The organism is Pseudomonas sp. GM18 (assembly GCF_000282195.1).
Lineage (GTDB): Bacteria > Pseudomonadota > Gammaproteobacteria > Pseudomonadales > Pseudomonadaceae > Aquipseudomonas.
Map to the genome: position 1 here is coordinate 1 of NZ_AKJT01000072.1, position 112426 is coordinate 112426.

Sequence of the window (112426 nt, forward strand, 5' to 3'; positions counted from 1 at the left end):
GCCAATCCCCAGATGAACACCTCCACTCAGCCTCCCGAAGGGGCGGGCAGATCAAGATCAAAAGCGGCAGGCGAGCTAACGCTCGGCCTGTTGAGTGGTGAGGGGCGGGTGTATGCCGCTCCACTGTGGGAGAGGGCTTGCCCGCGAAGGCGGCCTGACAGCCGACCCACTTCTTTCGTCTGTACCTGAATGATCGTTCCCACGCTCCCGCGTGGGAACGCCGCCAGGGACGCTCCGCGTTCCGCTTTTGAATGTTTAATGGATGTGCCTGAACGCAGACCTTTCCCACGCATCTTTCAGGTTGTCCGTCGGAAGCGGGCTCTCTAGTCTTTGGCTGTCGCTGCGAAATCAGCGACCAGGAGTGGAAACCTGAAATCAGTAGGGCGAAAGCCCTCACGACCATAACGGCAAGTGATGGCTCCAATTGTGATCAGGAGCTGAAAATGGACAACGGTAATTCCGATTCGAACTTCAACAAAACCAACCCAATCGCCGACGCCTTGCGCGCCGAAGAGCTACTCAAAGACCGCGAAGCCACAAAGCGCGCGCTCGACTACTACCTCAATCCCCCCAAGCCTTACGCCGCAAGACCTCGTCGCCCCAGCACGATGTACTTGGTTGCCCCCGACATGGGCACCGAGAGTCTCCTGGCACAAGCCTGCGAGTCATTGGCCTCGGCCAGTGTCCTGGCCAGCGATTTCGCCACGAACCTGATCGGCCCGCAGCGCAATACAGTGTTGGCCATTCAGCAGATCATCATGCTGGCGGAATTGGCGGTGAATCGGGCGTTGGATAACGTCGATCCGCAGACTTAAGTCTGAATCACTGCGATGACGTCCGTGCTTTCATCACCAAGATGACGATCACAACCAGATTCTTCTGGCACAAAAAAACGGCGATCACTTCGGTGATCGCCGTTTGTTTGTGCGCAGGTTATCGAATCAAGGCATCAACACTTCAATAGCCCCATCCGCCGTCATGCTCACCTGACTGGTGCCTGCCTCAACTTCTGGCGTCACCGGTGCCGAATCCATGCCGGCGGCGGCTTTCATCATCATCGGCCCGCGCATGTACGGTTGTGGATAACCGTTGCTGTTGAGGTTCAGGTTGACGATTTTGTAGCTCTTGCCGCCCAGGGCGTCGGTGGCCAGTTGGGCGCGGGCCTTGAAGGCGGTCACGGCTTCTTTGAGCAGGGCGTCTTCGCTGGCTTTGCGGGTTGGGGTGGCGATGGCGAAGTCCATGCCGCCCATTTTCAGGTCGGTGAGCAGTTCGCCGGTGAGTTTGGACAGGGCGGCGAAGTCCGAGCTTTCCAGGCGCAGTTCGGCGCGTTCACGCCAGCCGGTGATTTTCTGGCCTTTGGTGTCGTAGATCGGGTAGCTGTTGCGGCTGCCCTGACGCAGGGTGATGTCCTTGACCTGCTTGGCCTGGGCCAGTGCCTTGTTCATGGTGGTGCTGACGTCGGCGGCGAGTTTGGCCGGGTCGGTGTTTTGTTCTTCGGTGTAGAGGGTCACGATCATCAGGTCGCGGGCCACTTCCTGGCTGACTTCGGCGCGCAGGGAGATCTGGTTGTAATGCAGCTCGTCGACGGCCAGGGCCGGGAGGCTGGCGGCGGTGCCAACGCTTAAGGCAAGAAGGGCGGCGCTGCGGCGCAATGTGTGCATGAAAAGCTCCTTGGACGATGCGCAGGGGTTAGGGTCCGAACCTGCGTGAAACCATCAGACTCTAGCTTCAACGATACGGTTCGCCCAGTTACAACTTCTATACAGATGGAATGCAGGTGACCGCTTTGCGGTCAATCGCGGGCAAGCCACACACAGGGGAACGCATTTCAATGTGGGAGCGAGCCTTATAGACGCCACAATCCTTTCTGCCATGTGGTCGTTTGCCGCACTTTCGCCTCTCAGGCCCGCGGCTTGGTTATACTCCGTGCGATCCGCCTGGAGCGCTCATCAGGAGAGCTCATGCTCGCCCCCGTACAACTGACTTCCGCCACTCGCCAGAACCTCTGGCGGCTGACTTTCATCCGGATTCTGGTGCTCGCCGCCCAAGCCGGCTCCGTGGGCCTGGCCTACTGGCTCGAACTGCTGCCGTTGCCGTGGGTGCAACTGGCGATGACACTGGGCTGTTCGACGCTGTTGTGTGTGTTCACCACCGTGCGCCTGCGCACTTCGTGGCCGGTCACCGAGCTTGAATACGCCCTGCAACTGGCCTGCGACCTGTTTATCCACAGTGCCTTGTTGTTTTTCTCCGGTGGCTCGACCAACCCGTTCGTCTCTTATTACCTGGTGCCGCTGACCATCGCCGCCGTGACGCTGCCATGGCGCTATTCGGTGATTCTGTCGGGTATCGCCCTGGCGCTGTATACGTTGCTGCTGGCACGGTTCTATCCGCTGGAAACCTTCCCCATCGCCCGGGAAAACCTGCAGATCTACGGTATGTGGCTGAGTTTTGCCCTGGCTGCCGCCGTCATCACCTTCTTTGCTGCACGCATGGCCGAAGAGCTGCGCCGTCAGGAAGAGCTGCGCGCGATCCGCCGCGAGGAGGGCCTGCGAGATCAGCAATTGCTGGCCGTCGCGACTCAGGCTGCCGGTGCCGCCCATGAACTGGGCACGCCGCTGGCGACCATGAGCGTGTTGCTCAAAGAGATGCAGCAGGATCACCCCGACCCGATGTTGCAGGACGATTTGAAGGTTTTGCAGGATCAGGTCAAGTTGTGCAAGGAAACCTTGCAGCAACTGGTGCGCGCCGCCGAGGCCAATCGTCGTATGGCGGTGGAGATGCAGGATGTCACCGACTGGCTCGACGAAGCGCTCAACCGCTGGCACCTGATGCGTCCTGAGGCGAGTTATCGCTTCCAGCGTTTGGGCCAAGGGACCGTGCCGCGCATGGCGCCACCGCCGGACCTGACCCAAGCCCTGCTGAATTTGTTGAACAACGCTGCCGATGCCTGCCCCGAAGGGCTGCAAGTAACCCTGGACTGGAATGCCGAAGACCTGACCATCAGCATTCGCGACCATGGTGCCGGTGTGCCATTGGCCATTGCCGAGCAGATCGGCAAACCGTTTTTTACCACCAAGGGCAAAGGTTTCGGCCTGGGCCTGTTTTTGAGCAAGGCCAGCGTGACACGCGCCGGCGGCTCAGTGAAACTCTACAGTCATGAGGAAGGCGGCACGCTCACCGAGCTGCGCCTGCCCCGTGTCGCCCGAGGAGACGAACATGAGTGACGAGATCCAAGTTGAAGGCGAAGAACTGCCGCATTTGCTGCTGGTAGACGACGACGCAACCTTCACCCGCGTGATGGCCCGCGCCATGGCCCGCCGTGGTTTTCGCGTCAGCACCGCCGGTTCCGCCGAAGAGGGCCTGACCATCGCCCAGGCCGATATCCCGGATTACGCCGCGCTGGACCTGAAAATGGACGGCGATTCGGGCCTGGTGTTGCTGCCCAAGCTGCTCGAACTCGACCCGGACATGCGCGTGGTGATCCTCACCGGTTACTCGAGCATTGCCACCGCCGTCGAGGCAATCAAGCGCGGCGCCTGCAATTATCTGTGCAAACCGGCGGATGCCGATGACGTGCTGGCCGCGCTGCTCTCCGAACACGCCGACCTCGACTCGCTGGTGCCGGAAAACCCGATGTCCGTGGACCGCCTCCAGTGGGAGCACATCCAGCGCGTCCTGACCGAGCACGAAGGCAACATCTCCGCCACTGCCCGCGCCTTGGGCATGCACCGCCGCACGCTGCAGCGCAAACTGCAGAAGCGTCCGGTCCGTCGCTGAACGAGCGCTGAACGGTTATCGCCAGCCCTCGCGATCACACGCGCCGATCATCTATGATCGGTTCGTGTGTGTTTTTTTCTTTATCGAGCCTTATCCATGAATCAGAACGCTGAATATTCCGCGGTCAACGATGCTGTGCGCGGGCAGTTTTTCCGCAAAGTCTGGGCGATCATCACGCCCTACTGGCAAAGCGAAGAGAAGGCCAAGGCCTGGACGCTGCTGATTGCGGTGATCGCACTGTCGCTGATCAGCGTGGGGATCTCGGTGTGGTTCAACACCTGGTACAAAGATTTCTACAACGCCCTGCAAAAGAAGGATGAAGCCGCGTTCTGGCAGCTGATTCTGTATTTCTGCGCGATTGCGGCTGTGGCGATTGTCGGTGCCGTGTACCGGCTCTATTTGACGCAGATGCTGACCATCCGCTGGCGAGCCTGGTTGACCGAGAAACACTTCGCCCGCTGGCTCGGCAACAAAAACTATTACCAGCTGGAGCAGGGCGGTTACACCGATAACCCGGACCAGCGGATTTCCGAAGACCTCAACAATTTCACGTCCAATACCCTTGAGCTGGGTATCGGGCTGCTGCGCAATATCGTCAGCCTGGTGTCGTTCTCGATCATTCTGTGGGGCGTGTCGGGCAGTATTGAAGTCTTCGGTATTACTATTCCCGGCTACATGTTCTGGTGCGTACTGGTTTACGCAGTGGTAGGCAGCTGGCTGACGCATTTGATCGGTCGTCGATTGATCGGTCTGAACAACCAACAACAACGCTTCGAAGCCGACCTGCGTTTCTCCATGGTGCGGATTCGCGAGAATGCCGAAAGCATCGCGTTGTACAACGGAGAGCCGAACGAAAATCGTCGATTGAGCGGCCGCTTCGGAATGGTCTGGCATAACTTCTGGGACATCATGAAAGTGTCCAAGCGCCTGACATTCTTCACCGCCGGTTACAGCCAGGCGGCCATCATCTTCCCGTTCATCGTTGCCTCGCCGCGTTACCTCGCCGGCAAGATCGAGCTCGGTGAACTGATGCAAATCAGCTCGGCGTTCGGCAATGTGCAGGAAAGCTTCAGCTGGTTTATCAGTGCGTATCAGAACCTCGCCTCATGGCGTGCCACCTGTGACCGTCTGCTCAGCTTCCGCCAGGCCATGACCGACAACGAAGAGCGCCAGCCAGCCATCGACGTCCAGAACCACGGCGAAGAACTGAAAATCCACAACCTGGGCCTCGATCTGGCCGACGGTCGTCACCTGCTGACCAACGCCGATATGGCGGTGGAAGAGGGCGAGCGCGTCATGCTCAGCGGCCGCTCCGGCAGCGGTAAGTCGACCTTGCTGCGAGCCATGGGGCATCTGTGGCCGACCGGCCACGGCAGTATTCGCCTGCCGTCGGCGCGTTATCTGTTCCTGCCGCAAAAGCCTTATTTGCCGATTGGCAGCCTGCGTGAAGCCCTGAGTTATCCACAACCTGGCGATACCTATACGCAGGAACGCTACGTTCACGTGTTGGAAACCTGTCGTTTGCCGCACCTGATTTCCCGTCTGGATGAAGCGAACCACTGGCAGCGCATGCTCTCGCCGGGTGAGCAGCAACGTCTGGCCTTCGCCCGTGCGCTGCTGTATGCGCCGCAATGGCTGTACATGGACGAAGCCACCTCGGCGATGGACGAAGAGGACGAAGCGTCGCTGTATCAGGCGTTGATCGATGAGTTGCCGGGCTTGAGCATTGTCAGCGTCGGCCATCGCAGCAGCCTGAAACGTTTCCATCCTCGGCATGTGCGCATCGAGAATGGCCATCTGGTGGACCAGGCCGTGACCGCCTGAACATCCCCCCTGTGGTGATCGTACAACCTGCATACGCTATGATGCGGTTTCAGCCGTTTTTTCGAGACAGACGTTCACCATGGAAAACCCGATCGACGCACCTCGCCTCCCTCGCAAGCGCCGCAGCCTCGCACAGGAATTGGTGACGGTGTTGTCCGAGCAGATCCGCGACGGTCAGCTCAAGCGTGGCGACAAGTTACCCACCGAGTCGGCGATCATGGATGCCCATGGCGTCAGCCGCACCGTGGTGCGCGAAGCGATTTCCCGTTTGCAGGCCGCAGGCCAGGTGGAAACCCGTCACGGCATCGGCACCTTTGTGCTCGACACTCCGAGCCCGAGTGGTTTTCGTATCGACCCGGCGACCGTGGTGACCTTGCGCGACGTATTGGCCATTCTGGAACTGCGCATCAGCCTGGAAGTGGAGTCCGCCGGCCTTGCCGCGCAACGTCGCAGCCCTGAGCAGTTGGCGGCGATGCGTGAGGCGCTGGACGCCCTCAACGAAAGTGCCGCCCACGCCGGCGATGCCGTGGCATCGGATTTCCAGTTCCACCTGCAAATCGCCCTGGCTACCGGCAACCGTTACTTCACCGACATCATGACCCACCTGGGCACCAGCATCATTCCGCGTACACGCCTGAACTCCGCGCGCCTGGCCCATGACGACCAACAGCACTACATGAGTCGCCTGAGCCGTGAACACGAAGAGATTTACGACGCGATCGCGCGTCAGGATTCCGATGCGGCGCGGGCGGCGATGCGTTTGCACCTGACCAATAGCCGCGAGCGGCTGCGCCAGGCCCATGAAGAGGCGCAGGCGCAGCGCGGATGAAGCTTCAGTGGCCGCGATCGGCCCAGTTTGCCACGTTAGACGGATGTATCGAATCGCCTATGCAACGATGGGCGTTTGTTCAAGGCTTGTAAGGTTCGGTTTCAAGCATGACGTCGGTGATTGGCTGATCGATGTCGAAAGGGATGACCAGCGTCCTTTTGGTGACGACGTACTGTTCATCCAGACCTTCGAACTGCAGGATATCCGACGCATAGATAATGCCGTCAAACATGATTTTCTGACGCTTGCCGACCGCATGTTTCAACGTATAGGTAACGTTCATGAGCAGATCCTTCGCAGAGAGTGTGGTCACTCAACGTAGGGGGAAACCTGTCGGCGACGATACTGTAAGAACTTGCAGTTTCGACGAACGGTCTTCAGCGTCAGAAGATTGAAGCTTATTTGTTTATTGAACGATCCACTCTCACCGCCAACGCCGCTGACCCAGGACGGGCATCGAATCGTATCTGCCCTTGGTTATCTACAATCGCGCTGGCAATCGGTTTGCCATCAGCCAACAACTCCAACGGCGCTCCTTTCATTGATTGTCCCGAGGCCAGTTCCAGTTTCAATTTGATGGTCATCAGTGATCTCCTTATCGGTTATTGATCGGTGAATTAACAGCGTCTGTCGGGTGGTAGTCCTTGAGCAACAGATAAGTGCTCCAGCCCCACCAATCATCCACGGTGGCGGTATCGTTCAGGTTGTTGACGTCCTTGCGCCGTAGCACCTTGCCGCCCTCAACCTTGAACAGCGGTGAGAAATTGCCCGTCGGGTTCAACACCGCTTGCAGGTCAGGCAGCCTTTTCAATGCAGCAAAGCTGCCGGCCGACGGGGCGATGCCACTGAGGTACGCCGCGAACACTTCATCCGCAGACACCTGGACTGCCTGATTCACCTGGGCACGATTGGCGCTGTCGATCGCGTCGAAGTAACGTTTGTCGCCATACGCGTGCCAGCGATCGCCGTTGCCATTGCGCACATTGAGGCCGAACTTGCTGTCTTCGTCGTGCATGAAACGGGTGATCAGCGAGCCCAGATCACTCGGCGTGACTGCCGCCGCCAACTGTTTGCGCGGCACTCGCAAATGCCCTGCGGAAAACAGATCGGTGAGGGAGTGGTCGGCAAAAGCGTTCATCGCATAGGCCAGCTCCAACAGCTTTTCATCGCCGCTGTTGTGGGCCAGCACCGCTTGTTGCAACGCGGCCGTGTGCCCGGCGATGTAAGCCAGCAGCGCCCATTCGCCAAAGTGGTCGGCATTGTTGGCGGCCAGTTTCAGATAACGCCCCAAAGGAAACAGCGCCGAGACGAAACTGCCGCCGCCGGTGATCTTGTTCCACTCTTCCGACAACGTATCTCCGAGGGTTTCATAAGCCTCGTGAGGCTGTTTACCGTCCTTGATCGCCTGATTGACCGCGGCGATTTCCTTTTGCATCACACCAAGAATCAGCTTCGCCTCGGCGTTTGACGCCGGCAGTACCGCCAGGGAGTTGAAGGCGTTGGTAAAGCGCTGGATTCGCTCTTGGGCTGTTGCACCTTCGTTGATCGGTTGTTCGGGAACTCCATAAAAATCACCCCCCAGCGCGATCACTTGACCATAGGTCAATGCCAGGCCGTTGGGCAGATGCAACGCCACCTGCCAGGCCGGTAGCGCAGGTGCATCCTTGACGAAACGCAGCAGGGTGCTGTCGCCGATCGCGGTATGTTCTGCACCCTCGAACCTCAACGGGGGCAAGCCTTTCAGCGGATTTTTCGGTGGCGTCGGCAGCCGGCCACGGCGCTGATGTTTGAGGCGGTGATGACTTCCGGCTGTGAGTTTTAGCGTGGCGCCATCGCCGGAAATGGCGATGCCATGCTCGGTAAAAAGATCATCCAGATCGGCAATGATCTGTCGGGTATTTTCCTTCGGGTGTGCATGTAGACCTGACATTTCTAGCTCCTTGATATGTCGTAGGCAAAGTTCAAATTAACTGTATGTATATACAGCTTTCTGGATCATAGATGAGAAATCTCCTACGTCAAGGAATTACCTTTTCTGACTCAAATGCTGAGAGCGGCGATGAAATGCAGTTGACGGTTGTATTTTAGGTTGTACGATGACCTACAACTTCAGCGAAGGCTGAACGGTTTTCTCACACAATGTTGCTACCCAGGGTGTTCGAATAATGAATCCACAAGAACTGAAGTCCATCCTCTCTTCCGGTTTGCTGTCGTTCCCGGTCACCGACTTCAATGCTCAGGGCGATTTCCATCGCGCGGGCTACATCAAGCGTCTTGAATGGCTGGCCCCATACGGCGCCTCGGCGTTGTTCGCCGCGGGCGGTACCGGTGAGTTCTTCTCTCTGGCGGCCAGCGAGTATTCGGAAATCATCAAGACAGCCGTCGACACCTGCGCCAGCAGCGTGCCAATCCTCGCCGGTGTCGGCGGTTCGACCCGCCAGGCTATCGAGTACGCTCAGGAAGCCGAGCGCCTGGGCGCCAAAGGCCTGTTGCTGCTGCCGCACTATCTGACCGAAGCCAGCCAGGACGGCGTTGCCGCCCACGTTGAGGCCGTGTGCAAATCGGTGAAGATCGGCGTGGTGGTCTACAACCGCAACGTCTGCCGCCTGACCGCTCCGTTGCTGGAACGTCTGGCCGAACGCTGCCCGAACCTGATCGGCTACAAGGATGGCCTGGGCGATATCGAGCTGATGGTGTCGATCCGTCGCCGCCTCGGCGATCGCTTCAGCTATCTGGGTGGCTTGCCGACCGCTGAAGTCTACGCCGCGGCCTACAAGGCTTTGGGCGTACCGGTTTACTCCTCGGCGGTGTTCAACTTCATCCCGAAAACCGCGATGGATTTCTACCACGCCATCGCCCGCGAAGATCACGCCACCGTCGGCAAGATCATCGACGACTTCTTCCTGCCGTACCTGGACATCCGCAACCGCAAGGCCGGTTACGCGGTGAGCATCGTCAAGGCCGGGGCAAAAATTGCTGGCTATGACGCAGGCCCGGTGCGTGCACCGCTGACCGATCTGACGGGCGAAGAGTACGAAATGCTCGCCGCGCTGATCGACAAGCAGGGTGCGCAGTAACACCCGACAAACCCAAGGCCGCTGAGCAATCAGCGGCTTTTTGTGTGAGGACTTCTTTTAAAAGGTGCAAGCCGTGGCTGATTTGAAGCGTTACGACAACTACATCGGTGGCCAATGGGTCGCCGGCGCTGACTATTCCGGCAACATCAACCCGTCGGAATTGACCGACACCATCGGTGACTACGCCAAGGCCGACCTGGCTCAAGTCAACGCCGCCATCGACGCCGCTTGCGCCGCGTTTCCGGCGTGGTCCACTTCCGGCATTCAGGCTCGACACGATGCGCTGGATAAAGTCGGCAGCGAGATCCTCGCCCGTCGCGAAGAGCTTGGCACGTTGCTGGCCCGGGAAGAGGGCAAGACCCTGCCCGAAGCCATCGGCGAAGTGACCCGCGCCGGCAACATCTTCAAGTTCTTCGCTGGTGAATGCCTGCGCCTGTCCGGTGACTACGTGCCGTCGGTGCGTCCGGGCGTGAACGTTGAAGTGACCCGCGAAGCCCTCGGTGTAGTCGGCCTAATCACACCGTGGAACTTCCCGATCGCGATCCCGGCGTGGAAAATCGCTCCGGCCCTGGCCTACGGCAACTGCGTGGTGCTGAAGCCGGCGGATCTGGTTCCGGGCTGCGCCTGGGCGCTGGCGGAAATCATCTCCCGCGCCGGTTTCCCGGCCGGCGTGTTCAACCTGGTGATGGGCAGCGGTCGAGTGGTCGGCGAGGCGCTGGTCAACAGCCCGAAAGTCGATGGCATCAGTTTCACCGGTTCGGTTGGCGTGGGCCGACAGATCGCGGTCAATTGCGTGTCGCGTCAGGCCAAGGTTCAGCTGGAAATGGGCGGCAAGAACCCGCAGATCATTCTCGACGACGCCGACCTCAAGCAAGCGGTCGAACTGTCGGTACAGAGCGCGTTCTACTCCACCGGTCAGCGTTGCACCGCGTCGAGCCGCCTCATCGTCACCGCCGGGATTCACGACAAGTTCGTCGAAGCCATGGCCGAGCGCATGAAATCGATCAAGGTCGGTCACGCGTTGAAGTCCGGTACCGACATCGGCCCGGTGGTCTCGCAAGCGCAGCTTGAACAGGACCTGAAGTACATCGACATCGGCCAGTCCGAAGGGGCACGTCTGGTCAGCGGCGGTGGTCTGGTGACCTGCGATACCGAGGGCTACTTCCTCGCCCCGACGCTGTTTGCCGACAGCGAGGCCGCGATGCGTATCAGCCGCGAAGAGATCTTCGGCCCGGTGGCCAATGTCGTGCGCGTGGCCGATTACGACGCTGCACTGGAGATGGCCAACGACACCGAGTTCGGCCTGTCGGCGGGTATCGCTACCACGTCGCTGAAGTACGCCAACCACTTCAAGCGCCACTCCCAGGCCGGGATGGTGATGGTCAACCTGCCGACCGCCGGCGTGGATTACCACGTTCCGTTCGGTGGGCGTAAAGGCTCATCCTATGGCTCACGTGAGCAAGGTCGCTATGCGCAAGAGTTCTACACGGTCGTGAAGACTGCCTACGTCGGTTCCTGATACACCGCAGTACCTGTAGGCGCCGGCTCCCACAAAAGCCGGCGCCTACAAAGAAATCGTTATTACCCGCATAAAAATAATCAGTGGGAGTACATCTACAATGCAATCGACCAAGCCGACTCACGTCCGCTATTTGATTTTGCTCATGCTGTTTCTGGTGACCACGATCAATTACGCCGACCGGGCGACCATCGCAATCGCCGGCTCCAGCCTGCAAAAAGACCTCGGCATCGACGCGGTCACCCTCGGTTATATCTTCTCCGCCTTCGGTTGGGCCTACGTGGCCGGGCAAATTCCCGGTGGCTGGCTGCTGGACCGGTTCGGTTCGAAAAAAGTTTATGCCTTGAGCATCTTCACCTGGTCGCTGTTCACCGTGCTGCAAGGCTATGTCGGTGAGTTCGGGCTTTCCACCGCCGTCGTCGCGCTGTTCATGCTGCGCTTTCTGGTGGGCCTGGCCGAAGCGCCATCCTTCCCCGGCAACGCACGTATCGTGGCGGCGTGGTTCCCCACCGCTGAGCGCGGCACCGCCTCGGCGATCTTCAACTCGGCGCAATACTTCGCCACCGTATTGTTTGCGCCGCTGATGGGCTGGATCGTCTACAGCTTCGGCTGGCAGCATGTGTTCATCGTCATGGGCGTGATCGGCATCATCTTCTCGGGGATCTGGCTGAAAGTTATCCACAGTCCGCGCCAGCACCCGATGATCAACGACGCCGAGTTCAAGCACATCGCCGACAACGGTGGCATGGTCGACATGGACCAGGACAAGGGCAAAGGCAAAAAGGTCGACGGTCCGAAGTGGGACTACATCCGCCAGTTGCTGACCAACCGCATGATGCTCGGCGTGTATTTGGGCCAGTACTGCATCAACGGCATCACCTACTTCTTCCTGACCTGGTTCCCGGTGTATCTGGTGCAGGAACGCGGCATGACCATCCTCAAGGCCGGTTTCATTGCCTCGTTGCCGGCGATCTGCGGGTTTATCGGTGGGGTGCTCGGCGGGGTGATTTCTGACTATCTGCTGCGCAAGGGTCACTCGCTGACCTTCGCCCGCAAGGCGCCGATCATCGCCGGCCTGCTGGTTTCCAGCAGCATCGTGGCTTGCAACTACGTGGACGTGGAATGGATGGTCGTCGGCTTCATGGCCCTGGCGTTCTTCGGCAAAGGCGTCGGTGCATTGGGTTGGGCGGTGGTGTCCGACACCTCACCGAAACAGATCGCCGGTCTCAGCGGTGGCCTGTTCAACACCTTCGGCAACATTGCGTCGATCACCACGCCGATTGTCATTGGCTACATCATCAGCTCCACCGGCTCGTTCAAATGGGCCTTGGTGTTTGTTGGTTGCAACGCGCTGGTGGCGGTATTCAGCTACCTGGTGATCGTTGGCCCGATCAAACGCGTGGTGCTCAAAGAGCCGCCTGCCAGCGGTCCTGAACTGAACAATAAGTTATCTGAAGCGCATTCCTGAGGAGCGGCGTCATGCAGTTGATTGAACATTCCGACTCGCCGCGCTACATCCGCCTGCACGCGCGGGACAATGTGGTGATCGTGGTCAACGATCAGGGCGTGCCGGCCGGCACCGAATTCCCCGATGGCCTGGTCACCGTGGATTTCGTGCCGCAGAGCCACAAGGTCACCCTCGAGGACATTCCCGAGGGTGGCCAGGTGATTCGTTACGGCCAGACGATCGGCTACGCGTTGCAGCCGATTCCTCGCGGCAGCTGGGTCAAGGAAGATCAACTGCGCATGCCCACCGCGCCACCGCTGGACAGCTTGCCGCTGTCCACCGAAGTGCCGGCCGCGCAGGCACCGCTGGAAGGCTTCACCTTCGAGGGTTATCGCAACGCCGACGGCACCGTCGGCACGCGCAACATTCTCGGCATCACCACCACCGTGCAGTGCGTCACCGGCGTGCTGGATCACGCGGTAAAACGCATCAAGGACGAGTTGCTGCCCAAGTACCCGAACGTCGATGACGTGGTGGCGCTGACCCACAGTTACGGCTGCGGCGTGGCGATCACTGCCACCGACGCGTACATCCCGATCCGCACCGTGCGCAATCTGGCGCGCAACCCGAACCTGGGTGGCGAGGCGCTGGTGATCAGCCTGGGCTGCGAGAAATTGCAGGCCGGGCAGGTGATGCACGACAACGACAGCTCGGTGGATTTGAGCGAGCCATGGCTCTATCGCTTGCAGGATTCCAGTCACGGTTTCACCGAGATGATCGAGCAAATCATGGCGCTGGCCGAAACCCGTTTGAAGAAGCTCGATCAACGTCGCCGGGAAACCGTGCCGGCGTCCGAGCTGATCCTCGGCATGCAGTGCGGCGGCAGCGATGCGTTCTCCGGGATCACCGCCAACCCGGCCTTGGGCTATGCCTCGGACCTGCTGCTGCGGGCCGGTGCGACGGTGATGTTTTCCGAAGTCACCGAAGTGCGCGATGCGATTTACCTGCTGACGTCCCGGGCGGAAACCGAAGAAGTCGCTCAGGAACTGGTGCGGGAAATGGACTGGTACGACCGTTACCTGGCCAAGGGCGAAGCGGATCGCAGCGCCAACACCACGCCTGGGAACAAGAAGGGCGGGTTGTCGAACATTGTCGAAAAGTCCTTGGGCTCGATCGTCAAATCCGGCAGCAGTGCAATCAACGGGGTGCTTGGCCCAGGGGAGCGGTTCAAGCGCAAAGGGCTGATTTTCTGCGCGACCCCGGCCAGTGATTTTGTCTGCGGGACGTTGCAGCTGGCGGCGGGGATGAACCTGCATGTGTTCACCACCGGCCGTGGTACGCCTTATGGGTTGGCGATGGCGCCAGTGGTGAAGGTGTCGACTCGCACAGAACTGGCGCAGCGCTGGCCGGACCTGATCGACATCGATGCCGGGCGGATTGCCACCGGGCGAGCGTCGATCGAAGACCTCGGCTGGGAGTTGTTCCACTACTACCTGGACGTGGCCAGCGGCAAGAAACAGACGTGGGCGGAGCAGCACAAGCTGCATAACGACATCACCTTGTTCAACCCGGCGCCGATCACGTAAGACCGCGTTGTCGTTCATCGCGGGCTTGCCTGCGAATGGGACACGGAACTCACCGAAGGTTTCAAGAATGTACCCATAAATAAAAAGGCCGCGATCCATATTGGATCGCGGCCTTTTTATTGGCTTCGATTCAGGCGTCAGACCGCATCCAGCTCCGGTTCGTCCGCCTGGATGTTAACGGTTGCTTTCACTTCATCGTGGCGACGGATGTACTTCCAGTCCGCCTCGTCGATGTAGATGCCGTTCGGGCCGCTGCCGCCTTCCAGGTCGATGGCGACGCTGGCGCAGACTTGCGGCTTCACACTCGCCAGGATCGGCACGAAGCCCAGTTGCAGGCTGGTTTCCAACAGCGCTGCCTGGTTCTTCTCGTCGATGTCCGCCGCCTCGTCGAGGTAGTACGGCAGGCGCACGCGACCGGCCTGGTCGCGGTCCATCAAGTGCAGCAACAAGTACATGTTGGTCAGTGCCTTGATGGTCATGGTGGTGCCGTTGGACGCCGCGCCGTCGATGTCGGTGTGAATCACCGGTTGACCGTTGACCTTGGTGATCTCGAAGGCCAGTTCGAACAAGTCCTTGAGACCGAGCTGGTTGTGGTTCGCCGCCACCAGCCGTGCCAGGTATTCCTTGGCTTCTTCGTTCTTGTTGTCCTGCTCGGCGCTTTGGCTCAGGTCGAAGACGGAGAGGGTTTCGCCTTCTTCGTATTGGCCGGCGCTGTGGATGATCTGGTCAATGTGCTTGAGCGCCTCCTTGTTCGGCGCGAGCACGATACGGAAGCTTTGCAGGTTGGAGACCTGGCGCTTGTTGATCTCACGGTTGAACAACGCCAATTGATGTTCGAGGCTGTCGTAGTCGCTGCGGATGTTGCGCAGGGTCCGGGCGATGTCGGTAACCGCCGCGCGGCGCGCCTTGCCGAGGGTCAGGGCTTCATCGGTGCGGTGTGCGTACGCGTTGATCAGCAGTTGCAGGCGACGTTCCATATCGTCTTCGCTGTCGAACTTGGCCACGCCCTTGAGGCGAACCTGCGCGTAGAGCGCGTCGATCTGCCCGTCGGCCCGTAGCAGGCCTTGCCAGCTGTCCTGATAGTCATTGAGCAATGGCAGCAGGTTGTCCATGGAGTCGTCGACCGGGTCCATGAACGGTGTGCCGAACGGCAGGTCCGCCGGCAACAACTGACGGCGGCGCAGGGCATCGTCGAGGGTGCGTTGCTTGGCTTCCATGTCGCCGATCTGCCGGCCGACCAGTTGCAGCTTGGCCGACAGTTGCTGGACGCGTTCGGTGAAGGCATCGCTGGAGCGTTTCAACTCATCCTGCGCGGCCTCCATCTGCGCCAATTGCTCAAGCTTATCGCCTTCTTCGGCACTCAGGGTTTGCGCGCGGCGGAAGTCTTCCAGGGCTTTCTGCGCATCCAGCACTTGCTGGTACAGCGCTTCGGTCTGGGTCTTGCTGGCCGCGCGGTCGGCCGCCACGGCTGCTTGGGTTTTCAGTTGCTTGAGTTCTTTGTCCAGACGCTCTTTCTGATCGCGCAGTGCCGCACGGTCGGCCAGGGCTTGCAGGGCCGGCGGCTCGATGTGTGACAAGTCGATGGACAGGCCCGGCACTTCGAAGCGCTCGCCTTTGAAGCCATCAAGGATCAGCTCCATGGATTTGACCCATTCACCGTCCTCATCCAGCGCAATACCGTGTTCGCCCAACGGCAGGCTGAACAGCGCGCTGTTGAACAGCCGCATCAGGCGCTCGACGTCCTGCTGCGAGAACTCTTCGCGCAGACGGGCGTAGCTGTTGTTGTCGGCGTGATCGAGTTGTTGCTTCACCGATTTGAGGCGTTTTTCCAGATCCCGCAGACGCTCTTCCAGGTCTTCGGCCGAGAACTGTCGCGACTGGGCCAGCGCACCGGCCAGTTCGTCATGCGCATCCTTGGCCGCGAGCAGTTGCTGCTCGAGGACTTTGACGTCATCGACCAGGGCGAAGCGATGCTTGAGTACCGACAACTCACCGAGCCAGCGCTGGATGCCGGTGATTTCCCGCTCCAGACGCATCAGCTCTTGAGTACCGCCGCGTTGATCGTTTTGCAGGGCGTCCTGCTCGTTGCGGTAATGCTCGGCCTGAATCGTCAGTTCTTCCTTGCGCGCACTGGCGTAGTCCGACCAAGTGCCGAGCAGGGAGTCGAGCAGCGGCGACAGGCGGTGCAGTTTGCCGCGCAGGATATCCCGCTGTTTCACGCCGTTGGCCAAGGCTTCGACCAAGGGACCGGCCGCGACCAGCGAGTTGTAGTCCTGCTCCATGCGGCGTACATCGCGGAACGCTTCTTCACACGCGGCGATGTAATCGACGCTGCCGGAACGCAGGCTGTGTTCGAAGGCATCGAGGAATAGCTGCTTGAGCTTGGCCGCGGTGATTTCGCGCATGTGCAGCAAGTTGATGAACAGAGCGCGGAAGGTCTTCAGGCTCTGCTCGCTGGTGGAGCGCAGCGGAATCAGCGTCAGGTCGAGCGGAATCGAGGTGTGGCCACCCACCAGCAAACGACGCAGTTCATCCGGCTTGAGTTCGTAGGCTTTCAGGCCTTCGCGCTCAAGATTGGTGAACAGCTCTTTCTGCCGCAGGCAGGTGTCGTCTTTCTGGTAATGGGCCAGGTCGAGTTTGCCGGCGTAGGCAAAGAACTGGTGACCGAAACCGCCACCCGGGCCGCGACCGACCACGCCGATCACGTGGGGGCCGTGGGGCAGGGAGACTTCGACGAGGATGTAACTGGTGTCCGAGGCGAAGTAGAAACGCCGGGATTGTTCCAGGCTGTACTTGCCGAAACTCATGTCCGACATGCGCGCCAGGATCGGGAACTGCAAGGCGTTGATCGAGGCGGATTTACCGAGGTTGTTCGCGCCGTAGACCGACAGCGGCTCTTCCAGCGGGAACAAGCCAAGGCTGTAACCGGCGGTGTTCAAAAGGGCAAAGCGGCGAATGCCGTAGCGTTCCTTGCTCATGCGTCGGTCTCCTGTTCTTCGGCAATGGCGCGGGCCAGGGCGTCTTCTTCGCTTTCACCTTCGAATTCACTGAGGTCCAGCGGGTCATCGGTCTGCAGCAGTTTTTCGTCGCTGTCTTCGTCGATCAGCACCGGCACCGGCAACGGCAGCACGCTGTGCAGGCTGGCGGCCAGGTCGCGGTCTTGCTGGACCGACAGGCAGACATCGAGGAAGCGGTGCATCGGCGGCAGGAAACGGTAGACACCGTTTTCTTCGCCGGCGAAACCGAGCTGGGTCATGCGGCGCATGATCTTTTCTTCGAGTTCTTCGACGGTCTGCACTTCGGCCTGGATGAACAGGTCGCGGTACTTTTCCAGCAGCGATGGCAATTCATCGCGACCGAGGCTGCCACCGTCGAGCACGGCAATCGGGTCACGGCCCTGGTCGGCCAGGTGTTCGACGAGGATGAAGGTGAACAGCGCCAGACGTTGCGCCGTTTTGTTTACCGCCGCCGCGGCCAGGTCCGGCACGAAGTAGTAGAAACCACGGGTGTCGCACACCAGTTCAAAACCCAGCGCCTTGAACAGGGTGCGGTACTGGTCCTGGAAGTTCGACAGTTGGGCGTACAGCTCCGGGTCGCGGCGACTGACGTGGTAGCCCTTGAACAGCTCGCGAAAGATCGGCGCCAGCTGGGACAGTTCGGATAGATCAAGATGCATTTGGGATGCTCGCAGAATCCTCGGCGGCGGTGTCGCGGGCCGAGAGCAGGGCGAAGGAGCGCAGGCTGACCTGGTGCTCGTGAGTGTGGTAATCGCGGCGTTCCAGACGCTCGCGCTTGAAGCGTTTTTCCCGCGACAGGCGCGAGAACCAGTAGAGCAATTCGTCGGTGGCGCCGTCTGGCTCCTGCTCCAGCAGCCAGCTCATCAGGTCCGGCATCGGCAGGGCGTCTTCGCAGCGTTCGAGCATTTCCCGAACCGTGCGTGGCGCGCGCGGGGCTTCACCTTTCTGGGTCTTGTGGGCCTTGGGGAAACGCGCCGGTTTCGGCTCGAAACGGGCCAGGGCGTACACATAGGCCTCGACCTGACTGGCGCTGCCGAGGAAGGTGCTTTGCGGGCGGGTGAACAGCGGCATCGCGGCTTGCGGTACCGCATCGATGCCTTTGCGACGAATGGCCGACAGCGCCAGGGCTGCGCCACGGGTCACGGCGTTGTGCCGGCGGGCTTCTTCGCGCAACGGCAGCAGCAGTTCGCGGGCGTGACGCAAGGTCAGCTGGGCGCTGGTCTGCATTTCGAGGATGCGCGCATGGGTGCGCAGCAGCATGTCGTCGTCGACCAGATGGCCGAGGCGCTGCTGTTCGGTGAGCATGCGCAACAACACGTTCTCGACCTTGCGCACGCCTTGTTCGAAGGCGCCGTCGGCATTCACCAGCTGGATCATCGGTTCGACGTATTCGTCCCAGGTCGCCAGCACTTCAGCATAACGCTGACGCAGCGGAATCTGCCGGTCGCTGGTCTTGGCCCGCTCGGCGACGGCCACCAGGGCCTGTTCATCGTTGGCGAGTTTCTTCAGCACGTCCCGCACACGCATGTCGAGCAGGCGCAACTGGCGCGCGAGATCGTTGCCGTCGCGAATGTCGAAGGCGTCCTGGATGTAACCGGCCAGGCGCTCGAGGTGGCGCAAATAGGCTTCGATTTCCAGGCACAGGCCCAGACGGTGCTCACGGCGCAGGTAAGCGAGGAAGTCGTGAATCTGCGCGTTGAGCTCGAAACGGTTCGGGCTTTTCGCCACGGGAACCAGAATGTCGAGGCGGATCCACACGTCCAGCAGGCTGGTGATGTCCTGCGGTGTGCTGTCCAGTTGCTGGGCGGCCAACTGTGAACGCAGTTCGTTGAGGCTCAGGGTGCCTTGGTCGAAGTGCTCGCACAGTGGCTCCAGAAGTGCCCAGTGTTCAGCGAGGGCGCGCAAGACGCGCTTGGGTTCGATCATCGGAATGGCCGGCTGGTTGGCAATTAAAAGCCGCGATTGTACTTCATCGCAGCCGTGTCGATTCACTCTGGGGATGGGCTGTCGCTTCTTCTATCGGTGAAGTCTATCGATCAAGCGTGGGCGATCTTGAGCGAAGGGCGGTAGAATCACCGCACTTTAGTTATCCACAAGTGGCCGACCTTTGCTTATCGAGTCCCGTCGCCGCGCTTATTTGACCGCCATGCAGGTGGTCAACTGGCTGCCGCGCACCGAATTGCCCTTTGCTGCGCCTTCGCGGCCCGAACTGCTGGAGATGCCCGAGCCAGTGGTCGTCGCCCCGGTTGCACCTGCTCCGATGGTGCAGACGCCCGTGGAACCTGCGGCCAAACCGGCCGAACGGGTGAAAATCGAAGTGCCACGGCCGACGCCATCGGCTGGGAAACCGGCGAGCAAAGCGACGCAAGAGAGCGAAGAGGCACCGCTCGTCGCCAAGGTTGCGCCAGTGCCGCCGCCGCGTTTCGCTCTGCAATTGCTGCGAGCCGGTCGCTGCCTGTTGCTGGTGGAGTTACCCACAGGCGAAACTTTCCAGACCCGCGATCCCGCTTATCTGTTGCTCAAAGACATGCTGCGCGCCGCCGGTCTGCCGGACAGCCCGCAGATCGTCGGCGAGCCGGTGCGCTGGCCGCTGCTGGCTCGCGGCACAATGGACCAAGGGCCGGAAGCGGCTCGGGATTTCGTACAAGGTTTTCTGTCGGCCCGCCTGGAAGACGCACCGTGCGTCTGCCTGTGGCTGATCGGCCTGCCGGCGGTGCGTTTTGCCGGTGAGGCCAACGCCGAATCCTTCAACCGTGAACTTCAGGTCGAAGGCCTGGGGTCGGTCTGGGCCTTGCCGGGCCTGGAGTTATTAATGGAAGAGCCACAGCGTAAGGCTGATGTCTGGCAAGCCATGCGTCGGCTGATGGCGCGTTGGAAAGAATCGAATGAGTGACGCTGTATCGTTCCGCCCGATGACCGAGGCGGACCTGGACGCTGTACTGAAAATCGAATACGCGGCCTACAGCCATCCCTGGACCCGCGGGATTTTTCTCGATGGCCTGGGCAAGTACCAGATCTGGCTGATGTTCGAAGGGCACCAGCAGGTCGGTCATGGCGTAGTGCAGATCATCCTTGATGAGGCGCATCTGCTGAACATCACCGTCAAACCGGAAAATCAGGGCCGCGGCCTGGGTTTGACGCTGCTGGAGCATTTGATGTCGATTGCCTGCAAGGCTGAGGCGCGGGAATGTTTTCTGGAAGTGCGCGACAGCAACCGGGCGGCGTTTCGGTTGTATGAGCGGTATGGGTTTAACGAGATCGGGCGCCGTCGGGATTACTACCCGGCGGTTGGCGGGCGAGAAGATGCCGTGGTGATGGCCTGCACCTTGGTTGATTGATTACCCGTAGGAGCAGCCTTCGGCAGCTCCTGCATTGGCATCTGGATCAAGGCTTGCCGTCCAACGGATCCCGCCGGGCCAATTCCGCTTCATCCAGCCCGGTGCCTGCGCCGATATCATCCTCATCGACAATGCTCAGATCCCAATCCGCCTGGCCGTCTTCACCCGCTTCGTGGGCATCCCGTGCGCCGTCTTCACGGATCAGGGTTTCCGGGCTCAAGTCATCGTCGGTGGTGTCATTGTCATTGGTCGAGGACCCGGTCATGCCAGCTTTGCGGACGCGCTCGTCGGGCATCTTCTGCGCACGCTCGCGTTCGGGGATCAGGTCGCCGATTCTGGTGCCGGGTTCTTCCTCGTCGAAATCCAGCTCATGCACCGAGCCCATGCGGTCTTCATCGTCGTCGATGGGCTCGGGTTGCTCCTTATCGAACGGACGTCGTGAATCAGTCATGGCAATTCCTCATACTGTAGGCCCTACTACAATTGACCCACTGGACTGCCGAGAATTCCCGCGGGCATGGAGCGCCGGCTAGCCGTTACATACATCAGGGCATCAGGGGGATCTGCATCTCGTGCGTGACCCCGACGGGCGGTTGTCTGTCAAAGCAGTGCATCATTCTCGAGGCTTCATTGCATGAACGACTTACAAGATCTGATTGATAACAACGAGCGCTGGGCTGATGCGATCACCCGCGAAGATCCTGATTTCTTCGCCAAGCTAGCCCGCCAGCAAACCCCGGAATACCTGTGGATCGGCTGTTCCGATGCACGCGTGCCAGCCAACGAGATCGTCGGCATGCTGCCGGGCGATCTGTTCGTGCACCGCAACGTGGCCAACGTGGTGTTGCACACCGACCTCAACTGCCTGTCGGTGATTCAGTACGCGGTGGATGTACTCAAGGTCAAACACATTCTGGTGACCGGCCACTATGGCTGCGGCGGTGTACGCGCCTCGATGCAGGATCGTCAGTTGGGCCTGATCGACGGCTGGCTGCGCTCGATTCGCGATCTCTATTATGAAAAACGCGACGAACTGGCCAAGTTGCCCACCGAAGAGGAGCGGGTCGACCGCCTCTGTGAGCTCAACGTGATCCAGCAGGTGGCCAACGTCGGTCACACCAGCATTGTGCAAAACGCCTGGCATCGCGGGCAGAGCCTGTCGATCCACGGCTGCATCTATGGCATCAAGGACGGTCGCTGGAAGAGCCTGAACGCCACCATCAGCGGTTTCGAGCAGTTGCCGCCGCAGTACCGTTTGCGCCCCGTCGAGGCATTGTAAAACCGCTCGGGCCTCTGTTCAGCTGAGGCTGCGCCGATACCAGTGCTGAAAAAACAGCTGGCCGTCGGCGTTCGGCGACTCGTCGTAACCGGTGATCCAGCCGCGGCAGTCGACAGCACCGCAGCGGCAGGCGAACTGATGCCGCAGCCGGTTTTCAGTGGTGGCGTAATCCATCGTCAGATAATCGCCCTTGGCGATGTCCTTCAGCGCCCATACCCATAGTTCACTCATGTCGACGAAGACATTCGGGTCGCATGAGTGGCGCAGCAGTCCGCAAAAATACGGATCGTACATATGAATGCCGGGCGCCAGTTGCAAGGTCTGCGGACCGCGGGCATGCAGCAGTTGCCCCGAGATCCGGCAGATCCGGCTGATGCGCGGGAAATCGCGCAGGGCAGCAATGTTCGTCCCGCAGCCTTTTGCGGTAATGACCGTGAATTGGGTTTTCGCGGGATAACCTTGGCCAGGCGATAAATCGCGAGAGGGATAAATACAGTCGGCCGGCAGAGCTCTGGCCGAATTCCGGGTATTGGTTTTCATAACGATCCTTGTCCGTTCCAGGCTGCGACTACCGGACGCTGACGATCCTGTCAGCTCTGCAGCACGGGGTATGGCTCAAGACTCCACCAAAGCGGATCAAGGGTCTACTGTCAGATATGACAGGCGAAAAAAGCTCTTTCCCGCGTCAGCCATGGCTCACGCGGGAAAGACTTTCAGCGTTTTACAAGTGTGGGGCAGGTGCGGAGGTCACAAGGGCCGGGGTCTGCAGCTGTTTCAACTCGGATTTGACCGGCGCTGTCGCGCACTTGGCCACCGCCTGCTCAGGCGTCAGGTTGCGAATCGAGGTGTAGAACAGTTCACAGGTTTTTTCTTTCTGGGTCACTTGCCAGGTTTGAGTGCAACGTTTCAGCTGATCGGCTGGGTTGCTGCCCGGTTTGCTGCCCATCCCGGCCTGCCAGCACGCGGCACTCAAATCCTGCCCCATGACTTTCAGCCCCGCGGCGTCGGCCTTGGCCTGCGCATCGTCACCGCTATAGGCTTCGGGGTCGGCGGCGTACCAGATGTAGCTCGGGTGGTTGGAACCCAGTACGGGTACCGCCACACCCTTGCTCGGGATGATGGTTGCCAGGCCCAGCACGTCCACGGTCTGCCCGTATTGTTGCTTGATCCAGTTACGCACCGGTGAACCAAAGGCGACCATTGGCAATGCAGCGCCTTTGGCATTCTGGCTGACTTCCTTGACCATGGTGGTCTGGTAGTCCGTGAAGTAGTTGTAGACGCCTTCCAGGTCTTTGCCGGCGGTGGATGGCGCGGCAATCGGCGCGATGTCGATGATGGTCTGATAGGCCGGCGTCTGGTCGGCGGGAATGTTGTTGGCGGTCAGCAGCGCAGCCCAGCGGTCGGTGGTCTTGGACTCCAGATAGTCCTGGGCCTGGGTCAGGGAGTAATCCGGCGGGAAGTGCAGCAGTTCGACACTTTTGCGGTTTTCCAGCGCCATGCCCAGCGGCAGGAACAGGTACCAGTTATAGGTCCATTTGCCATCGGCACTCAGCTTGCTGGCGCCGTTGTAGGCCAAATCCCCAGCCTTGAGCAATGCGCTCAGTGGCTTGTCATAGCCCTTGGGCACACCGCTGATATTGGCATAGAGCTGTTTGTTGTCGGTTTTGACCACCACTTTTGCGGTCTTGTAGCCATCGCGTTGTACGCTTTGGGTCAGGTAATGCTCGACGGTCTGCTCCAGTGTCCAGTTGCGAAAGCAGATGACATTACAGTTGTTGGGGTAGGAGAACAGCCGAGTGACGCGTTCGGTACTGCCCAGATTCAGATCGACATCGGCGTGAGCAGCGGCGCTCAGGGTGAGCGCGGCGAGGGTGAATCCTGCGAGTTTGAACATGCTCAGATCCTTTTCAGCGTGAGCCCTCGGAGGTGGGGCGGGTACATACTGAAACTAGTTGTGTCGAACGGTCTAGTACACAAGTGAAAAGATCGCCAGTCAGAGCCCCTCCTTCATCAGGCAAAGTGCAGTGCATTGCTCAAATCGCCCATGGGTTTCTGGCCACGGGCAATCATCGCATCGTCTCGCTGCCTGAGCCCATCGAGCTTTTCAAGCTGAAACACCCGGGTGATCAACCGCAGAATCGAGCCAGTGTCATAGACCGTGTGATCCACCATGCCCTTGCGCGCAAACGGCGAAACCACCAGCGTCGGTACCCGCGAGCCCGGCCCCCAGCGGTCGCCCTTGGGCGGTGCGACGTGATCCCACCAACCGCCGTTCTCATCGACCGTGACCACGACCACCATGTTTTTCCACTGCGGGCTTTCCCGCAGCACTTTCAGGGCGCGGACGATGTGCCGGTCGCCGGACGCTACATCGGCGTAACCTGCGTGCATGTTCAGGTTGCCCTGGGGTTTGTAGAAACTCACCGCCGGCAGCGTGCCCGCCTCGGCATCGGCAAAGAACTTGTTGGTATTCGACTCATCGCCCAACCCCGCATCCCGTAGACGTTTACCACGCTCCAGCGGGTTTTCCGGCCCCTGCTGCTTGAAGTAGTTGAACGGCTGGTGGTGATACTGGAAGTTCGGGATTTTCGGAATGCCGCCAGAGTCCTTGTACTGATCCAGCGTCGCTTGCCAGCCCCCGGCGTACCAGGCCCAGTCGATGTTTTTCTTCGAGAGCTTGTCGCCTATGTGCTCGTGGGTCTGGGGGACGATGACGTTCGGCAGGTCTGGTTTGGCGTACGCCGGACGCTCGGGGTCGCGAATCCAGGTCGGCCAGTACGGCGGAGCGAGCGTGTTGACCCCATAGCCGTCCGGCGTCAGCGCGCTGGGGCCGAATTGGGGTGGGCCGGTCATGGCACTGGCCGGGGATTGTTCCAGAGGCTTGAGGCGTGGATCGGCCGGATCATCGCTTTGCAGCGTGGCGATCTGTGTCTTGGCCACCGAGTTGACGGCGTCCGGATAGAACGGTGCGGTGGAGCTGATCAGGTATTGATGGTTGAGAAACGAGCCGCCGAAAGCCCCCTGGAAAAAGTTATCGCAGAGCACAAATTCTTGGGCAACGTCCCACAACCGCAGGGAATATCGACTCTGGGCGTAATGCCCCATGGGCAGGCCACCGGAGTCGGCCCAGGCGACAAAGCCGTCATTTTTGCCACCATTGATCTGCATCTGGTTCTGATAGAACACATGCCACAGGTCGCGCGTCACCAGGCCGAATGGCAAGTCTTCTGCGTTCGGACCTTTGAGGGCAAAGGGCGCGTTAGGCAGGTGCTCCTGGAACTGGGTTGCGCTGGGGTAAGTCACGCCATCGAGGGTTTGCGGGCCGATCTGCAGCACGCCGCCCCAGACTGGCGGCAGGGTCTGCAACAGGCTGCCATCGCGATCGCGTTGCTGATATTCGTCAGGTTTGAGGCCTGAGAGCGGTTTCTCGACGCCAGGGAAGTCGCCGAACAGGTTATTGAAACTACGGTTCTCGGCGTAGATCACCACCACGTTTTTCACCTGGTCGCGTAGGGCTTTGTCCAATTCGACAGGTGAAAGCAGGCGTTCGGCCGGTTTACCCGGCTCATCGCCACGACTGCCACAAGCGCTGAGGGTCGCGCCGACACTGAGTACCGCCACGCCACCCAGGAAGCGGCGGCGACTGGTGTCGGTGGGCGTATCTGTTTGTGGGGAGGAGGCGTCGTTGCGGTCTTCTTCGTCGTTCATGGCGAGTTCCGTCTTGCTGAGTTGTTTCAATATGTTTCGGCGGGACGCTAGCAGCGAGGTGTGACAGAGGGGTTACGATTGTGAAAACAATGAGTCGCCAGTGTGGGAGCAGCCCGCTCCCACACTGGATCGGTGGTGAATTGACAATCGGGTGTCAAGGCATCACCGGCGCCATATACGTAAGCGTCGTCCCTAGCGCCCACAGCAGAAGCAGCACCAGCGGCGTGTGCACCAGCAACTGCACGAACGAAAACCCGATCAGATCCCTGGCCTTCAACCCGAGCACGCCCAGTAGCGGCAGCATGTAGAACGGGTTGATCAGGTTCGGCAGGGCTTCGGCGGCGTTGTAGATCTGCACGGCCCAGCCCAGGTGATAGTTCAGGTCGTTGGCCACTTGCATGACATACGGCGCTTCAATGATCCATTTGCCACCACCGGACGGGATGAAGAAACCGAGGATGGCCGAGTACACGCCCATCAGCAGGGCGTAGGTGTCGTGGGACGCAATTTGTACGAAAAAGGTCGAGATGTGGTGGGCCAATGATTGTCCGTCGGTGCCCTTGACCACTGTCATCAGGGCGGCGATCGAGCCGTACAGCGGGAACTGGATCAGCACGCCGGTGGTGGTCGGCACCGCACGGGCCACCGCATCGAGGAAGCTGCGCGGGCGCCAGTGCAGCAGCGCGCCGAGCATCAGGAACAGGAAGTTGTAGGTGTTCAGTCCGGAAATCGCGCTGATCGCCGGTTTGGTCGCAAACTCATGGAACAGCCATCCGGCCGCCAGCAGTGCCAGCAGAATCGTCAGCAGCGGGCTGTATTCCAGCCACTCGCCAGGGCGGGTGCGCGGTGCTGGCGCCGGCAGACTGAAACCCGGATCGATACCGCAGGCTTTGGCGTCACGGGCTGTCGCAGGGCCGGGCGCGGTGGCGTAGGCAACGATCAGCGAGACTACGGTGAGTGCTAGCAACAACACGCCTGACTGCCAGAGAAAGATCGTTTGGGTGAAGGGAATGACGCCTGTGATCGACAGAATCGACGGCGGCAGGCTGGCGGGGTTGGCCTGCAATTGTGCCGCGGACGACGACAGACCCAAGGCCCAGACCGCGCCAAGACCAAGATAGGCGGCGGCACCGGCGGCACGGTAATCCATTTTCAGATCGGTACGGCGGGCGAGGGCGCGTACCAGCAGCCCGCCGAACACCAGTGACAACCCCCAGTTCAGCAACGACGCGACCATGGAAATCAGCGCCACCCAGGCCACGGCGGAGCGGCCGTTTTTCGGGACCCGTGCCAGGCGATCGATCAGTTTCACCGCCGGTGGCGAACTGGCGACCACGTAACCGCCGATCACCACGAATGCCATCTGCATGGTGAACGGAATCAGGCTCCAGAAACCGTCACCGAAGGCCATGGCGGCGTCGGTGGGTTTGGCGCCCATGGCCATGGTCGCCACCGCAACGATGATCACTGCCAGCGCGGCGAATACCCAGGAGTCGGGAAACCAGCGTTCGGCAAAGTTTGAACAATGCAGGGCAAGCGCGCATAGCGGCTTTCTTCGATATCAGCGGCCACGGGAGTACCTCGTTTTTATGTTTATTGTGGGGTTCAGGGCGCAATGGCCCGTCCGGTCGGTGCCAACAGTAAATCAATCGGTCCGTTGCGGGGACGCTGTTTGGGGCGTTTGGGACTATGGTCTAACGGGTTGTCCACAAGTGCATTTGCGTAGACCATGGGCGCCTTGGTTTTTTGCCTGCCAGAGTTTTTTTACATGACTGCCAACATCAATGCGCGCCCGGCGCCCTTCACTCGTTCGGACTACAAGACCCTGGGGCTTGCAGCCTTGGGCGGTGCGCTGGAAATCTACGACTTCATTATTTTCGTATTTTTCGCGCTGACCCTCAGCCAACTGTTCTTCCCGCCGGAAATGCCCGAGTGGCTGCGTCTGCTGCAAAGCTTCGGGATCTTCGTCACTGGCTACCTCGCGCGTCCGTTGGGCGGGATCCTGATGGCGCATTTCGCCGACCGGTTGGGACGCAAGAAGGTGTTCAGCCTGAGCATTCTGATGATGGCGTTGCCGTGCTTGCTGATCGGGATCATGCCGACCTACGCCCAGATCGGCTATTTCGCACCACTGTTGCTGTTGGCCCTGAGAGTCCTGCAAGGCGCGGCGGTGGGCGGTGAAGTGCCGAGCGCCTGGGTGTTCGTCGCTGAGCACGCGCCGGTCGGTCATCGCGGTTATGCCCTCGGTTTCCTGCAGGCGGGGCTGACCTTCGGTTACCTGATCGGTGCCTTGACGGCGACTTTTCTGGCTCAGGCGTTCACCCCGGCGCAAATCCTCGATTTCGCCTGGCGTTACCCGTTTCTGCTGGGCGGTTTGTTTGGCGTGATCGGTGTCTGGCTGCGCCGCTGGCTCAGCGAAACCCCGGTGTTCATGGCGATGCAGGCCCAGCGCGAGGCCGCTGTCGAACTGCCGCTGCGCACGGTCCTGCGTGAACACCGCCTGGCGATGCTGCCGGCGATGATCCTCACCTGCGTGCTGACCTCGGCCGTGGTGGTGTTTGTGGTCATCACCCCGACCATGATGCAGAAAACCTTCGGCATGACCGCCAGCCATACCTTCGCCCTGAGTGCCTTGGGCATCGTCTTTCTGAATATTGGCTGTGTGCTCGCCGGGCTGCTCGTCGATCGTATCGGCGCCTGGCGCACGGTGATGCTGTATAGCCTGCTGCTGCCTCTGGGCATCGGCGTGCTCTATACCTGTCTGATCATTGAAGGCCAGTGGATCGGTCTGGCTTACGCGGTAGCCGGCCTTGGTTGCGGAGTGGTCGGCGCGGTGCCGTCGGTGATGGTCAGCCTGTTTCCAGCGCGGATTCGTGTCTCGGGGATTTCCTTCACCTACAACATTGCCTACGCCGCCTGGGCGAGTACCACACCGCTGCTGTTGATCGGTCTGATGCCGTGGAGTCCGTGGATTTGTGTGATCTTCTGCGCGGTGATGGGGGCGGTGGGCATCAGCAGCGCAGTATATTTCGGTGCGCGAATGCCGCGAATGGGGCGCTGTTCGGTAGTTGGCGCGGTATGAGGGGAGGCATACCGCCACTATTTTTGTAGGACAACCCTGAAACACTCTTCAGAAAATACCCGCAAAGCCGATGGTTAGGCTGTAAGCCGCTTTTTATCTCTGTCCATCGGTGCTTTCCCATGTTCAATAAACGCCTGAAGCAGGAGCTGTCGGCTCTTCGCGAAGAACTCTCCAGCCTTCTGCAAGTCAAGGAGAGCCTGGAAAGCGAGATGCTGGTCCTGACCCTCGACCCCGATGGGCGGATTCAATCGGTCAACCAAAACTTCATCAGCGAGATGCTCTACAAAAGCAACGACCTGATCGGCCGTCACATCGACGACCTTGTCCCGGTCCACGTGAAGTCGGATGAATTCCATCACCGCTTCAAGGCTGCGCTGGGTCGTGGCGAACACTTTGCCGGCGCGGTCCGTTTGCTGCGCGGCAACGGTGCCGAAGCCTGGTTGCGTTCGATCATGCAGCCAGTGCGGTCCTCGGACGGCCGGATCAAGAACTTCTCGATTTACTCCAGCGACCTGACCCGTACCATCGAGGCGTCCCGTGAGCATGAAAACCTGATCGGCGCGCTGGTGCGCTCGACAGCGGTCATCGAGTTCGACCTCAATGGCAACGTGCTGACGGCCAACGAACGCTTCCTCAACGGCATGGGTTACAGCCTGGCGCAGATCCAGGGCAAACATCACCGCACCTTCTGCGAGCCAGAGGAATACAACAGCGCCGAGTATCAGAACTTCTGGCGTCGCCTTAACGCCGGCGAGTTCGTGGCCGATCGTTTCAAACGTATCGACAGCCACGGTCGCGTGGTCTGGCTGGAGGCTTCCTACAACCCGGTGGTCGACGCCAATAACAAGCTCTACAAAGTGGTGAAGTTCGCCACGGTGATTACCGATCAGGTCAATCAGGAGCAGGCTGTCGCCGAGGCGGCCAACATTGCCTACAGCACTTCTCAGCAAACCGACCAGAGTGCACAGCGCGGTACTGCCGTGGTGACCCAAGCCGTAGACGTGATGCGTGACCTGGCCAAACACATGCAAACCGCCGGTGAGGGCATCGAAGCACTGAACGAGCAATCGCTGGTGATCGGCACCATCGTCAAAACCATCAGTGGCATCGCCGAACAGACCAACCTGCTGGCGCTCAACGCGGCCATCGAAGCGGCTCGTGCCGGTGAACAGGGTCGCGGGTTTGCGGTGGTGGCGGACGAGGTTCGGCAATTGGCCTCGCGCACCAGCCAGGCGACCGATGAAATTGTCGGCGTCGTGCGTCAGAACCAGGACATGGCGCGCAACGCCGTAGCCCTCATGACCGACGGTAAACTCCAGGCTGAACAAGGTCTGGCGCTGGCGGCGGAGGCGGGCACAGTGATCGTCGAGATCCAGGACGGTGCGCAGAAAGTGGTGAACGCGGTCGGGCAGTTTGCCAACCAACTATCGACTTGATGCCCTGAATGCGGTTCGTAGCCCTAAAAAGATCAGGCCTGCTTCACCGGCTTTATCAGACTTTCGGCTGGTATCCCAAATAGATCATGAAGCTTCCAGATCATCGGAAGCGTCAACGCACGCTTACCGTTGAGCACTTCATAAACCCGGTTTGTCCGGCCGATAGCTGGTGCCAGATCAGCGGCGGACAGACCGGACTGCTCCATACGAAATTTGATCGCATCGATCGGAGTGGGTAGGTCGACCGGAAACTGCTTCGATTCATAGGCCTCGATGAGGGTAATCATGATGTCGAAGTAATCGCCTTCGGGGGTTCCCGGCTCAGGCTCAATGTCGAATAGTGCAGATACGTTTTTGAGGGCTGCACGGTAATCCTCGTCGGTGTGAATTGGACGAATGTTCATGGGTTACTCCATTTCGACGGTATCAGCGTCGATTCCATCGTACTGCTTGTGGGTTCCGACAAATTTTATGTATAGGGCGCCGAAACGATAGGCCACCGCGACTACTAACCGAAAGTCATTGCCCTTGATGTTGAACACGACTCTGCGGCTTTTGAGAATGCTGGCGGTGGCAAAGTGTGCCTTGATGTCAGCAGGTGTCTTCCAGTCCGCTTTCCTTGCTTCGTCAATCCAGGCCAGGAACGGTTGTTCTGAGTCCGGGTATCTCTCCCAAAAAAATTTCAGCTGACTGATGGCGATGATTCTCATGGCATGATCCTAGTCCCGTAGTGGGACTTGTACAAGTCTGTGGCGGAGTAGCCGACATGTGGGGAGTAAATCCGACTCCCGCAAAAGGCACTGCCGATAGCTGATTTGATGAGGTGGGTTAACAAGGTTTTGGAGATAAAAACGGTTCCCACACTCTATCCAAGAGGTAGCAATTTGAGGGTAGGAAAAGGCTACGCGAGACACTTGATCAGGATTCTTCTCCAATCAAAAAAGGCCTACCTCCCGGTAAGCCTTTCCTCATTCCTGCTTAAGACTCAATCCCCCAACGCTTCCCCCTCGCGCCGTGGATCAGCCCCGCCGGCCAATGCCGTTTTTCCCTGCGCGTCCTTGATCCGAACAATCGCCTGAGTCCCGCTGGTCATGTCGATCTCGCTCACGCTGTGCCCTTTGTCCTTCAACGCCTGAATCAGTGCCGGGCTGAACTGACCCTGTTCCAGTTCGGTCGGGCCATTGCGGCTGCCGAAGTTGGGCAGGTTGATGGCGGCTTGTGGGTCGAGGTTCCAGTCGAGCAGGCCAATGGTGGATTTGGCCACGTACTCGATGATCTGTGAGCCGCCGGGCGAGCCGACTGTGGCCACGAACTCGCCGCTCTGGCGGTCGAAGATCAACGTTGGCGCCATGGACGAGCGCGGGCGTTTGCCGGGTTCGACGCGGTTGGCGACTTTTTGCCCGTGCTCTTCGGGGATGAACGAGAAGTCGGTCATCTGGTTGTTGAGCACAAAACCCTGGACCATCAAGTGTGAGCCGAATGCCGCTTCCACGGTGGTGGTCATGGACACGGCGCCGCCCTCGTCATCGACCGCCACCACCTGCGAGGTGGAGATGCGCAGTGGCGAGCGGTCCGGCGCGTAAGCGACCTGAATGCCCGGCGGGGTGCCGGGTTTGGCCTGGCCCATGCTGCGGTCGCCAATCAAGGTCGCGCGGGTCGCCAGATAAGTCGGGTCGACCAACCCTTTGAGTGGCACGGGTACGAAGTCGGTGTCGGCGACGTACTGCGCGCGATCGGCATAAGCCAGGCGCTCGGCTTCGGCGATCAGGTGCACGGCTTCAGGGGCTGGCTCGATGCCCGCCGGTTTGCTGCTCTTGACCGGTTTGAGTGGTGCCAGGGCAAAGCGTGGGTCGCGGGTTTCCAGGGCCTGCAAGGTGCCGAGGATTTGCGCCACGGCGATCCCGCCCGACGACGGTGGCGGCATGCCGCAGACCTGCCAGCGTTTGTAGTCGGTGCACAGCGGCGCGCGCTCCTTGGCCTGGTAGCCCTGGAGATCGTTCAGCGACAGGCTGCCGGGGTTGGTATGGCCCTGAACCTTGGCGACGATTTCTTTTGCGATCGGACCCGTGTACAGCGCGCCGGGACCTTCCTTGGCGATGCGCTTGAACACCGCGGCAAGTGCCGGGTTTTTCAGCTGCGTACCGATGGCTTTCGGATGACCATCGGCAGTCAGAAAGTAGGCGGCCATGTCCGGTGAGCGCTGGATAAACGCGTCTGCCGCGATCAACTGATGCAGTCGTGGCGAGATGGCGAAGCCTTGTTCCGCCAGTTTGATCGCGGGCTCGAACAGCCTCGCCCACGGCAGGCGACCGTGCTTGCGATGGGCCAGCTCCAGCGCCCGCAATACACCCGGTGTACCCACCGAGCGCCCGCCGATCTGTGCCTGGGTGAAAGGCATCGGTTTGCCGTCGGCTTGCAGGAACAGTTTCTCGGTGGCGCCAGCCGGTGCGGTTTCGCGACCGTCGTAGGTGCGCACGGCCTTGCCATCCCACAGCACAATCAACGCGCCACCGCCGATACCCGACGATTGCGGCTCGACCAGCGTCAACACCGCTTGCATGGCAATGGCCGCATCAATCGCCGAGCCACCCTCGCGCAGCATCTCCCGCCCGGCTGCGGCCGCCAGCGGGTTGGCGGCTGCGGCCATGTGTCTGGAGGCGTGCCGCGTCTGCAGGTCGGTGCGATAACCGGAGGCGATTTCCGGCGCGACCGGCAAGGCCGAGACCGACGGCGAAGAGGGCGGGGCGTTACACGCGGAGAGGGTTAAAGCGGTGGCGATCAGCGAAAAGGCTGACAGGCGATAGCGGTTCAAGTGGAAGGCTGAGAACACGCGAGGCACTCCGTCCATGGGATAAAAGGTCAAGGGACTTTATCGACCGAAGGAGTAGTACGCAAATCAGGGTTCGCCTGCCACTTTTCTCGAGGCATAAAAAAACGGCCTACCTTTCGGTAAGCCGTTTTTAGTACTTGGTGGCTACACAGGGACTTGAACCCCGGACCCCAGCATTATGAATGCTATGCTCTAACCAACTGAGCTATGTAGCCAAGTGGCGCGCATTATTCACCTGGAACGACGATGCGTCAAGCGTAAATCTAAAATATTTCTCCACACTTTCAACCGCTTATCCCGCTGACCCGAAAAATCGGGTCAGCGGAGGGCATCAACCGAGCTGAAATCTCCCGGTATTCGCACTCAAGGCCTTGCTGCCCTGGCTCAAGGTGTCCGCGGCGAGGTTCACCGCCCGTGCGCCTTCGAGCAAGCGTACCGCCGCCTGATCGACTTGCTGGATGTTGCCGCTGACTTCATCGGCGGTGCTCGCTTGCTCTTCAACGGCGGTGGCGATTTGCGCCAGGGTGTCGGTGACGCTTTGCACCGCGCTGGCGATTTCCCCCAGGCGTTCGCCGAGACCGGTGACGGCTTGCGCATCCGATTGCGCCTGGCCGCAGGCGGCTTCCATCAGGCTTACCGCTTCGTTCACGGTGCTGCGCAGGCTGTCGACGGTGCCGGCGATCTGCGCGGTGGAGGACTGGGTGCGTTGCGACAGGCTGCGCACCTCATCGGCCACCACCGCAAAGCCGCGACCTTGCTCGCCGGCCCGTGCGGCCTCGATGGCGGCGTTGAGGGCCAGCAGGTTGGTCTGCTCGGCCACACCACGAATGGTGTCGACCACCAATTGAATCTGCTGCCCTTGCTCGCTGACCCGACCCAGTGCCGCCGCCGTGTCGTTCAACCGCTGATTGAGCTGCTGAATGCTCGCCGTGGTGCGTTGGCTGTCGCGGCTGCTGTCGGCAGCGATGCGCTGGGTGTGCTGAGCGCTGCCGGAAGCCTGTTCGCAGCTCTGGGCGACCCCTTGGGAGGTGGCGGCCAATTGCGTGGCGGCTGCGGCGATCTGGCTGATCTGCAACTGCTGGGCCTCGACTTCGCCAAGAGCACCGCTAGAGTGATCGTTGAGCGTGCGCACCGCGTTGCTCAACTGCAGGGTTTCGTGATCGACCCCCAGCAAACTGTTGCGCAGTTGCACCACCGCGACGTTAAGCGAGGTGCTGATCGCCGCCAGTTCGTCGCGACCCTGTACCGGTACTTGCAGGCTCAGGTTGCCGTCACGCAGTGCTTCGGCCAGTAGTGTGATGCCGCTGGCGCTGCGACGGATCGAGGCCTGTAAACAGATGAACAGGTACAGCGCGGCCAGCAGCAGACAGCCAAAAATTGTCGCCACCAGGATGAACTGGCGGATGGCCGAACCGTGGTAATAATCCAGCCGTTGATCCAGCGAAACCAATGATTGCTGACGCAGTGAGGCGAGGTTGCCGAGGAGGGCGTCGAGACTGCGTTCGAAGTCTTCGGGTTTGAGGTTGATGCTGCCACCGAAGACGCCGTCGTCCAGCACTTTCAAACCGGCATCCAGCTGCTTGAGGCTGTCATGGTATTGCCCGGCCCAGGTTTGCAGGGCGCTGGGCAGGCGCGCCTCCAGCAGGCTGCCAGTTTTCACCAGCTGTTCCCGAGCGTCGCCGATGCGGCTGCGCAAGTCGCGCAATTGCAGGCGGCTTTGCAGAGTGAACTGCCCGGACACCACCGAAGCCTGACCAACCGCGGCGAGGCGACCGACCCGTTCGATCAGGTCCGGTGCGTGTTGAGTGGAGATCTGCGTCAGCAGATAAGTTTCCAGCCAGGGCGCGAGGGTCAGGCGATTGTCCATGGCGATTTGTTCGCGCAAGGCTTGCAGGGCGCTCAAGGCATTGGTGAAGCGATCGTAGCCATCCGGCCACCATCCAACGCTGCTCAGGCTTTTCGAATCCAGGCCGGTGAGGGCGCTTTGCAGGGCTTGATAGCGGGTGAGGGTCTCGCCCTCGGCGCCTTCGGTGTTGAGGGCATTGCCCAAATCCGTGGTGGCTTGGGCCACGGCCGGCTGAACCGTGTCGAACGCTGCCATCGCCGCGATGGTTGCGGGTGTCGGTTGGCGATTGGTTTCGGTGGCGCGCCAGCGAGCGGCGCGGTCACGCTGGGCGGAGAGCAAGTTGTCGAGCGCATCCAGGGCAATCAATTGCCGGACCCCGGCGCGTTCGCCGGAGATCAGGTTCAACTTGTCACGATAGTCCTGGCCGATCATCCACAAGCTGCCTGCCAGCGGCAGGATAAACAGCAGAAACAGCAGCTGGAATTTGCGCGCGAAGCCGAAACGCCCCAGCAGCCCGATCCCCGGTGATAAAAAAGCCTGCATGCCCCATGACTCCTCTGGACATCACGCACCATTGGCGTGCGTCGAGGCCATTGCGACCGCGACTGATGTCCTTCTAAAAGGCCTCGAAAGTTCACCTTGGTCCGCTCTGTAGGCCGACTCTGTAGCGAAACTTCCCATTCTCGGTCCCCTTTGTAAGGGGCCGCGTTGAAGCGGATAAGCAAGGCAAGATTCAGACCATGGCTTTGCGCTATCACCTTTTTTTGAGGTCGTTAGCAGGCTAAGGGGATGGCGCGACTGCACCGAAAAATGGCACATTGACCGACCTGCCAGTGCGCACCCATCCGCAGTACGGAAACTCTCATGGCCATCAGCAACGTCCAGTCCGCCGCGACATCGGCGCCCGCTCCTTCACAAAGCAGTCCGCTGGTCATGCGCATCATCGGCGCGGTGGCGCTGGCGCATTTGATCAACGACTTGATTCAGGCGGTGCTGCCGTCGATCTATCCGATGCTCAAGGCCAACTATGGCCTGACCTTCACCCAGGTCGGCCTGATCACCCTGACCTTTCAACTGACGGCCTCGCTGTTGCAGCCGTGGGTCGGTTACCACACGGATCGCCATCCCAAGCCCTGGCTGTTGCCGGCCGGCACTGTCTGCACATTGATTGGCATTCTGATGATGTCGGTGGTCGGCAGCTTCCCGATGATTCTGCTGGCGGCGGGGTTGATCGGTATCGGCTCGTCGACTTTTCACCCGGAAGCTTCTCGCGTCGCGCGACTGGCCTCGGGCGGGCGTTTCGGGCTGGCGCAGTCGACGTTTCAGGTCGGCGGTAATGCGGGCTCGGCCTTCGGGCCGTTGCTGGCGGCGGCAATCATCATTCCCTACGGTCAGGGCAATGTGGCCTGGTTCGGCTTGTTCGCGCTGTTTGCGTTGTTCGTGCTGTACCGGATCAGCCGCTGGTACGCCAATCACTTGAACCTGTTCAAACTCAAACAAGGTCAGGCAGCGACGCACGGTTTATCAAAAGGCCGGGTGATCAGTGCGTTGGTGGTACTGGGGTTGCTGGTGTTTTCCAAGTATTTCTACATGGCCAGTCTCACCAGTTACTTCACGTTCTACCTGATCGAGAAGTTCGACCTGTCGGTGGCCAGCTCGCAGCTGCATCTGTTCCTGTTTCTCGGTGCGGTAGCGGCGGGGACTTTCTTCGGCGGGCCGATCGGCGACAGGATCGGGCGCAAGGCGGTGATCTGGTTCTCGATCCTCGGTGTGGCGCCGTTCACGCTGCTGCTGCCCCATGTGGACCTGTTCTGGACCAGCGTGTTGAGCGTGGTGATCGGTTTCATTCTGGCCTCGGCGTTCTCGGCCATCGTGGTGTATGCGCAAGAACTGGTGCCGGGAAATGTCGGGATGATTGCCGGAGTGTTCTTTGGCCTGATGTTCGGTTTCGGCGGGATTGGCGCGGCGTTGCTCGGGCATTTGGCGGATGTTCACGGCATCGAGTATGTGTACTTCCTGTGTTCGTTCTTGCCGCTGTTTGGGGTGTTGGCGATCCTTTTGCCAAGAACCAAAAAAGTCTGAACCAACGCCCATCGAGTGTGGGGGGCGGTGGTGTGGCCGAAAATTCTGTCGTGTCGCGTCCTGGACAAGGCTTACGCCTGTTTCAGGACCCTCTAAAAATTCAGCCGTTTCGATAGATATAGCTGTACGCGTTAATCGCCGGTACACCGCCAAGATGTGCATAAAGCACCTTCGACCCATCCGGGAAAAAACCCTGGCGGACGAGATCAATGAGGCCTTGCATGGATTTTCCCTCGTAGACCGGGTCCGTCATCATGCCTTCCATGCGAGCGCACAACCGGATGGCTGCATTGGTTTCTTCTGACGGGATGCCATAGGCCGGATAGGCATATTCTTCTTTAAGGACAACATCGTCAGCTGTGATTTCCTGGCCAAGCCCAATAAGCCTGGCCGTTTGCTGAGCGATGGCCAGCACTTGTGCCCTGGTTTGTTCAGGTGTGCCGGAGGCGTCGATACCAATCACATTGCGGGCACGACCATCCTTGGCAAATCCCACCAACATGCCTGCATGTGTGGAGCCGGTCACAGTGCAGACGATTATGTAATCAAACCTGATCCCCATCCTGGTCTCTTGTTCACGTACTTCTTCGGCGAAGCCGACATAGCCGAGACCTCCAAATTTGTGCACAGAAGCGCCGGCGGGAATGGCATACGGTTTGCCTCCTTTGGCCTTAACGTTTTCCAGCGCCCGCTCCCAGCTCGCGCGAATGCCGATATCGAAACCTTCGTCGACGAATTCAATTTCGGCTCCCAGCACGCGGCTCATCAGGATATTCCCAACGCGGTCGTAGACCGCATCCGGGAATGGAACCCAGCTTTCTTGAACGAGATGGCACTTCATGCCGAGTTTGGCAGCGACAGCCGCGACCTGGCGCGTGTGGTTTGACTGGACGCCACCGATGGACACCAGTGTATCTGCCTGCGAGGCAATGGCATCGGGAATGATGTATTCCAGTTTTCGGATCTTGTTACCGCCAAACGCAAGCCCGGAGTTGCAATCCTCTCGTTTGGCATAGAGCTCGATATTGCCCCCGAGATGCGCCGATAGACGATTCAGTTTCTCAATCGGCGTAGGGCCGAACATGAGTGGATAGCGTTCAAATTTCTCCAGCATGACGGTTCTCCAGATCACGGATGAGCCGTTTTTAGTCTAGCAGAGCGCATGTGAGAGGGCGGCGTGCTACCACGATCCCCAAAAGCAGAATCCCCGTATCAGCGACTGATTACGGGGATTCTGTGTCTATCGAGGTCCGTGGAAATCCACGGCTCCTATTACACGTTGAAACGGAAGTGCATCACGTCGCCGTCTTTAACGATGTAGTCCTTGCCTTCCAGGCGCCATTTACCGGCTTCTTTGGTGCCGGCTTCGCCCTTGTACTGGATGAAGTCGTCGTAGGCGATGACTTCGGCGCGGATGAAGCCTTTTTCGAAGTCGGTGTGGATCACGCCGGCGGCTTGCGGTGCGGTAGCACCGACGCGGACGGTCCAGGCGCGGACTTCTTCGACACCGGCGGTGAAGTAGGTCTGCAGGTGCAGCATTTCGTAGCCGGCGCGGATTACGCGGTTCAGGCCAGGCTCTTCAAGGCCCAGGGCTTCGAGGAACATGTCTTTCTCTTCGCCGTCTTCCAGTTCGGCGATTTCGGCTTCGATCTTGTTGCAGACCGGAACCACCACGGCGCCTTCTTCTTCGGCGATGGCCTTGACCACGTCCAGCAGCGGGTTGTTCTCGAAACCGTCTTCAGCGACGTTGGCGATGTACATGACCGGCTTGGTGGTCAGCAGGTGGAAACCGCGAATCACCTGCTTCTCGTCGGCGCTCATGTTCTTCATCAGGCTGCGCGCAGGCTTGCCCAGGGTGAAGTGGGCGATCAACTGCTCCAGCAGACCTTTCTGGACCACTGCGTCCTTGTCACCGCCCTTGGCGTTACGAGCGACTTTCTGCAGTTGCTTCTCGCAGCTGTCGAGGTCGGCGAAGATCAGCTCCAGGTCGATGATTTCGATGTCGCGTTTCGGGTCGACGCTGTTGGAAACGTGAATCACGTTCTCGTCTTCGAAGCAGCGGACCACGTGGGCGATGGCATCGGTCTCGCGGATGTTGGCGAGGAACTTGTTGCCCAGGCCTTCACCTTTCGAGGCGCCGGCAACCAGGCCTGCGATGTCGACGAATTCCATGGTGGTCGGCAGGATACGCTTGGGCTTGACGATGACCGCCAGTGCTTCCAGACGCGGATCCGGCATCGGCACGATACCGCTGTTGGGCTCGATGGTGCAGAAGGGGAAGTTCTCGGCCGCAATCCCGGACTTGGTCAGGGCGTTGAACAGGGTGGACTTGCCGACGTTAGGCAGGCCGACGATGCCGCAATTGAATCCCATGGTGTTTCCCCTCGGGTAAGAGTCAGGCCTTCTGGCTGTGCAGGTTTTTCATCGCGCGGTTCCATTCACCGGCGAGGATATCCGGCAGCACGCCGAGGGCAAAGTCGATGCTGGCATCGAGTTTTTCCTGTTCGGCGCGTGGCGCACGACCCAGGACGAAGTTTGAAACCATACTGGCAACGCCCGGGTGGCCAATGCCAAGCCGCAGGCGGTGAAAGGTATTCTGATTGCCCAGTTGCGCAATGATGTCGCGCAACCCGTTATGACCGCCATGGCCGCCGCCCTGTTTGAGCTTGGCAACGCCCGGAGGCAGGTCGAGTTCGTCATGTGCCACCAGAATCTCTTCAGGCTTTATGCGAAAGAAGCCGGCAAGTGCCGCCACGGCCTGGCCGCTGCGGTTCATGTAGGTGGTGGGAATCAGTAGACGAACATCCTGACCCTGATGCGAAAAGCGCCCGGTCAGGCCGAAATATTTGCGATCGGCCACAAGGTTGACACCCTGTGCCTGCGCGATGCGCTCAACAAAAAGGGCCCCTGCGTTATGCCGGGTCTGTTCGTATTCAGCGCCTGGATTTCCCAGGCCAACGATCAGTTTGATGGCAGTCACGATAGGGGCCCTTCCTTGAAGTGGTGGATAACATCGTCGCCATCAGGGAGTGCGGCGAAAGTGGACGACAAGTGCTCATTTACCATTATGTAAACTCCGCGTTCTCGCCCGCTTTCTCGCTACGCTCTAGTCCGCGATGTTTCCGGTCACTCCGGCGTACAGAGTGAAATTACTCTGCAGCGCCTTCTGCAGCTTCTGGAGCAACACGTGGAGCGTGAACGTTGGCAACAGCCAGGTCGTTACCGTGAGCCAGAGCAACAAATTCAACGCCTTTAGGAGCGTTGATGTCGGACAGGTGAATGATCGAGCCGACTTCGGCGTTAGCCAGGTCAACTTCGATGAATTCAGGCAGGTCTTTCGGCAGGCAGGACACTTCGATTTCAGCAACAACGTGCGAAATCTCGCCGCCTTTCTTCACTGGAGCAGCTTCGTTGACGAAGTGCACCGGGACGATAGCGGTCAGCTTTTGGCCAGCAACTACGCGTACGAAGTCAGCGTGCATCACGTGGCCTTTGGCCGGGTGACGCTGCAGAGCCTTGATGATTACGTTTTGCTTGGTGCCGCCAACGTTCAGCTCGATGATGTGGCTGTAAGCCGCTTCGTTTTCGAGCAGTTTGGCAACTTCTTTAGCCAGCATGCTGATGGATTCAGGGGCTTTTTCGCCACCGTAAACTACAGCTGGAACCAGGCTTGCGAGACGACGCAGGCGGCGGCTCGCACCTTTCCCCAGGTCGGAACGCACTTCAGCATTCAGAGTAAAATCGTTCATGTTGTATCTCCAAAATAACCACACTCGCCCCAGCGTTTGCGACCAGCGCTAAAGGCGATATGGGCAAAAAAGCCCCGCCCCGACAGGAATGCCGGGGCGGGGCGCTTTTCGTCAACAGGATGTAATGAAAAGGGCAGGGCCCTTAACGGAACATCGCGCTGATCGATTCTTCATTGCTGATGCGGCGGACCGCCTCGGCAACTACCGGTGCGATATCCAGTTGGCGGATACGCGCACAGGCTTGTGCTGCAGCGGACAGCGGGATGGTGTTCGTCACCACCAGCTCGTCCAGCACGGAATTTTCAATGTTTTCGATCGCCCGACCCGACAGCACAGGGTGCGTGCAGTAGGCGAAAACCTTGGCAGCGCCATGCTCTTTCAAGGCCTTGGCCGCGTGGCACAGGGTGCCGGCGGTATCGACCATGTCATCGACCAGAATACAGGTACGCCCTTCGACATCACCGATGATATGCATCACTTCAGAGTGATTGGCTTTCTCACGGCGTTTGTCGATGATCCCGAGATCCACGCCCAGGGATTTGGCAACAGCCCGTGCACGCACGACGCCGCCAATGTCCGGGGACACGATCATCAGGTTTTCGAAGCGCTGATCTTCAATGTCATCCACCAGTACGGGGGAGCCGTAGATGTTATCTACCGGAATATCGAAGAAACCCTGGATTTGGTCAGCATGCAGATCAACCGTGAGAACACGGTCGATGCCGACTACGGTAAGCATGTCAGCAACGACTTTCGCGCTGATAGCCACACGTGCGGAACGCGGACGGCGATCCTGACGGGCATAACCAAAGTAAGGAATAACAGCAGTGATACGAGTAGCCGAGGAGCGGCGGAAGGCATCAGCCATCACTACCAGTTCCATCAGGTTATCGTTGGTCGGAGCGCAAGTCGGCTGAATAATGAAGACGTCTTTACCGCGGACGTTTTCATTGATCTCGGCTGTAATTTCGCCGTCGGAAAATTTACCGACAGAGATGTCACCGAGAGGGATATGCAGCTGACGTACGACACGCCGAGCCAGATCGGGGTTAGCGTTCCCCGTAAAGACCATCATCTTGGACACGCGCAGTACCTGAAGGCTGAGGGTATACCTGGATGAGTATAGGAAAATGGCAGGGGCGGCTGGATTCGAACCAACGCATGGCAGGATCAAAACCTGCTGCCTTACCGCTTGGCGACGCCCCTGTATCTGTTGCAACGAGTACCCAGTACTCGATTCCTTTTAGAGCAGGCCTTGCAGCTTGCGATGCAACATCGAAACGTTGCTTCCTTTTGCTACAAACCCTGTAAGGGTCTCTGTAAGAAGGGCCGAGACTTTATCAGCTTCAGCTTTGCTTGGGAAGCCCCCAAACACACAACTTCCAGTTCCGGTTAGTTTTGCTTCGGTAAAATTACCTAGCAAATTCAATGCGTTACGTACCTCTGGATAACGCTTTGCTACCACCGGCAAGCAGTCATTTCGACTGTTTCCCTTGGGAACGGGGCGCACTTTAATGGGCGGAGAGTTACGTGTCAACAGCGGATCTGAAAAAATTTCTGCTGTACTTACAGATACTTGCGGCACAAGCACCAGATACCACGGTTCCTCGGGTTCTACAGGCGTGAGTTTCTCCCCCACGCCCTCGGCGAAAGCCGCGTGTCCACGCACGAAAACCGGGACGTCGGCGCCAAGCGTCAGGCCCAGCGCGGCCAGCCTGTCGTCATCCCAGCCCAGTTGCCAAAGATGATTGAGGCCCAGCAACGTGGTTGCCGCATTCGAACTGCCGCCACCGATTCCGCCGCCCATGGGCAGGATTTTTTCGATCCAGATGTCGATGCCCAGCGAACAACCGGATTGCTCCTGGAGTTTTTTCGCGGCTTTGACAATCAGGTTGCTGTCGTGAGGGACGTCGGCGAATTCGGTGTGCAACCGAATCACGCCATCATCGCGAACGGCGAAGGTGATTTCATCGCCGTAATCGAGAAACTGAAAAATCGTCTGCAACTCGTGGTAACCGTCTTCACGGCGACCGAGGATGTGCAGCATCAGGTTGAGTTTGGCGGGCGAGGGCAGTGTCAGGCGCGGGGCAGTCATCTTCATTGCCCCAGTTTGCGCGGTTGCCAATCCTTGATCACCAGCGTGACATCAAGGTCGGTGCCGTGCAGTTTGATCCGCTCGGGCAGCCAATAGCCGTTTTGCTCGGCATAACTGAGGTACTCGACTTGCCAGCCATCCTGTTCGAGATTGGCCAGGCGACTGTCGACGTCCAGGGTCAGGCGACTTTTGCTGTCCGGGGCCGGGAGACCGCGAACCCACCACGCCAGATGGGACACCGGCAATTTCCAGCCCAGTTGTTCTTCGACCAGGGCTTCCGGAGTCGACGCGTCATAACGGCCTTGATTGGCCACTTCCAGCGAGACTTTGCCGGGGCGCCCGGTCAAACGGGCCGCGCCACGACCCAGCGGGCCGGAGAGACGAATGTCGTAGTAATCCTGGCGCTGCAGCCAAAACAAGGTGCCGCTACCCGAATCTTTCGGCGCGCGGATGCCGATCTTGCCGTTGATCTGCCAGCCGTCGAGGCTGCTCAGTTGTTGTTTGTGCTCGCGCCATTGGGCCGGGTTACCGTGCCCCCCGACCGATTCACGGGCGCCGAAGCCCGCGCAACCGGCGAGCAGGGCGATGAAGCTGAAAACGATGATGTGGCGCAAAAACATAATCTTAAAGAGTCTCTGATCCGGTCAGGCGCTTGATGGTGCTGCGCAGGGTAGGGCTGTCGGGCTGTTCCTTGAGGAACTTGCTCCAGACTTGTTTGGCTTCGCGTTGTTTGCCATTGGCCCACAGGACTTCGCCCAGATGAGCGGCGACTTCCTGATCGGGGAAGCGTTCCAGCGCCTGGCGCAAATAGCGCTCGGCTTCGTCGAGATTGCCCAGGCGGAAATTCACCCAGCCGAGGCTGTCGAGAACGGCCGGGTCTTCCGGGTTCAACTGGTGCGCCTGTTCGATCAGGGCCTTGGCTTCGGCGTAGCGCGTGGTGCGGTCGGACAGGGTGTAGCCGAGGGCGTTCAACGCCATCGCATTGTCCGGGTCGCGCTTGATGATCAGTCGCAGGTCTTTTTCCATCTGCGCCAGGTCATTACGTTTTTCCGCCTGCATGGCCCGGGTATACAGCAAATTCAAATCATCCGGGAATTTCTGCAGGGCTTGCTGCAGGACGTTCCAGGCCTTGTCACCCTGTTTGTTGGCCGACAGGGTTTCGACTTCGATCAGGTACAACTGGATTGCGTAATCGGGTTGCTCGTCGCGCTGGGCCGCAAGACGGTTTTGGGCTTCGGCGGTCCTGCCGTTGCTCATCAGAATATCGGCCTGACGCAATTGCGCTGGCAGGTAATCGTTGCCCGGCCCGACCTGGGCGTACTCGATCAGCGCGCCCTGGGGGTCGTTACGCTCTTCAGCAATACGCCCAAGGTTCAGGTGCGCCGAGTCGACGTGGCTTTCCCGGGCGATCAAGTCTTCCAGATAACCTTTTGCTTCGTTCCAGGCCTTGGCTTCCAGGCAGACCAGAGCCAACGAATAACGCAGTTCGTCGTCTTCCGGGTATTGCTGCACCAGGCTCGAGAACTCGACCTTGGCGTCGTCCATGCGGTCCTGTTCGACCAGCATGCGTGCGTAGGTCAGGCGCAGGCGTTTGTCGTCCGGGTATTTCTTGATGCTTTTTTGCAGCAACGGCAAGGCTTCATCGCCACGGCTGAGCCCTTGCAGCAGGCGCGCGCGCAGCAGAATCGGCGCTATTTCGCCTGCTTCCGGCGGGTTGTCTTCGAGCAGGGTCAGCGCGCCTTTGGCGTCGCCATCCTGTTGCAACAGCAAGGCCTTGCCGAAAATCAGCTGGTTGTTGTGCGGGTGGCGCTGCAACAAACGGTCAAAACCTTTCATCAGGCCGTTGCGGGTTTCCTGGTCGGTATCGGCCGCAGACAGGGCGAGGAAGTCGAAATGTGTGTCGCCTTTGCCTTGCAGGACTTTTTCCATATAAACCATGGAGTCGTCGTATCGCCCGGCGCGGGCGAGTTGCACGGCCGCTGCCCGTTGCGCCTCAAGATCGTTCGGGGCGTTTTTTGCCCAGATCAGCGAAGTGTCGAGAGCCGCTTGATCGGCGCCCAGGTATTCGGCAATGCGAAATGCCCGCTCGGAGATGCCCGGATCCTGGGTATTGATGGCCTGGGTCACGTAGTTGTCCAGGGCAATGTCGTAACGATTGCGCTGGCCAGCCAGTTCGGCGCTCAACAGGCTGAAGACGGTTTCTTCGCTGAACGAGCTGTAAACCTTGGGCTTTTCAGGCGCCGGAGTGCTGTCTTCGACCGGCGGCGTACCGTCCGACGAAACGGGTGCCAAGGCCTGGCAGCCGCTGAGGAAGACAAAAGCGAGGAGCAACGCGGAAGATCTATTCATATAGGAAGAGGACGACTAACCTGCGGTCGGATCATCATGACACAAGCCTTCGGCCAAACATAACCGCCCGGCCAATTTACCCGCACACGCAATCCCGGCAGGCCCGGCGCCGGTGTAAACGAGAACGGATCGCAGCTTCGGCGGCGTCAACCGGGACGATAGATATCGAGTGGTTGTTCTGGCTCTGTCGAAGTAGGACAATTGTCGGCTTCACGTCACCATCAGCGACCTTGAATGGCCTTCCTTGCACTCGGTATTAACCACAAGACTGCTTCAGTAGACGTCCGCGAGCGCGTGGCCTTTACCCCTGAGCAGCTGGTTGAGGCCTTGCAGCAGCTCTGCCGACTCACCGACAGCCGCGAAGCTGCGATCCTCTCCACCTGCAATCGCAGTGAACTGTATATAGAACAGGATCACCTTTCGGCTGACATCGTGCTGCGCTGGCTGGCCGATTATCATCATTTGAGCCTTGATGAGCTGCGCGCAAGCGCTTATGTGCATGAAGATGATGCGGCAGTTCGTCACATGATGCGGGTCGCCTCCGGGCTCGATTCGCTAGTGTTGGGTGAACCACAGATTCTCGGCCAGATGAAATCGGCCTACGCCGTGGCTCGCGAGGCGGGCACCATCGGTCCGCTGCTCGGGCGTTTGTTCCAGGCCACGTTCAATGCGGCCAAACAGGTGAGAACCGACACCGCCATCGGTGAAAACCCGGTGTCCGTGGCGTTTGCAGCGGTCAGCCTGGCGAAACAGATTTTCAGTGATTTGCAACGCAGCCAGGCCTTGCTGATCGGCGCCGGCGAGACCATCACCCTGGTCGCCCGCCATCTGCATGAGCTGGGCGTGAAGCGAATCGTGGTCGCCAACCGTACCCTGGAGCGCGCAAGCACCCTGGCCGAGCAGTTCGGCGCCCACGCGGTGTTGCTCTCGGACATCCCGACAGAACTGGTGCGCAGCGACATCGTCATCAGTTCCACCGCCAGCCAGTTGCCGATTCTCGGTAAAGGCGCGGTGGAAAGTGCCTTGAAATTGCGCAAGCACAAGCCGATCTTCATGGTGGATATCGCTGTTCCCCGGGATATCGAGCCGGAAGTCGGCGAGTTGGACGACGTTTACCTGTATAGCGTCGACGATCTCCACGAAGTGGTCGCCGAAAACCTCAAGAGCCGTCAGGGCGCAGCCCAGGCTGCCGAAGAGATGGTGTCGGTCGGTGCCGAAGATTTCATGGTTCGCCTGCGCGAACTGGCGGCGGTGGATGTGCTCAAGGCTTATCGTCAACAAAGCGAGCGCTTGCGCGACGAAGAATTGCAGAAGGCCCAGCGCATGCTCGCCAACGGCAGCAGCGCCGAGGACGTGCTGGTGCAACTGGCCCGTGGCCTGACCAACAAACTCTTGCACGCCCCGAGCGTGCAATTGAAAAAGCTCTCTGCCGAAGGCCGCCTCGATGCGCTGGCCATGGCCCAGGAACTCTTTGCCCTCGGTGAGGGCTCATCGGATAGCTTTTCGGATAAGAAACCGCAATGAAAGCGTCACTGCTCAATAAGCTGGACATCCTCCAGGACCGTTTCGAGGAATTGACCGCCCTGCTTGGCGATGGCGAAGTCATTTCCGATCAGAACAAATTCCGCACCTATTCCAAGGAATACGCGGAAGTCGAGCCGATCGTCGACACCTATAAACAGCTGCTCAAAGTGCAGGGCGACCTCGAAGGCGCACAGGCACTGCTCAAGGACAGCGACCCGGACATGCGTGAAATGGCCGTGGAAGAAGTCCGCGAAGCCAAGGAACGATTGATCGAGCTCGAAGCCAGCCTGCAACGCATGCTGCTGCCCAAGGATCCGAACGACGGTCGTAACGTGTTTCTCGAAATCCGTGCGGGCACCGGTGGTGACGAAGCGGCGATATTCTCCGGCGACCTGTTCCGCATGTATTCGCGTTACGCCGAGCGGCGTGGCTGGCGGGTAGAGATTCTCTCGGAGAACGAAGGCGAACACGGTGGCTATAAAGAAGTTATCGCCCGTGTCGAAGGCGAGAACGTCTACGGCAAACTGAAGTTCGAATCCGGTGCGCACCGTGTGCAGCGGGTTCCGGCCACTGAATCGCAAGGTCGCATCCATACCTCGGCCTGCACCGTGGCCGTGTTGCCCGAGCCGGATGAGCAGGAAGCCATCGAGATCAACCCGGCGGATCTGCGGGTCGACACCTATCGCTCCTCCGGTGCCGGTGGTCAGCACGTCAACAAGACCGACTCGGCGATTCGTATCACCCACTTGCCGTCCGGTATTGTCGTCGAGTGCCAGGAAGAACGTTCCCAGCACAAGAACCGCGCCCGGGCGATGTCCTGGCTGTCGGCCAAGCTCAACGACCAGCAAACCAGCGCCGCGGCCAATGCCATCGCCAGCGAGCGTAAATTGCTGGTCGGTTCCGGTGACCGCTCCGAGCGGATCCGTACCTACAACTTTGCCCAGGGCCGGGTCACCGACCATCGGGTCAACCTGACGCTGTATTCGCTCGACGAAATTCTCGCGGGCGGCGTGGATGCGGTGATCGAACCGTTGCTGGCCGAGTACCAGGCCGATCAATTGGCAGCGATAGGTGAGTAAATGACGATCATTGCCAGTTTGCTGCGCGCCGCCGATTTGCCTGATTCGCCCACCGCGCGTCTGGATGCCGAATTGCTGCTGGCGGCTGCCTTGGGCAAGTCCCGCAGCTTTCTGCACACCTGGCCTGAGCGTATCGTCCCGAGCGAAGCGGCACTGAAGTTTGCCGAGTATTTGCAGCGCCGCCGTAGCGGTGAGCCAGTGGCCTATATTCTGGGGCAGCAAGGCTTCTGGAAGCTCGACCTGGAAGTCGCGCCCCACACGTTGATTCCACGTCCCGACACTGAATTGCTGGTGGAAGCGGCGTTGGAACTGTTGCCGGCCACCCCAGCCAAGGTGCTCGATCTGGGCACCGGCAGTGGTGCCATCGCCCTGGCGCTGGCCAGCGAGCGTCCGGCCTGGAAGGTCACCGCGGTGGATCGCGTGCTGGAAGCCGTGGCCCTGGCCGAGCGCAATCGTCAGCGCTTGAGCCTGAACAATGCCACGGTGTTGAGCAGCCATTGGTTCAGCGCTTTGGAAGGCCAGCGTTTTCAACTGATCATCAGCAATCCGCCTTACATCGCTTCGACCGATCCGCATCTGGTGGAGGGCGATGTGCGCTTTGAGCCGGCCAGTGCCCTGGTGGCGGGCATCGATGGGCTCGACGATTTGCGTCTGATCGTCGCCCAGGCACCGGATTATCTTGAAACGGGCGGCTGGTTGATGCTCGAACACGGTTACGATCAAGCCTGCGCGGTGCGCGATTTGCTGCTGACCCGCGGCTTTGAAGAAGTCCATAGCCGCACCGATCTGGGCGGTCACCAACGCATCAGTCTGGGGCGCTTGCCGTGCTGAATGATCAGGAATTGCTGCGTTACAGCCGGCAGATTCTGCTGCAACACGTCGACATCGACGGCCAGTTACGACTCAAGGAAAGCCGTGTGCTGATTGTCGGCCTCGGCGGCCTGGGTTCGCCGGTTGCGCTGTATCTGGCCGCAGCCGGTGTCGGTGAGTTGCATCTGGCGGACTTCGACACGGTCGACCTGACCAATCTGCAACGCCAGATCGTTCACGACACCGACAGCGTCGGCCTGAGCAAGGTCGACTCGGCGATCCGTCGCCTGACCGCGGTCAATCCAGAGATTCAGCTGATCGCCCATCGCACTGCACTGGACGAGGATTCGCTGGCCGCCGCCGTTGCCGCGGTGGATCTGGTGCTGGACTGTTCCGACAATTTTTCCACCCGCGAGGCGGTCAACGCTGCGTGTGTGGCCGCGCGCAAGCCGCTGGTCAGTGGTGCGGCGATTCGGCTGGAAGGGCAATTGTCGGTGTTCGACCCGCGTCGTCCAGAGAGCCCGTGCTACCACTGTTTATACGGACATGGCAGCGAGGCCGAGTTGACCTGCAGCGAGGCGGGCGTCGTCGGTCCTTTGGTCGGGTTGGTCGGCAGTCTCCAGGCACTGGAAGCGCTGAAACTGCTGGTGGGGTTCGGCGAGCCGCTGGTGGGGCGCCTGTTATTGATCGATGCCTTGGGCTCACGCTTCCGTGAATTGCGGGTCAAGCGTGATCCGGGCTGCAGTGTCTGCGGGTCGCGCCATGCGTGAAGCGCCGATCGGCGTGTTCGACTCCGGTGTCGGCGGGCTGTCGGTGCTGGCCGAGATCCAGCGCCTGCTGCCCAACGAGTCTCTGTTGTACTTCGGCGATTGCGGGAATATTCCCTACGGCGAGAAAACCCCGGCATTCATCCGCCAGCGTTGCAGTGTCATGGCGCAATTCTTTCAGCAGCAGGGCGCCAAGGCACTGGTGCTGGCTTGCAACACCGCGACGGTGGCTGGTGTTGCGGACTTGCGGCGCGATTTCCCCGAGTGGCCCATCGTCGGCATGGAGCCCGCGGTCAAACCGGCCGCTGCGGCGACACGCAGCGGTGTGGTCGGCGTGCTTGCCACCACCGGCACTTTACAGAGCGCCAAGTTCGCCGCCTTGCTCGACCGTTTCGCCACCGATGTGCGGGTGATTACTCAGCCGTGTCCCGGGCTGGTGGAACTGATTGAAAATGGCGATCTGCACAGCGAGACATTGCGTCAGTTGCTGCAAGGGTATGTCGCGCCGCTGCTGGCTGCAGGTGCAGACACAATCATTCTGGGTTGCACGCATTATCCCTTTTTAAAGCCACTGCTTAAGCAGATGCTCCCGCAGAGCATCAGTCTGATCGATACCGGTGCTGCCGTGGCGCGGCAACTTCAGCGTCTGTTGGCCGAGCGTGATTTACTGGCCGAGGGACCTGCTCGCGCTGCACGGTTCTGGTCGAGCGCCGATCCTGTGCATTTCAGAAATATCTTGCCGATACTGTGGAATATGTCTGGGGTTGTGCGAAGCTTCGAAGAGTAGAGACGCGTAGCAAACGAATAATTGGGGTGAGCTTCTGATTAAACGGGGAACTTTATAGCTTTGTTTGTTGAGCAGTATAAAAACCATACTAAATTGTTCGGAAAAGGATGTTTCTAATGAAGCGACTATTCTGTTTGGCCGCGATTGCGACCGCATTGATGGGGCACAGTTTTACCGCGCAGGCGGCAGGGGTGGAGTTCGGGGTCGGCCAGACCAGCGATTCGACCATGACCTACCGACTGGGCATGCAGTTCGATTGGGACAAGAGCTGGTTGCAGAGTGATGTTGGTCGCTTGACCGGCTACTGGAGCGGCGCTTACACCTACTGGGATGGCGACAAAACGGCGAGCAATCACAGTTTGTCGTTCTCGCCGGTGCTGGTGTACGAGTTTGCCGGTCAGACCATCAAACCCTACGTCGAAGCGGGTATCGGTGTCGCGGTGTTTGCCAACACCGAATACGAAGATAACAAGCTCGGCAGTGCCTTTCAGTTCGAAGACCGTTTCGGGTTTGGCCTGCGCTTTGCCGGCGGACATGAAGTCGGGATTCGCGCCACCCACTACTCCAATGCCGGGATCAGTAACCCGAACGACGGTGTAGAAAGCTACGCATTGCATTACACGATGCCGTTGTAAGCCTGTGATGTTTTAAGTGTGGGAGCGCTAGCTCCCACATTCGTATTCAGGGGGCTTCGACTTCAGCGATACGCCGTTGCAATCCCCTGGCGTTCGGCGATGCATTCCGGTGCGCCCATTTCGAACTCCCGGCAGATCAGCGGACGCTTTTCATAAATGGTGCACATCATACTGTTGCGATCCAGCGCGGCGCACCAGCCGTCATCCAGTCGCAGCATGACTTCACCCCCCCAATCATCGGTATCGATAAAACGTTCGGGCACGCCGGTGTCGGTGATCAGCATCACTTCAAGCTGGCAGCAGCAGGCTGCGCAGGTCGAGCAGGTGACCGCAGGCTCGGCGACTTGCGTGTGGGGAATGGTTTTCATGGCGCGCAGTGTAAGGCAGTGGGCCCACGCTGTGTAAAAGGCCTGACAGACGCTCAGGCTTCACGGCAGATCCTCAATTGGCGGCTTGTTTCGCGCTTGTTCGTCGATTACCAGTCCCGTCTGGTCGGGTTGTTGCGGCAGGGGCCAAAGAACAGGCATGAGCAGCTCCGGCAAGGAGAATTCCAGTGGACGATTCTTGATCATGTCGAGGAGGTATCGCGCGGCTTTGCCCGCCGACCAGTCGATATGTAACGGAACGTCGTTGTTCAGGGGTGCATCGATAAATCCTGGGCTGATCACGGTCATTTCGATGTTTTCCGGCGCCACGTCGATGCGTAAGGATTCGAATAAATGACTCAACCCAGCCTTTGAATCGCCGTAGGATTCAGCCCATGGCAGCGGTAGCCAGGTCACCGAACTGGCCATACCCACCAGATGCGGCGCAGTGCCCGCCTGTAGCAGGGGCCGGGCGGCTGCGATGCAATAGCTGCTGGCAAGCAGGTTGGTGCGCACGATGTGTTCGATGATTGATGAGCCGAACTGATTGGCATCGACGTATTCGCAGGTGCCCGCGTTGAGGATCATGGTGTCCAGAGAGCCCCATTCCTGCGCAATCTGCTCACCGATTTCGCGCACCCTTTGGCCGTTGGTCAAATCGCCTGCGACCACCAGCACTTGACCGGGATAGCGCTCAGACAGGGATATCAGTGACGCCACCGAGCGGGAGCTGGCCGCCAGATGAGCACCGGTTTTCAGTATTTCTTCGGCCAGCGCAGCACCAATACCATTGCTGGCGTCGGTCAACCAGTATCGCCTTGGAGGTGTACGACTCATCCCGATTCCCTTTTTAACCCGATAATGTCCCGGCTTAATACCGTGTTCATAACGTTACGCTGCGGCTCAAATTACTCCGGTGGCGATAAACCTTGTCGCGACGGCAGGTTTTTGAACGCGGCCAGGGCCCGTTCGCGGGAAGTGCTCAGGTTGACGATCAGCGATGGATAATCCCTTACGCCGAACAATCCGTCGAGACTCGCCGGGTTATGCAGGTTTTTTTTGTTCATTGTATTGATCTGCGGCAACCAATGCTTAATGAATACCCCTTCAGCATCGAATTTTTCCGACTGCCTCAGTGGGTTGAAAATCCGGAACCAGGGCGCCGAATCGGTGCCGGTGGACGAACTCCACTGCCAGCCACCATTGTTCGCCGCCAAGTCGCCATCAATCAGATGCCGCATGAAGAAACGCTCACCTTCACGCCAGTCGATCAGCAGGTTCTTAGTCAGGAACATCGCCACCACCATGCGCAAGCGGTTGTGCATCCAGCCGGTTTCCAGCAATTGGCGCATGGCGGCATCGATGATCGGCAGACCGGTGCGGCCTTGCTGCCAGGCCTTGAGCTCTTCCGGGGCGTCACGCCAGGCCAGGGCCTCGGTTTCCGGGCGGAAGGCGCGGTGCCGGGATACACGTGGGTAGCCTACCAGGATGTGTTTGTAGAACTCACGCCACAGCAGCTCGTTGATCCAGGTGACGGCGCCAACCTTGCCGCTTTCGAACTCGCCCTGATTGCTTCGCAACGCGGCGTGCAGGCACTGGCGAGGGGAGATCACCCCGGCGGCGAGATAGGCTGAGAGCTGACTGGTGCCGGGTTTTGCCGGGAAGTCGCGTTCGCTGTGGTAATAGTCGATCCGGGCGTCGACAAAGGCGTCGAGACGGCGCCGGGCTTCGGTTTCACCGGCCGGCCAGAGGGCACGCAAGCTGTCGTGGGGGGAATCGAAACCCTCGACACGGGAAGGCGGTTCGTCGCTGCTGATATGTAATGGAGCCTGAAGGGCGGGTGCAGCGACCAATCCGGGTAATGATGCGTGCAGGCGTTCGTAGCAGACCTTGCGAAACTGGCTGAAGACCTGGAAGTAGGTTCCGGTTCTGGTGAGCACGGTGCCTGGCTTGAACAGCAGATGATCGAGGTGGCTGTGAAAGTCGATGCCCCGGGCTTTCAGCGCTTGGGCCACCGCCGCATCACGGTGGGTTTCATGAATGCCGTATTCCTCGTTGACGTGCACTGCGTCGATCTTCAACTGCTGGCACAGTTCGAGCAGAACCTTGGGCGCCTCATCCCAGCGCGACGCCTGGCGAATCAGTAACGGGATATTCAGGGCGTCCAGCGCACGGCGTAATTCGCCGAGGTTGCGCAACCAGAAGTCCACTTTGCACGGCGCGTCGTCATGCGCAAGCCACTGCTGCGGGCTCAGCAAATACACCGCCACACACGGGCCACGGACGGCGGCGGCCGAGAGGGCGGTGTTGTCGTGTAGACGCAAATCGCTGCGCAGCCAGATCAATTGCATGGTCGTATCCGTACGATTCATCAAAAAAGCGCCATTAAATGAGCCCGCGCTGAATCAGGTCCAGATGGGCTGATAACGGGTTATCGGCCAGGATCAAATCAGCAATGGCGGTGTTTTTTGCGGACAAATCGGCGTGGTGGATGCACACCGTTGGTCCGGCGATCATTTTTGGGCAACTGACGCCATTCAAAAGTTTCGACAATTTTGCAAGATTCATGGCTTTGCTGGAATACAGCAGTACGCCGCGGGCTTGCAGGTGATCGACCGCCAGCGTCAGTTCGCCGGCCGGGAGTGGCCAGTCGAAAACTTCCACCGGGCAATCGGTGCTGCTGATCAGCCAGGCGGTGAGCCATAGATGAGGTTCCAGAGGCAGGTCCGAGTGATTGATCAGCAGCAGCGGCGCGGTGCGCAACTGGCGGTTGTTGTGGTAAATCCTCGCGCCGAATTTGCTGCGCAACCAGGAATAGACAAACACTCGCTCCATCTGCGCACCGAATTGCCCTTGCCAGCGTTGTTCCAGTTCCGCCAGCAACGGCATCAACAGGTGTTCACACAAGGTGCGTGGCGGATACAGCGCCATTGCCTGGTTTACGGTGTCATCGAGGGTGCGTTCGGCCAGTTGGGTAACGGCTTGTAGCAGTGTCTGGCGCAGCACCAGCCAATCATTCCCGACGGGCTCGGTAAGTACCTGAGGCGTGTCGAGCAGTTGCTTGACCTGACCGACCGCCACGCCGCGATTGAGCCAGGTGAGGATCGTCAGGATTCGTTGAACGTGTTCGGCACAGAACAGTCGATGTCCCTTGGGAGTGCGCTGAGGCACGATCAGCCCATAGCGCCGTTCCCAGGCGCGCAAGGTGACGGCGTTGACTCCGGTCTGCCGGGCCACTTCACGGATGGGCAGCCAGCCTGCGTCCAGGGCCTTTTTGAAGTCGGTGCCGAGGTCTTCGCTGGCGCTGGTGTCCGGTGGGGTTTTCATTAGATTGCGTTTCGCAGGCTGAGGTTTTCCGGGTGCGGTTGCAGGTAGACCTGTTGCGCAATGTACGGATCCGGGTGTTGGCGAAAGTAGTGCTTGAGCAACGTCAGGGGTACCACCAGCGGCACGATACCGTGACGATACTGGCCGATGACGTGCTGCACTTCTTGTTTGTCTTCGGTGCTGATGGCTTGTTTGAGGTAGCCGCTGAGGTGTTGCAGGACATTAGTGTGGGTGCGGCGCGTGGCGCATTTTTTCAAGGCCGCCATCAGCTCGCTGAAATAGCGCGGGCCGATGACTTCAGGGGTGGTTTGGTCCATGTTGCCCAGCAGGTTGCCCAGGGTTTTGTATTGCACCGGGTTGTGGGCCATTAACAGGTATTTGTAGCGCGAGTGAAAGTCCGTGAGGCCGCGCCGGGTCAGGCCGGTTTGCAGCAACTGCTGCCAGGCGCCGTAGGCGAATACGCGGGTAAGGAAGTTTTCCCGCAGCACCGGATCGTTGAGCCGGCCTTCTTCCTCCACCGGCAAATCGGGGTGCAGCGCGCAGAAGGTCCGGGCGTAAATGCCACGGCTACCGCCGTCCACCGGCACGCCGTTGGCGTGGTAGACCTTGACCCGCTCCAGACCGCACGAAGGGGATTTCTGCATGAAGATATAGCCGCAGATGTCGCCCAGTTCCAATGCCATTTTCTGAGCGTACTCGGCCCCCATCAGGCAGGCGCTGATGGCGATTTTGGGTGGGGTCGCTGATTGTGCAGGCATCGGAGCACCTCGAATCCAGACTTGTACGGATTATTAAACCTGTACAATATCTGTTCATCATAGATTCAAAGGTGTACAAGTCAATTTTTCTGTATAAGTTTTTGCAGGGCTGCTGTCCCTGTCGACAGCAGCAATGTGCTCGAATCGAGGCGGTTCACTGCAGGTGTTCGTGCAGACGGCGGGCCGCTTCCTGGCCACTCAGCCAGGCGCCTTCGACACGGCCGGACAGGCACCAGTCGCCGCATACATACAAGCCCAGATCAGCGTCGGCCAAGGCTCCCCATTCATGGCTGCTGGCCGGACGGGCGTAAAGCCAGCGGTGAGCGAGACTGAAAGTCGGTGCAGGCATGGCGTCGTGCAGCAGTTCGGCAAATGCGCCGTGCAATTGCTCGATCACCGCTTCCTTGGACAGATCGATATGCTGCCGGCTCCACGCACTGGTGGCGTGCAACACCCACGTGTCGAGGGTGTTGTCGCGTCCCGGTTTGCTGCGGTTGCGCGCCAGCCAGTCGAGGGGGCTGTCCTGCACGAAGCAGCCTTCGATCGGGGTATCCAGTGGCGTGTCGAAAGCGAGGGCGACCGCCCAGGTCGGCTCCATTTTTACCCCGGCGGCGGCTCCGGCGAGTTTCGGCGCGGCAGGCAGCAACGCGGTCGCCTGAGGGGCCGGCGTGGCAATCACCACATGACTGAACGGCCCGTGGGTGAAGCCTTCGGCGTCTTGCAGATGCCAGTGCTCTTCACCGCGATAGACCTCGGTGATCCGGCAACTGAATTGCACTTCCAGGTCACCGAGCAGCGCACGGGTGATGGCGCTCATGCGCGGCGTGCCGACCCAGCGTGTCTGTTCGTCCGGCGAGGGTCTGAGCTGGCCGCCGTGGTAGGTATAGAGCTGCGGTGTCCACACGGCGACCCAACCGTTGGCTTGCCAGCGCTGGACTTCGGTGACGAAGCGACGGTCGCGGGCAGTGAAATATTGCGCGCCCATGTCCAGAGCACCCGCATCGCTGCGCTTGCTCGACATGCGTCCGCCACTGCCGCGGCTTTTATCGAACAGTTGAACGACATGCCCGGCCTCCGTAAGGGCTTGGGCGGCTGAGAGTCCGGCGATGCCGGTGCCGATGATTGCGATAGGTACAGTCATAGGGGCCTCGTTTGCCTTTCTGTACAGACTACGCCGTGGTTCAAACCTGTACAATATTGTTTTTTGGTATAACTTTTAGCGTTCTCGTTCTGAGAGCTTGGCCTATTGTTAAACACAGAACCTGCCCGATACCAAAGATCCCTGCTTATAAAAATAGACTAGTGATCCGGGTAAAACGCCACGCGAGGAACATGTCATGCACATATTGCTGACCGGCGGTACTGGTTTGATAGGACGTCAGCTCTGCCGACACTGGTTGAGTCAGGGACATCACCTCACGGTCTGGAGTCGCACGCCCAAAAAAGTCGGCAAAATCTGTGGCACTCAGGTACGGGGAATCGCACGGCTTGAGGATTTTGGGCCAGAACCGGTGGATGCAATCATCAACCTTGCGGGGGCGCCGATCGCCGATCGGCTCTGGACCCACAAACGCAAAGCGCTGTTGTGGAGCAGCCGGATCACCCTGACCGAAACCCTGTTGGCCTGGCTCGAAAGTCGTGAGCAGAAACCGCAGGTGCTGATCTCCGGTTCAGCGATCGGTTGGTACGGCGACGGCGGCGAGCGGGAGTTGACCGAGAAATCGCCACCGGTCATCGATGATTTCGCCAGCCAGTTGTGCGTCGCCTGGGAAGAAACCGCGCAACGCGCCGAAGCCATGGGCATTCGCGTGATTCTCATCCGTACCGGGTTGGTGTTGTCCGCCGAGGGCGGCTTTTTGTCGCGGCTGTTGTTGCCATTCAAGCTGGGGCTCGGCGGGCCGATCGGCAACGGTCGGCAGTGGATGTCGTGGATTCATATCGAGGATCAAATCGCCCTGATTGATTTTCTTCTGCATCGCAATGGGGCCAGCGGTCCCTATAATGCCTGCGCGCCCAAGCCGGTGCGCAATCGCGAATTCGCCAAAACGTTGGGTGACGTGTTGCATCGTCCGGCGTTCATGCCGATGCCGACTCTCGTCTTGAAGGTCGGCCTGGGCGAGTTGTCATTGTTGTTGCTGGGTGGTCAGAAGGCTATGCCGGCTCGCTTGCTGGAAGCGGGTTTCACTTTCCGGTTCACTGATTTGCGCGCGGCATTGGACGATCTGTCCGGCCGCCTCTGAAATAGGACGTTGCATGACCGATCACGCGTTGCTTCTGGTCAACCTGGGTTCACCTGCCTCCACCTCGGTGGCGGATGTGCGCAGTTACCTCAATCAATTTCTGATGGACCCGTATGTGATCGACCTGCCTTGGCCGGTGCGGCGTTTGCTGGTGTCGTTGATTCTGATCAAACGCCCGGAACAATCGGCTCACGCTTACGCGTCGATCTGGTGGGAGGAGGGCTCGCCACTGGTGGTGCTCAGCCGTCGCCTGCAACAGGCCATGACCCGGCAGTGGGCTCATGGGCCTGTTGAGCTGGCGATGCGTTATGGCGAGCCGTCCATTGAGTCCGCGCTGGTGCGGCTGGCTGCCCAGGGGCATAAGAAAGTGACCCTGGCACCGCTCTATCCGCAATTCGCCGACAGCACCGTGACCACGGTGATCGAAGAAGCCAAGCGCGTGGTGCGCGATAAAAAGCTCGACGTGCAGTTCTCGGTTCTTCAGCCGTTCTACGATCAGCCGGAATACCTCGATGCGTTGGTGGCCAGTGTCAGGCCTTATCTGCAACAGGATTTCGATCATCTGCTGCTGAGCTTCCACGGTTTGCCGGAGCGTCACCTGAAGAAGCTCAATCCGGGGCACAGCTTCGAGGGTGGCGGCGATTGCTGCGCCGGTGCGCCGCCGGAGGTGGTCGCGACCTGTTACCGCGGTCAGTGCCTGCGCACGGCCGCAGAGTTTGCCAAACGTATGGGCATACCGGACGGCAAGTGGTCGGTATCGTTTCAGTCGCGTCTGGGCCGGGCCAAGTGGATTGAACCCTACACCGAAGCTCGCCTCGATGAGTTGGCCAAAAGCGGCGTGAAGAAAGTCCTGGTGATGTGCCCGGCGTTTGTTGCCGACTGCATTGAGACGCTGGAAGAGATCGGTGATCGTGGGAAGGAGCAATTCCGCGAAGCGGGAGGGGAGGAGTTGGTGCTGGTGCCTTGCCTTAACGATAATCCGCAATGGGCGCGGGCATTGAGCACCTTGTGCGAAAGGGCGCCGTTGGCTTTGTAGGAACATACATTGAAGTGAAGGCGGGCTGGTTGTGGCGAGGGAACTTGCTCCCGCTGGGTCGCGTAGCGGCCCCAAAATCTTTGCAGTCAATGAAGATTTTGTGAGTGCTGCGCACTGGTGCGCCAGCCCGATCAAGCGGGAGCAAGCTCCCTCGCCACAGGGGATTGAGTTGCCTGCTTACAACAGCGGCTCATCCGCCTTCTTGTGCTTCCAGCTGTCATTGCCTGGCAGCAACAGGTTCAGCGCAATCGCCACCACCGCGCACAGCGCGATGCCTTTGAGGCCGAAATCGTTCTGGCCGGTACCGGTGCCGACCAGCATGCCGCCAATCCCGAACACCAGCGTCACCGAGACAATCACCAGGTTGCGTGCTTCGCCCAGGTCGATCTTGTGGCGAATCATGGTGTTCATCCCCACCGCGGCAATCGAACCGAACAACAGACAGAGAATCCCGCCCATCACCGGCACCGGGATGCTTTGCAGCAGCGCGCCGAACTTGCCGATGAACGCCAGGCTGATGGCGAAGATCGCCGCCCAGGTCATGATTTTCGGGTTGTAGTTTTTGGTCAGCATCACCGCGCCAGTCACTTCGGCGTAAGTGGTGTTGGGTGGGCCGCCGAACAGGCCGGCTGCGGTGGTGGCAATGCCATCGCCGAGCAAGGTGCGGTGCAGGCCGGGCTTTTTCAGGTAATCGCGACCGGTCACGCTACCGACCGCGATCACGCCGCCGATGTGCTCAATGGCCGGGGCCAGGGCCACCGGAACGATGAACAGAATCGCCTGCCAGTTGAATTCGGGTGCGGTGAACTGTGGAATCGCGAACCATGGTGCCACGGCAATCTTCGCGGTATCGACCACACCGAAATAGAACGCCATGGCAAAACCCACCAGCACACCGGAGATGATCGGCACCAGGCGGAAAATACCTTTGCCAAACACCGCGACGATCAGGGTGGTCAGCAGCGCCGGCATCGAAATCATCATCGCCGTCTGGTAATGAATCAGCTCAGTGCCGTCGCCCGCCTTGCCCATCGCCATGTTGGCGGCAATCGGCGCCATGGCCAGGCCGATGGAGATGATCACCGGGCCAATCACCACCGGAGGCAGCAAACGGTCGATAAACCCGGTGCCTTTGATCTTCACCGCAAGGCCGAGGAAGGTGTAGACGAACCCGGCCGCCATCACACCACCCATGGTCGCTGCCAGGCCAAACTGGCCCTTGGCGAGAATGATCGGGGTGATGAAGGCGAAGCTCGACGCCAGGAATACCGGCACCTGACGCCCGGTGACGATCTGGAACAGGATTGTCCCTAAACCTGCGGTGAACAGCGCCACGTTCGGGTCGAGGCCGGTAATCAGCGGCATCAACACCAGGGCACCGAAGGCCACGAACAGCATCTGCGCGCCGGACAGCACCGTGCGCCAGAGCGGATCGTTGAACTCTTGCTGCATGGTCACGCGTCCTTCTGCTTGGTGCCGAAGATCTTGTCACCGGCATCGCCCAAGCCTGGGATGATGTAACCGTGTTCGTTCAGTTTCTGGTCAATGGAAGCGGTGTAGATGGTCACGTCCGGGTGAGCCTTCTCCACAGCGGCGATACCTTCAGGAGCGGCCACCAGGACCATCGCGCGGATGTCCTTGCAGCCGGCCTTCTTCAGCAAATCGATAGTGGCGACCATCGAGCCGCCGGTGGCGAGCATCGGGTCGATGATCATCGCCAGGCGCTCGTCGATTTCCGGCACCAGTTTTTCCAGGTAGGTGTGGGCTTCGAGGGTTTCCTCGTTACGGGCCACGCCCACGGCGCTGACTTTGGCGCCCGGGATCAGGCTCAGCACGCCTTCAAGCATGCCGATACCGGCACGCAGGATCGGCACCACGGTAATCTTCTTGCCGGCGATTTTCTCGACCGACACCGTGCCGCACCAGCCTTCGATGTCGTAGCTTTCCAGCGGCAGGTCTTTGGTGGCTTCATAGGTCAGCAGGGCACCGACTTCCTGAGCGAGCTCACGGAAATTCTTCGTGCTGATGTCGGCGCGGCGCATAAGGCCAAGTTTATGACGGATCAGCGGATGGCGGATCTCACGGATGGGCATGGGGAAAGGCTCCGGCGGCGGGCAAAAAAACCGGCCTAGATTAATCTATCCGAGGGTGTTGTCCTATAGACATACAGTACGTTAGTCCACAAACGCTTGATCTGGCCGTGCGGGATGCGTACCTTTGCCCGCTTTTCCGAATCCGTCCCTCCCCCTCAAACCCCTTGGAGAGCGCCATGTCCGCTGATCTCGAGCATATCCGTCAAATCATGCGAGAGGCTGACTGCCTGTACACCGAAGCTGAAGTCGAGGCGGCCATCGCCCGCGTCGGTGCACATATCAACGAACAACTGGCTGAAAGCAATCCGGTGGTGTTCTGTGTGATGAACGGCGGCCTGATTTTCGCCGGCAAGCTGCTCACCCATCTGCAATTCCCGCTGGAAGCGTCCTACCTGCACGCCACCCGCTATCGCAACGAAACCAGCGGCGGCGAGCTGTTCTGGAAAGCCAAGCCGGAAGTCTCGTTCATCGACCGTGACGTGCTGATCATCGACGACATCCTCGATGAAGGTCACACCCTGGGCGCGATCATCGATTTCTGCAAGCACGCCGGCGCCCGCAAAGTGCACACCGCCGTGCTGATCGACAAGGACCACGACCGCAAGGCTCGCCCGGACCTGAAAGCCGATTTCGTCGGCCTGCCGTGCATTGACCGTTACATCTTCGGTTATGGCATGGACTACAAAGGCTACTGGCGTAACGCGAACGGGATTTTTGCCGTTAAAGGCCTGTAAGCAGGGTGACTGTCTGGGGGCGGTTTTAGCCGCCAGGCACGTTGAAGCTTGAAGGCAGATCTCCCCCCGAATGTGTGCGCAGTTCGCTTGAACTGCGCGTTCAGTCCTGCCCGACGAGCCAGCGTTCGCTTTTGCGTCGAGCCTGTTCCAGGTTGTTCACGTAAGCCAACTGGCGCTGTTCCCGATGGATGCCCGCGCGCCTGAGTTTCAGGCGCACGCGCGCAGCCGTCCCGACCAGAATCAGGCCGATGCCGTCGGTACGGTAATCCCTGAGGATATTGTCGAAGGCCGCCAGCGCCGTCATGTCCAGCATTGGCACGGCGCTCATCTCGACGATCACCACTTTGACCTCCGGGCTGAATTTGCGCAGCACGCCCAGGGCTTTTTCCGCCGCACCGAAAAACAACGGCCCGCGTATCGCATAGCAACGAACATGCTCCGGCAAATCCTGTAAGGCTTGATGGAACTCTCGAGGCAATTCGGCGGTGTCCGTGAGGTCGCTCATGCGCTTGACGAACAACCCGGCGGCCAGCAACAGCCCAACGGCAACGGCCAGCACCATGTCGAACAGCACTGTCAGGCTCAGACAGGTCAGCAAGACCAACACATCGCTGCGTGGTGCGATGCGCAAGGTGTGCGCGACATGCCGGGCCTCGCTCATATTCCACGCCACCATCACGAGCAATGCCGCCAGTGCGGCCATCGGCAAGTAGCTGAACAGCGGGGCGAGGACGAGTATCGCCAGCAGCACCACCGCACTGTGGATAATTGCCGCCAATGGCGAAAACGCCCCGCTGCGCACGTTGGTGGCGCTGCGGGCAATCGCCGCGGTGGCGGTAATGCCGCCGAACAGCGGTGCGACCAGGTTACCGATGCCTTGACCCAGGAGTTCGGCGTTGGGGTCATGTTTGCTGCCCGTCATGCCATCGGCCACCACTGCACATAGCAACGACTCGATGGCACCGAGCATGGCAATGGCGAACGCTGGTGCCATTAATTGGCGGATCAGGTCGTAAGACAAATGCAGCGGCTGACCATTGGGCCCCGGCAGATTCCACGGCCAGTCGAAGCTCGGCAGAAACGGCGGAATGCCGGGGTGGCTGACGCCGTCGACGATATAGCTGAAGCGCTCGCCCAGCGTCGCAATCGGTAACCCGCCGCCTTCCAGCGCCAGCCCCAACATTGCGCCGACGGCCAGTGCCACCAGATGCCCCGGGACCTTCGGCACAAAGCGCGGCCAGACGATCAGAACCGCCAGGCACATAACACCGATGATCCCGTCTCCCAGGCGGGCGCTGGGTAATGCCTGGAGCAGCGCACCTAATTGCTCGATGTAATGTTCGGCATGCCCGGTGGTACTCAGGCCCAGCAAATCCTTTAATTGAAGCGTGGCGATGACAATGCCGATCCCGGCGGTAAAGCCCAGGGTTACCGGATAAGGAATGTACTGAATCAGCCGTCCGGCCCGAATCAGCCCCAAGGTAATCAGGATTGCCCCGGCAAGCATGGTGCAAAGCAGCAGGCCACCCAGGCCATATTGTTGGGTGATCGGCAGCAGTATCACCACGAACGCAGCCGTCGGCCCGCTGACATTGAAGCGCGAACCTCCCGTCAGGGCGATCAGCGGGGCAGCGATCAGCACCGTATACAAACCTTGCTGGGGCGCTACTCCCACCGCAATCGCCAGGGCCATGGCCAGGGGAATGGCGATAATCCCTACCGTCACCCCGGCACTGATGTCGCCGCGCAAGCGCCTGAGGCTATAACCTGCACGCAGGGTCTGACGCCAGGCGGCGAATAACGGGGGGATGGAGAATGACATGGGGACTCCACAGTAGACGGCGCGCCGTCGAAATAGGGCTGAAGGCTCTTTCAGTATGCCCAGCCTTGTCTTCGAGAGTATTGATCTGGATCGGTTATTCGCCCGATTGATCATCATGCTAGAGTGCTCGGCCTCGTCCCTGGAGCCTGTCATGAGTCTTTTGATCCGCAGCTGCGCCGCCCTGATGTTGGTCTTCAGCCTGCCCCTGGCTGCCGCCCCGGCGCCGATGCATGGGCAGTTTTTGCCCCCGGACGATCTGACTCTGCGTGACGCAGAGCCCGAGCAGCAACAACTGTTGCAGGTTACCGAGTATTCGGTGGTGATTGGCAGTCAGCGCCAGTCCAATCAACAGCCGATCCCGGTTACCTCACCGCTGCTGATCCGCCTCAAGGGCAAACCCTTGAACAAGGGCGCGACCATCAGCCAGGTGCTGGTCAACTTCGATGGCGAAAGCAAAAGCCTGAAAAAACCGATCTACGATGACAAAAGCAAAACCCTGACCCTCTATTACCCGTTGGCCCAGTACCGGGTGGTGATCGACTTGCTGCGCAACGACACCGTGTATTGCCAGTTTCTGAGTTACGCCAACGGCCATATCTGGGCCGATCTGCACACCGGCAGCGTTCGTCCGCGTTGAGCCCGGCATCAAGGCAGGGGTAAACTGCCCGCCCCGTGAAATGTCTGCGAGCTGGAGTCGGCAATGCGTAAAGATAAGAAGCAAGTGATTGGTGACGAGATCGGCGATGCGCAGATCAAACTGTTCCTCGATTTCGAGCCGGTCGACGCCACTTCACCGTCGCTGCACAAACTGATCAAGGCGTACCGCGGCCTGCGTATCGATGACTTTGAGCGTTTTCTGACGTTCTTTGTCGAAGCCGGCTACGATCTGGACGGCAAGGATGAGCACGGCAATAACTTCGTGGCCCTGATTCAGGATCAGCGCAACGCGGCCGAGTACATCGAGTTGATCGACAAGGCTCGCGGTTAAGATAAAGGCACAAAAAAACGCCCCGCCCTCAATGAGGACGGGGCGTTTTTTATGCCGTTGAATCAAGCGTAGCTTTGGGTTTCGCTGCTTGCTTCAACCAGTTCCAGCGCGACGTTGTTCTGCGCATTGATCTTGCGATACAGCGCAGCGTCGGTTTCCAGGACTTTTTCCCGAGCCGGGAAGATTTCCTTGAGCTTGGTGGCCCACTCGCCAGTGGCTTTGGCCGGGAAGCAGCGTTCGATCAGTTCCAGCATGATCGACACGGTCACCGAAGCGCCAGGGGATGCGCCGAGCAGGGCTGCAAGAGAACCGTCCTTGGCCGCGACCAGTTCGGTACCGAACTGCAGAACGCCGCCTTTCTTCGGGTCTTTCTTGATGATCTGCACCCGTTGGCCGGCCACTTCCAGGCGCCAGTCTTCGGCTTTCGCTTCAGGATAGAAGCGACGCAGGGATTCCAGGCGCTGCTCCATCGACTGCATCACTTCGCTGACCAGGTACTTGGTCAGGTCCATGTTGTTTTTGGCCACGGACAGCATTGGGCCGATGTTGCCGGCGCGGACCGACATCGGCAGGTCCATGAACGAACCGTGCTTGAGGAATTTGGTGGTGAAGCCGGCATAAGGTCCGAACAGCAGGGACTTCTTGCCATCGACCACACGGGTGTCCAGGTGCGGCACGGACATCGGTGGCGAACCGACCGCAGCCTGGCTGTAAACCTTGGCCTGGTGGTGCTTGACCACTTCCGGGTTGTCGCAACGCAGCCACTGGCCGCTGATCGGGAAGCCGCCGAAGCCTTTGCTTTCTTCGATGCCCGAAGCTTGCAGCAGCGGCAGTGCCGCGCCGCCGGCGCCGAGGAAGACGAATTTGGCGTCGACTTCGCGGGTGTTGCCGCTGTTGACGTCCTTGATGCTGACGGTCCAGCCGCCGTTGTTACGCTTGAGGCCGGTGACGCGCTTGCAGTACTTGACCTGGGCATCGGGCGCGCTGGTCAGGTGCTTGAGCAGTTGGTTGGTCAGGGCACCGAAGTTGACGTCGGTGCCGTTCGTCACGCGGGTGGCGGCGAGGACTTCGTCGGCCGGACGGCCTGGCATCATCAGCGGCATCCACTCGGCCATCTTGGCCTTGTCTTCGGTGTATTCCATGTCCGAGAAGGCGTGGTGCTTGCTCAGCGTCTTGAAACGTTCCTTGAGGAAGGAGACGCCGTCATCGCCCTGCACGAAGCTCAGGTGCGGTACCGGGCTGATGAACGATTTGCACGAACCGAAGGTGCCTTTCTTGGTCAGGTAGGACCAGAACTGCTTCGACACCTCGAACTGGGTGTTGATGTGCACGGCTTTCTTGATGTCGACGGTGCCGTCAGCGGCCTGCGGCGTGTAGTTCAGCTCACACAGCCCGGCGTGACCGGTACCGGCGTTGTTCCACGGATTGGAACTCTCCGCGGCACCGGAATCCATCAGCTCGACGACTTCCAGCTTGATCGCGGGGTCGAGCTCTTTAAGCAGTACAGCGAGGGTGGCACTCATGATGCCGGCCCCAACCAGTACTACGTCGACTGCTTCGTTATGCGCCATTTAACGCGTCTCCAAAATCTGCAGCACCAAATTGTCGGCATAGCTGCCAGGAGTGACGGGGCGTGTCAGTGATGCCCCAGGTACCCATGGCCAGGATCGCCATGTCCGAATCTTCGCAATTTTTCGCAACTTCGACGGATGCATGCGGCCTGGCCTCAAGAGTCACATGAACTCATTTCGGCGCGCGGCTGGCAATTCGACTTATGGTCGAGACATCCGTTTGTGCAACCAAATCCGTAGCGGACAGGCTTCAGGCTCCGGTGTTCGAGGAGTACTCGGTCCTGTGTCGTTGGGCTGTTGTAGACGCTAATGGTGCATGTTCAGACGCAAAACTATTCATTTGCTCGCCACACTCTTGTGAAGTTGTGAAAACCCGTTTTTTTCACGCTCTTTTGAAGACGTGAACCTCAAAAAAGGGCTGTCCCAGCCTGGCACCGCGCCCGGATGGATTGCCGCCATGGGGTGCATGGGCGGCAAAAACGGGCAAACAGCTCAGTGACCGAGCGTAATGACAGCTCTGCAGATTCGCGAAAAGTGGGGGTTTTGCTTGAGAAACAGCAAGCGCGCCAGCTTCACTCGATCTGTGTGGGCGGCTCTCTGTGGGCGGTGCGGGGTGTCAATACCGAGGCATTGAACGATGCTGCGAGGCCCGATCAGGAGACGTCCTTATAATCGGGGGGAGATTGTATCTAAGAAACGCAGGGAAATGGTCGTGTTTAATGACTTTTATTAGGCGTCCGGTCAGGTGGTCTGCAGTTGCTGCGCGCGTGCACGTGGCTGGTGCTGGCTGACACGGGCGCTGGCGGGCAGGGGATGGTGCAGCCAGTTGAGGCGAATTTCTTCGATTTCGACCCAACCATCACCCATGGGCTGGAGGCTGCACTGCTTGAAGGCCTGGCAGTGGCCATTGTGGTCGAGCAGGGCGAAGCTGCGGTGCAGCGGGCGTGGCGCGAACAGCGAGATGAGAAAACGCATGGCAACGTACCTTTTGGGGTGACTGCCATAAAGGTTGCCAGCGGGCGGTGACAAAGGTGTGACAGGAACCGCGCTGCGCCGGGTTTGTCAGAGATTTCAGTAATCGTTGCGCGAAGCTAGTTCGCCGCAGTGGCGCACCGCTATACTGCGGGCATTGTTAGTTGCCTGATTCTGGAGAGAAGAGCATGTTGCAACGCCTGTTGTTCGGTTTGATCACTGTGACCAGTTTGACCCTCGTCGGCTGCGCCCACAGCCCGCAACAACTGAACCCGGAACCCAAGCTGACGGCTCAGTTGGCGCCGATCGGCCATGGTCAGCCGGTGGTGGTGCGTGTGGTGGACGGTCGTCCATCGCCAACCCTGGGGACCCGTGGCGGTCTGTACCCGGAGACCAGTGCGATCACGGTGCAGGGCGCGCAGATTCTGCCGAAGCTGCAGGCTCAGGCTGAGGCGGCCGTGCGGTTGTTGGGCTTCACGCCGACGGCCAATGCGCTGAATGCGCCGCAATTGACGGTGACCCTGGCCGAGCTGAAGTATCAGTCGCCCAAAGAAGGTTTGTATGTGACTGAAGCAACGATTGGCGCGACGTTCCGTTCGGATGTACAGAATGCCAACCGTCGTTACAGCGGTCGCTACGGCGCGTCGCTGGATCAGCGTTTTGGCATGGCGCCGAATCAGGAAACCAATACCAAGCTGGTCAGTGATGTGTTGAGCGATGCGTTGACCCGCTTGTTCAAGGACCCGACGATTGGTCAGGTGCTTGGCGAGTAACGGTTTGCCGGACTCAAGAAGCCCGGTGTCAGCAATGGCCCCGGGCTTTTTTGTGCCTGCCGATCCTGCAAAGGAAATCAAGCCGCTTCTGAATAGAAGTCCAGAACACTCACCCCGGTCAGTAAGTCCGTCTCCGGCAAATCCGCATGTTGATGCCCGCCCAACGCGCAATACACCAGCCAATGCCGGTCTTGTACGTTGAAGGCAAGGCTGCCGACTAAGGTTTGTTGTTCGTCGCTTTGGGCAATGAGGTAAAGACGATCCTGGTTTTCGGCGTGGAGCATGACGCGGTCCGTGTCGGTTTTGAGGGGCGACAGACTGGCGGATTCAGATGACGGCGCCGTGACACGGGACAGCTATCGGTCAAATGGTTTCGTTATTTGTCGGAAAGCCGGGGCAGGCCGGAGCGCTTTCGGTAGAATTCGCGCCGCGGTCGTCGGTTGGGCGTCTGCCACACTGGTTCTGCCTGAGGTTTGTGATGTCGCTGCAATTGATTTCGCTCTTTACCGCTCATCCCGCCAAATTGATCAACCTGCTGGCCTTGCTGTTTGCCTGCCCGGGCGGCTGGTTGCTGCATGCCACCCGTCGTCGTGAACAACGCGCGATGGCCAGTATCGAAGCCCAGCGCCAGAGTCGGCCCAGCGAAGAGCCAACGCTCGATTGGGCGACCTTGCGCATGAACCGGTTTTTCTATCGCTTCGGTTTTGCCTGCCTCGGGATGGCCTTGCTGGTGTCGTGGGTCAGCACGCGGGTCTAATCGCGACGCGGTAACTTGTGGCGAGGGGGCTTGCCCCCGTTCGGCTGCGCAGCAGTCGTAGAACCGATGGTCGCGGGCATGTCTGAAAGACCAGCGATTGCCGATTCAGGGGCTGCTGCGCAGCCCAACGGGGGCAAGCCCCCTCGCCACAGGGCGCCGTTGTCGTATCCAGCCAGTACCCTACAGCGGCAACCCGGCCTTGACCCGATATTGATTACGCACCGGCATCGCATATTGCAGCACCAGGAACGGACGATGCTCCTCAGGGCAAGCCTCCAGCCGGCGCTGCCATTCTTCCTGAGCCTTGGCCAGTTCATCTGCCGCAAACAGCTCGGCCGCTTTCGGCACTTGCAACTGCGGGTCGGCGTCTTTCCACTGCGCATACGCCAGGTAATGCACCGGGAATAACCGGTAACCGCCCAGAATCTGCTTGTCCATTTCGATCGCCAATTGCTTGGTGTCTTCGAACAGTTCGGTGATCGGCGCGGCGAAGTTCACGTGGACCCGGCCTTTGTAACCGGTGATGCCCTTGGCAATGCTCACGTCATCCTCGCCCGGCGCCTTGGTGTAGCTGCCGGTGGTGGCGCGGATGTACAGCTCGCGGGCCTTGGCCTGGTCGCAGGGGTCGTATTCGTAGCTGATCGACACCGGGGTAAGGTTCAGCGAGCGGATGACTTCGCCGAACGGCTCGTCTTTGCGGCTCATGTGGAACATCTTGAGGATCGCCGACTCGGTACGGTCGTCGCCGTCCTTGGCCCGGCCTTCAGCCTGAGCAATCCAGATCGAGGCGCAATCGTTGCGAATCGAGTGGTTGATGTAGGCCGACAACAATTGATACGCCGCCATTTTCTCGCGACGACCGGTGATCGAACGGTGCACGATGAAGCTCTTGTTCAGGCGCATCAGGTCGCTGACAAAAGGCTTCTGCAGCAGGTTATCGCCGATGGCGATGCGCGGGGTCGGCAGGCCGGCGTGGTACACGGCGTAATTGACGAAGGCCGGGTCCATCACGATGTCGCGGTGGTTGGCGATGAACAGATAAGCACTGCCGGACTTGAACTGCTCCACGCCGGTGTAGGTCACCCCGTCCGTGGCGCGCTCGATGGTGTGGTCGACGTAAAACTCGACTTTATCCTGCAACGTGGCCACCGACGTGACGTCGGCGAACTCACGGCGCAGCCGATGCGCTATAAGAGGTTTGAGCATCCAGCCGAAGGCACCGGCAAAGCGCGGGAAGCGGAAGTGGGTGAGGATATCTAGAAACGCCTTGTCGCCGAGCAGCCGTGCCAGCACCGCTGGGACTTCGCTGTCGTCGTAAGGTCGGATGGCATCGAATTCGCCCATCATGCTCTCTTGTTAGAAACGGCTAGGGTAAGTAAAGGTTTTGATCGAAAACCAACGGGGCATGGTCTGAAAGGTAGTCAGACGAAAATAGCCCTGCAAATAGACCGGCGATTATACGCACAAGTCACCTGGGAGACCGCGATGCTGGAAACCGAGCGCTATGAATGCCCGTATTGCGGTGAAGAGTCTGAGGCCGTTCTGGACTTGTCCGGCGGCGATCAGACCTATATTGAAGATTGTCCCGTGTGTTGCCGTCCCATTACTTTTGTCTTGCAGACTGACGGTCACGAATGGTTGCTCGAGGTTCACAGCGAAAACGAGTGAGGGTCTATGCAGCGTATCTACGAGCCGGAAAACCTGATGGAAGGCGAATTGCTGCTAAGCATGCTGGCCAGTGAAGGCATCGAGGCGCATCTGGTGGGACGGGATTTAATCGGCGGCACTGGGGAATTGCCGATATTCGGCCTGCTGGGTGTATCGGTCGATAACGACCAGGCGCAATACGCGCGGGAGCTGATCGCTGCGTACAATGCCGCGCTGCCGCTGTCCGGCGATGAACCGGACAGCTTTCCCGGCACGCTGGTCTGTTAGGCTGACGTTCGTTTGATCAAGAGTCGTATTGCCCCATGTGTGGACGTTATGCCCTGTTTCGCTGGAACCCCGCCTTCGCGGCCCTGCCCGGATTTCCCGCCGATCAGCAGGCCCAGTGGAATATATCTCCCAACGATTCGGTGTTGATGCTGCGTGCCGGTGCAGACGGGCAGCGTGAGTTGGCCCGCGCCCGCTGGGGCCTGACGCCGCCATGGCTGACCGACCTGTCCCGCACGCCGGCCCATGCCCGCGCCGAAACCGTTGCCGAACAACCGATGTTTCGTGAAGCCTTGCGCCTGCGTCGTTGCCTTCTGCCGGCCAATGGTTTTTACGAATGGCGTGGCACCACACGCAAACGTCCGTACTGGCTGACGCCGGGGGAGGGCTCGACGCTGTACTTCGCGGCGATCTGGGAGGCGTATCCGGTGCAGGAGCAGGTATGGCTGAGTACGGCGGTGATCACCCAGCCTGCCTCGAGTCAGCGTCGGCCGCTGATTCTCGATGCGGCGGGGCAGGAAGCCTGGCTCAACCCCGAAACCCCGCTGCATGCCTTGCAGGCGCTGCTGGCCAGCGAGCCCGCGGCGCTGCGCGAGCGGGTGCTGGCGAACATGGTGAATGATCCGAAACTCAATGGGCCGGAGTGTTTGACTCCGGGTTGAGTACGTAATGATCGTTCCCACGCTCTGCGTGGGAACGAATCCCGTGACGCTCTGCGTCACAGTGGACGCGGAGCGTCCATGGCTGCATTCCCACGCAGAGCGTGGGAACGATCATAGAACCCTAAACCTTGAACTGATTGATCAACCGCCGCTGCTGTTCCGCCAACTTGGTCAAATCCGCACTGGCCGCGCTCGATTCATCCGCGCCACCGGCCACTTCATTGGCCACTTGCCCGATGTTGATCACGTTGCGGTTGATGTCGTCGGCCACTGCGCTTTGTTCTTCGGCGGCGCTGGCGATCTGGGTGTTCATGTCGTTGATCACCGACACCGCCTGCGTAATGGTTTCCAGCGCTTCGGCCGCTTTCGCCGCGTGTTGCACGCTTTCGTCGGTACGGTTCTGACTGTCTTCCATGACCTGCACCACATCGCGGGTGCCCTGTTGCAATTGCTGGATCATGGTCTGGATTTCTTCCGTGGCCTTCTGGGTTTTCTGCGCCAGGTTGCGCACTTCATCGGCCACCACCGCAAAACCCCGACCCTGTTCACCAGCGCGCGCCGCTTCGATGGCCGCATTCAAGGCCAGCAGGTTGGTCTGCTCGGCGATACCGCGAATGGCGGTCAGGATCGCGTTGATGTTTTCGCTGTCCTTGGCCAGGGTCTGCACCACGCCGACGGCTTTGCCGATTTCGATGGCCAACACACCAATCGAATTCGACGTATCCCGGACGATTTGCATGCCTTGCGCCGCTGCCTGATCCGCATGGCTGGCAGCTTGCGCAGCCTGAGTGGCATTGCGCGCTACGTCCTGGGCGGTGGCGGTCATTTCGTGCACGGCGGTGGCGACTTGATCGATCTCGGCCATTTGTTTGTGCACGCCGATGTTGGTGCGAATGGCGATGTCGGCGGTGTGTTCCGACGAATCGCTGACGCTCTGCACCGACGTCACCACTTGCGTAATCATCGCCTGCAACTTGGCCAGGAAGGTGTTGAAGCCCTTGGCGATCGAGCCCAGTTCGTCGCTGCGGTCGCTGGTCAGACGGCGGGTCAGGTCGCCTTCGCCCTGGGCGATGTCATCGAGCATGGTCACCATCTGCTTCAGCGGCCGGGCAATGCCGTGGCCCACCAGCCAGATCACCAACAAACCAATGCCGGCGATCAGCAGGCCGACCATGGCCATGCCGAAGGTGTCGGACTTGCGCTGTGCATCCAGGTCACCCTGAAGTTTTTGCAGGTCGGCCATCACCGCGTTCAGCGGCAGTTGCAGCATCAAGGTCCAGCGGGCGTCGGTCTGGCCGATGCCGAAGGGCAGGTACAACTCGATCCGGCCCTGGGCCTTGTCGACGGTGTAAGTCACTTCGCCGCGCTTGAGATTGGCCATGTTGGCAATCTGCTTGCTGTCGAGGATGTCGCTGACTTTTTCGCCGAATTTGCTCGGGTCTTTGGTGTAGGCGACGATTCGACCATTACCGCCGATCAGGGCCATTTCCCCGGCGCCGCTGTACAGTTTCTGATTCGCCCCCAGGAGCATTTCCTGGATGAAGTTCACCGACAGGTCGGCACCGACAATGCCCTGGAACGCGCCGTTGAGCATGATCGGTTCAATGAAGGACGCGAGCATGACGATCTTGTCGCCGACCTTGTAGGGCGCCGGATCGATCACGCAGGCTTTCTTGGTTTCCTTGGAGCACAGGTAGTACTCGCTGGCGCGCACGCCGGTGGACAAGGTTTTCTGGTCGTCGACGTCCACCAGTTTGTCCAGGCCCAGGCTGCCGTCTTCGTTGCGGAACCACCACGGCAGGAAGCGCCCGTTGCTGGCGTCGATGCCGACCACTTGGGTGTCGACGTAGGCCGCATCGTTGTGGTCGAGGGCGTTTTTTTCCCAACCGATGTAGGTGCCGAGAATTTTCGGGTTCCGGGCGACGTTTTCCTTGATCAGGCTGATCAGTTGCTCACGGCTCAGACTCAGTTGCGGCTGGCCGTCGGTGCCGGGTGTGCCTATCAACGTATTGACCCGCACCAGACCGCCGGCAATCAGCAGCGGCGCTTCGAGTTCGCGCTGGATCTGGCTGACCTGGGTTTGCGCCAGCGACGTCAGGCGCTGTTCGATGACTTGCTCGAACTGCGCCTGAGTCCGTTGCTGGACCATGTCTTGGGTCCGGGCACCGGAAAACAGCGCGTACAGCACCAGGGCTGCGACAACGCTGAGCACAATGGCGCCGGCCAGGGCGGCAACGGAAAACTGGATCGACTTGAATTTCATGGGTGCTCCGCACGCAAGAGGACGTCTGCAGAGCTGTATCGGCACTGGGGCGGTGGGGCATGAGCCAGGTGTAACGAATTGGCTGTTTTAGAGTGCTGGATGTCGTAAATGAATCATTGCTGACCGTGATCGGCCCGGGGCGGGCAATGTTGTGTGAATTTTTTCCTACGGTGATCGGGGATTTGTCTGAAATGTACGTGCTACACGTCTGTTGTATCTGGCGCCGATACAAATCCCCACCTAGGATACGCCGCATGTTTCCAGGGAGCTTCTTGATGAGTAAGACATTGGTTTTGTGTGCACTGAGTGCAAGTCTGCTGCTTGCCGGTTGTCAGTCGGTCAACACCACCAACGGTGGCGCTGTGGGCGTTGAGCGCACGCAATACATGTTCAGTATGTTGTCGACCTCCGAGGTCAACCAGATGTACGCCCAGTCTTATCAACAGACAATCGGGGAGGCGAGCACCAAAGGCGTGCTGGACAAATCCAGTAACAACGCCAAGCGCGTCCAGGCGATCTCCAATCGCCTGATTGCCCAGGCACCCGTGTTTCGTCCGGATTCGGCCCAGTGGCAATGGGAAGTGAACCTGATCAAGAGCGACGAGCTGAATGCCTCCTGCGGGCCTGGCGGCAAGATCATTTTCTACTCCGGGCTGATCGACACCCTGCAACTCACTGACGACGAAATCGCCGCCATCATCGGCCATGAAATCGCTCACGCCTTGCGCGAGCACAGTCGTGAAGCGATGTCCAGGGCTTACGGTCTCGAAATGGCCAAGCAGGGCGCCGGTGCGTTGCTCGGTCTGGGGCAGGACAGCCTGGCCCTGGCGGACACCGTGGCCAAATACGGCATGACTTTGCCCAACAGTCGCGAGAACGAAAACGAAGCCGACTTGATCGGCCTCGAACTGGCCGCCCGCGCCGGTTACAACCCGAACTCTGCAATCACCCTGTGGAACAAAATGAGCAAAGCCTCGGAAGGCGCACCGCCAGAGTTCTTGAGCACTCACCCGGCGTCGGCCAGTCGGATTGCGTCGTTGCAGGCGGCGATTCCGAAGGTTATGCCGCTTTACAACAGCGCCAAGAAATGAGCTGCAAGCTGCAAGTTAAGTGATCGTTCCCACGCTCTGCGTGGGAACGCCGCCATGGGCGCTCCGCGTCCGCTTTAACGTCGTGACGCGGAGCGTCACCGGATGCATTCCCACGCAGAGCGTGGGAATGATCGGGTTATCGTGTCAAACCCACCCACTGCTCTGCATCGCCTTGTACACTGCGACAATCGCCAGGATGAAGAACGCCGACGCCGCCAGGCGACGGATCAGGGTCAGGGGCAGTTTTTCCGCGGCAAAGTTACCCGCCAGTACCACCGGCACGTTGGCAATCAACATCCCGGCGGTGGTGCCGAGGATCACCAGCCAGAGATCCGGGTATTGAGCGGCGAGCATCACGGTCGCGACTTGGGTCTTGTCGCCCATCTCTGCGAGGAAGAACGCAATCAGCGTGGTCAGGAACGGCCCGAACTTGCGGGCGGTGCTGGCTTCGTCTTCGTCCATCTTGTCCGGCACCAACGTCCACAGCGCGGTGGCGGCGAAGCTCGCGGCGAGGATCCAGTGCAGCGTCGCATTCGAGAAGAAACTGCCAAACCAGGCGCCTACCGCACCGGCCGCCGCGTGGTTGGCCAGGGTCGCGGCGACGATGCCGGCGATGATCGGCCAGGGTTTGCGAAAGCGTGCCGCGAGAATGAGCGCGAGCAGTTGCGTCTTGTCGCCGATTTCGGCCAAGGCAACGATTGCGGTGGGAACGAGTAGAGAGTCCAGCATCATCAGGGTTTTCCTAAGGGGCGGGTCGACACGGCTATGACACGTACAGCCTTCCCGCCCCGGGTAAGGTGTTCGTGTCATAGGTCTTGTCAAACCCTGCGATCCGTCTGGTGCGGACGCTTGGGTCGCATACGCCATGGTCTGAGGACCAAGTATGTTGACGTATGCCGGACGAGCATGGCGCTCGTGGGAGACTACTCCCCTAGGACGGAGCGGATTCTGCCTAGGCAAATCCGATTGGGCAAGCCCTCTTTTGCAAAAGCGTTTTCAGCCGCGCTTGGCCCGGTAGATTCGGAAACCCTGGCCTTCAGCTTTGATTGCGCACACGCCCAAGTGCTCTTCGATCAGTGGTTGATACTTCAGGAAGCTGTTCGCGACCAGCCGCAGTTCGCCGCCGTTTTTCAGATGTTTGGCCGCTTTTCGCAGCAAGTTCTCTGTGGCGAAGTAGTCGGTGTGTACGCCGACATGGAACGGTGGATTGCTCAGAATCGCGCTCAAACCCATGGGCGCGGCATCGATGCCGTCACCGGTCATCACTTCCGCTTCCAGACCGTTGGCGGCCAGGGTCAGGCGACTGCTGGCGGCGGCAAACGCGTCGACATCGAGCAGGGTGACCTGGTTGTGCGGGTAACGTCGCTTGACCGCCGCCCCCAACACGCCTGCGCCGCAACCGAAGTCCAGCAAGTGGCCGCTAGGCAGTTTGTCCAGATGCTCCAGCAACAGGGCACTGCCGCGATCCAGTCGACCATGGCTGAACACGCCTGGCAGGCTGATGACTTTCAACGGCCCTTCGGCCAATGGCAGTTCATAGGTCTGGGCCAGGCTTTCCAGCGATTTGGCTTCTGGCGCATTGGCCACGGTGACCTGCCAGAGCTGGCAATGCCGTGCGCTGTCGAGCTTGCGTGGTTTGCCGAAGGGGTTCAACTGCTTGGTCGCGCCTTCGATGCCGCTGCGTTTTTCGCCGACCAGATACAACTCACGACCGGCCAGACGAGAGGCGAGGGCGTTGAGGAGGTAGTCGGTCAGGTCCTTGGATTTGGGCAGAAACACCACGGCGCTGTCGAATTTGCGCTCGGGCGCATTCACGCCAAAATGGCTGCGCTCGGCGAAACGGGCGTCCAGTGCTGCTTGATCGCCGGCGTGCCAGCACCAGCCGTGGGCATCGGGCAAGCGACCCAGCAAGTCGTCGGCGGGCAAACCGGCCAGCAGCACCGAACCCTGGAACAACTCGGCCTGACGAAGCAGTACTTCACTGCGCGGATCCATACTCTGCTCCTTGAAAAAAAGTGCCGCAGTTTATCAACTGACGACCCGCAGCGCTTTACCGCTGAAGTAAGCCTGAGCGTTTTCCGTCAACTGGCCAACGATTCGCTGCCGCGCCTCGCGGCTACCCCAGGCGTTGTGCGGGGTGACGATCAGCCGTGGAATGTCCTGGGCCAGCAGTGGATTGCCCGCAGTCGGTGGTTCGACACTCAACACGTCGGTGGCCGCGCCGCCCAGATGGCCGTTGCGCAGGGCATCGGCCAATGCTTGTTCGTCAATCAAACCGCCGCGCGCGGTGTTGACCACGAAGGCACCGGGTTTCATCGAGGCCAGTTCACGGGCGCCAATGAAGTGGCGGGTGTGTTCGTTGAGCGGGCAGTGCAGGGTCAGGGCGTCGATTTGCGGCAGCAGTTCATTCAATGGCAAGCGATCCGGGCGGGCAGGGCGGCCCGGAATCTGCCCCAACAAGACGCGCATGCCGAACGCTTCGGCCAGCCGCGCGACGGCGCCGCCCAGTTCACCGTGACCCAGCAGACCGAGGGTTTTGCCTTCGAGTTCGACGATCGGGTAATCCAGCAGGCAGAACTGTTTCGCCTGCTGCCAGCGACCTTCGGCGACGGCTTTTTGATAGTCAGCCAGGCGCGTCGCCAGGTTCAGCAACAACATGATCGTGTGCTGAGCCACTGACGGCGTGCCGTAACCCTGGCAATTGCAAACGGTGATCCCATGGGCGCGGGCGGCGGCCAGGTCGACGTTGTTGGTGCCGGTGGCGGTAATCAGAATCAGCTTCAACTCGGGGCTGGCCGCCATGGCCGCCGCATCGATCAGGATTTTATTGGTGATGGCGACAGTGGCGCCTTTGAGGCGTTCGATCACCTGCGCAGGCGTGGTCTGGGCGAACAGCTGCAAGTCGCTGAAGCACTCGCGTAGTGGGCTGAGGTCGAGATCGCCGAGGTCCAGGGACGGATGGTCGAGGAAAACGGCGCGGCGAGTGTTCGTCATCAACTGTACCTTTTGTGCATTGAACTGAAGGCGTAATCTGCCGAGCCTACCAGATGAAACAAACAGTTACGCTTGGCCAAAAGGAGCCCCCATGTACTGGACAGAGTTCTTGACCGTTGCCCTGATTCACCTGCTGGCTGTCGCCAGCCCCGGCCCGGATTTCGCCGTGGTGGTTCGTGAGAGCGTGACCCATGGGCGCCGTGCCGGGACCTGGACGGCGTTGGGCGTTGGCTCAGCGATTTTCCTGCACGTCGGCTATTCGCTGTTGGGGATCGGGCTGATCGTGTCCCAGTCGATCGTGCTGTTCAACGCCTTGAAATGGGCCGCTGCCGCGTACCTGCTGTATATCGGCTTCAAGGCCTTGCGTGCGCAACCAGCCCCGCCTGCGGCTGACGACCTGCATCAGGAAGCCGGCGAACGCACCGCGCGGGGCGCCTTCACTTCAGGATTCGTGACCAATGGCCTGAACCCGAAAGCCACGCTGTTTTTCCTGTCGCTGTTCACCGTGGTGATCAACCCGCACACACCGCTGGCGGTACAGGCCGGTTACGGGATCTATCTGGCAGCGGCAACGGCTATCTGGTTTTGCCTGGTGGCGATGCTGTTCAGTCAACAACGCGTGCGCGCCGGATTTGCCCGCATGGGCCACTGGTTCGACCGGACCATGGGCGCGGTGCTGATCGCCATCGGCGTGAAACTCGCGTTCACCGAGATGCATTGATTTCTCCCTACAGTTCACATGATGGATCACGAACTCCTGCAAATGCTGGCTCAAAGCTAGCATTTGTACGGCTCTGCAAATCATACCTTTGGCTGATTTGACTGGCGTTCAAGGCCTCTAGAGTGCTTAGCTTTAGCAGCCAAGACTGTGCAGTCAAAAAGGGACTCTTATGTTGCAGACTCGCGTTATTCCTCCAGCCGAGGGCGCTTACCAGTATCCGCTGTTGATTAAACGGCTGTTGATGTCCGGCGCCCGTTACGAAAAAACTCGCGAGATCATCTATCGCGATCAGTTGCGCTACAGCTATCCGACCCTGATCGAGCGGGTCGCACGGCTGGCCAATGTGCTGACAGCGGCCGGCGTGAAGGCCGGGGATACCGTGGCGGTTATGGACTGGGACAGCCATCGCTACCTGGAATGCATGTTCGCCATCCCGATGATCGGCGCGGTGATCCACACCATTAACGTGCGCCTGTCGCCAGAACAGATTCTCTACACCATGAACCACGCCGAGGACCGCTTTGTGCTGGTCAACAGCGAGTTCGTCGGTTTGTACAAGGCGATTGCCGGGCACCTGACCACGGTGGAGAAAACCCTGCTGCTGACCGACTTGCCGGAAAAGACTGCCGAGCTGCCGAACCTTGTCGGCGAGTACGAGCAACTGCTGGCCGCGGCGAGCCCGCAGTACGACTTCCAGGATTTCGACGAGAACTCGGTGGCCACCACGTTCTACACCACCGGCACCACCGGTAACCCCAAAGGCGTGTATTTCACCCATCGGCAGCTGGTGCTGCATACCATGGGCGTGTCGACCATCATGGGCGCCATCGACAGCGTGCGGCTGTTGGGCACCAACGACGTGTACATGCCGATCACTCCGATGTTTCATGTGCACGCCTGGGGCTTGCCGTATGTGGCGACCATGCTTGGGCTCAAGCAGGTCTATCCGGGCCGTTACGACCCCGAGTATCTGGTGGAGCTGTGGCGCAAGGAGAAGGTGAGCTTTTCCCACTGCGTGCCAACCATCCTGCAAATGGTCCTCAATGCCAAGGCGGCGCAAAACGTCGATTTCGGTGGCTGGAAAATCGTCATCGGCGGCAGTGCGCTCAACCATGCGCTGTACGACGCCGCCAAGGCCAAGGGCATTCAATTGACTGCCGCTTACGGCATGTCGGAAACCGGGCCGTTGGTATCCTGCGCCCACCTCAACGATGAGCTGATGGCCGGCACCGAAGACGAACGCACCACCTACCGGATCAAGGCTGGTGTGCCGGGGCCGTTGGTTGAGGCGGCAATCGTCGACACCGACGGCAACTTCCTGCCTGCCGATGGCGAAACCCAGGGCGAACTGGTGCTGCGTGCGCCGTGGCTCACCGAGGGTTACTTCAACGAACCGCAGAAGGGCGCCGAGCTCTGGGCCGGGGGTTGGCTGCACACCGGTGACGTGGCGACCCTGGACAGCATGGGGGTGATCGACATCCGCGACCGGATCAAGGACGTGATCAAGACCGGTGGCGAATGGATCTCCTCCCTGGACCTGGAAGACCTGATCAGCCGCCATCCTGCGGTACGCGAAGTAGCAGTAGTGGGTATCGCCGATCCGCAGTGGGGCGAGCGACCGTTTGCGCTGTTGGTGGTTCGCGAAGGGCAAGAGATCGGGGCCAGGGAACTCAAGGAGCACCTCAAGCCGTTTGTTGAACAGGGGCACCTGAGCAAGTGGGCCATCCCGAGCCAGATCGCCATTGTTACTGAAATTCCCAAGACCAGCGTCGGCAAGCTCGACAAGAAGCGTATCCGCGTCGACATCACCGAATGGCAGGCCAACAACAGCACCTTCCTCTCGACGCTTTAAGCGTCATCCGGCGTGCCCGAAAGGGCACGCCAGAGCCACCAAGCAAGCGCTTGGCTTGTGAAATCCGAATTTTCAGCCATCCTTGCCGTGCCGACATGTGTCGGACTGGCGAAAGGACTGTTCCAGAGTGGCCGGCAGCGCAAATCACACTTTAGAGGGATCAAGCACTACTACCTGCTGGCTATAGTCCGCTCAAGGATTTTTAAGAACGGAGCTCACGCAATAAACGGGGCGATGCAACTTTGGAGTGACTTCGGACCGCCTGGCTTCCGGTCACCCACAGCGTTTTTAAAAGTACTAAGCCATAACAATAATGCACATGGAGTAGCGTCGATGACATCAGTAAACCAGTTCTGGCGCCGGGCGAAACTGCCCCTGGCGGTCAGTCTTGCTTCTTCGCTCGCCGGGCCAGCATTCGGCGTCAGTTTCAACGTCGGTGAAATCGAAGGCCAATTCGACTCATCCCTGTCGATCGGAGCCAGTTGGTCTACTCAGAGTCCCAACAAAAACCTCATCGGCGTCAATAACGGGGGCCACGGCCTGTCCCAGACGTCCGATGACGGTCATGCCAACTTCAAGAGCGGCGAAACCTTCTCGAAGATCTTCAAGGGTATCCATGACCTTGAATTGAAATACGGCGACACTGGTGTCTTCGTCCGGGGCAAATACTGGTACGACTTCGAACTCAAGGATGAAAGCCGCGAGTTCAAGGACATCAGCGACAGCAACCGCAAGGAAGGCGCCAAGTCCTCCGGCGGCCAGATTCTCGACGCGTTCGTCTACCACAATTACTCCATTGCCGATCAGCCGGGTTCCGTGCGTCTGGGCAAGCAGGTCGTGAGTTGGGGTGAAAGTACTTTCATCGGCGGCGGCATCAACTCGATCAACCCGATCGACGTGTCCGCGTTCCGTCGTCCAGGTGCCGAGGTCAAGGAAGGTCTGATCCCGGTCAACATGTTCTACGTGTCCCAGAGCCTCACCGACACCCTGTCGGCCGAAGCTTTCTATCAGCTGGAATGGGACCAGACCGTCGTCGATAACTGCGGCACCTTTTTCTCCCAGCCCGACATCATTGCCGACGGTTGCGACAACAACCTGCGCGTGCTGAACAAGCGCTCGACCATTCCGGCCGCCGCCCTGCCGACATTGACCAGGCTGGGCGTCGACGTCAACGAAGAAGGTGTGCTGGTGCGCCGTGGCGCGGATCGCGATGCTCGGGACAGCGGCCAGTGGGGCGCGTCCCTCAAATACATGTTCGAGCCGCTGGATACCGAGTTCGGTGCCTACTTCATGAATTATCACAGCCGTGCGCCGATCTTCAGCGCTACGGGTGCTCCAGCATCGGCCTATGCACGGGCAGCGGCCTTGCCGGGGGCGCTTCGGGCTCTGGCGCCATTGGTGGTCGCGGGTAACTCACAGTACTTCGTCGAGTACCCGGAAGACATCCGCCTCTACGGCCTGAGCTTCTCCACCACCCTGCCCACCGGTACGGCGTGGAGCGGCGAGATCAGCTACCGTCCGAACGCGCCGGTGCAGCTCAACTCCACCGACATTCTGTTCGCCGGCGTGCGCCCGTTGGGCGGCGCTCTGACCAATGCTTCGCTGCTTAATGGTGTACCGGGTCAGGACTTGCACGGCTATCGCCGCAAGGAAATCACCCAGTTCCAGACCACCCTGACGCACTTCTTCGATCAGGTCATGGGCGCCAGCCGTCTGACCCTGGTGGGCGAAGTGGGCGTGACCCACGTCGGCGGCCTGGAAAGCAGCTCCGACGTCCGTTACGGCCGTGACCCGGTCTACGGGCCTGGCGAACTGCCGTCCACCGGTGGCCTCGATACCTGCTCGGCGATCCTCAACACCAGCACCATCAATGGTGCCGGCGCAGGTGCCGCTACCAACAACCGCAGCCGCAATTGCAACGACGACGGCTTCACTACGGCCACTTCGTGGGGGTATCGCGCCCGGGCCATTTGGGAATATCCCGATGTATTCGCCGGTGTGAACCTCAAACCGAACGTGGCCTGGTCCCACGACGTGAGCGGTTACTCGCCTGGCCCTGGCGGCAACTTCGAGGAAGGTCGTAAAGCGGTGAGCCTGGGTCTCGATGCCGAATACCAGAACACCTACACCGCGAGCCTGGCGTACACCAACTTCTTCGACGGCAAGTACACCACCGTAGATGACCGCGACTTCGTTGCGCTCAGCTTCGGCGTGAACTTCTAAGCACTGTATTTTCAGGACGAACACATTTATGAAAATAACAAAGAGTCTGTTCCACGTTGGTGTTCTGGGGCTTTCGCTGCTGGCGACCGGTGTCATGGCGGCGGTCCCTGCGGCCGAAGCGGACAAGCTGGGCAAGAGCCTGACCCCGATGGGCGCCGAGATGGCGGGTAACGCCGACGGTTCGATCCCGGCCTGGAAACCCATGCCGAAAAACGCCGGTTCCGTGGACAGCAAGGGTTTCCTGGCTGATCCGTTCCCGAGTGAGAAACCGCTGTTCACCATCACCGCGCAGAACGTCGACCAGTACAAGGACAAGCTTGCGCCGGGCCAGTACGCGATGTTCAAGCGCTACCCGGAAACCTTCAAGATGCCGGTTTACCCGTCCCATCGCGGTGCCACCGTGCCGGATGACGTGTTTGCCGCCATCAAGAAGAACGCCACCAACACTAATCTGGTGTCCGGCGGCAACGGTCTGGAAAACTTCGAAACCGCGATCCCGTTCCCGATTCCAAAAAGCGGCGTTGAGGTGATCTGGAACCACATCACCCGCTATCGTGGCGGCAGCGTGACCCGTCTGGTAACCCAGGCCACGCCGCAACCGAACGGCTCGTTCAGCATGGTGTACTTCGAAGACCAGTTCGTGTTCCGCGACAAGATGAAGGATTTCGACCCGAAAAACCCGGGCAACATCCTGTTCTACTTCAAGCAGAAAGTGACCGCCCCGGCACGTCTGGCTGGTGGTGTGCTGCTGGTGCACGAAACCCTCGACCAGGTAAAAGAACCGCGTTCGGCGTGGGTCTACAACGCCGGCCAGCGTCGAGTGCGTCGTGCGCCGCAAGTGTCCTATGACGGGCCGGGCACCGCTGCCGACGGCCTGCGTACCTCCGACAACCTGGACATGTACAACGGTGCACCGGACCGTTACGACTGGAAGCTCGAAGGCAAGAAAGAGATGTACATCGCCTCCGACAGCTACAAGCTCGACGATCCGAAACTGAAGTACACCGACGTTATCAAGGCCGGTCACATCAACCAGGACCTGGCTCGTTACGAGCTGCGCCGGGTCTGGCATGTGGTCGCGACCCTGAAGGAAGGTCAGCGTCACATCTACGCCAAGCGTGACTTCTACATCGACGAAGACACCTGGCAGGCAGCCGTGATCGACCACTACGACGGTCGCGGTCAACTGTGGCGCGTCGCCGAGGCTCACGCCGAGAACTACTACGACAAGCAAGTGCCGTGGTACGCCCTCGAAACCCTGTACGACCTGCAATCGGGCCGCTACCTGGCGCTGGGCATGAAGAACGAAGAGAAGTCGGCGTATAACTTCGGCTTCACCGCCAGCACCGCGGACTTCACTCCGGCCGCGTTGCGTCAGGAAGGCGTTCGCTAATACGTTGTAAACCGAGGCCGCATCCTCGAAAAAACGCCCCGACTGGTTCGGGGCGTTTTTTTTTGGCAGTTCATAAAGATCGTTGTCTGGTGTGGCTGTCCGGTTTACCGACATTTTTGCTCGTAGTCTTTTTGTAGCCATTTGTAGCAATAACCTTCAATAGCTCTTCGTTTACCGCTAGGCTGCGGACATCTGTAACGCCGCCATCAGTATTTCAAACAAGAGCCGGCCATGACTGATCTGTCCCCACTTCCGGGCCCTGCAAGCGTTGCCGTCGCGGCACTGGACGGGCGCTTTTTCCGGCCTCCGCTGCCCGCCGGCCATGTGTTGCGGCCGCGTCTGTGCGAGCGCCTGAGTGCAGGTCTCGGTGGCAGGCTGTTGCTGGTCAGCGCGCCGGCAGGGTTCGGCAAGAGTTCATTGGCGGTGGAGTTTTGTCAGGGGTTGCCGGATCACTGGCAAAGCCTGTGGCTGGGCTTGAGTCTGCGGGACAGTGATCCCGGCCGTTTTCTTGAGCGCCTGCTCGAAGGTCTTCAGGACTACTTTCCACAACTGGGCAGCCAGGCGTTGGGGTTGCTGAAAATGCGCCAACGTCATCAACCATTCGCCTTTGAAGAATGGCTGGACGGTTTGCTCGATGAACTGGCCATGCACCTCTCACCCAACACACCGCTGCTGTTGGTACTTGATGACTATCATCTGGCCCAGGGCCCGGTGCTTGATCGTTGTTTGCAGTTTTTCCTCAATCATTTACCCGATGGCCTGTTGGTCATGGTCACCAGTCGGCAGCGTCCTGACTGGCATCTGGCACGCCTGCGGCTGTCGCGGCAACTGCTTGAGTTGCATGAGCAGGATCTTCGGTTGACCCATGATGAAGCCCTGAGCCTGCTTGATCGACACAGCATTTCATTGCGTGGCGAGGCGCTGGAGAGTTTGATCCAGCGCAGCGAAGGCTGGGTGGCAGGGCTGCGTTTTTGGCTATTGGCGGCCTCCGAGGTGGGCAGCGAGGGTGCATTGCCCCAGTCGCTGTACGGCGGGGAAGGGCTGATTCGCGATTACCTGCTCGAAGAAGTCATCGATTGCCTGCCCGCCGAGGTGCAGTCATTCCTGTACGACACCGCGCCCCAGGAGCGCTTTTGCAGTGAACTGTGCGACGCTGTGCGCGAAGCCCATGACAGCGCCGAAATCTTGCGTTTCCTGCTGGCGCATCAGGTGTTTCTGGTGCCGCTGGACGAACACGGTCACTGGTATCGCTATCACCACCTTTTTTCCGACCTGCTGCGCAGCCGGCCCACCGCCCAGGCGATGGTGCCGGCGGCCAGTTTGCACCTGCGCGCCTGCCGTTGGTTCAACGCCCAAGGGCTGCTCGATGAGGCGGTGGAGCAGGCCTTGCGCGCCGGGCACCTGGATGTCGCGGCGAATCTGGTGCAAAACCTCTCGGAAGAACAACTGCTGGCCGAGCAGAACGTCGGCATGTTGCTGCGCTGGAAAATGGACTTGCCCGATAGCCTGCTGATCAGCACGCCACGGCTGATCGTGCTCTACAGCTGGGCATTGGGGCTGGCCTGTCAACTGGACGCCGCCGAAGAGTTGGCCAGCCACCTGAGCCGCTTCCTGCCGGCGCCGTCGGCTACTGCGCAAAAATCCATGTTGGCGCAATGGCTGGCCCTGAGCGGGATCATTGCCCGGGGGCGAGGCAACCGCGAGCTGACCATGCTCTATTGCACCGAAGCGCTGGAAAGCCTGCCTGCCAAACGGTATGGACAGCGACTGATGTGCCTGTCGACATTGTCCAATCTGGCGATTGCCGATGGCGACTTGTGGCGTGCGCGGGGTTTGAATCGTGATTCGCTGGAGTTGGCACAGCGCGTTGGCAATCCATTGTTCGAGGCCTTGGCCCATTACGACCGTGCCCGGGTGTTGCAGGCGCGAGGGGAGATCCTGCGTTCACTGGATGAAGTCCGTCAGGGGCTGCAACGCCTGCGAGGTTTATCCCCACAACGGCTTTATGCGGTGCGCGCGCGCTTGACCTTGTACGAGGGTTTTTTGCTGGCGCTGCGCTTGCAACCCCAGGCCGCACGGGCACGTTTGCAAGCGGGGTTGGGCGAAGCCCGGGCCTGTCGCGATATCAGCGTTTTGATCGGCCACTGCGTGATTGCCCGGCTGGAGGGCAACAGCGGCGAATTCGCGAAGGCCTTCGCCGAACTTGCCGAGGCCGAGCGCCTGATGCACATCTGGGACGTCCCGCCGATTTACTATCTGGCGATGATTACCCTGGTCAAATGTGAACTCTGGCTGGCTCAGGGCCGCACCGATCTGGCCGAAGCCTGGCTTGCGCGACTGGGCCAAACTTACAACGGCGAGCACCCGGCGGCCCCCCCGGAATTCCATCCACAACTGCCGCTGCACATTGAGTTGCAACAGGCGGTGCTGGACATGATGAAGGGCCAGCCCATGCTCGCCGAAGGGCGCCTGAATGCGCTGCATGAACACGGTCAGCGCAGCGGCCGGCAGTTGCTCAGCGTGATGGCGCTGAATCAGAACGTTACGCTGTTGTTGGCGGGCGGACGCGAACCCGAGGCCCGCAAGGCGCTGGCCCAGGCTTTGGAAGCGGCCGCCGGAGGCGTCCTGCAACCGTTTGACCGATTACTGGCCGAGCACCCGGACTGGCTGCGTGGGCAACTTCAACTCTGTGCGCCGACGACGGTATCGCAGCATCTCTTGGAAAAGCTTCCGGCCATGGTCTCCCGCCCGGTGGTTGAGTCATCGCCTGCTGCCGAACAACTCAGTACGCGTGAACTGGCCGTTCTGCGACTGATTGCCCAAGGCTGTTCGAATCAGGAAATCAGTGATCAGTTGTTCATTTCGCTGCATACGGTGAAGACACACGCCAGTCATATCAACAGTAAGCTTGGGGTAGAGCGCAGGACCCAGGCGGTGGCAAGGGCTAAGGAGTTGGGGGTGTTGGGGTAACGCATTTTTACGATGCGATTAGGTGTAAATGGATTAATGCGATTTTGTGCCAGAATTGGCCATTCCTGTTTTCCGAGCGTGCCCGATGTCTCAGCAACCCACCCTCATCCGCGAAACCTTCCCCGTTGGCCCTCTCCAGTGCAACTGCACAATCATCGGCGACCCCATCACCAAAAAGGCCATCGTTGTCGATCCTGGTGGCAATCACGAAGTGATCCTCGCCCGTCTCGACGCCTTGGGCCTGAAGGTGGTCAGCATCATTCACACTCACGCGCACCTCGATCACTTCCTGGCCTCCGGTCAGTTGAAGGAGAAAACCGGCGCGTCGCTGCACCTGCATAAGGAAGATCAATTCCTCTGGGACAATCTGGAGATGCAGTGCCAGATGTTCGGCGTGCCTTACACCCCAGTGCCATCGCCGGATCGCTGGTTGGCCGACGAAGAAGAGCTGGCTTGCGGTTGTGGTGTGGCGTTGCATACTCCTGGTCATACACCGGGTTCCATGAGCTTTTGGTTTTCAGAGGCTAAGCTGCTGATTGCCGGTGACACGTTGTTTCGTCGCGGGGTAGGGCGCACGGATTTGTGGGGTGGCGATCAGGCAACGCTCGTGCGATCGATCAAGCAGCGGTTGTATACCCTCGACGAAGAGGCAACCGTAGTGGCCGGGCATGGTCCGGACACCTGTCTGGGCGATGAAATGCGCGGTAACCCCTTTGTGCGAGCTTGAAGGGCTCTGACGGAATTTTTGTCGTTGCCAGTGATCCAACGCCCGCAAAGGTTCATTGCTTAAGTCCGTTGCACCACAGAATGCAAAAAAAGTAGGAGCTCCTCCATGTTCACCTCGCGTCGTTTGATTGTTGTCGCTACTGCAGTGGCTCTGTTGTCCGGTTGTGCATCGCCGAACCCTTATGACAACCAGGGTCAGGCCGATGGCAGCTCCACGGGCATGAGCAAAACCGCCAAATACGGTGGCCTCGGCGCCCTGGCCGGTGCGCTGGCCGGTGCTGCCATCAGTCACGATAACCGTGGCAAGGGCGCGCTGATTGGCGCCGCCGTGGTGGGTGCCTCTGCCGCCGGTTACGGTTACTACGCCGACCAGCAAGAGAAAAAGCTGCGCGCCAGCATGGCCAACACCGGGGTTGAGGTGCAGCGCCAGGGCGATCAGATCAAGCTGATCATGCCGGGCAACATCACGTTCGCCACCGATTCGGCGAACATTGCCTCAAGCTTCTACCAGCCGCTGAACAACCTGGCGGGCTCGCTCAAGGAGTTCAACCAGAACCAGATCGAGATCGTTGGCTACACCGACAGCACCGGCAGCCGCCAGCACAACATGGACCTGTCCCAGCGTCGCGCCCAGAGCGTAGCGACTTACCTGACCTCCCAGGGTGTCAGCGGCGCCAACCTGTCGGCACGCGGCGCAGGGCCGGATAACCCGATTGCCAGCAACGGCGATACCAATGGCCGGGCACAGAACCGCCGCGTTGAGGTTAACCTGAAGGCGATTCCGGGCCAGCAATATGGCGGTCAGCAACAGCAAGGCACTGTTCAGCAGTACCCATAAGAGGCTGATCTCTCCCCGAAATGAAATGCCCGATCCTTAAAGGATCGGGCATTTTTTTGTGCCCTTGTTCATGCGATGAAAACTTCAGAATTAAAAAAGCCCCCGGACAATCACTCGTCCGAGGGCTTTTTGTGGTGCGCGAAACCTGATTACTTCTTCAGGCCGTAATGCTCATCGAGCATGCCCGGCGCGTTCGGGGCTTTGGGGGCGTAATCGCGAGGCGGTTCCTGATCGCGCGGTGGCGTCAGGCGTTCCCGTGGAGCCTGTACCGCGTCGGCATGCAGGGCAGCCAGCAAGCGTTGGCGAGTCTGCTCGTCCAGGGCCAGACGGTTGGCGCCCTCGGCGAGATGATCCTGCACTTCCTGATAGCTCTGAGTCAGTTTCTTGACCAGGGTTGCAGTGCTGTTGAAGTGGGTGACCACCTCGTTCTGATAACTGTCGAAACGTTCCTGAATGTCATCCAGCTGACGTTGCGTGCTGCTCGGAGCGGCATTCGGCGCCAGGCGAGCGATCAGGAATCCAATGGCGACACCCACAACCAGGGCAAGAGTCGGCAACAACCAAACTAAGAGCGAGTGTTCCACGAGTCCTTCCTCTATAAACGGCTTTGCTTTACGTTAACGGCTCGAACCTGCGCTGTATACCGCGATTCACTCGCAATAGATTGGCACAGACAATTTGCTAGACGAGTCGACCCGATTCGAGGTCACGGAGTTCCTTCCTTGCTTATGCGCGAAACCCCTGTAGTGATTGATGGCCCGGTGGGTCAACTGGAAGCCCTTTACCTGGATATTGAACAGCCCCGCGGCCTGGCGCTGATCTGTCATCCAAACCCGGTGCAGGGCGGCACCATGCTCAACAAGGTCGTATCGACCTTGCAGCGCACCGCGCGCGACGCCGGTTTGATTACCTTGCGTTTCAACTACCGTGGCGTCGGCGCTAGCGAAGGCTCGCACGACATGGGCACCGGTGAAGTCGACGATGCCCAGGCCGCGGCCGAGTGGCTGCGAACCAAACATCCTGAATTACCTTTGACCCTGTTCGGTTTCTCCTTCGGCGGTTTTGTTGCAGCCAGTCTCGGCGGACGCCTGGAAGCCAAGGGCGAGCAGCTCAAACATCTGTTCATGGTCGCGCCTGCCGTCATGCGTCTGAGCGATCAGGATCAACTGCCGCAACAAGGTACATTGACCCTGATCCAGCCGGAAACCGACGAAGTGATCGATCCGCAACTCGTTTACGATTGGTCCGACGCACTCGATCGCCCCCATGAGCTGCTGAAAGTGGCAGAATGCGGACACTTTTTTCATGGCAAGCTGACCGATCTCAAGGATCTGATCCTGCCGCGTCTTTCGAATTGATTGCAGTCTGACAAGCGATTACCCATGACGACTCGTACCCGTATCCTCACCGGCATTACCACCACCGGCACGCCGCACCTGGGCAACTACGCCGGGGCTATCCGCCCGGCGATCCTCGCCAGCCGTGACAGCAATGCCGATTCGTTCTACTTCCTGGCCGACTACCACGCCCTGATCAAATGCGATGACCCGCAGCGCATCCAGCGCTCGCGTCTGGAAATCGCCGCGACCTGGCTGGCTGGTGGCCTGGATGTGGACCGTGTGACGTTCTATCGCCAGTCCGACATCCCGGAAATCCCAGAGCTGACCTGGCTGCTGACCTGCGTGGCCGCCAAGGGCCTGCTCAACCGCGCCCACGCCTACAAGGCGTCGGTGGACAAGAACGTCGAGACCGGCGAAGACCCGGACGCGGGCATCACCATGGGCCTGTACAGCTACCCGGTGCTGATGGCCGCGGACATCCTGATGTTCAACGCCCACAAGGTGCCGGTTGGTCGTGACCAGATTCAGCACGTGGAAATGGCCCGGGACATCGGCCAGCGCTTCAACCACTTGTTCGGCCAAGGCAAGGAGTTCTTCACCATGCCCGAAGCGCTGATCGAGGAAAGCGTCGCCACGCTGCCAGGCCTCGATGGTCGCAAGATGTCGAAGAGCTACGACAACACCATTCCGTTGTTCAGCAGCGCCAAAGAGATGAAAGACGCGATTTCGCGGATCGTGACCGACTCCCGTGCCCCGGGCGAAGCCAAAGATCCGGACAACTCGCACCTGTTCACCTTGTTCCAGGCGTTCGCTACACCGGCACAAGCCGACGAATTCCGCAGCGAATTGCTCCAGGGCCTGGGTTGGGGCGAGGCGAAGAATCGCCTGTTCCAGTTGCTGGACAACGAGTTGGGCGAGTCCCGCGAGCGTTATCACCAACTGATCGAGCGTCCGGCGGATCTGGAAGACATCCTGCAACACGGCGCGAAAAAGGCCCGTGCGGTGGCCACGCCGTTCCTCAACGAGTTGCGTGAAGCGGTCGGCCTGCGTTCTTTCGTCGCCCAGACTCAAGTTGCTGCCACCACCAAGAAGAAAGCCGCGAAAGCCGCGCGTTTTGTCAGCTTCCGTGAAGACGATGGCAGTTTCCGCTTCCGTCTGCTGGCGGCCGATGGCGAGCAGCTGCTGCTGTCGCGGCACTTCGCCGATGGCAAAACCGCAGGTCAGGTGACCAAACAACTGCAATCCGGCCAGCCATTGGACGTACGCAGTGAAGACCTGAGCTTCAGCGTCTGGCTGGAAGGCGAGTGCGTGGCCGACAGCCCGACCTTCGCCGACAGTGCTGCTCGCGATGCTGCCATCGGCGCATTGCGTGTTGCGCTGACACCGGTTCAGGAATAAACAACGGTTCGGTCCGACCAAGGGCCGATTGCCATTCCCACGGGCCGTCGCTACAGTGACGGCCCGTTTTTGTTGCCTTGCTAACGAATTATGACGCCCCTAGAACGATACCAAGCTGATCTGAAACGCCCGGAATTCTTCCACGATGCTGCGCAGGAAACGGCAGTGCGTCATTTGCAGCGCCTGTACGACGATCTGGTCGCGGCCTCGCAGAACAAACCGGGCCTGCTCGGCAAGCTGTTTGGCAAGAAAGACCAGGCGCCGGTCAAGGGCCTGTACTTCTGGGGCGGCGTGGGTCGCGGCAAGACTTACCTGGTCGACACCTTCTTCGAAGCGCTGCCGTTCAAGGAAAAGACCCGCACTCACTTCCACCGCTTCATGAAGCGCGTGCACGAAGAGATGAAGACTCTGGGCGGCGAGAAAAACCCGCTGACGATCATCGCCAAGCGCTTTTCCGACGAGACGCGAGTGATCTGCTTCGATGAATTCTTCGTCTCCGACATCACCGACGCCATGATCCTTGGCACGCTGATGGAAGAGCTGTTCAAGAACGGCGTGACCCTGGTCGCGACCTCGAACATCGTGCCGGACGGTCTGTACAAGGACGGCCTGCAACGTGCGCGCTTCCTGCCGGCCATTGCGCTGATCAAGCAGAACACCGAAATCGTCAACGTCGACAGCGGCGTCGATTACCGCCTGCGTCACCTCGAGCAAGCGGAGCTGTTCCACTTCCCGCTGGACGAAGCCGCCCAGGAAAGCCTGCGCAAGAGCTTCCGGGCCCTGACGCCGGAATGCACGGCTGCCGTCGAGAACGACGTGCTGATGATCGAGAACCGTGAAATCCGCGCCGTGCGCACCTGCGATGACGTGGCCTGGTTCGACTTCCGCGAACTGTGCGACGGCCCGCGCAGCCAGAACGACTACATCGAACTGGGCAAGATCTTCCATGCCGTGTTGCTCAGCGGCGTCGAGCAGATGAGCGTCACCACCGACGACATCGCCCGACGTTTTATCAACATGGTCGACGAGTTCTACGACCGCAACGTGAAGCTGATCATCTCTGCCGAAGTCGAGCTTAAAGACCTCTACACCGGCGGTCGCCTGACCTTCGAGTTCCAGCGCACGCTTAGCCGCTTGCTGGAAATGCAGTCTCACGAATTCCTGTCCCGGGCGCACAAGCCGTAGGACATTTCGGAAAATAAAAAGGGCCTGCATTGCAGGCCTTTTTTGTTTATTGATCGTTCCCACGCTCCGCGTGGGAATGCATCCCGTGACGCTCCGCGTCACATTCCGAAGCGGACGCAGAGCGTCCATGGCGGCATTCCCACGCAGAGCGTGGGAACGATCATTCGGGGGCGGCCTACGCCGCCTGCTGAAACTGCTGCCGATACTGATTCGGCGACAACTCCGTATGCTGGCGGAACAGGCGGGCGAAGAAGCTCGCATCGTCGTATCCGACTTCATAGCTGATGGTCTTGATGCTCTTGCGGCTGCCGGACAACAAGCCCTTGGCGGTCTCGATGCGCAGGCGTTGCAGGTAATGCAGCGGTTTATCGCCGGTGGCGGTCTGGAAACGTCGCATGAAGTTGCGGATGCTCATGCCGTGTTCGCGGGCCACGTCTTCGAAGCGGAATTTATCGGCGAAGTGTTCTTCGAGCCAATGCTGGATCTGCAGGATGATCACATCCTGGTGCAGTTTCTGCCCGCCGAAACCGATCCGCCCCGGCGCATAGCTGCGTTGTACTTCGTAGAGAATGTCGCGAGCCACGGCCTGGGCCACGTTGGCACCGCAAAAGCGCTCGATCAGGTAAATGTAGAGGTCGCAGGCCGAGGTGGTGCCGCCGGCGCAATACAGGTTGTCGGCGTCGGTCAGGTGTTTGTCCTGGTTGAGGTGAACCTGAGGGAAGCGTTCGGCGAAAGCATTGAAGAAGCGCCAGTACGTGGTCGCTTCCTTGCCGTTGAGCAGCCCGGCTTCGGCGAGCCAGAACACCCCCGTGGCCTCGCCACACAGCACTGCCCCGCGGGCGTGTTGTTCGCGCAGCCACGGCAGGACCTGTGGATAACGTTTGCAGAGCGTGTCGAAATCGTCCCAGAAGGCGGGGAGGATGATGACGTCGGCATTTTCCAGGCCGCCATCCACCGGCATGATCACGTCGCTGAAGCTGTTCACCGGTTTGCCGTCGGGGCTGACCAGCCGGGTTTCGAACGCCGGTGTCAGGCCGTGGCCCAGTTGTTTGCCATAGCGCAGGCTGGCCAGATGGAAGAAATCCTTGGCTTGCATGAGGGTGGAAGCGAAAACCCGGTCGATAGCCAGGATGCTGACGCGCCGCAAGGGCTTGGAGGCTTGGTTAGACATAATTCAACTTTATTCTTATAGGGGAAAGTGGTCACCAGACGGCTGGATCGTCTTATTTTTTGTCGGATGTGTCCAGTGTCCTGTATCGGAAGCGAGGCTTAGTCTCTGAAGATCAATTCCGTCTGACAATAACGACAGGTGACGCATGATCCCCAGAACCTTGTTCAGCTCCGAGCACGAACTTTTTCGCGACAGCGTGCGAACGTTCCTCGAAAAAGAGGCCGTGCCGTTCCATGGGCAATGGGAAAAACAAGGCTATATCGACCGCAATCTCTGGAACAAGGCGGGGGAGGCGGGGATGCTCTGTTCGCATCTGCCGGAAGAATACGGCGGGCTGGGGGCGGACTTTCTCTACAGTGCAGTGGTGATCGAGGAGGTCGGTCGTCTGGGGCTGACCGGGATCGGATTTTCTCTTCATTCGGACATTGTTGCGCCTTATATCCTGCATTACGGCAGTGAGGCGCTGAAGCACAAATACCTGCCCAAACTGGTGTCTGGCGAGATGGTCACTGCGATTGCCATGACCGAGCCGGGTGCCGGCTCCGACCTGCAAGGGGTGAAGACTACTGCGGTGCTGGAAGGCGACGAATACGTGATCAACGGTTCGAAGACTTTCATCACCAACGGCTTTCTGGCTGACCTGGTGATCGTCGTGGCCAAGACCGATCCGAAGGCGGGGGCGAAGGGCACCAGTCTGTTTCTGGTGGAGGCCAACACGCCGGGTTTCGCCAAGGGCAAGCGCCTGGAAAAGGTCGGCATGAAGGCTCAAGACACCTCGGAGCTGTTCTTCCAGGATGTTCGGGTGCCCAAGGAAAACCTGCTGGGGCAGGCCGGGATGGGCTTCGCTTACCTGATGCAGGAATTGCCGCAGGAGCGCTTGACGGTCGCGGTGGGCGGCCTGGCGTCCGCCGAAGCGGCGCTGCAATGGACGCTGGATTACACCCGTGAGCGCAAGGCGTTCGGCAAGGCCATCGCCGACTTCCAGAACACCCGCTTCAAGCTCGCCGAAATGGCGACCGAGATCCAGATCGGCCGGGTCTTCGTCGATCGCTGCCTGGAACTGCATCTGCAAGGCAAGCTCGACGTGCCGACAGCGGCGATGGCCAAGTACTGGGGCACCGACCTGCAATGCAAGGTGCTCGACGAATGCGTGCAGTTGCATGGCGGTTACGGATTCATGTGGGAATACCCGATCGCCCGGGCATGGGCGGATGCGCGGGTGCAGCGGATCTATGCCGGGACCAATGAAATCATGAAGGAGATTATTGCGCGGTCGCTGTAATGCAGCGTGATCGTTCCCATGCTCTGCGTGGGAATGCCGCCATGGACGCTCTGCGTCCGCTTTGGAAGTGACGCGGAGCGTCACGGGATGCATTCCCACGCAGAGCGTGGGAACGATCGTCGACGTGAGTTACGGTGCCGGGTTCGGCTGATCCTGATGAATCGCCTCAATGCCCGCCAGCACTTCATCCGAGAGTTTCAAATCGAGGCTGGCAATGTTGCTGTCCAGTTGCTCAAGCGTCGTGGCGCCAATGATGTTGCTGGTCACGAACGGCTGTTGCGTGACGAACGCCAGCGCCATCTGCGCCGGATCCAGGCCGTGTTTACGGGCCAGTGCCACGTAACGGCTGCACGCTGCTTCCGACTGCGGGTTGAAATAGCGGCTGAAGCGGCTGTAGAGGCTCAGGCGACCTTTGGGCGGACGCGCGCCACCTTCGTACTTGCCCGACAGAAAGCCGAACGCCAGTGGCGAGTAGGCCAGCAAGCCACATTGTTCGCGGATGGCAATCTCCGCCAGGCCGACTTCGAAGCTGCGATTGAGCAGGTTGTAGGGGTTCTGGATGGATACCGCGCGGGGCCAGCCACGGGCTTCGGCGAGGGCGAGAAAGCGCATGGTGCCCCATGGGGTTTCATTGGACAGGCCGATGTGGCGGATCTTGCCGGCCTTGACCTGCTCGTCCAACGCTTCGAGGGTATCTTCCAGTGGCGTCAGATTGGCTTCTATCTTGTGCTTGTAACCGAGCTGACCGAAGAAATTGGTGCTGCGTTCCGGCCAGTGCAGCTGATACAGGTCGATGTAGTCGGTTTGCAGGCGCTTGAGGCTGGCATCCACGGCTTCGCTGATGTGTTGGCGATTGTGCCGCAGGTTTTTGTCGCGGATGTAGTCGATGGTGTTGCCGGGGCCGGCAATCTTGCTCGCCAGGATCCAGTCGGCGCGATCGCCGCGACTTTTGAAGTAGTTGCCGATGTAGCGCTCGGTGGTGGCGTAGGTGTCGGCCTTGGGCGGCACCGGGTACATCTCGGCGGTGTCGATGAAATTGATCCCGGCGCCCTTGGCGCGTTCGATCTGGGCGAAGGCTTCAGCCTCGCTGTTTTGCTCGCCCCAGGTCATGGTGCCGAGGCAGATTGCACTCACGTTCAGATCGGTACGGCCTAGCTGGCGATAGTCCATCGGGTGCTCCTTGGGCAAAACAATCATAAAAGCAGGTTGAAATATTTTTCGCAATCTGCATAATTGCGCACCTCTTTCTGCAGTGGAAGTGATGCGCCGCCGCCGAAGAATCTTGCCGTTGAACGGACGCGCCGACCCGAGCCCCCGAAAGCGTCTGTATCCGGCTGCCTTTGACTTGTCAAAGTACGCACTATTCAGTAAGATCCGCCGTCTAATTTACAGGGCGGCCCCTGAGGCTATAAAGAATGAAAACTTTTACTGCTAAACCGGAAACAGTAAAGCGCGACTGGTTTGTCGTCGACGCTGCTGGTCAGACCCTGGGTCGTCTGGCCACTGAAATCGCGAGCCGTCTGCGTGGCAAGCACAAGGCTGAGTACACTCCTCACGTTGACACCGGCGACTACATCGTCGTAATCAACGCTGAGCAAGTACGTGTTACTGGCGCTAAAACCACTGACAAAATGTACTACTCCCACTCCGGTTTCCCGGGCGGCATCAAGTCGATCAACTTCGAAAAGCTGATCGCTAAAGCCCCTGAGCGCGTGATCGAGACCGCGGTCAAAGGCATGCTGCCTAAGAACCCGCTGGGTCGCGACATGTATCGTAAGCTGAAAGTCTATGCGGGCGCTGCTCACCCTCATACTGCTCAGCAGCCCCAAGAACTGAAGTTTTAACGGAATAGTTCATTATGTCGGCGACTCAAAATTACGGCACTGGCCGTCGCAAGACTGCAACCGCACGCGTTTTCCTGCGTCCGGGCACTGGTAACATCTCCATCAACAACCGTTCGCTGGATAATTTCTTCGGCCGCGAAACTGCCCGCATGGTAGTTCGTCAGCCGCTGGAATTGACTGAGACTGTCGAGAAGTTCGACATCTACGTCACCGTGATCGGCGGTGGTGTAAGTGGTCAAGCTGGCGCAATCCGCCACGGTATCACTCGCGCTCTGATGGACTACGACGAAACTCTGCGCTCTGCTCTGCGCAAAGCTGGCTTCGTAACCCGCGATGCACGTGAAGTTGAACGTAAGAAAGTCGGTCTGCGTAAAGCGCGTAAGCGTCCGCAGTACTCGAAGCGTTAATTCGCTTTCACGTTCAAAAAGAACGCCCAGTTTCCTTGCGAAGCTGGGCGTTTTTTTATGGGCGCGATTTATCAACGAATTACGCTGTGACAACTTGCCACATCCGCAGAGGCCCTATACTACAAGGCTTGGCAGTGGAGCCCTTCGGTAATTACCTTGTCAGAATTGGGGCTTTTCATTACCATTCGGCAAAATTTTTATAAGTTCAGATTTTTACTTAGTAGACGCCTGATTTAACAGGCCACAAAGCTGATGGGAGAGGACTGAATGAGCAATGACGGCGTGAATGCAGGCCGGCGTCGCTTCTTGGTAGCAGCCACATCCGTGGTGGGTGCTGCAGGAGCGGTGGGGGCTGCGGTCCCGTTCGTGGGGTCATGGTTTCCCAGTGCCAAGGCGAAAGCCGCAGGTGCACCGGTGAAAGTGAATGTCAGCAAAATCGAGCCGGGTCAGCAAATGATTGCTGAGTGGCGCGGCCAGCCGGTGTTCATCGTCCGCCGTACCGAGGAAATCCTGGGGAATCTGAAAAAGATTGAGGGCCAGCTGTCTGACCCCGCCTCCAAGAACTCGACGCAACCGACCTATGTCGACCCGCAGACGCGTTCGATCAAGCCAGAAGTTCTGCTGCTGATCGGCATCTGCACTCACTTGGGTTGCTCACCGACCTTCCGTCCGGAAGTAGCACCTGCCGATCTGGGCAAGGATTGGGTCGGGGGCTATTTCTGCCCTTGCCATGGTTCCCACTACGATTTGGCTGGCCGCGTCTACAAGTCGCAACCCGCGCCTTTGAACCTGCCAGTTCCCCCGCATTCCTATGAGACCGATGACATCATTGTCGTTGGCGTCGATACGGAGAAAGCGTGATGAGCAAGTTCATGGATTGGGTTGATGCGCGCTTCCCCGCAACCAAAATGTGGGAAGACCATCTCAGCAAGTATTACGCCCCGAAGAACTTCAACTTCTTCTATTTCTTTGGCTCCCTGGCGCTGCTCGTTCTGGTCAACCAGATCGTTACCGGTGTCTGGCTGACCATGAGCTACACCCCGTCGGCGGAAGAAGCATTCGCTTCCGTCGAATACATCATGCGCGACGTCGAGTACGGCTCGATCCTGCGTCTGTTGCACTCCACCGGCGCTTCGGCGTTCTTCATCGTGGTTTATCTGCACATGTTCCGTGGCCTGCTCTACGGTTCGTACCAGAAGCCGCGTGAGCTGGTGTGGGTGTTCGGCATGCTGATCTACCTGGCGCTGATGGCTGAAGCTTTCATGGGTTACCTGCTGCCGTGGGGCCAGATGTCCTACTGGGGTGCCCAGGTGATCATCTCGCTGTTCGGTGCGATCCCGGTCATTGGTAACGATCTGACCCAGTGGATCCGTGGTGACTACCTGATTTCCGGTATTACCCTGAACCGTTTCTTCGCCTTGCATGTGGTTGCCTTGCCGATCGTGATCCTCGGCTTGGTAGTGCTGCACATTCTGGCATTGCACGAAGTCGGTTCGAACAACCCGGAAGGCGTGGACATCAAGAAACACAAGGACGAAAACGGCGTGCCGCTGGACGGCATTGCCTTCCATCCGTACTACACCGTGAAAGATATCGTCGGCGTGGTGGTGTTCCTGTTCATCTTCTGCGCGATCGTGTTCTTCTTCCCGGAAATGGGCGGCTACTTCCTCGAGAAGCCGAACTTTGAAGTGGCGAACGCCTTCAAGACCCCTGAGCACATCGCTCCGGTCTGGTACTTCACGCCGTTCTACGCGATTCTGCGGGCAGTTCCGGACAAGCTCCTGGGTGTTGTTGCCATGGGTGCTTCGATTGCCTTGCTGTTCGTCCTGCCCTGGCTTGACCGTAGCCCGGTCAAGTCCATGCGCTACAAGGGCTGGCTGAGCAAGATCTGGCTCTGGGTATTCTGCATCTCCTTCGTGATTCTTGGCTGGCTGGGCGTCATGGCGCCTACCCCGGAACGTACCTTGCTGTCGCAGGTTTGTACCTTCCTGTACTTCGCCTACTTCATTCTGATGCCGTTCTACACCAGGCTCGAGAAGACCAAACCGGTTCCGGAAAGGGTGACTGGCTGATGAAAAAACTATTTGCTGTACTGATTCTTGCTGCTCTGCCAGCACTGTCCTTCGCGGCCGAACACGGTGGTCCCGAGCTGGAAAAAGTCGACATCGACGTTTCCGACAAGGCTGCCATGCAGGATGGCGCACGTACGTTCGCCAACTATTGCATGGGCTGCCACAGTGCCAAGTTCCAGCGCTACGAGCGTGTCGCCGATGACCTGGGCATTCCTCACGAGCTGATGCTCGAGAAGCTGGTGTTCACTGGCGCCAAGATCGGCGACCACATGAGCATCGGCATGCAGCCGGCTGACGCCAAGACCTGGTTTGGTGCGGCGCCACCTGACCTGACACTGGTGGCTCGCGTTCGTGGCACCGACTGGCTCTATGGCTACCTGCGTTCGTTCTATGAAGACCCGTCGCGTCCATGGGGCGTGAACAACAAGGTGTTCCCGAACGTCGGCATGCCTAACGTTCTGGTCGGCTTGCAGGGTCGTCAGGTGGTAGGCTGTAAACAGGTTCAAATCGTCGAAGACGGCAAGAAGCAATTCGATCCGCTGACCGGTACCGCTTTGACTCATGAAGCCTGCGATCAGCTGACTGTATTGCCGAAAACCGGTACGCTGACCGAAGAGCAGTTCGATGAGAAGGTCAAGAATCTGGTGACCTTCCTGGCCTACTCGGCCAACCCGGTGAAGCTGCAGCATCAGCGCATCGGTACCTATGTGTTGCTGTACCTGGCGTTCTTCTTCGTATTCGCTTACTTGCTCAAGCGTGAATACTGGAAAGACGTCCATTGATAACGTTGTAAGCCATTGCTGTTAATCGCGCGCGCCCAGGGGCGTCTCTGAAGGTGTAACGAGTCTGGTGAGCCAGGCGTTACGGGAGGCGCCCTCTGGGCGCGCGTGTTTTTCCGTTTCCGATAATTTCAACAAGCGAGGAGGACCGCCATGGGCGTGACCAATCGGTTGGCCTGTTACTCCGACCCCGCCGACCACTATTCCCACCGAGTGCGCATCGTACTTGCAGAGAAGGGTGTCAGCGCCGAGATCATTTACGTGGAGGCTGGTCGTCAGCCGCCTAAACTGATTGAAGTGAACCCTTATGGAAGCCTGCCCACCCTGGTCGATCGTGACTTGGCGTTGTGGGAGTCGACCGTGGTGATGGAATATCTGGATGAGCGTTACCCGCATCCGCCACTACTGCCGGTTTATCCCGTGGCGCGTGCCAACAGCCGTCTGCTGATTCATCGCATTCAGCGTGACTGGTGTGGCCTGGTGGATCTGATTCTGGATTCGCGGACCAAGGAAGCCGCCCGCGTGGTGGCTCGTAAAGAGCTGCGCGAAAGCCTGACAGGCGTGTCGCCGTTATTCGCCGACAAGCCGTTTTTCCTCAGTGAGGAACAAAGCCTGGTGGATTGCTGCCTATTGCCAATACTCTGGCGATTGCCGATTCTGGGTATAGAACTGCCGCGGCCTGCCAAGCCGCTGCTTGATTATATGGAGCGCCAGTTTGCGCGTGAGGCTTTCCAGGCGAGTCTGTCTGGTGTCGAACGCGATATGCGCTAAGGCTTAAGGAGCCGCTATGAACTCCAGTCGACCTTATCTGGTCCGCGCGCTCTACGAGTGGATTGTGGACAACGATTGCACCCCGCACATGCTGGTCAATTCCGAGTATCCGTCGGTACAGGTGCCTCAGGGGTTTGCCAGTGACGGTCAGATTGTCCTGAACGTATCCCCGGCAGCCGTGCGTCATTTGCACATGGATAACGAGGCGGTCAGTTTCGAAGGGCGCTTCGGTGGCGTACCGCACACCCTGTACGTGCCTATTGCGTCGATCCTGGGCATTTACGCTCGGGAGAACGGCCAAGGCATGGTGTTCGATATGGAATCGCCTCTGGACGACGAGGAAGAGATCGAGCCGGATGATGATATCCCGCCACCCGACAGCGAGCCGCCGCGTCCCAGCGGTCGACCGAGTTTGAAGGTGGTGAAGTAATAAAAAAGGCGATCCGGATGGATCGCCTTTTTTATTACTTCAACACGCACCTGCAGGGCGATGGCGATCTCAAGGATGCCATCGCCGGTAAGCAAGTATCAGTCGATGTACTCAAACAGCTTCACAATCTTCTGCACGCCAGAAACGCCTTGCACCAGATTGGTCGCCTGCGCCGCTTCCTGTTTGGTCAGCAGGCCGAGCAGATAAACGATGCCGTTTTCGGTCACAACCTTGATGCGCGAGCCCGGGATGGAGGGATCGGTGAGCATCTGGGTCTTGATCTTGGTGGTCAGCCAGGTGTCGTTCTGGCGCGCCAGCAGCGAGGAGGGCTGCAGCACTTGCAGTTCGTTATGCACCTTCTTCACGCGCTGAACGGAGGCGGCGACCTGTTCGGCCTTGGCCTTGAGGTCGGCACGCGGCGTTTGCCCGGCCAGCAGCACCACGCCGTTGAAGCTGGTGACGACGATGTGCGAGTTGTTGTCCAGGTCCGGATCGGCCTTGGCGATGTTCACGCCGACCTTGGTGTCGATCAGAGAGTCGTCGATCTTGCTGCCGAAGGTGCGCGTACCGCGGTCATCTTCGATCGGTGCTTCACGGCTGGCGTTAACCACCGAGGTGCAGCCGCTGATGCCGAGGCACAGGGTCAAGGCCAGAAGGCCTAGGCGATTAGGGGTCATTCTTCACTCCCGAACAGTTGGCTGTCGATCAGATCACAAAGGCAATGGATCGCCAGCAGGTGGACTTCCTGAATACGTGCAGTGACATTGGCCGGTACGCGAATCTCAACGTCCTCGGGCAATAGCAATGAAGCCATGCCGCCGCCATCACGACCCGTCAATGCTACGACAATCATTTCGCGATCATGTGCGGCCTGGATCGCTTGAATAATGTTCGCCGAGTTGCCGCTGGTGGAAATGGCCAGCAATACGTCACCTGGCTGACCGAGAGCGCGAATCTGTTTGGAGAAGATTTCGTTGTAGCTGTAGTCGTTGGCGATCGAGGTGATCGTCGAGCTGTCGGTGGTCAGCGCGATGGCCGGCAGGCTCGGGCGCTCGCGCTCGAAGCGGTTGAGCAGTTCGGACGAGAAGTGCTGTGCGTCACCGGCGGAACCGCCGTTGCCGCAGGACAGCATTTTGCCCTCGTTGAGCAGGGCGTTGACCATGACCTGGCTGGCTTGCTCGATGTGCGGTGCAAGTACGTCCATCGCCTGTTGCTTGGTGTGGATACTGGCCTGAAAAAGCTGGCGAATTCGCGATTGCATGTCCATCTGTGTGACCTTAATTAGCGCGGCTACTCGGCACATGAATGTGCAGCCCGCAAAGCAAAGAGCAAAAGTGTTGGGTGAAGGTGTCCGGTTCGGGGCGCAAGCGATCAGCTGTCGAAGGCATTCTGCAACCAGTTCAACTGATCAAGGTTGCTGTCGATGGCAACCACGTCGAAGCGGCAAGGGGAATTGGCCCAACGCGACTCGCGCTGAAGAAAATACTGCGCGGCGAAAATCAGTTTCTGCCGTTTGCGCCCATCGATGCTATCGAGCGCGCCACCCCATTGGGTGTTTTTTCTGTAGCGGACTTCGACGAATACTACTGTATCGCCATCAAGCATGACCAGATCAAGCTCGCCGCGTTTACATAACCAGTTCTGCGCCAGCAGGCGCAGACCTTGTTGCTGAAGATGCTCGAGCGCATGGCGCTCGGCATCCTTACCGCTTTGCTGGCGTGACCTGTCGGGCATCAGTGCGAGGTGTCCGGCAGGCGTTGAACCTGACCGTTGACGAACTCTGCCCATGGCAACTGACGCACGACCCGTTGATTCTGAGTCATGCCCAGGCTGCCCGATTGACCTTCGATGCGGCTGTCCGGCAGGGCCTTGAGTTGCCCCAGGCGTGGTGCCAGGCGATAGGCGTCAACGCCCATTGCGTATAGACGGCCCAGGCTGCCGGCGGCTTGTGGCCATTGTGCGGTGACCTGTTTGCGCAGCGGGTCGTTGGCATCCAGCAGCCATGGGGTTTCGCAGAAGCGAATACCGTTCATGTCGTTGTACTGGTTCTGGTCGCCGCTGGCGCTGAATACGTGGGAGGTGGCGTAAACCGGCACGTCACCCGCGTACTGGAAGTTCAGGGTCGGTTTGATCTGTTGAGCCTGTTGCGGCGTCGCGGCCAGGAAGATGAACTCGATGTCCTGACGACGCGAAGGCTGGGCGGCTACCTGCGAGCCAACGGTGTTTTGCAGGCTCTTGGCGCGGCCTTCGCTCTGACGCAGCTGGAACATGTCGGCAATTTGCTGGGCCAGTTGCACCGGTTGGTCGACGCGCTCGGTTGCGACAATGCTGCCGCCGTTGGCTTGCCAATCCTGGCTGAATGCTCTGAGTACGCGGTCACCCCATTCGCCCTTCGGCACCATGATGGCGGCGCGATGCAGGCCATCGGCGCGTGCACGACGGGACACTTCGCGGGCTTCGTCTTCAGCGGCAAGGCCGAACTGGAACAGCTGGGCCGGACCTTGTTCGCCTTCGCTGTAGTTCAGCGCCAGGGTGGTGATCGGCAGTTGTGGGCGAGCGCTGAGCTGCTTGACCAGCGGTTTTTCCAGCGGGCCGACCACCAGTTGCACGCCGTCGGCCTGGGCCTTGCGATAGAACTCGTCGAGGGAGTTCAGGCGCGAGCTGTCATAGAACTCGATGGATGGCGGCTTCTGCCCGGCTTGTTGTGCCTGGTAGTGCGCGGCCAGGAAGCCTTCGCGCAATGCTTTGCCGACCGACGCCAGCGGGCCGTCTTGCGGCAGCAGCAGGGCAATCTTGCTCAGGGGCTGGCTGGCCAGATCCTTGAGTTTGGTCAGTGGCAACGGCAACTGGATGGCGGCCGGGTGCTTTGGATTGTTCGCGCGCCAGTTGTCGATTGCGGCTTGCTGCTGTTCCAGGGTGCCGGCGGTTTTCACTGCCCGGGCCAGGGTTATCCAGCCGCCGAGATCGTCGTCGGTGGTCGGCTGCAATTGATCGGTCGGCAGTGAAGCGATCAGGGTCCAGATCGCTTCGTGGTTTTTGCTCGCAGCTTGATCGCTCAGCATGGGGGCGATGAAAATGCGCTCCCGTGCGGCGGCCAGGGTCTGGCCGTCGGCCTCAAGGGCGCGGGCATGAACGGTGCCGGTGCGAACCTGTTGTTCGGCTGGCAGTTCGCTCAGGCGTTGCAGGCTCGGATGGCTCAGGGCCGTCAGCGCCGCTTTGGGCTGATTACGCACCATGGCCAATTCAGCCGCCAGGGTGCTGGCGAAGACTTGTTGACCAGGCTTGAGTTGTTCCATCGGTACTTGTTGCAGGATTTGCGCGGATTGGCCGGCATTGCCCTGACGATAAGCCAGGTCTGCCGCGCTCAAGCGCAGCAAGGCTGCCTTGTCCGGCGTTTTACTTTGAGCGGCCTGTTCGAGCAGTTGCTCGATACTGGCATCCGGGGTCCGTGGAAGTTCGCCAAGGCTGGAGGAGGGCGAGCTGGCGCAAGCCGCCAGCAAGGCAGCGAGGCAGAGGGCAGAGAACAGCCGCAGGCAAGCGATCATGTAAGTGTTCCTGATACTCGATCAAATAAGCGTGGAATTGTACCCAAGCGCTGGCCGGGGCGCGATGTTACTGGCGTGAATCGATCAATTTAGCTCGTGCAAATGTTGCAGTACTGCACAAAAGGCTGGAAAACCGAGGGTTGCTTGCAGGTATCGCGAATGTCGCTACGCGCTACAATGGCGGCTTTTACCGATCATGAGGTGTGCGCTTTGACTGCTCCAGGTGCTTTGAATTCCGCTGCTGGCTCGCTTTATGTGGTGGCGACGCCCATCGGCAACCTGGACGACATCAGTGCGCGTGCGCTGAAGATCCTGCGGGAGGTTTCGTTGATTGCTGCCGAAGACACTCGCCATTCCCAGCGATTGATGCAGCACTTCGGCATCCCCACGCCACTGGCGGCCTGCCATGAACACAACGAACGGGATGAAGGTAGCCGCTTTATCACTCGCTTGCTCGCTGGCGACGATGTGGCATTGATCTCCGATGCCGGGACGCCGCTGATTTCCGATCCGGGTTATCACCTGGTGCGCCAGGCTCGTGCCGCGGGGATCAATGTGGTGCCGGTTCCGGGTGCCTGTGCATTGATTGCGGCACTCTCGGCGGCGGGGCTGCCATCGGACCGTTTCATCTTCGAAGGGTTTCTACCGGCCAAGGCTGTCGGCCGGCGCGCTCGCCTGGAACTGATAAAAGAAGAGCCGCGCACGCTGATTTTTTATGAGGCCCCGCACCGCATCCTTGAATGCCTGCAAGACATGGAGCTGGTATTCGGCGCCGATCGTCCGGCATTGCTGGCGCGCGAGCTGACCAAGACCTTCGAAACCCTTAAAGGCTTGCCGCTGGCCGAGTTGCGCGAGTTCGTCGAATCGGACAGCAACCAGCAGCGCGGCGAGTGCGTAGTGCTGGTTGCTGGCTGGTCTGCTCCCGAGACTGAGGACGCTGTCAGCAGCGAAGCCATGCGTATTCTCAACCTGCTGCTCGAAGAGATGCCGCTCAAGCGTGCGGCGGCATTGGCGGCGCAAATTACCGGCGAGCGCAAGAATGTGCTCTATCAGGTTGCGCTGGATAAGCAGAAGGGCGAGTAAAAAAGCGACGCGCAGCGCGGGGCAGAGGCTTTTAGAGCTTGTTCTTCGGCCGCTCTGCCGTTAACCTTCGCGGCGGAGAGTCGATCGGACAGTCGCTGCCCTCTATGAAAATTAGGGGGGGGAGGAAAGTCCGGGCTCCATAGGGCGAAGTGCCAGGTAATGCCTGGGAGGCGTGAGCCTACGGAAAGTGCCACAGAAAATAACCGCCTAAGCGCTTCGGCGCCGGTAAGGGTGAAAAGGTGCGGTAAGAGCGCACCGCACGTCTGGCAACAGTTCGTGGCTAGGTAAACCCCACTTGGAGCAAGACCAAATAGGGTCCCAAGGCGTGGCCCGCGCTGGGACCGGGTAGGTTGCTAAAGATGTCCAGTGATGGCCATCGTAGACGAATGACTGTTCAAGACAGAACCCGGCTTACAGATCGACTCTCCACCTTTTTTCCTCTCTGCTTCAATCATTGGCAGCGATATGCGTAATGGCAATTTCCCTCCCTGCTGAATCAATAGCAGAAGCGCTTTTGTAATACCGAAAAAATCTTACTCTTAACAAACTACTTTAACTTCTGAACGCAGCCTTCTGTGCTGATTCAAGTTATTGAACAAATTCACCCGCCAGATTCTCGTTCCCCCTCCTTTTACGCTCCTAAATCTCCGTTCTGTAAGGCTTTTCCTTCTATCCGCGCCTTGACGGTGTGGTGGGCGCATTCCTATAGTGTGCGCAAGTGGCGGAAAGTGGCATGAAGTGGGTTTTTTGAGCGCAAAACGCTAATATTTGGAGAAACGCTGACGTGTTTCGCGGAGCTAACGCTATCAGTCTCGATGCAAAGGGCCGTCTCGCCATGCCGAGCCGGTACCGTGACGAGCTCGTTTCGCGTAGTTCCGGTCAATTAATCGTCACCATCGATGCCGTTGATCCGTGTTTGTGTGTTTATCCCCTCGATGAGTGGGAAATTATCGAAACCAAACTGCGGGCACTGCCTTCGCTTCGCGAAGAAAACCGCCGCCTGCAACGTTTACTGATTGGTAATGCCGTCGACCTCGAGCTCGATGGCAGTGGTCGTTTTCTGGTTCCGCCGCGTCTTCGCGAATATGCCAAGTTGGATAAGCGCGCGATGTTGGTAGGCCAACTGAACAAGTTCCAATTGTGGGACGAGGATGCCTGGAATGCGGTTTCTGCCGCTGACCTGGCTGCTATTCAACAACCGGGCGCCATGCCTGATGAACTGCGTGATTTGATCCTGTGACTATTGATAGCGGCTTTAACCACATCACCGTACTGCTTGACGAAGCCGTCGAGGCTCTCGCCGTACGTCCTGATGGCTGCTATCTGGACGGCACGTTCGGACGCGGCGGACATAGCCGGTTGATCCTCAGCAAGCTCGGGCCCGATGGTCGGTTGCTCGGGTTCGACAAAGATCCTCAAGCGATTGCCACCGGGCAAACGCTAGCGGCCGAAGACGGCCGCTTTGTCGTTGTACAGCGCAGCTTTGCCGAGCTCGGTTCGGAAGTCGCCGAACGCGGTCTGGCCGGCAAGGTCAGCGGTGTTCTGCTTGACCTGGGCGTGTCTTCGCCTCAGCTCGACGACCCTGAGCGCGGCTTCAGTTTTCTCAACGACGGCCCGTTGGACATGCGCATGGACCCGTCCCGCGGGATCAGCGCCGCCGAGTTCGTCAACACCGCGCCGGTGGAAGAAATCGCCCGGGTGTTCAAGGAATACGGCGAAGAACGTTTCTCCGGCCGCATGGCGCGTGCCGTGGCCGAACGTCGCGACATCAAGCCATTCGAGCGCACTGCCGATCTGGCTGAAGTACTGAAAGTCGCCAACCCTGCATGGGAAAAGGGCAAGAACCCGGCTACCCGTGCATTCCAGGGGCTGCGTATTCACGTCAACAACGAACTGGGTGATCTGGAAACCGGTCTCGAAGCCGCACTGGAGTGCCTGGAAGTCGGCGGTCGTCTGGTGGTGATCAGCTTCCACTCGCTGGAAGACCGCATCGTCAAACTGTTCATGCGCAAACTGGTGAAAGGCGAAGCCGACAACCTGCCGCGCAACTTGCCGGTCCGTCACGTCGCCTTCGAACCGAAAATCAAAGTCCATGGCAAAGCGCAGTCCGCCTCCGAGGCCGAACTCAAAGCCAACCCACGTTCCCGTAGCGCCATCATGCGCGTCGCGGAGAAACTGCGGTGAGCAAGCTTTTCGCCAAGCCACTTCCCGGCGGAAGCTTTTTCATGCTGTTGCTGTTTATCGGCGTGCTCGTGTCGGCCATCGGCGTGTCCTATAGCGCGCACTGGAATCGTCAGCTGTTGAATTCGCTGTACAACGAATTGAGCGTGCGCGACAAGGCGCAGGCGGAGTGGGGCCGGTTGATTCTCGAACAGAGCACCTGGACCGCCCACAGCCGTATCGAAGTGTTGGCGACCGAGCAACTGAAGATGCGCATTCCTGGCGCTGCTGAAGTGCAGATGGTGGCGCCATGATGAAACTTGAAGGCGCACTCTTTCCATGGCGGTTCCGTCTGGTGCTGGGCTTGCTCGGCATCATGGTGGCAGCGATTTCCTGGCGCATCATTGATCTGCAAGTGGTCGACCGTGACTTCCTTAAAGGTCAGGGCGACGCGCGCAGTGTTCGTCATATTCCGATTCCGGCTCACCGTGGTCTGATCACCGACCGTAACGGCGAGCCGTTGGCCGTGAGTACCCCGGTCACCACCCTGTGGGCCAACGCCAAGGAAATGCAGCTGGCCAAAGAGAAATGGCCGGCACTGGCGGCTGCCCTGGGGCAGGATCCCAAAGCCCTGGCCGAACGTCTCGAAGCCCAGGCCAACAAAGAATTCATTTACCTGGTGCGCGGGCTGACCCCCGAGCAGGGCCAGGCTGTGCTCGATCTGAAAGTGCCGGGCGTCTATGGCATCGAAGAGTTCCGGCGTTTCTACCCGGCCGGTGAAGTCACTGCCCACATGGTCGGCTTTACCGACATTGACGATCACGGACGCGAAGGCGTCGAGCTGGCCTACGACGAATGGCTGGCCGGGGTGCCCGGCAAGCGACAGGTCATCAAGGACCGGCGCGGCCGGTTGATCAAAGATGTCCAGGTCACCAAAAACGCCAAGGCCGGCAAGCCCTTGGCGTTGTCCATTGACCTGCGCCTGCAATACCTGGCCAACCGCGAACTGCGCAACGCGATCATCGAGAACGGCGCCAAGGCCGGTAGTCTGGTGATCATGGACGTGAAGACCGGCGAGATCCTCGCCATGGTCAACCAGCCGACCTACAACCCGAATAACCGTCGCAACCTGCAACCGGCGATGATGCGCAACCGCGCAATGATCGACGTGTTCGAGCCGGGTTCGACCATGAAAGCGATCTCCATGAGCGCCGCGATCGAAACCGGGCGCTGGAAACCGAGCGACACCGTCGAGGTGTACCCGGGCAGCTTGCAGATCGGTAAATACACCATCAAGGACGTATCCAAGACCGAAGGTCCGGTGCTCGACCTGACCGGTATTCTGATCAATTCCAGTAACGTCGGCATGAGTAAGGTCGCGTTTGATATCGGCGGCGAAACGATTTTCCGTCTGGCACAGAAAGTCGGTCTCGGCCAGGACACCGGCCTGGGGTTCCCGGGTGAGCGCGTCGGCAACCTGCCGAACTACCGCGAATGGCGCAAGGCTGAAACCGCGACGCTGTCCTACGGCTACGGTATTTCCGTGACCGCGATCCAGCTGGTCCACGCCTTCTCGGCCCTGGCCAACAATGGTCGTCTCGCACCGTTGACCCTGATCAAAACCGACAAGGCGCCGCAAACCACTCAGGTGCTGCCGGAAGCCGTCGCGAAAACCATGCAAACCATGCTGCAACAAGTGATCGAAGCACCGCGCGGCGTATTCCGTGCGCAGGTGCCGGCGTATCACGTGGGCGGCAAGTCGGGTACTGCGCGTAAAACGTCGGTCGGAACCAAAGGCTACGCCGAGAACTCCTACCGCTCGCTGTTCGCCGGTTTCGGCCCGATGAGCGACCCGCGTTACGCGATCGTGGTGGTGATCGATGAACCGACCAAGGCCGGTTACTTCGGTGGTCTGGTATCGGCGCCGGTGTTCAGCAAAGTGATGTCCGGGACGCTGCGCCTGATGAACGTCACCCCGGACAACCTGCCAGCCACTCAACAAGCGAACGCCGCACCGGTCGTTCCGCTGAAAGCTAATGGAGGGCGCGGCTGATGTCGCTGAGCCTGAACAAGATTTTCGCCCACGCCGGCCGTGATCTATTGATCCGCGAACTGGCGCTGGACAGCCGTAACGTACGGGCAGGTGATTTGTTCCTCGCGGTCCCTGGCGGCAAGTTCGACGGCCGTACGCACATTGCCGACGCCTTGCAGCGCGGCGCTGCCGCCGTGGCTTATGAAGTCGAAGGCGCGACCGTGCTGCCGATTACCGATGTACCGCTGATTCCGGTCAAAGGCCTGGCGGCGCAGCTGTCGGACATTGCCGGGCGCTTTTACGGCGACCCGAGCCGTCACTTGAACCTGATCGGCGTGACCGGCACCAACGGTAAAACCAGCGTGACCCAATTAGTCGCGCAGGCCCTCGACTTGCTCGGTCAACACTGCGGCATCGTCGGCACTCTGGGCTCCGGTTTCCATGGCGCGCTGGAAAGCGGCTTGCACACCACGCCGAACCCGATTGCGCTGCAAGCGACCCTCGCCGACCTGAAAAAGGCCGGTGCCAAAGCCGTGGCCATGGAAGTCTCTTCCCATGGGCTGGATCAGGGCCGCGTAACCGCGTTGGCCTTCAATGTGGCGGTGATGACCAACCTGTCGCGCGATCATCTGGATTACCACGGCACCATGCAGGCCTATGGCGAAACCAAGGCCAGGTTGTTTGCCTGGAATGATCTGAAGTGCCGGGTGGTCAACCTCGACGACGATTTTGGCCGGCAACTGGCGGCCGATGAAGGCGAGTCGCGGCTGATTACTTACAGCCTGGAAGACTCCGGCGCTTACCTGTATTGCCGCGAAGCGCAGTTCAATGACGAAGGCGTGCGCGCCACGCTGGTTACGCCACAAGGCGAACACCATTTGCGTAGCACCTTGCTCGGTCGTTTCAACCTGAGCAACGTGTTGGCCGCCGTCGGTGCCTTGCTCGGTCTGGACTATGCGCTGGACGAAATCCTGACCGTGCTGCCGAAGCTCGAAGGCCCGGCCGGTCGCATGCAGCGTCTGGGTGGGGGCACTCAGCCGTTGGTGGTGGTCGATTACGCCCACACACCGGATGCTCTGGAAAAAGTCTTGATGGCCCTGCGTCCTCACGCCAAAGGCCGCTTGCTGTGCCTGTTTGGTTGCGGTGGTGATCGCGATCGCGGCAAGCGTCCGCTGATGGCTGAAGTGGTCGAGCGTCTGGCCGATGGTGTACTGGTCACTGACGACAACCCGCGCACCGAAGACCCCACCGCGATCTTCGACGACATCCGCGCCGGTTTCACTGCTGTGGATAAAGTCACCTTTATCGCCGGTCGTGGCCAGGCGATTGCCCAGTTGATCGCCAGCGCCTCGGCGGATGATGTGATTGTCCTGGCCGGTAAAGGTCACGAGGACTATCAGGAAATCAACGGCGAGCGCCTCGCTTTCTCCGATCTGGTCGAGGCCGATCATGCCCTGACCGCGTGGGAGGTGGCCCATGCTTAAAGCCTTGAAATTGAGCGAACTGACCGGCGTACTGAATGCTCGTTTGATTGCCGGTGATGCCAGCTTCGACGGCGTCAGCATCGACAGCCGCGCGATCAAGCCCGGCCAATTGTTCATTGCTCTGGCAGGCCCGCGTTTCGATGGCCATGACTACCTGAATGACGTCGCCGCCAAAGGCGCCGTGGCTGCCCTGGTGGAGCGCGAAGTTACCGACAGCTCGCTGCCGCAACTGCTGGTCAAGGACGCCCGCCAGGCCCTCGGCCAATTGGGCGCGATCAACCGTGCGGCGTTCACTCAGCCGGTCGCGGCCGTTACCGGTTCCAGCGGCAAGACCACGGTCAAGGAAATGCTGGCGAGCATCCTGCGCACGCGCGGCCCGGTGCTGGCGACCCGTGGCAACCTGAACAATGACCTCGGCGCTCCGCTGACTCTGCTCGAACTGGCGCCGGAACACACCGCCGCCGTGATCGAACTCGGCGCTTCGCGCATTGGCGAGATTGCCTACACCGTCGCCATGACCAAGCCCCACGTGGCCATCATCAACAACGCCGGGACCGCCCACGTTGGTGAGTTCGGCGGGCCGGAAAAAATCGTCGAAGCCAAGGGCGAGATTCTCGAAGGGCTGGATGCCGATGGCATCGCCGTGCTGAATCTCGACGACAAGGCCTTCGACATCTGGAAGACCCGTGCCGCCGGTCGCAAAGTGCTGACCTTTGCCCTGAGCAACATCAACGCCGACTTCCATGCCAGCGATCTGGACCGCGATGCCCGCGGTTGCCCGGCGTTCAACCTGCACAGCCCTGAAGGCGTGGAGCGGGTTCAGCTGAATCTGCTCGGCACCCACAACGTCGCCAATGCCATGGCCGCCGCCGCTGCCTCCCATGCCTTGGGTGTGTCGCTGCCTGGTATCGCCGCCGGCCTTGGCGCAGTGCAACCGGTCAAGGGCCGCACGGTCGCGCAATTGGCGCCTAACGGCATGCGCGTGATCGATGACACATACAACGCGAACCCCACCTCTATGTGCGCCGCCGTTGATATACTCGCCGGCTTTTCCGGTCGCACCGTTTTGGTGCTCGGAGATATCGGCGAGTTGGGCGCGTGGGCAGAGCAGGGGCACCGCGATGTGGGCGAGTACGCCCGCGGCAAGGTTTCCGCGCTTTACGCCGTCGGGCCAATGATGGCTCACGCCGTGAACGCTTTCGGTGAGCAGGCCTTTCACTTCAGCACACAGGCTGAACTGATCAAGGCCCTGGAAGCCGAGCAGGACACAAACACCACCTTTTTGATCAAGGGCTCGCGCAGCGCTGCGATGGAAAACATCGTTGCCGCTTTGTGCGGGACCAGTCTGGAGAAACATTAATGCTGCTGCTGCTAGCGGAGTATCTGCAACAGTTCTACAAAGGCTTCGCGGTCTTTCAGTACCTGACCCTGCGCGGGATCCTCGGTGTGCTGACTGCGCTGGTCTTGTCGCTGTGCTATGGCCCGTGGATGATCCGCACTCTGCAGAACCGTCAGATCGGTCAATCCGTTCGCAACGACGGCCCGCAATCGCACCTGTCGAAGTCGGGTACCCCGACCATGGGCGGCGCGCTGATTCTTTCCTCCATCGGCGTCAGCACCTTGCTGTGGGCTGACCTGGCCAACCGTTACGTTTGGGTCGTGTTGCTGGTGACCCTGCTGTTCGGCGCCATCGGCTGGGTTGACGACTACCGCAAAGTCATCGAGAAAAACTCCCGGGGCCTTCCAAGCCGCTGGAAGTATTTCTGGCAGTCGGTGTTCGGCCTGGGCGCAGCGATCTTCCTTTATATGACCGCCGCGACACCGGTGGAAACCACCCTGATCCTGCCAATGCTCAAGGACTACAGCATTC

Annotated in this window: 104 protein-coding genes, 2 tRNA genes, 1 other RNA gene, 4 pseudogenes and 1 riboswitch (1 of these 112 cut by a window edge); of the genes and pseudogenes, 60 read left to right on the forward strand and 51 right to left on the reverse strand. The window is 59.6% G+C overall.

Features of this window, described 5'->3' with window-relative positions:
- Positions 1 to 443 precede the first annotated feature (443 nt).
- Complete coding sequence (locus PMI21_RS10005; RefSeq protein WP_007939710.1) at positions 444 to 815, forward strand: DUF6124 family protein; 372 nt, start codon at positions 444 to 446, stop codon at positions 813 to 815.
- 126 nt (positions 816 to 941) lie between these two features.
- Here PMI21_RS10005 and PMI21_RS10000 read toward each other — a convergent pair whose 3' ends face one another.
- The gene (locus tag PMI21_RS10000) at positions 942 to 1661 is read right to left on the reverse strand and encodes an SIMPL domain-containing protein (protein WP_007939711.1); all 720 of its coding nucleotides are present in this window, start codon (positions 1659 to 1661) and stop codon (positions 942 to 944) included.
- A gap of 300 nt (positions 1662 to 1961) precedes the next feature.
- On the opposite strand from PMI21_RS10000, the gene PMI21_RS09995 reads away from it, so the two are divergent.
- From PMI21_RS09995 to PMI21_RS09980, 4 genes are all read left to right on the forward strand, one after another.
- Positions 1962 to 3224 carry an ATP-binding protein gene (locus PMI21_RS09995; RefSeq protein ID WP_007939713.1) on the forward strand — a complete coding sequence of 421 codons (1263 nt, stop codon included), beginning with the start codon at positions 1962 to 1964 and terminating at the stop codon, positions 3222 to 3224.
- Positions 3217 to 3777, forward strand: a complete 561-nt coding sequence (locus tag PMI21_RS09990) for a response regulator transcription factor (RefSeq protein ID WP_007939714.1) — start codon at positions 3217 to 3219, stop codon at positions 3775 to 3777. Before PMI21_RS09995 ends, PMI21_RS09990 begins: the two co-directional genes overlap by 8 nt.
- A gap of 96 nt (positions 3778 to 3873) precedes the next feature.
- On the forward strand, positions 3874 to 5601 hold the full coding sequence (locus tag PMI21_RS09985) for an ABC transporter ATP-binding protein/permease (RefSeq protein WP_007939715.1): 1728 nt from the start codon (positions 3874 to 3876) through the stop codon (positions 5599 to 5601).
- A 79-nt stretch (positions 5602 to 5680) separates the two neighbouring features.
- A complete protein-coding gene (locus PMI21_RS09980) occupies positions 5681 to 6430 on the forward strand; it encodes a FadR/GntR family transcriptional regulator (RefSeq protein ID WP_007939716.1) in 750 nt (249 codons plus the stop codon).
- Between the two features lie 79 nt (positions 6431 to 6509).
- Here PMI21_RS09980 and PMI21_RS09975 read toward each other — a convergent pair whose 3' ends face one another.
- The 3 genes from PMI21_RS09975 to PMI21_RS09965 form a co-directional block, all read right to left on the reverse strand.
- Complete coding sequence (locus PMI21_RS09975; protein WP_007939717.1) at positions 6510 to 6713, reverse strand: hypothetical protein; 204 nt, start codon at positions 6711 to 6713, stop codon at positions 6510 to 6512.
- Between the two features lie 115 nt (positions 6714 to 6828).
- Positions 6829 to 7014, reverse strand: a complete 186-nt coding sequence (locus PMI21_RS09970; RefSeq protein WP_007939718.1) for a hypothetical protein — start codon at positions 7012 to 7014, stop codon at positions 6829 to 6831.
- Between the two features lie 11 nt (positions 7015 to 7025).
- Positions 7026 to 8360 carry a hypothetical protein gene (locus tag PMI21_RS09965; protein WP_007939719.1) on the reverse strand — a complete coding sequence of 445 codons (1335 nt, stop codon included), beginning with the start codon at positions 8358 to 8360 and terminating at the stop codon, positions 7026 to 7028.
- 235 nt (positions 8361 to 8595) lie between these two features.
- Between PMI21_RS09965 and kdgD the strand changes: the two genes are divergently transcribed.
- The 4 genes from kdgD to garD all read left to right on the forward strand — a co-directional run bounded on the left by kdgD (position 8596) and on the right by garD (position 14059).
- A complete protein-coding gene (kdgD, locus tag PMI21_RS09960) occupies positions 8596 to 9507 on the forward strand; it encodes a 5-dehydro-4-deoxyglucarate dehydratase (protein ID WP_007939720.1) in 912 nt (303 codons plus the stop codon).
- A gap of 73 nt (positions 9508 to 9580) precedes the next feature.
- Positions 9581 to 11026, forward strand: a complete 1446-nt coding sequence (locus PMI21_RS09955; RefSeq protein WP_007939721.1) for an aldehyde dehydrogenase family protein — start codon at positions 9581 to 9583, stop codon at positions 11024 to 11026.
- A 100-nt stretch (positions 11027 to 11126) separates the two neighbouring features.
- Entirely contained in the window at positions 11127 to 12494 is a 1368-nt protein-coding gene (locus PMI21_RS09950) for an MFS transporter (RefSeq protein ID WP_007939722.1), read from the forward strand.
- Positions 12495 to 12505: 11 nt separating this feature from the next.
- Positions 12506 to 14059, forward strand: a complete 1554-nt coding sequence (gene garD / locus PMI21_RS09945; protein WP_007939723.1) for a galactarate dehydratase — start codon at positions 12506 to 12508, stop codon at positions 14057 to 14059.
- 137 nt (positions 14060 to 14196) lie between these two features.
- Here garD and mksF read toward each other — a convergent pair whose 3' ends face one another.
- Genes mksF through mksB form a run of 3 tightly spaced genes read right to left on the reverse strand, consistent with a single transcriptional unit; the run spans position 14197 to position 19002 of the window.
- Positions 14197 to 17037 carry an Mks condensin complex protein MksF gene (gene mksF, locus PMI21_RS09940; RefSeq protein ID WP_007939724.1) on the reverse strand — a complete coding sequence of 947 codons (2841 nt, stop codon included), beginning with the start codon at positions 17035 to 17037 and terminating at the stop codon, positions 14197 to 14199.
- On the reverse strand, positions 17034 to 17735 hold the full coding sequence (mksE, locus tag PMI21_RS09935) for an Mks condensin complex protein MksE (RefSeq protein WP_007939725.1): 702 nt from the start codon (positions 17733 to 17735) through the stop codon (positions 17034 to 17036). The genes mksF and mksE overlap by 4 nt, the downstream gene beginning before the upstream one ends.
- Positions 17725 to 19002, reverse strand: coding sequence for an Mks condensin complex protein MksB (mksB, locus tag PMI21_RS09930; RefSeq protein WP_007939726.1), 1278 nt, complete (start codon positions 19000 to 19002; stop codon positions 17725 to 17727). The genes mksE and mksB overlap by 11 nt, the downstream gene beginning before the upstream one ends.
- Before the next feature lie 220 nt (positions 19003 to 19222).
- On the opposite strand from mksB, the gene PMI21_RS09925 reads away from it, so the two are divergent.
- The gene (locus PMI21_RS09925) at positions 19223 to 19969 is read left to right on the forward strand and encodes a hypothetical protein (RefSeq protein ID WP_007939728.1); all 747 of its coding nucleotides are present in this window, start codon (positions 19223 to 19225) and stop codon (positions 19967 to 19969) included.
- Positions 19962 to 20414, forward strand: a complete 453-nt coding sequence (gene rimI, locus PMI21_RS09920) for a ribosomal protein S18-alanine N-acetyltransferase (protein WP_007939730.1) — start codon at positions 19962 to 19964, stop codon at positions 20412 to 20414. Before PMI21_RS09925 ends, rimI begins: the two co-directional genes overlap by 8 nt.
- Positions 20415 to 20460: 46 nt before the next feature.
- On the opposite strand, the gene PMI21_RS09915 is transcribed toward rimI, so the two are convergent.
- Complete coding sequence (locus tag PMI21_RS09915) at positions 20461 to 20865, reverse strand: hypothetical protein (RefSeq protein WP_007939731.1); 405 nt, start codon at positions 20863 to 20865, stop codon at positions 20461 to 20463.
- 183 nt (positions 20866 to 21048) lie between these two features.
- Between PMI21_RS09915 and can the strand changes: the two genes are divergently transcribed.
- Positions 21049 to 21693 carry a carbonate dehydratase gene (gene can, locus PMI21_RS09910; RefSeq protein ID WP_007939732.1) on the forward strand — a complete coding sequence of 215 codons (645 nt, stop codon included), beginning with the start codon at positions 21049 to 21051 and terminating at the stop codon, positions 21691 to 21693.
- An 18-nt stretch (positions 21694 to 21711) separates the two neighbouring features.
- Here can and PMI21_RS09905 read toward each other — a convergent pair whose 3' ends face one another.
- The 4 genes and pseudogenes from PMI21_RS09905 to PMI21_RS09890 form a co-directional block, all read right to left on the reverse strand.
- Positions 21712 to 22233, reverse strand: coding sequence for an SET domain-containing protein-lysine N-methyltransferase (locus PMI21_RS09905; protein ID WP_007939733.1), 522 nt, complete (start codon positions 22231 to 22233; stop codon positions 21712 to 21714).
- 181 nt (positions 22234 to 22414) lie between these two features.
- Positions 22415 to 23587, reverse strand: a complete 1173-nt coding sequence (locus PMI21_RS09900) for a hypothetical protein (RefSeq protein ID WP_007939734.1) — start codon at positions 23585 to 23587, stop codon at positions 22415 to 22417.
- A gap of 116 nt (positions 23588 to 23703) precedes the next feature.
- On the reverse strand, positions 23704 to 25401 hold the full coding sequence (locus PMI21_RS09895) for an acid phosphatase (protein ID WP_007939735.1): 1698 nt from the start codon (positions 25399 to 25401) through the stop codon (positions 23704 to 23706).
- 154 nt (positions 25402 to 25555) lie between these two features.
- A pseudogene (locus PMI21_RS09890) lies at positions 25556 to 26973 on the reverse strand (short-chain fatty acid transporter).
- A gap of 196 nt (positions 26974 to 27169) precedes the next feature.
- Here PMI21_RS09890 and PMI21_RS09885 point away from each other — a divergent pair.
- From PMI21_RS09885 to PMI21_RS30220, 3 genes and pseudogenes are all read left to right on the forward strand, one after another.
- A complete protein-coding gene (locus PMI21_RS09885; RefSeq protein ID WP_007939738.1) occupies positions 27170 to 28483 on the forward strand; it encodes an MFS transporter in 1314 nt (437 codons plus the stop codon).
- A 209-nt stretch (positions 28484 to 28692) separates the two neighbouring features.
- Positions 28693 to 29331 (forward strand): annotated as a pseudogene (locus PMI21_RS30215) (PAS domain-containing protein); the annotation flags it as partial.
- A gap of 150 nt (positions 29332 to 29481) precedes the next feature.
- Positions 29482 to 29919, forward strand: a pseudogene (locus PMI21_RS30220) (methyl-accepting chemotaxis protein); the annotation flags it as partial.
- A gap of 32 nt (positions 29920 to 29951) precedes the next feature.
- Here PMI21_RS30220 and PMI21_RS09875 read toward each other — a convergent pair.
- The 5 genes from PMI21_RS09875 to PMI21_RS09855 form a co-directional block, all read right to left on the reverse strand.
- A complete protein-coding gene (locus PMI21_RS09875) occupies positions 29952 to 30323 on the reverse strand; it encodes a helix-turn-helix domain-containing protein (RefSeq protein ID WP_007939740.1) in 372 nt (123 codons plus the stop codon).
- A gap of 3 nt (positions 30324 to 30326) precedes the next feature.
- Positions 30327 to 30629, reverse strand: coding sequence for a type II toxin-antitoxin system HigB family toxin (locus tag PMI21_RS09870; RefSeq protein WP_007939741.1), 303 nt, complete (start codon positions 30627 to 30629; stop codon positions 30327 to 30329).
- A gap of 275 nt (positions 30630 to 30904) precedes the next feature.
- Positions 30905 to 32749 carry a gamma-glutamyltransferase gene (gene ggt, locus PMI21_RS09865; RefSeq protein WP_007939742.1) on the reverse strand — a complete coding sequence of 615 codons (1845 nt, stop codon included), beginning with the start codon at positions 32747 to 32749 and terminating at the stop codon, positions 30905 to 30907.
- 138 nt (positions 32750 to 32887) lie between these two features.
- A tRNA-Met gene (locus PMI21_RS09860) sits at positions 32888 to 32964 on the reverse strand.
- A 116-nt stretch (positions 32965 to 33080) separates the two neighbouring features.
- Positions 33081 to 35138, reverse strand: coding sequence for a methyl-accepting chemotaxis protein (locus tag PMI21_RS09855; protein WP_007939743.1), 2058 nt, complete (start codon positions 35136 to 35138; stop codon positions 33081 to 33083).
- A gap of 321 nt (positions 35139 to 35459) precedes the next feature.
- Between PMI21_RS09855 and PMI21_RS09850 the strand changes: the two genes are divergently transcribed.
- On the forward strand, positions 35460 to 36677 hold the full coding sequence (locus tag PMI21_RS09850; RefSeq protein WP_007939745.1) for an MFS transporter: 1218 nt from the start codon (positions 35460 to 35462) through the stop codon (positions 36675 to 36677).
- Between the two features lie 100 nt (positions 36678 to 36777).
- On the opposite strand, the gene PMI21_RS09845 is transcribed toward PMI21_RS09850, so the two are convergent.
- The 9 genes from PMI21_RS09845 to PMI21_RS09805 all read right to left on the reverse strand — a co-directional run bounded on the left by PMI21_RS09845 (position 36778) and on the right by PMI21_RS09805 (position 44870).
- Positions 36778 to 37791, reverse strand: a complete 1014-nt coding sequence (locus PMI21_RS09845) for a 1-aminocyclopropane-1-carboxylate deaminase (RefSeq protein ID WP_007939746.1) — start codon at positions 37789 to 37791, stop codon at positions 36778 to 36780.
- A 158-nt stretch (positions 37792 to 37949) separates the two neighbouring features.
- Positions 37950 to 39050, reverse strand: a complete 1101-nt coding sequence (gene ychF / locus PMI21_RS09840; protein ID WP_007939747.1) for a redox-regulated ATPase YchF — start codon at positions 39048 to 39050, stop codon at positions 37950 to 37952.
- Positions 39051 to 39072: 22 nt separating this feature from the next.
- The gene (pth, locus tag PMI21_RS09835) at positions 39073 to 39657 is read right to left on the reverse strand and encodes an aminoacyl-tRNA hydrolase (RefSeq protein WP_007939748.1); all 585 of its coding nucleotides are present in this window, start codon (positions 39655 to 39657) and stop codon (positions 39073 to 39075) included.
- A gap of 169 nt (positions 39658 to 39826) precedes the next feature.
- Positions 39827 to 40426 carry a 50S ribosomal protein L25/general stress protein Ctc gene (locus PMI21_RS09830; protein WP_007939749.1) on the reverse strand — a complete coding sequence of 200 codons (600 nt, stop codon included), beginning with the start codon at positions 40424 to 40426 and terminating at the stop codon, positions 39827 to 39829.
- Between the two features lie 142 nt (positions 40427 to 40568).
- The gene (locus tag PMI21_RS09825; protein ID WP_003171603.1) at positions 40569 to 41510 is read right to left on the reverse strand and encodes a ribose-phosphate pyrophosphokinase; all 942 of its coding nucleotides are present in this window, start codon (positions 41508 to 41510) and stop codon (positions 40569 to 40571) included.
- A gap of 47 nt (positions 41511 to 41557) precedes the next feature.
- Positions 41558 to 41632 (reverse strand) — tRNA-Gln (locus PMI21_RS09820).
- 37 nt (positions 41633 to 41669) lie between these two features.
- Entirely contained in the window at positions 41670 to 42521 is an 852-nt protein-coding gene (gene ispE / locus PMI21_RS09815; RefSeq protein WP_033064104.1) for a 4-(cytidine 5'-diphospho)-2-C-methyl-D-erythritol kinase, read from the reverse strand.
- Between the two features lie 2 nt (positions 42522 to 42523).
- A complete protein-coding gene (gene lolB / locus PMI21_RS09810) occupies positions 42524 to 43141 on the reverse strand; it encodes a lipoprotein insertase outer membrane protein LolB (protein ID WP_007939752.1) in 618 nt (205 codons plus the stop codon).
- A 4-nt stretch (positions 43142 to 43145) separates the two neighbouring features.
- Positions 43146 to 44870: a tetratricopeptide repeat protein gene (locus PMI21_RS09805; protein ID WP_007939753.1), complete on the reverse strand. Its 1725-nt coding sequence runs from the start codon at positions 44868 to 44870 to the stop codon at positions 43146 to 43148.
- A 234-nt stretch (positions 44871 to 45104) separates the two neighbouring features.
- Between PMI21_RS09805 and hemA the strand changes: the two genes are divergently transcribed.
- The 6 genes from hemA (at position 45105) to PMI21_RS09775 (ending at position 50472) form a co-directional block, all read left to right on the forward strand.
- On the forward strand, positions 45105 to 46394 hold the full coding sequence (gene hemA, locus PMI21_RS09800; RefSeq protein WP_007939757.1) for a glutamyl-tRNA reductase: 1290 nt from the start codon (positions 45105 to 45107) through the stop codon (positions 46392 to 46394).
- Positions 46391 to 47473: a peptide chain release factor 1 gene (prfA, locus tag PMI21_RS09795; RefSeq protein WP_007939759.1), complete on the forward strand. Its 1083-nt coding sequence runs from the start codon at positions 46391 to 46393 to the stop codon at positions 47471 to 47473. The genes hemA and prfA overlap by 4 nt, the downstream gene beginning before the upstream one ends.
- Complete coding sequence (prmC, locus tag PMI21_RS09790; RefSeq protein WP_007939761.1) at positions 47474 to 48304, forward strand: peptide chain release factor N(5)-glutamine methyltransferase; 831 nt, start codon at positions 47474 to 47476, stop codon at positions 48302 to 48304.
- Positions 48298 to 49053, forward strand: coding sequence for a molybdopterin-synthase adenylyltransferase MoeB (locus tag PMI21_RS09785; protein ID WP_007939762.1), 756 nt, complete (start codon positions 48298 to 48300; stop codon positions 49051 to 49053). The genes prmC and PMI21_RS09785 overlap by 7 nt, the downstream gene beginning before the upstream one ends.
- Positions 49046 to 49837, forward strand: a complete 792-nt coding sequence (gene murI, locus PMI21_RS09780; RefSeq protein WP_007939763.1) for a glutamate racemase — start codon at positions 49046 to 49048, stop codon at positions 49835 to 49837. The genes PMI21_RS09785 and murI overlap by 8 nt, the downstream gene beginning before the upstream one ends.
- Before the next feature lie 116 nt (positions 49838 to 49953).
- Positions 49954 to 50472: an acyloxyacyl hydrolase gene (locus PMI21_RS09775; RefSeq protein ID WP_007939764.1), complete on the forward strand. Its 519-nt coding sequence runs from the start codon at positions 49954 to 49956 to the stop codon at positions 50470 to 50472.
- A 62-nt stretch (positions 50473 to 50534) separates the two neighbouring features.
- Here the strand turns inward: PMI21_RS09775 and PMI21_RS09770 are convergent, their stop codons facing one another.
- From PMI21_RS09770 to PMI21_RS09745, 6 genes are all read right to left on the reverse strand, one after another.
- Positions 50535 to 50840, reverse strand: a complete 306-nt coding sequence (locus PMI21_RS09770; RefSeq protein WP_007939765.1) for a YkgJ family cysteine cluster protein — start codon at positions 50838 to 50840, stop codon at positions 50535 to 50537.
- Between the two features lie 60 nt (positions 50841 to 50900).
- Complete coding sequence (locus PMI21_RS09765) at positions 50901 to 51674, reverse strand: SDR family NAD(P)-dependent oxidoreductase (RefSeq protein ID WP_007939766.1); 774 nt, start codon at positions 51672 to 51674, stop codon at positions 50901 to 50903.
- 71 nt (positions 51675 to 51745) lie between these two features.
- Positions 51746 to 53188 (reverse strand): deoxyribodipyrimidine photo-lyase, encoded by a 1443-nt coding sequence (gene phrB / locus PMI21_RS09760; protein ID WP_007939768.1) that lies wholly within the window; start codon positions 53186 to 53188, stop codon positions 51746 to 51748.
- A gap of 34 nt (positions 53189 to 53222) precedes the next feature.
- Positions 53223 to 54164: a MerR family transcriptional regulator gene (locus tag PMI21_RS09755; protein ID WP_007939770.1), complete on the reverse strand. Its 942-nt coding sequence runs from the start codon at positions 54162 to 54164 to the stop codon at positions 53223 to 53225.
- Entirely contained in the window at positions 54164 to 54922 is a 759-nt protein-coding gene (locus tag PMI21_RS09750) for a YbgA family protein (protein WP_007939771.1), read from the reverse strand. The genes PMI21_RS09755 and PMI21_RS09750 overlap by 1 nt, the downstream gene beginning before the upstream one ends.
- A 154-nt stretch (positions 54923 to 55076) precedes the next feature.
- On the reverse strand, positions 55077 to 56063 hold the full coding sequence (locus PMI21_RS09745; protein ID WP_007939772.1) for an NAD(P)/FAD-dependent oxidoreductase: 987 nt from the start codon (positions 56061 to 56063) through the stop codon (positions 55077 to 55079).
- 196 nt (positions 56064 to 56259) lie between these two features.
- Here PMI21_RS09745 and PMI21_RS09740 point away from each other — a divergent pair, with 196 nt between their 5' ends.
- Together PMI21_RS09740 and hemH are read left to right on the forward strand one after the other, a co-directional pair.
- Entirely contained in the window at positions 56260 to 57162 is a 903-nt protein-coding gene (locus PMI21_RS09740) for a TIGR01777 family oxidoreductase (RefSeq protein ID WP_007939773.1), read from the forward strand.
- 13 nt (positions 57163 to 57175) lie between these two features.
- Positions 57176 to 58198 carry a ferrochelatase gene (gene hemH, locus PMI21_RS09735; RefSeq protein ID WP_007939774.1) on the forward strand — a complete coding sequence of 341 codons (1023 nt, stop codon included), beginning with the start codon at positions 57176 to 57178 and terminating at the stop codon, positions 58196 to 58198.
- A 177-nt stretch (positions 58199 to 58375) separates the two neighbouring features.
- Here the strand turns inward: hemH and PMI21_RS09730 are convergent, their stop codons facing one another.
- On the reverse strand, positions 58376 to 59650 hold the full coding sequence (locus tag PMI21_RS09730; protein ID WP_007939776.1) for a uracil-xanthine permease family protein: 1275 nt from the start codon (positions 59648 to 59650) through the stop codon (positions 58376 to 58378).
- Between the two features lie 2 nt (positions 59651 to 59652).
- Positions 59653 to 60291 carry a uracil phosphoribosyltransferase gene (gene upp, locus PMI21_RS09725; protein WP_007939777.1) on the reverse strand — a complete coding sequence of 213 codons (639 nt, stop codon included), beginning with the start codon at positions 60289 to 60291 and terminating at the stop codon, positions 59653 to 59655.
- Between the two features lie 176 nt (positions 60292 to 60467).
- On the opposite strand from upp, the gene PMI21_RS09720 reads away from it, so the two are divergent.
- Positions 60468 to 61025 carry a hypoxanthine-guanine phosphoribosyltransferase gene (locus tag PMI21_RS09720; RefSeq protein WP_007939779.1) on the forward strand — a complete coding sequence of 186 codons (558 nt, stop codon included), beginning with the start codon at positions 60468 to 60470 and terminating at the stop codon, positions 61023 to 61025.
- A gap of 100 nt (positions 61026 to 61125) precedes the next feature.
- Here the strand turns inward: PMI21_RS09720 and dauA are convergent, their stop codons facing one another.
- A complete protein-coding gene (gene dauA / locus PMI21_RS09715) occupies positions 61126 to 62847 on the reverse strand; it encodes a C4-dicarboxylic acid transporter DauA (RefSeq protein WP_007939781.1) in 1722 nt (573 codons plus the stop codon).
- Positions 62848 to 62998: 151 nt separating this feature from the next.
- Between dauA and PMI21_RS09710 the strand changes: the two genes are divergently transcribed.
- Together PMI21_RS09710 and PMI21_RS09705 are read left to right on the forward strand one after the other, a co-directional pair.
- Positions 62999 to 63484 (forward strand): hypothetical protein, encoded by a 486-nt coding sequence (locus PMI21_RS09710; protein ID WP_007939782.1) that lies wholly within the window; start codon positions 62999 to 63001, stop codon positions 63482 to 63484.
- Between the two features lie 63 nt (positions 63485 to 63547).
- Positions 63548 to 63835 (forward strand): PA4642 family protein, encoded by a 288-nt coding sequence (locus tag PMI21_RS09705; RefSeq protein ID WP_007939783.1) that lies wholly within the window; start codon positions 63548 to 63550, stop codon positions 63833 to 63835.
- 62 nt (positions 63836 to 63897) lie between these two features.
- Here PMI21_RS09705 and mqo read toward each other — a convergent pair whose 3' ends face one another.
- Together mqo and PMI21_RS09695 are read right to left on the reverse strand one after the other, a co-directional pair.
- Positions 63898 to 65406 carry a malate dehydrogenase (quinone) gene (mqo, locus tag PMI21_RS09700; protein ID WP_007939784.1) on the reverse strand — a complete coding sequence of 503 codons (1509 nt, stop codon included), beginning with the start codon at positions 65404 to 65406 and terminating at the stop codon, positions 63898 to 63900.
- A 741-nt stretch (positions 65407 to 66147) separates the two neighbouring features.
- Positions 66148 to 66381, reverse strand: coding sequence for a hypothetical protein (locus PMI21_RS09695; protein WP_007939786.1), 234 nt, complete (start codon positions 66379 to 66381; stop codon positions 66148 to 66150).
- Positions 66382 to 66566: 185 nt separating this feature from the next.
- Here PMI21_RS09695 and PMI21_RS09690 point away from each other — a divergent pair, with 185 nt between their 5' ends.
- Positions 66567 to 67151 (forward strand): YajG family lipoprotein, encoded by a 585-nt coding sequence (locus PMI21_RS09690; protein WP_007939787.1) that lies wholly within the window; start codon positions 66567 to 66569, stop codon positions 67149 to 67151.
- Positions 67152 to 67228: 77 nt separating this feature from the next.
- Here PMI21_RS09690 and PMI21_RS09685 read toward each other — a convergent pair whose 3' ends face one another.
- Positions 67229 to 67435: a hypothetical protein gene (locus PMI21_RS09685; protein WP_007939788.1), complete on the reverse strand. Its 207-nt coding sequence runs from the start codon at positions 67433 to 67435 to the stop codon at positions 67229 to 67231.
- 194 nt (positions 67436 to 67629) lie between these two features.
- Between PMI21_RS09685 and PMI21_RS09680 the strand changes: the two genes are divergently transcribed.
- Positions 67630 to 67908 (forward strand): hypothetical protein, encoded by a 279-nt coding sequence (locus PMI21_RS09680; protein WP_007939791.1) that lies wholly within the window; start codon positions 67630 to 67632, stop codon positions 67906 to 67908.
- A gap of 180 nt (positions 67909 to 68088) precedes the next feature.
- On the opposite strand, the gene PMI21_RS09675 is transcribed toward PMI21_RS09680, so the two are convergent.
- On the reverse strand, positions 68089 to 69255 hold the full coding sequence (locus PMI21_RS09675; protein ID WP_033064099.1) for a 1-acyl-sn-glycerol-3-phosphate acyltransferase: 1167 nt from the start codon (positions 69253 to 69255) through the stop codon (positions 68089 to 68091).
- Between the two features lie 138 nt (positions 69256 to 69393).
- Between PMI21_RS09675 and PMI21_RS09670 the strand changes: the two genes are divergently transcribed.
- From PMI21_RS09670 to PMI21_RS09660, 3 genes are read left to right on the forward strand one after another with little or no spacing between them, the layout of a single operon-like run.
- Positions 69394 to 69576 (forward strand): CPXCG motif-containing cysteine-rich protein, encoded by a 183-nt coding sequence (locus tag PMI21_RS09670; protein WP_007905243.1) that lies wholly within the window; start codon positions 69394 to 69396, stop codon positions 69574 to 69576.
- A 6-nt stretch (positions 69577 to 69582) separates the two neighbouring features.
- Entirely contained in the window at positions 69583 to 69843 is a 261-nt protein-coding gene (locus PMI21_RS09665) for a putative signal transducing protein (RefSeq protein ID WP_007939795.1), read from the forward strand.
- Positions 69844 to 69878: 35 nt separating this feature from the next.
- The gene (locus tag PMI21_RS09660) at positions 69879 to 70502 is read left to right on the forward strand and encodes an SOS response-associated peptidase (protein WP_007939796.1); all 624 of its coding nucleotides are present in this window, start codon (positions 69879 to 69881) and stop codon (positions 70500 to 70502) included.
- A gap of 121 nt (positions 70503 to 70623) precedes the next feature.
- Here the strand turns inward: PMI21_RS09660 and PMI21_RS30225 are convergent, their stop codons facing one another.
- Both PMI21_RS30225 and PMI21_RS30230 read right to left on the reverse strand, forming a co-directional pair.
- Positions 70624 to 71466 (reverse strand): methyl-accepting chemotaxis protein, encoded by an 843-nt coding sequence (locus PMI21_RS30225; RefSeq protein WP_443200768.1) that lies wholly within the window; start codon positions 71464 to 71466, stop codon positions 70624 to 70626.
- A 12-nt stretch (positions 71467 to 71478) separates the two neighbouring features.
- Positions 71479 to 72765: pseudogene (locus PMI21_RS30230) on the reverse strand (HAMP domain-containing protein); the annotation flags it as partial.
- Positions 72766 to 73040: 275 nt separating this feature from the next.
- On the opposite strand from PMI21_RS30230, the gene PMI21_RS09650 reads away from it, so the two are divergent.
- A complete protein-coding gene (locus tag PMI21_RS09650; RefSeq protein WP_033064101.1) occupies positions 73041 to 73856 on the forward strand; it encodes a M48 family metallopeptidase in 816 nt (271 codons plus the stop codon).
- Between the two features lie 144 nt (positions 73857 to 74000).
- Here the strand turns inward: PMI21_RS09650 and PMI21_RS09645 are convergent, their stop codons facing one another.
- From PMI21_RS09645 to PMI21_RS09635, 3 genes are all read right to left on the reverse strand, one after another.
- Positions 74001 to 74585, reverse strand: coding sequence for a TMEM165/GDT1 family protein (locus PMI21_RS09645; protein ID WP_026286682.1), 585 nt, complete (start codon positions 74583 to 74585; stop codon positions 74001 to 74003).
- Between the two features lie 91 nt (positions 74586 to 74676).
- Positions 74677 to 74801, reverse strand: a riboswitch (yybP-ykoY riboswitch).
- 51 nt (positions 74802 to 74852) lie between these two features.
- Positions 74853 to 75851: a class I SAM-dependent methyltransferase gene (locus tag PMI21_RS09640; protein WP_007939802.1), complete on the reverse strand. Its 999-nt coding sequence runs from the start codon at positions 75849 to 75851 to the stop codon at positions 74853 to 74855.
- 33 nt (positions 75852 to 75884) lie between these two features.
- A complete protein-coding gene (locus tag PMI21_RS09635) occupies positions 75885 to 76850 on the reverse strand; it encodes a 2-hydroxyacid dehydrogenase (RefSeq protein ID WP_007939803.1) in 966 nt (321 codons plus the stop codon).
- Positions 76851 to 76941: 91 nt separating this feature from the next.
- Here PMI21_RS09635 and PMI21_RS09630 point away from each other — a divergent pair, with 91 nt between their 5' ends.
- The 7 genes from PMI21_RS09630 (at position 76942) to PMI21_RS09600 (ending at position 87573) form a co-directional block, all read left to right on the forward strand.
- Positions 76942 to 77571, forward strand: coding sequence for a LysE family translocator (locus tag PMI21_RS09630; RefSeq protein ID WP_007939805.1), 630 nt, complete (start codon positions 76942 to 76944; stop codon positions 77569 to 77571).
- A gap of 169 nt (positions 77572 to 77740) precedes the next feature.
- Positions 77741 to 79423, forward strand: coding sequence for a fatty acid--CoA ligase (locus PMI21_RS09625; RefSeq protein WP_007939806.1), 1683 nt, complete (start codon positions 77741 to 77743; stop codon positions 79421 to 79423).
- Between the two features lie 333 nt (positions 79424 to 79756).
- Entirely contained in the window at positions 79757 to 81646 is a 1890-nt protein-coding gene (locus tag PMI21_RS09620; RefSeq protein ID WP_007939807.1) for a DUF1302 domain-containing protein, read from the forward strand.
- 28 nt (positions 81647 to 81674) lie between these two features.
- The gene (locus PMI21_RS09615) at positions 81675 to 83039 is read left to right on the forward strand and encodes a DUF1329 domain-containing protein (RefSeq protein ID WP_007939808.1); all 1365 of its coding nucleotides are present in this window, start codon (positions 81675 to 81677) and stop codon (positions 83037 to 83039) included.
- A 231-nt stretch (positions 83040 to 83270) separates the two neighbouring features.
- Complete coding sequence (locus PMI21_RS09610; RefSeq protein WP_007939809.1) at positions 83271 to 86009, forward strand: LuxR C-terminal-related transcriptional regulator; 2739 nt, start codon at positions 83271 to 83273, stop codon at positions 86007 to 86009.
- 85 nt (positions 86010 to 86094) lie between these two features.
- Positions 86095 to 86736, forward strand: a complete 642-nt coding sequence (locus tag PMI21_RS09605; RefSeq protein ID WP_007939810.1) for an MBL fold metallo-hydrolase — start codon at positions 86095 to 86097, stop codon at positions 86734 to 86736.
- A 105-nt stretch (positions 86737 to 86841) separates the two neighbouring features.
- Positions 86842 to 87573 (forward strand): OmpA family lipoprotein, encoded by a 732-nt coding sequence (locus PMI21_RS09600; RefSeq protein WP_007939811.1) that lies wholly within the window; start codon positions 86842 to 86844, stop codon positions 87571 to 87573.
- A 149-nt stretch (positions 87574 to 87722) separates the two neighbouring features.
- Here the strand turns inward: PMI21_RS09600 and PMI21_RS09595 are convergent, their stop codons facing one another.
- The gene (locus PMI21_RS09595; RefSeq protein WP_007939812.1) at positions 87723 to 88157 is read right to left on the reverse strand and encodes a YhcB family protein; all 435 of its coding nucleotides are present in this window, start codon (positions 88155 to 88157) and stop codon (positions 87723 to 87725) included.
- 144 nt (positions 88158 to 88301) lie between these two features.
- Between PMI21_RS09595 and PMI21_RS09590 the strand changes: the two genes are divergently transcribed.
- The 3 genes from PMI21_RS09590 to zapE all read left to right on the forward strand — a co-directional run bounded on the left by PMI21_RS09590 (position 88302) and on the right by zapE (position 91496).
- Complete coding sequence (locus PMI21_RS09590; protein WP_033064102.1) at positions 88302 to 88931, forward strand: alpha/beta hydrolase; 630 nt, start codon at positions 88302 to 88304, stop codon at positions 88929 to 88931.
- A 24-nt stretch (positions 88932 to 88955) separates the two neighbouring features.
- Positions 88956 to 90311 (forward strand): tryptophan--tRNA ligase, encoded by a 1356-nt coding sequence (locus tag PMI21_RS09585; protein WP_007939814.1) that lies wholly within the window; start codon positions 88956 to 88958, stop codon positions 90309 to 90311.
- Between the two features lie 90 nt (positions 90312 to 90401).
- Complete coding sequence (zapE, locus tag PMI21_RS09580) at positions 90402 to 91496, forward strand: cell division protein ZapE (RefSeq protein WP_019582361.1); 1095 nt, start codon at positions 90402 to 90404, stop codon at positions 91494 to 91496.
- A 175-nt stretch (positions 91497 to 91671) separates the two neighbouring features.
- Here zapE and PMI21_RS09575 read toward each other — a convergent pair whose 3' ends face one another.
- A complete protein-coding gene (locus PMI21_RS09575; protein ID WP_172901249.1) occupies positions 91672 to 92568 on the reverse strand; it encodes a GlxA family transcriptional regulator in 897 nt (298 codons plus the stop codon).
- Between the two features lie 244 nt (positions 92569 to 92812).
- Between PMI21_RS09575 and PMI21_RS09570 the strand changes: the two genes are divergently transcribed.
- On the forward strand, positions 92813 to 93949 hold the full coding sequence (locus PMI21_RS09570) for an acyl-CoA dehydrogenase family protein (RefSeq protein ID WP_007939822.1): 1137 nt from the start codon (positions 92813 to 92815) through the stop codon (positions 93947 to 93949).
- 129 nt (positions 93950 to 94078) lie between these two features.
- Here the strand turns inward: PMI21_RS09570 and PMI21_RS09565 are convergent, their stop codons facing one another.
- Positions 94079 to 95119 carry an NADP(H)-dependent aldo-keto reductase gene (locus PMI21_RS09565; protein ID WP_007939823.1) on the reverse strand — a complete coding sequence of 347 codons (1041 nt, stop codon included), beginning with the start codon at positions 95117 to 95119 and terminating at the stop codon, positions 94079 to 94081.
- A gap of 245 nt (positions 95120 to 95364) precedes the next feature.
- Here PMI21_RS09565 and rplM point away from each other — a divergent pair, with 245 nt between their 5' ends.
- The 7 genes from rplM to PMI21_RS09530 all read left to right on the forward strand — a co-directional run bounded on the left by rplM (position 95365) and on the right by PMI21_RS09530 (position 100252).
- Positions 95365 to 95793, forward strand: coding sequence for a 50S ribosomal protein L13 (gene rplM, locus PMI21_RS09560; RefSeq protein WP_007939824.1), 429 nt, complete (start codon positions 95365 to 95367; stop codon positions 95791 to 95793).
- Between the two features lie 14 nt (positions 95794 to 95807).
- Positions 95808 to 96200, forward strand: coding sequence for a 30S ribosomal protein S9 (gene rpsI, locus PMI21_RS09555; protein ID WP_003228056.1), 393 nt, complete (start codon positions 95808 to 95810; stop codon positions 96198 to 96200).
- 267 nt (positions 96201 to 96467) lie between these two features.
- The gene (petA, locus tag PMI21_RS09550) at positions 96468 to 97061 is read left to right on the forward strand and encodes a ubiquinol-cytochrome c reductase iron-sulfur subunit (protein ID WP_007939825.1); all 594 of its coding nucleotides are present in this window, start codon (positions 96468 to 96470) and stop codon (positions 97059 to 97061) included.
- A complete protein-coding gene (locus PMI21_RS09545) occupies positions 97061 to 98272 on the forward strand; it encodes a cytochrome b (protein WP_007939826.1) in 1212 nt (403 codons plus the stop codon). Before petA ends, PMI21_RS09545 begins: the two co-directional genes overlap by 1 nt.
- Entirely contained in the window at positions 98272 to 99054 is a 783-nt protein-coding gene (locus PMI21_RS09540; protein ID WP_007939827.1) for a cytochrome c1, read from the forward strand. The genes PMI21_RS09545 and PMI21_RS09540 overlap by 1 nt, the downstream gene beginning before the upstream one ends.
- A gap of 150 nt (positions 99055 to 99204) precedes the next feature.
- On the forward strand, positions 99205 to 99822 hold the full coding sequence (locus tag PMI21_RS09535; RefSeq protein WP_007939828.1) for a glutathione S-transferase N-terminal domain-containing protein: 618 nt from the start codon (positions 99205 to 99207) through the stop codon (positions 99820 to 99822).
- A gap of 16 nt (positions 99823 to 99838) precedes the next feature.
- On the forward strand, positions 99839 to 100252 hold the full coding sequence (locus tag PMI21_RS09530) for a ClpXP protease specificity-enhancing factor (protein ID WP_007939829.1): 414 nt from the start codon (positions 99839 to 99841) through the stop codon (positions 100250 to 100252).
- A 98-nt stretch (positions 100253 to 100350) separates the two neighbouring features.
- On the opposite strand, the gene PMI21_RS09525 is transcribed toward PMI21_RS09530, so the two are convergent.
- The 4 genes from PMI21_RS09525 to PMI21_RS09510 form a co-directional block, all read right to left on the reverse strand.
- Complete coding sequence (locus PMI21_RS09525) at positions 100351 to 100929, reverse strand: BON domain-containing protein (RefSeq protein ID WP_007939830.1); 579 nt, start codon at positions 100927 to 100929, stop codon at positions 100351 to 100353.
- On the reverse strand, positions 100926 to 101519 hold the full coding sequence (locus PMI21_RS09520; RefSeq protein ID WP_007939831.1) for a phosphoheptose isomerase: 594 nt from the start codon (positions 101517 to 101519) through the stop codon (positions 100926 to 100928). Before PMI21_RS09520 ends, PMI21_RS09525 begins: the two co-directional genes overlap by 4 nt.
- Positions 101520 to 101623: 104 nt before the next feature.
- Positions 101624 to 101986, reverse strand: a complete 363-nt coding sequence (locus tag PMI21_RS09515; RefSeq protein ID WP_007904371.1) for a YraN family protein — start codon at positions 101984 to 101986, stop codon at positions 101624 to 101626.
- Complete coding sequence (locus PMI21_RS09510; RefSeq protein WP_007939832.1) at positions 101986 to 103797, reverse strand: penicillin-binding protein activator; 1812 nt, start codon at positions 103795 to 103797, stop codon at positions 101986 to 101988. The genes PMI21_RS09515 and PMI21_RS09510 overlap by 1 nt, the downstream gene beginning before the upstream one ends.
- A 177-nt stretch (positions 103798 to 103974) precedes the next feature.
- Between PMI21_RS09510 and rsmI the strand changes: the two genes are divergently transcribed.
- The 9 genes from rsmI to mraY all read left to right on the forward strand — a co-directional run.
- Positions 103975 to 104880 carry a 16S rRNA (cytidine(1402)-2'-O)-methyltransferase gene (rsmI, locus tag PMI21_RS09505; protein WP_018930125.1) on the forward strand — a complete coding sequence of 302 codons (906 nt, stop codon included), beginning with the start codon at positions 103975 to 103977 and terminating at the stop codon, positions 104878 to 104880.
- Positions 104881 to 104956: 76 nt separating this feature from the next.
- An RNA gene (rnpB, locus tag PMI21_RS28465) (RNase P RNA component class A) lies at positions 104957 to 105310 on the forward strand.
- Between the two features lie 354 nt (positions 105311 to 105664).
- Entirely contained in the window at positions 105665 to 106120 is a 456-nt protein-coding gene (gene mraZ, locus PMI21_RS09500) for a division/cell wall cluster transcriptional repressor MraZ (protein ID WP_003205355.1), read from the forward strand.
- Complete coding sequence (gene rsmH / locus PMI21_RS09495; protein ID WP_007939834.1) at positions 106117 to 107064, forward strand: 16S rRNA (cytosine(1402)-N(4))-methyltransferase RsmH; 948 nt, start codon at positions 106117 to 106119, stop codon at positions 107062 to 107064. Before mraZ ends, rsmH begins: the two co-directional genes overlap by 4 nt.
- Positions 107061 to 107354 (forward strand): cell division protein FtsL, encoded by a 294-nt coding sequence (gene ftsL / locus PMI21_RS09490; RefSeq protein ID WP_003205353.1) that lies wholly within the window; start codon positions 107061 to 107063, stop codon positions 107352 to 107354. The genes rsmH and ftsL overlap by 4 nt, the downstream gene beginning before the upstream one ends.
- The gene (locus PMI21_RS09485; RefSeq protein WP_177318294.1) at positions 107354 to 109093 is read left to right on the forward strand and encodes a peptidoglycan D,D-transpeptidase FtsI family protein; all 1740 of its coding nucleotides are present in this window, start codon (positions 107354 to 107356) and stop codon (positions 109091 to 109093) included. Before ftsL ends, PMI21_RS09485 begins: the two co-directional genes overlap by 1 nt.
- On the forward strand, positions 109093 to 110556 hold the full coding sequence (locus PMI21_RS09480; RefSeq protein WP_007939837.1) for a UDP-N-acetylmuramoyl-L-alanyl-D-glutamate--2,6-diaminopimelate ligase: 1464 nt from the start codon (positions 109093 to 109095) through the stop codon (positions 110554 to 110556). The genes PMI21_RS09485 and PMI21_RS09480 overlap by 1 nt, the downstream gene beginning before the upstream one ends.
- The gene (locus PMI21_RS09475) at positions 110549 to 111916 is read left to right on the forward strand and encodes a UDP-N-acetylmuramoyl-tripeptide--D-alanyl-D-alanine ligase (protein ID WP_007939840.1); all 1368 of its coding nucleotides are present in this window, start codon (positions 110549 to 110551) and stop codon (positions 111914 to 111916) included. The genes PMI21_RS09480 and PMI21_RS09475 overlap by 8 nt, the downstream gene beginning before the upstream one ends.
- Positions 111916 to 112426, forward strand: partial view of a phospho-N-acetylmuramoyl-pentapeptide-transferase gene (gene mraY / locus PMI21_RS09470; RefSeq protein ID WP_007939841.1) — the 5' end (the start) only. Its footprint extends 572 nt past the window's final position; only the first 511 of its 1083 coding nucleotides appear in the window; its start codon is at positions 111916 to 111918; its stop codon lies off the right edge, out of view. The genes PMI21_RS09475 and mraY overlap by 1 nt, the downstream gene beginning before the upstream one ends.

Coding starts and splice junctions, on each gene's coding strand:
- PMI21_RS09475 (WP_007939840.1), top strand. CDS start 110,549: ATGCTTAAAGCCTTGAAATTGAGCGAACTGACCGGCGTACTGAATGCT.
- PMI21_RS09695 (WP_007939786.1), bottom strand. CDS start 66,381: ATGCGTTTTCTCATCTCGCTGTTCGCGCCACGCCCGCTGCACCGCAGC.
- PMI21_RS09995 (WP_007939713.1), top strand. CDS start 1,962: ATGCTCGCCCCCGTACAACTGACTTCCGCCACTCGCCAGAACCTCTGG.
- ychF (WP_007939747.1), bottom strand. CDS start 39,050: ATGGGATTCAATTGCGGCATCGTCGGCCTGCCTAACGTCGGCAAGTCC.
- PMI21_RS09540 (WP_007939827.1), top strand. CDS start 98,272: ATGAAAAAACTATTTGCTGTACTGATTCTTGCTGCTCTGCCAGCACTG.
- PMI21_RS09675 (WP_033064099.1), bottom strand. CDS start 69,255: ATGATGGGCGAATTCGATGCCATCCGACCTTACGACGACAGCGAAGTC.
- PMI21_RS09635 (WP_007939803.1), bottom strand. CDS start 76,850: ATGACGAACACTCGCCGCGCCGTTTTCCTCGACCATCCGTCCCTGGAC.
- PMI21_RS09605 (WP_007939810.1), top strand. CDS start 86,095: ATGTCTCAGCAACCCACCCTCATCCGCGAAACCTTCCCCGTTGGCCCT.
- PMI21_RS09740 (WP_007939773.1), top strand. CDS start 56,260: ATGCACATATTGCTGACCGGCGGTACTGGTTTGATAGGACGTCAGCTC.
- PMI21_RS09895 (WP_007939735.1), bottom strand. CDS start 25,401: ATGAACGACGAAGAAGACCGCAACGACGCCTCCTCCCCACAAACAGAT.
- rsmI (WP_018930125.1), top strand. CDS start 103,975: ATGGCGGCTTTTACCGATCATGAGGTGTGCGCTTTGACTGCTCCAGGT.
- mksE (WP_007939725.1), bottom strand. CDS start 17,735: ATGCATCTTGATCTATCCGAACTGTCCCAGCTGGCGCCGATCTTTCGC.
- PMI21_RS09670 (WP_007905243.1), top strand. CDS start 69,394: ATGCTGGAAACCGAGCGCTATGAATGCCCGTATTGCGGTGAAGAGTCT.
- PMI21_RS09775 (WP_007939764.1), top strand. CDS start 49,954: ATGAAGCGACTATTCTGTTTGGCCGCGATTGCGACCGCATTGATGGGG.
- PMI21_RS09650 (WP_033064101.1), top strand. CDS start 73,041: ATGAGTAAGACATTGGTTTTGTGTGCACTGAGTGCAAGTCTGCTGCTT.
- PMI21_RS09745 (WP_007939772.1), bottom strand. CDS start 56,063: ATGACTGTACCTATCGCAATCATCGGCACCGGCATCGCCGGACTCTCA.
- PMI21_RS09510 (WP_007939832.1), bottom strand. CDS start 103,797: ATGATCGCTTGCCTGCGGCTGTTCTCTGCCCTCTGCCTCGCTGCCTTG.
- PMI21_RS09905 (WP_007939733.1), bottom strand. CDS start 22,233: ATGAAAACCAATACCCGGAATTCGGCCAGAGCTCTGCCGGCCGACTGT.
- PMI21_RS09885 (WP_007939738.1), top strand. CDS start 27,170: ATGACTGCCAACATCAATGCGCGCCCGGCGCCCTTCACTCGTTCGGAC.
- PMI21_RS09765 (WP_007939766.1), bottom strand. CDS start 51,674: ATGAGTCGTACACCTCCAAGGCGATACTGGTTGACCGACGCCAGCAAT.
- PMI21_RS09875 (WP_007939740.1), bottom strand. CDS start 30,323: ATGAACATTCGTCCAATTCACACCGACGAGGATTACCGTGCAGCCCTC.
- PMI21_RS09640 (WP_007939802.1), bottom strand. CDS start 75,851: ATGGATCCGCGCAGTGAAGTACTGCTTCGTCAGGCCGAGTTGTTCCAG.
- mksF (WP_007939724.1), bottom strand. CDS start 17,037: ATGAGCAAGGAACGCTACGGCATTCGCCGCTTTGCCCTTTTGAACACC.
- PMI21_RS09925 (WP_007939728.1), top strand. CDS start 19,223: ATGCAGGTGGTCAACTGGCTGCCGCGCACCGAATTGCCCTTTGCTGCG.
- rimI (WP_007939730.1), top strand. CDS start 19,962: ATGAGTGACGCTGTATCGTTCCGCCCGATGACCGAGGCGGACCTGGAC.
- PMI21_RS09755 (WP_007939770.1), bottom strand. CDS start 54,164: ATGAAAACCCCACCGGACACCAGCGCCAGCGAAGACCTCGGCACCGAC.
- PMI21_RS09600 (WP_007939811.1), top strand. CDS start 86,842: ATGTTCACCTCGCGTCGTTTGATTGTTGTCGCTACTGCAGTGGCTCTG.
- hemH (WP_007939774.1), top strand. CDS start 57,176: ATGACCGATCACGCGTTGCTTCTGGTCAACCTGGGTTCACCTGCCTCC.
- murI (WP_007939763.1), top strand. CDS start 49,046: ATGCGTGAAGCGCCGATCGGCGTGTTCGACTCCGGTGTCGGCGGGCTG.
- PMI21_RS09645 (WP_026286682.1), bottom strand. CDS start 74,585: ATGCTGGACTCTCTACTCGTTCCCACCGCAATCGTTGCCTTGGCCGAA.
- PMI21_RS09590 (WP_033064102.1), top strand. CDS start 88,302: ATGCGCGAAACCCCTGTAGTGATTGATGGCCCGGTGGGTCAACTGGAA.
- PMI21_RS09950 (WP_007939722.1), top strand. CDS start 11,127: ATGCAATCGACCAAGCCGACTCACGTCCGCTATTTGATTTTGCTCATG.
- PMI21_RS09525 (WP_007939830.1), bottom strand. CDS start 100,929: ATGACCCCTAATCGCCTAGGCCTTCTGGCCTTGACCCTGTGCCTCGGC.
- PMI21_RS09705 (WP_007939783.1), top strand. CDS start 63,548: ATGCGTAAAGATAAGAAGCAAGTGATTGGTGACGAGATCGGCGATGCG.
- PMI21_RS09965 (WP_007939719.1), bottom strand. CDS start 8,360: ATGTCAGGTCTACATGCACACCCGAAGGAAAATACCCGACAGATCATT.
- PMI21_RS09545 (WP_007939826.1), top strand. CDS start 97,061: ATGAGCAAGTTCATGGATTGGGTTGATGCGCGCTTCCCCGCAACCAAA.
- PMI21_RS09720 (WP_007939779.1), top strand. CDS start 60,468: ATGTCCGCTGATCTCGAGCATATCCGTCAAATCATGCGAGAGGCTGAC.
- kdgD (WP_007939720.1), top strand. CDS start 8,596: ATGAATCCACAAGAACTGAAGTCCATCCTCTCTTCCGGTTTGCTGTCG.
- can (WP_007939732.1), top strand. CDS start 21,049: ATGAACGACTTACAAGATCTGATTGATAACAACGAGCGCTGGGCTGAT.
- PMI21_RS09630 (WP_007939805.1), top strand. CDS start 76,942: ATGTACTGGACAGAGTTCTTGACCGTTGCCCTGATTCACCTGCTGGCT.
- PMI21_RS09830 (WP_007939749.1), bottom strand. CDS start 40,426: ATGAACGATTTTACTCTGAATGCTGAAGTGCGTTCCGACCTGGGGAAA.
- PMI21_RS09660 (WP_007939796.1), top strand. CDS start 69,879: ATGTGTGGACGTTATGCCCTGTTTCGCTGGAACCCCGCCTTCGCGGCC.
- PMI21_RS09625 (WP_007939806.1), top strand. CDS start 77,741: ATGTTGCAGACTCGCGTTATTCCTCCAGCCGAGGGCGCTTACCAGTAT.
- PMI21_RS09585 (WP_007939814.1), top strand. CDS start 88,956: ATGACGACTCGTACCCGTATCCTCACCGGCATTACCACCACCGGCACG.
- lolB (WP_007939752.1), bottom strand. CDS start 43,141: ATGTTTTTGCGCCACATCATCGTTTTCAGCTTCATCGCCCTGCTCGCC.
- PMI21_RS09665 (WP_007939795.1), top strand. CDS start 69,583: ATGCAGCGTATCTACGAGCCGGAAAACCTGATGGAAGGCGAATTGCTG.
- PMI21_RS10000 (WP_007939711.1), bottom strand. CDS start 1,661: ATGCACACATTGCGCCGCAGCGCCGCCCTTCTTGCCTTAAGCGTTGGC.
- PMI21_RS09515 (WP_007904371.1), bottom strand. CDS start 101,986: ATGCCCGACAGGTCACGCCAGCAAAGCGGTAAGGATGCCGAGCGCCAT.
- dauA (WP_007939781.1), bottom strand. CDS start 62,847: ATGTCATTCTCCATCCCCCCGTTATTCGCCGCCTGGCGTCAGACCCTG.
- PMI21_RS09730 (WP_007939776.1), bottom strand. CDS start 59,650: ATGCAGCAAGAGTTCAACGATCCGCTCTGGCGCACGGTGCTGTCCGGC.
- mksB (WP_007939726.1), bottom strand. CDS start 19,002: ATGATCGAACCCAAGCGCGTCTTGCGCGCCCTCGCTGAACACTGGGCA.
- PMI21_RS09900 (WP_007939734.1), bottom strand. CDS start 23,587: ATGTTCAAACTCGCAGGATTCACCCTCGCCGCGCTCACCCTGAGCGCC.
- PMI21_RS09855 (WP_007939743.1), bottom strand. CDS start 35,138: ATGCAGGCTTTTTTATCACCGGGGATCGGGCTGCTGGGGCGTTTCGGC.
- prmC (WP_007939761.1), top strand. CDS start 47,474: ATGACGATCATTGCCAGTTTGCTGCGCGCCGCCGATTTGCCTGATTCG.
- petA (WP_007939825.1), top strand. CDS start 96,468: ATGAGCAATGACGGCGTGAATGCAGGCCGGCGTCGCTTCTTGGTAGCA.
- phrB (WP_007939768.1), bottom strand. CDS start 53,188: ATGCAATTGATCTGGCTGCGCAGCGATTTGCGTCTACACGACAACACC.
- PMI21_RS09710 (WP_007939782.1), top strand. CDS start 62,999: ATGAGTCTTTTGATCCGCAGCTGCGCCGCCCTGATGTTGGTCTTCAGC.
- PMI21_RS10005 (WP_007939710.1), top strand. CDS start 444: ATGGACAACGGTAATTCCGATTCGAACTTCAACAAAACCAACCCAATC.
- PMI21_RS30225 (WP_443200768.1), bottom strand. CDS start 71,466: ATGATTACGCAAGTGGTGACGTCGGTGCAGAGCGTCAGCGATTCGTCG.
- PMI21_RS09535 (WP_007939828.1), top strand. CDS start 99,205: ATGGGCGTGACCAATCGGTTGGCCTGTTACTCCGACCCCGCCGACCAC.
- rpsI (WP_003228056.1), top strand. CDS start 95,808: ATGTCGGCGACTCAAAATTACGGCACTGGCCGTCGCAAGACTGCAACC.
- PMI21_RS09680 (WP_007939791.1), top strand. CDS start 67,630: ATGTCGCTGCAATTGATTTCGCTCTTTACCGCTCATCCCGCCAAATTG.
- PMI21_RS09770 (WP_007939765.1), bottom strand. CDS start 50,840: ATGAAAACCATTCCCCACACGCAAGTCGCCGAGCCTGCGGTCACCTGC.
- PMI21_RS09850 (WP_007939745.1), top strand. CDS start 35,460: ATGGCCATCAGCAACGTCCAGTCCGCCGCGACATCGGCGCCCGCTCCT.
- PMI21_RS09565 (WP_007939823.1), bottom strand. CDS start 95,119: ATGGACTATCGCCAGCTAGGCCGTACCGATCTGAACGTGAGTGCAATC.
- PMI21_RS09610 (WP_007939809.1), top strand. CDS start 83,271: ATGACTGATCTGTCCCCACTTCCGGGCCCTGCAAGCGTTGCCGTCGCG.
- mqo (WP_007939784.1), bottom strand. CDS start 65,406: ATGGCGCATAACGAAGCAGTCGACGTAGTACTGGTTGGGGCCGGCATC.
- prfA (WP_007939759.1), top strand. CDS start 46,391: ATGAAAGCGTCACTGCTCAATAAGCTGGACATCCTCCAGGACCGTTTC.
- PMI21_RS09480 (WP_007939837.1), top strand. CDS start 109,093: ATGTCGCTGAGCCTGAACAAGATTTTCGCCCACGCCGGCCGTGATCTA.
- PMI21_RS09530 (WP_007939829.1), top strand. CDS start 99,839: ATGAACTCCAGTCGACCTTATCTGGTCCGCGCGCTCTACGAGTGGATT.
- upp (WP_007939777.1), bottom strand. CDS start 60,291: ATGCCCATCCGTGAGATCCGCCATCCGCTGATCCGTCATAAACTTGGC.
- garD (WP_007939723.1), top strand. CDS start 12,506: ATGCAGTTGATTGAACATTCCGACTCGCCGCGCTACATCCGCCTGCAC.
- PMI21_RS09985 (WP_007939715.1), top strand. CDS start 3,874: ATGAATCAGAACGCTGAATATTCCGCGGTCAACGATGCTGTGCGCGGG.
- PMI21_RS09685 (WP_007939788.1), bottom strand. CDS start 67,435: ATGCTCCACGCCGAAAACCAGGATCGTCTTTACCTCATTGCCCAAAGC.
- zapE (WP_019582361.1), top strand. CDS start 90,402: ATGACGCCCCTAGAACGATACCAAGCTGATCTGAAACGCCCGGAATTC.
- PMI21_RS09805 (WP_007939753.1), bottom strand. CDS start 44,870: ATGAATAGATCTTCCGCGTTGCTCCTCGCTTTTGTCTTCCTCAGCGGC.
- PMI21_RS09690 (WP_007939787.1), top strand. CDS start 66,567: ATGTTGCAACGCCTGTTGTTCGGTTTGATCACTGTGACCAGTTTGACC.
- PMI21_RS09975 (WP_007939717.1), bottom strand. CDS start 6,713: ATGAACGTTACCTATACGTTGAAACATGCGGTCGGCAAGCGTCAGAAA.
- PMI21_RS09970 (WP_007939718.1), bottom strand. CDS start 7,014: ATGACCATCAAATTGAAACTGGAACTGGCCTCGGGACAATCAATGAAA.
- PMI21_RS09870 (WP_007939741.1), bottom strand. CDS start 30,629: ATGAGAATCATCGCCATCAGTCAGCTGAAATTTTTTTGGGAGAGATAC.
- PMI21_RS09615 (WP_007939808.1), top strand. CDS start 81,675: ATGAAAATAACAAAGAGTCTGTTCCACGTTGGTGTTCTGGGGCTTTCG.
- PMI21_RS09980 (WP_007939716.1), top strand. CDS start 5,681: ATGGAAAACCCGATCGACGCACCTCGCCTCCCTCGCAAGCGCCGCAGC.
- ispE (WP_033064104.1), bottom strand. CDS start 42,521: ATGACTGCCCCGCGCCTGACACTGCCCTCGCCCGCCAAACTCAACCTG.
- PMI21_RS09915 (WP_007939731.1), bottom strand. CDS start 20,865: ATGACTGATTCACGACGTCCGTTCGATAAGGAGCAACCCGAGCCCATC.
- PMI21_RS09990 (WP_007939714.1), top strand. CDS start 3,217: ATGAGTGACGAGATCCAAGTTGAAGGCGAAGAACTGCCGCATTTGCTG.
- PMI21_RS09570 (WP_007939822.1), top strand. CDS start 92,813: ATGATCCCCAGAACCTTGTTCAGCTCCGAGCACGAACTTTTTCGCGAC.
- hemA (WP_007939757.1), top strand. CDS start 45,105: ATGGCCTTCCTTGCACTCGGTATTAACCACAAGACTGCTTCAGTAGAC.
- PMI21_RS09520 (WP_007939831.1), bottom strand. CDS start 101,519: ATGGACATGCAATCGCGAATTCGCCAGCTTTTTCAGGCCAGTATCCAC.
- PMI21_RS09750 (WP_007939771.1), bottom strand. CDS start 54,922: ATGCCTGCACAATCAGCGACCCCACCCAAAATCGCCATCAGCGCCTGC.
- PMI21_RS09485 (WP_177318294.1), top strand. CDS start 107,354: ATGAAACTTGAAGGCGCACTCTTTCCATGGCGGTTCCGTCTGGTGCTG.
- rplM (WP_007939824.1), top strand. CDS start 95,365: ATGAAAACTTTTACTGCTAAACCGGAAACAGTAAAGCGCGACTGGTTT.
- PMI21_RS09620 (WP_007939807.1), top strand. CDS start 79,757: ATGACATCAGTAAACCAGTTCTGGCGCCGGGCGAAACTGCCCCTGGCG.
- PMI21_RS09845 (WP_007939746.1), bottom strand. CDS start 37,791: ATGCTGGAGAAATTTGAACGCTATCCACTCATGTTCGGCCCTACGCCG.